At 68.4% G+C, this 112,612-nt stretch carries 108 protein-coding genes and 1 pseudogene (2 of these 109 running past the window's edge); 45 read left to right on the top strand and 64 right to left on the bottom strand.

Annotation, left to right across the window (positions count from 1 at the left end):
- The 3 genes in view from ESP51_RS02000 to ESP51_RS01990 are tightly spaced (at most 7 nt apart) and all read left to right on the top strand, a layout consistent with a single transcriptional unit that may run on beyond the window.
- Positions 1 to 1,389, top strand: the 3' portion of a protein-coding gene (locus tag ESP51_RS02000; protein ID WP_129519203.1) for a glycosyltransferase family 39 protein. Its footprint begins 201 nt before the window's first position; the window shows 1,389 of its 1,590 coding nt (coding positions 202-1,590); its start codon lies off the left edge, out of view; its stop codon occupies positions 1,387 to 1,389.
- On the top strand, positions 1,389 to 1,835 hold the full coding sequence (locus ESP51_RS01995; RefSeq protein ID WP_129519202.1) for a PRC-barrel domain-containing protein: 447 nt from the start codon (positions 1,389 to 1,391) through the stop codon (positions 1,833 to 1,835). Before ESP51_RS02000 ends, ESP51_RS01995 begins: the two co-directional genes overlap by 1 nt.
- Positions 1,836 to 1,842: 7 nt before the next feature.
- Positions 1,843 to 2,037: a hypothetical protein gene (locus tag ESP51_RS01990; RefSeq protein WP_129519201.1), complete on the top strand. Its 195-nt coding sequence runs from the start codon at positions 1,843 to 1,845 to the stop codon at positions 2,035 to 2,037.
- Positions 2,038 to 2,078: 41 nt separating this feature from the next.
- Here ESP51_RS01990 and ESP51_RS01985 read toward each other — a convergent pair whose 3' ends face one another.
- Positions 2,079 to 2,765: a GNAT family N-acetyltransferase gene (locus ESP51_RS01985; RefSeq protein ID WP_129519200.1), complete on the bottom strand. Its 687-nt coding sequence runs from the start codon at positions 2,763 to 2,765 to the stop codon at positions 2,079 to 2,081.
- A 163-nt stretch (positions 2,766 to 2,928) separates the two neighbouring features.
- On the opposite strand from ESP51_RS01985, the gene ESP51_RS01980 reads away from it, so the two are divergent.
- The gene (locus ESP51_RS01980) at positions 2,929 to 3,651 is read left to right on the top strand and encodes a response regulator transcription factor (protein WP_129519199.1); all 723 of its coding nucleotides are present in this window, start codon (positions 2,929 to 2,931) and stop codon (positions 3,649 to 3,651) included.
- An 11-nt stretch (positions 3,652 to 3,662) separates the two neighbouring features.
- On the top strand, positions 3,663 to 5,231 hold the full coding sequence (locus ESP51_RS01975; protein WP_129519198.1) for a sensor histidine kinase: 1,569 nt from the start codon (positions 3,663 to 3,665) through the stop codon (positions 5,229 to 5,231).
- A 9-nt stretch (positions 5,232 to 5,240) separates the two neighbouring features.
- On the opposite strand, the gene ESP51_RS01970 is transcribed toward ESP51_RS01975, so the two are convergent.
- From ESP51_RS01970 to ESP51_RS01940, 7 genes are all read right to left on the bottom strand, one after another.
- Positions 5,241 to 6,194, bottom strand: a complete 954-nt coding sequence (locus tag ESP51_RS01970; RefSeq protein WP_164990356.1) for a sugar phosphate isomerase/epimerase family protein — start codon at positions 6,192 to 6,194, stop codon at positions 5,241 to 5,243.
- Positions 6,195 to 6,229: 35 nt separating this feature from the next.
- The gene (locus tag ESP51_RS01965; protein WP_129519196.1) at positions 6,230 to 7,060 is read right to left on the bottom strand and encodes a carbohydrate ABC transporter permease; all 831 of its coding nucleotides are present in this window, start codon (positions 7,058 to 7,060) and stop codon (positions 6,230 to 6,232) included.
- Positions 7,057 to 8,001: a carbohydrate ABC transporter permease gene (locus tag ESP51_RS01960; protein WP_206737161.1), complete on the bottom strand. Its 945-nt coding sequence runs from the start codon at positions 7,999 to 8,001 to the stop codon at positions 7,057 to 7,059. The genes ESP51_RS01965 and ESP51_RS01960 overlap by 4 nt, the downstream gene beginning before the upstream one ends.
- 3 nt (positions 8,002 to 8,004) lie before the next feature.
- Positions 8,005 to 9,309 (bottom strand): extracellular solute-binding protein, encoded by a 1,305-nt coding sequence (locus ESP51_RS01955; protein WP_129519195.1) that lies wholly within the window; start codon positions 9,307 to 9,309, stop codon positions 8,005 to 8,007.
- A 228-nt stretch (positions 9,310 to 9,537) separates the two neighbouring features.
- On the bottom strand, positions 9,538 to 11,097 hold the full coding sequence (locus ESP51_RS01950; RefSeq protein ID WP_129519194.1) for a GMC oxidoreductase: 1,560 nt from the start codon (positions 11,095 to 11,097) through the stop codon (positions 9,538 to 9,540).
- A gap of 87 nt (positions 11,098 to 11,184) precedes the next feature.
- On the bottom strand, positions 11,185 to 12,309 hold the full coding sequence (locus ESP51_RS01945) for an ROK family transcriptional regulator (RefSeq protein ID WP_129519193.1): 1,125 nt from the start codon (positions 12,307 to 12,309) through the stop codon (positions 11,185 to 11,187).
- 34 nt (positions 12,310 to 12,343) lie between these two features.
- Positions 12,344 to 12,955, bottom strand: coding sequence for a helix-turn-helix domain-containing protein (locus tag ESP51_RS01940; protein ID WP_164990355.1), 612 nt, complete (start codon positions 12,953 to 12,955; stop codon positions 12,344 to 12,346).
- A gap of 108 nt (positions 12,956 to 13,063) precedes the next feature.
- Between ESP51_RS01940 and ESP51_RS01935 the strand changes: the two genes are divergently transcribed.
- Positions 13,064 to 14,116 carry an isopenicillin N synthase family dioxygenase gene (locus ESP51_RS01935; protein ID WP_129519191.1) on the top strand — a complete coding sequence of 351 codons (1,053 nt, stop codon included), beginning with the start codon at positions 13,064 to 13,066 and terminating at the stop codon, positions 14,114 to 14,116.
- 339 nt (positions 14,117 to 14,455) lie between these two features.
- Here the strand turns inward: ESP51_RS01935 and ESP51_RS01930 are convergent, their stop codons facing one another.
- Positions 14,456 to 18,109 (bottom strand): RICIN domain-containing protein, encoded by a 3,654-nt coding sequence (locus ESP51_RS01930; protein ID WP_129519190.1) that lies wholly within the window; start codon positions 18,107 to 18,109, stop codon positions 14,456 to 14,458.
- A gap of 303 nt (positions 18,110 to 18,412) precedes the next feature.
- Between ESP51_RS01930 and ESP51_RS01925 the strand changes: the two genes are divergently transcribed.
- Positions 18,413 to 21,163, top strand: a complete 2,751-nt coding sequence (locus tag ESP51_RS01925) for a hypothetical protein (protein ID WP_129519189.1) — start codon at positions 18,413 to 18,415, stop codon at positions 21,161 to 21,163.
- A gap of 69 nt (positions 21,164 to 21,232) precedes the next feature.
- On the top strand, positions 21,233 to 21,661 hold the full coding sequence (locus ESP51_RS01920; RefSeq protein ID WP_129519188.1) for a cupin domain-containing protein: 429 nt from the start codon (positions 21,233 to 21,235) through the stop codon (positions 21,659 to 21,661).
- Here ESP51_RS01920 and ESP51_RS01915 read toward each other — a convergent pair.
- Both ESP51_RS01915 and ESP51_RS01910 read right to left on the bottom strand, forming a co-directional pair.
- Entirely contained in the window at positions 21,650 to 22,213 is a 564-nt protein-coding gene (locus ESP51_RS01915) for a VanZ family protein (RefSeq protein WP_129519187.1), read from the bottom strand. The genes ESP51_RS01920 and ESP51_RS01915 overlap by 12 nt on opposite strands.
- A 172-nt stretch (positions 22,214 to 22,385) precedes the next feature.
- The gene (locus ESP51_RS01910) at positions 22,386 to 23,996 is read right to left on the bottom strand and encodes a carboxylesterase/lipase family protein (RefSeq protein WP_206737160.1); all 1,611 of its coding nucleotides are present in this window, start codon (positions 23,994 to 23,996) and stop codon (positions 22,386 to 22,388) included.
- Positions 23,997 to 24,116: 120 nt separating this feature from the next.
- Between ESP51_RS01910 and ESP51_RS01905 the strand changes: the two genes are divergently transcribed.
- From ESP51_RS01905 to ESP51_RS01895, 3 genes are all read left to right on the top strand, one after another.
- Positions 24,117 to 24,740: a dihydrofolate reductase family protein gene (locus ESP51_RS01905; protein WP_129519186.1), complete on the top strand. Its 624-nt coding sequence runs from the start codon at positions 24,117 to 24,119 to the stop codon at positions 24,738 to 24,740.
- A gap of 68 nt (positions 24,741 to 24,808) precedes the next feature.
- Positions 24,809 to 25,129 carry an MmcQ/YjbR family DNA-binding protein gene (locus ESP51_RS01900; protein WP_129519185.1) on the top strand — a complete coding sequence of 107 codons (321 nt, stop codon included), beginning with the start codon at positions 24,809 to 24,811 and terminating at the stop codon, positions 25,127 to 25,129.
- Positions 25,130 to 25,148: 19 nt separating this feature from the next.
- Positions 25,149 to 26,171, top strand: a complete 1,023-nt coding sequence (locus ESP51_RS01895) for a 1-aminocyclopropane-1-carboxylate deaminase (RefSeq protein ID WP_129519184.1) — start codon at positions 25,149 to 25,151, stop codon at positions 26,169 to 26,171.
- Between the two features lie 30 nt (positions 26,172 to 26,201).
- Here the strand turns inward: ESP51_RS01895 and ESP51_RS01890 are convergent, their stop codons facing one another.
- From ESP51_RS01890 to ESP51_RS01860, 7 genes are all read right to left on the bottom strand, one after another.
- Complete coding sequence (locus ESP51_RS01890; protein WP_129519183.1) at positions 26,202 to 27,725, bottom strand: ATP-dependent DNA ligase; 1,524 nt, start codon at positions 27,723 to 27,725, stop codon at positions 26,202 to 26,204.
- A gap of 100 nt (positions 27,726 to 27,825) precedes the next feature.
- Positions 27,826 to 33,243 (bottom strand): alpha-L-arabinofuranosidase C-terminal domain-containing protein, encoded by a 5,418-nt coding sequence (locus ESP51_RS01885; protein ID WP_164990354.1) that lies wholly within the window; start codon positions 33,241 to 33,243, stop codon positions 27,826 to 27,828.
- A gap of 247 nt (positions 33,244 to 33,490) precedes the next feature.
- Positions 33,491 to 34,516 carry a LacI family DNA-binding transcriptional regulator gene (locus ESP51_RS01880; protein ID WP_129519181.1) on the bottom strand — a complete coding sequence of 342 codons (1,026 nt, stop codon included), beginning with the start codon at positions 34,514 to 34,516 and terminating at the stop codon, positions 33,491 to 33,493.
- A gap of 107 nt (positions 34,517 to 34,623) precedes the next feature.
- A complete protein-coding gene (locus ESP51_RS01875) occupies positions 34,624 to 35,475 on the bottom strand; it encodes a carbohydrate ABC transporter permease (RefSeq protein ID WP_241842926.1) in 852 nt (283 codons plus the stop codon).
- Positions 35,472 to 36,419, bottom strand: a complete 948-nt coding sequence (locus ESP51_RS01870; protein WP_241842925.1) for a carbohydrate ABC transporter permease — start codon at positions 36,417 to 36,419, stop codon at positions 35,472 to 35,474. Before ESP51_RS01870 ends, ESP51_RS01875 begins: the two co-directional genes overlap by 4 nt.
- A gap of 72 nt (positions 36,420 to 36,491) precedes the next feature.
- On the bottom strand, positions 36,492 to 37,805 hold the full coding sequence (locus ESP51_RS01865; protein WP_129519180.1) for an ABC transporter substrate-binding protein: 1,314 nt from the start codon (positions 37,803 to 37,805) through the stop codon (positions 36,492 to 36,494).
- Between the two features lie 75 nt (positions 37,806 to 37,880).
- Positions 37,881 to 40,034, bottom strand: a complete 2,154-nt coding sequence (locus tag ESP51_RS01860) for a glycoside hydrolase family 36 protein (protein ID WP_241842924.1) — start codon at positions 40,032 to 40,034, stop codon at positions 37,881 to 37,883.
- Between the two features lie 341 nt (positions 40,035 to 40,375).
- Between ESP51_RS01860 and ESP51_RS01855 the strand changes: the two genes are divergently transcribed.
- Together ESP51_RS01855 and ESP51_RS01850 are read left to right on the top strand one after the other, a co-directional pair.
- Positions 40,376 to 43,363 (top strand): carbohydrate-binding protein, encoded by a 2,988-nt coding sequence (locus tag ESP51_RS01855; protein WP_206737159.1) that lies wholly within the window; start codon positions 40,376 to 40,378, stop codon positions 43,361 to 43,363.
- Between the two features lie 118 nt (positions 43,364 to 43,481).
- Positions 43,482 to 43,769, top strand: coding sequence for a DUF1905 domain-containing protein (locus ESP51_RS01850; protein WP_129519178.1), 288 nt, complete (start codon positions 43,482 to 43,484; stop codon positions 43,767 to 43,769).
- Between the two features lie 15 nt (positions 43,770 to 43,784).
- Here ESP51_RS01850 and ESP51_RS01845 read toward each other — a convergent pair whose 3' ends face one another.
- The 4 genes from ESP51_RS01845 to ESP51_RS01830 all read right to left on the bottom strand — a co-directional run bounded on the left by ESP51_RS01845 (position 43,785) and on the right by ESP51_RS01830 (position 46,695).
- Entirely contained in the window at positions 43,785 to 44,153 is a 369-nt protein-coding gene (locus ESP51_RS01845) for a PLD nuclease N-terminal domain-containing protein (RefSeq protein WP_129519177.1), read from the bottom strand.
- A gap of 62 nt (positions 44,154 to 44,215) precedes the next feature.
- A complete protein-coding gene (locus ESP51_RS01840) occupies positions 44,216 to 44,953 on the bottom strand; it encodes an SDR family NAD(P)-dependent oxidoreductase (RefSeq protein WP_129519176.1) in 738 nt (245 codons plus the stop codon).
- Positions 44,954 to 44,965: 12 nt separating this feature from the next.
- Positions 44,966 to 45,850, bottom strand: a complete 885-nt coding sequence (locus ESP51_RS01835) for an LLM class flavin-dependent oxidoreductase (protein WP_129519175.1) — start codon at positions 45,848 to 45,850, stop codon at positions 44,966 to 44,968.
- A gap of 68 nt (positions 45,851 to 45,918) precedes the next feature.
- Entirely contained in the window at positions 45,919 to 46,695 is a 777-nt protein-coding gene (locus ESP51_RS01830) for an alpha/beta fold hydrolase (protein WP_129519174.1), read from the bottom strand.
- A gap of 105 nt (positions 46,696 to 46,800) precedes the next feature.
- Between ESP51_RS01830 and ESP51_RS01825 the strand changes: the two genes are divergently transcribed.
- Positions 46,801 to 47,238 (top strand): hypothetical protein, encoded by a 438-nt coding sequence (locus ESP51_RS01825; RefSeq protein WP_129519173.1) that lies wholly within the window; start codon positions 46,801 to 46,803, stop codon positions 47,236 to 47,238.
- A gap of 104 nt (positions 47,239 to 47,342) precedes the next feature.
- Here the strand turns inward: ESP51_RS01825 and aztD are convergent, their stop codons facing one another.
- The 4 genes from aztD to aztB are packed head-to-tail and all read right to left on the bottom strand — an operon-like array spanning position 47,343 to position 51,719.
- Entirely contained in the window at positions 47,343 to 48,587 is a 1,245-nt protein-coding gene (aztD, locus tag ESP51_RS01820; RefSeq protein ID WP_129519172.1) for a zinc metallochaperone AztD, read from the bottom strand.
- Positions 48,588 to 48,613: 26 nt separating this feature from the next.
- Positions 48,614 to 49,552: a zinc ABC transporter substrate-binding protein AztC gene (gene aztC / locus ESP51_RS01815; RefSeq protein WP_129519171.1), complete on the bottom strand. Its 939-nt coding sequence runs from the start codon at positions 49,550 to 49,552 to the stop codon at positions 48,614 to 48,616.
- Positions 49,549 to 50,790: an ABC transporter gene (locus ESP51_RS20470; protein ID WP_164990353.1), complete on the bottom strand. Its 1,242-nt coding sequence runs from the start codon at positions 50,788 to 50,790 to the stop codon at positions 49,549 to 49,551. The genes aztC and ESP51_RS20470 overlap by 4 nt, the downstream gene beginning before the upstream one ends.
- A gap of 29 nt (positions 50,791 to 50,819) precedes the next feature.
- A complete protein-coding gene (gene aztB, locus ESP51_RS01805; protein ID WP_129519170.1) occupies positions 50,820 to 51,719 on the bottom strand; it encodes a zinc ABC transporter permease AztB in 900 nt (299 codons plus the stop codon).
- A gap of 55 nt (positions 51,720 to 51,774) precedes the next feature.
- On the opposite strand from aztB, the gene aztA reads away from it, so the two are divergent.
- Both aztA and ESP51_RS01795 read left to right on the top strand, forming a co-directional pair.
- The gene (aztA, locus tag ESP51_RS01800) at positions 51,775 to 52,461 is read left to right on the top strand and encodes a zinc ABC transporter ATP-binding protein AztA (protein ID WP_206737158.1); all 687 of its coding nucleotides are present in this window, start codon (positions 51,775 to 51,777) and stop codon (positions 52,459 to 52,461) included.
- Positions 52,462 to 52,571: 110 nt separating this feature from the next.
- Positions 52,572 to 53,930 (top strand): phytase, encoded by a 1,359-nt coding sequence (locus ESP51_RS01795; RefSeq protein WP_206737157.1) that lies wholly within the window; start codon positions 52,572 to 52,574, stop codon positions 53,928 to 53,930.
- 54 nt (positions 53,931 to 53,984) lie between these two features.
- Here the strand turns inward: ESP51_RS01795 and ESP51_RS01790 are convergent, their stop codons facing one another.
- Together ESP51_RS01790 and ESP51_RS20925 are read right to left on the bottom strand one after the other, a co-directional pair.
- A complete protein-coding gene (locus ESP51_RS01790) occupies positions 53,985 to 54,605 on the bottom strand; it encodes a GyrI-like domain-containing protein (RefSeq protein ID WP_241842923.1) in 621 nt (206 codons plus the stop codon).
- Between the two features lie 16 nt (positions 54,606 to 54,621).
- Positions 54,622 to 55,521, bottom strand: a complete 900-nt coding sequence (locus ESP51_RS20925) for a hypothetical protein (RefSeq protein ID WP_241842922.1) — start codon at positions 55,519 to 55,521, stop codon at positions 54,622 to 54,624.
- 142 nt (positions 55,522 to 55,663) lie between these two features.
- Here ESP51_RS20925 and ESP51_RS20465 point away from each other — a divergent pair, with 142 nt between their 5' ends.
- Both ESP51_RS20465 and ESP51_RS01785 read left to right on the top strand, forming a co-directional pair.
- Positions 55,664 to 56,311 carry a hypothetical protein gene (locus tag ESP51_RS20465; RefSeq protein ID WP_164990352.1) on the top strand — a complete coding sequence of 216 codons (648 nt, stop codon included), beginning with the start codon at positions 55,664 to 55,666 and terminating at the stop codon, positions 56,309 to 56,311.
- 71 nt (positions 56,312 to 56,382) lie between these two features.
- A complete protein-coding gene (locus ESP51_RS01785; RefSeq protein ID WP_164990351.1) occupies positions 56,383 to 57,108 on the top strand; it encodes a YcnI family copper-binding membrane protein in 726 nt (241 codons plus the stop codon).
- Positions 57,109 to 57,162: 54 nt separating this feature from the next.
- Here ESP51_RS01785 and ESP51_RS01780 read toward each other — a convergent pair whose 3' ends face one another.
- The 3 genes from ESP51_RS01780 to ESP51_RS01770 all read right to left on the bottom strand — a co-directional run bounded on the left by ESP51_RS01780 (position 57,163) and on the right by ESP51_RS01770 (position 59,135).
- Positions 57,163 to 57,849 carry an NUDIX hydrolase gene (locus tag ESP51_RS01780; protein ID WP_129519165.1) on the bottom strand — a complete coding sequence of 229 codons (687 nt, stop codon included), beginning with the start codon at positions 57,847 to 57,849 and terminating at the stop codon, positions 57,163 to 57,165.
- A gap of 45 nt (positions 57,850 to 57,894) precedes the next feature.
- On the bottom strand, positions 57,895 to 58,368 hold the full coding sequence (locus tag ESP51_RS01775) for a GNAT family N-acetyltransferase (RefSeq protein ID WP_241842921.1): 474 nt from the start codon (positions 58,366 to 58,368) through the stop codon (positions 57,895 to 57,897).
- Between the two features lie 140 nt (positions 58,369 to 58,508).
- Positions 58,509 to 59,135: a VOC family protein gene (locus ESP51_RS01770; protein WP_129519164.1), complete on the bottom strand. Its 627-nt coding sequence runs from the start codon at positions 59,133 to 59,135 to the stop codon at positions 58,509 to 58,511.
- 105 nt (positions 59,136 to 59,240) lie between these two features.
- Between ESP51_RS01770 and ESP51_RS01765 the strand changes: the two genes are divergently transcribed.
- The gene (locus tag ESP51_RS01765) at positions 59,241 to 59,456 is read left to right on the top strand and encodes a hypothetical protein (protein ID WP_129519163.1); all 216 of its coding nucleotides are present in this window, start codon (positions 59,241 to 59,243) and stop codon (positions 59,454 to 59,456) included.
- Between the two features lie 9 nt (positions 59,457 to 59,465).
- Here the strand turns inward: ESP51_RS01765 and ESP51_RS01760 are convergent, their stop codons facing one another.
- Positions 59,466 to 60,071, bottom strand: a complete 606-nt coding sequence (locus tag ESP51_RS01760) for a VOC family protein (RefSeq protein WP_129519162.1) — start codon at positions 60,069 to 60,071, stop codon at positions 59,466 to 59,468.
- Positions 60,072 to 60,103: 32 nt separating this feature from the next.
- Positions 60,104 to 60,982 (bottom strand): DNA-formamidopyrimidine glycosylase family protein, encoded by an 879-nt coding sequence (locus tag ESP51_RS01755; RefSeq protein ID WP_129519161.1) that lies wholly within the window; start codon positions 60,980 to 60,982, stop codon positions 60,104 to 60,106.
- Between the two features lie 101 nt (positions 60,983 to 61,083).
- On the opposite strand from ESP51_RS01755, the gene ESP51_RS01750 reads away from it, so the two are divergent.
- Genes ESP51_RS01750 through ESP51_RS01740 form a run of 3 tightly spaced genes read left to right on the top strand, consistent with a single transcriptional unit; the run spans position 61,084 to position 62,272 of the window.
- The gene (locus ESP51_RS01750; RefSeq protein WP_129519160.1) at positions 61,084 to 61,494 is read left to right on the top strand and encodes a MarR family winged helix-turn-helix transcriptional regulator; all 411 of its coding nucleotides are present in this window, start codon (positions 61,084 to 61,086) and stop codon (positions 61,492 to 61,494) included.
- Positions 61,495 to 61,529: 35 nt separating this feature from the next.
- Complete coding sequence (locus tag ESP51_RS01745) at positions 61,530 to 61,985, top strand: hypothetical protein (protein ID WP_129519159.1); 456 nt, start codon at positions 61,530 to 61,532, stop codon at positions 61,983 to 61,985.
- Positions 61,982 to 62,272 (top strand): hypothetical protein, encoded by a 291-nt coding sequence (locus tag ESP51_RS01740; protein ID WP_129519158.1) that lies wholly within the window; start codon positions 61,982 to 61,984, stop codon positions 62,270 to 62,272. The genes ESP51_RS01745 and ESP51_RS01740 overlap by 4 nt, the downstream gene beginning before the upstream one ends.
- Before the next feature lie 58 nt (positions 62,273 to 62,330).
- On the opposite strand, the gene ESP51_RS20460 is transcribed toward ESP51_RS01740, so the two are convergent.
- Complete coding sequence (locus ESP51_RS20460) at positions 62,331 to 62,999, bottom strand: alpha/beta fold hydrolase (protein ID WP_164990350.1); 669 nt, start codon at positions 62,997 to 62,999, stop codon at positions 62,331 to 62,333.
- A gap of 394 nt (positions 63,000 to 63,393) precedes the next feature.
- Here ESP51_RS20460 and ESP51_RS01730 point away from each other — a divergent pair, with 394 nt between their 5' ends.
- Entirely contained in the window at positions 63,394 to 64,047 is a 654-nt protein-coding gene (locus ESP51_RS01730) for a class I SAM-dependent methyltransferase (RefSeq protein WP_129519156.1), read from the top strand.
- A 10-nt stretch (positions 64,048 to 64,057) separates the two neighbouring features.
- Here ESP51_RS01730 and fosX read toward each other — a convergent pair whose 3' ends face one another.
- From fosX to ESP51_RS01715, 3 genes are all read right to left on the bottom strand, one after another.
- Entirely contained in the window at positions 64,058 to 64,501 is a 444-nt protein-coding gene (gene fosX / locus ESP51_RS01725; RefSeq protein WP_129519155.1) for a FosX/FosE/FosI family fosfomycin resistance hydrolase, read from the bottom strand.
- A 49-nt stretch (positions 64,502 to 64,550) separates the two neighbouring features.
- Complete coding sequence (locus ESP51_RS01720) at positions 64,551 to 65,141, bottom strand: hypothetical protein (RefSeq protein ID WP_129519154.1); 591 nt, start codon at positions 65,139 to 65,141, stop codon at positions 64,551 to 64,553.
- Between the two features lie 146 nt (positions 65,142 to 65,287).
- Positions 65,288 to 67,837: a lamin tail domain-containing protein gene (locus ESP51_RS01715; protein ID WP_129519153.1), complete on the bottom strand. Its 2,550-nt coding sequence runs from the start codon at positions 67,835 to 67,837 to the stop codon at positions 65,288 to 65,290.
- A gap of 204 nt (positions 67,838 to 68,041) precedes the next feature.
- On the opposite strand from ESP51_RS01715, the gene ESP51_RS01710 reads away from it, so the two are divergent.
- The gene (locus ESP51_RS01710) at positions 68,042 to 68,437 is read left to right on the top strand and encodes a nuclear transport factor 2 family protein (protein WP_129519152.1); all 396 of its coding nucleotides are present in this window, start codon (positions 68,042 to 68,044) and stop codon (positions 68,435 to 68,437) included.
- Positions 68,438 to 68,782: 345 nt separating this feature from the next.
- Here the strand turns inward: ESP51_RS01710 and ESP51_RS01705 are convergent.
- The 3 genes and pseudogenes from ESP51_RS01705 to ESP51_RS01695 form a co-directional block, all read right to left on the bottom strand.
- Positions 68,783 to 68,914, bottom strand: a pseudogene (locus ESP51_RS01705) (hypothetical protein); the annotation flags it as partial.
- Between the two features lie 111 nt (positions 68,915 to 69,025).
- On the bottom strand, positions 69,026 to 70,702 hold the full coding sequence (locus tag ESP51_RS01700) for a cell wall-binding repeat-containing protein (RefSeq protein ID WP_129519151.1): 1,677 nt from the start codon (positions 70,700 to 70,702) through the stop codon (positions 69,026 to 69,028).
- 164 nt (positions 70,703 to 70,866) lie between these two features.
- The gene (locus tag ESP51_RS01695) at positions 70,867 to 73,467 is read right to left on the bottom strand and encodes an ATP-dependent Clp protease ATP-binding subunit (protein WP_129519150.1); all 2,601 of its coding nucleotides are present in this window, start codon (positions 73,465 to 73,467) and stop codon (positions 70,867 to 70,869) included.
- Between the two features lie 255 nt (positions 73,468 to 73,722).
- Here ESP51_RS01695 and ESP51_RS01690 point away from each other — a divergent pair, with 255 nt between their 5' ends.
- From ESP51_RS01690 to ESP51_RS01660, 7 genes are all read left to right on the top strand, one after another.
- Positions 73,723 to 75,150 (top strand): AAA family ATPase, encoded by a 1,428-nt coding sequence (locus ESP51_RS01690; RefSeq protein WP_164990349.1) that lies wholly within the window; start codon positions 73,723 to 73,725, stop codon positions 75,148 to 75,150.
- A 41-nt stretch (positions 75,151 to 75,191) separates the two neighbouring features.
- A complete protein-coding gene (locus tag ESP51_RS01685) occupies positions 75,192 to 76,007 on the top strand; it encodes a hypothetical protein (protein WP_129519148.1) in 816 nt (271 codons plus the stop codon).
- 621 nt (positions 76,008 to 76,628) lie between these two features.
- Positions 76,629 to 77,213 (top strand): HNH endonuclease, encoded by a 585-nt coding sequence (locus ESP51_RS20455; RefSeq protein ID WP_164990348.1) that lies wholly within the window; start codon positions 76,629 to 76,631, stop codon positions 77,211 to 77,213.
- 61 nt (positions 77,214 to 77,274) lie between these two features.
- Entirely contained in the window at positions 77,275 to 78,324 is a 1,050-nt protein-coding gene (locus ESP51_RS01675) for an SDR family oxidoreductase (RefSeq protein WP_241842920.1), read from the top strand.
- Between the two features lie 408 nt (positions 78,325 to 78,732).
- Complete coding sequence (locus tag ESP51_RS01670) at positions 78,733 to 79,338, top strand: hypothetical protein (RefSeq protein ID WP_129519146.1); 606 nt, start codon at positions 78,733 to 78,735, stop codon at positions 79,336 to 79,338.
- Positions 79,339 to 79,943: 605 nt separating this feature from the next.
- On the top strand, positions 79,944 to 80,147 hold the full coding sequence (locus tag ESP51_RS01665) for a hypothetical protein (RefSeq protein ID WP_129519145.1): 204 nt from the start codon (positions 79,944 to 79,946) through the stop codon (positions 80,145 to 80,147).
- 98 nt (positions 80,148 to 80,245) lie between these two features.
- Positions 80,246 to 80,455 (top strand): hypothetical protein, encoded by a 210-nt coding sequence (locus tag ESP51_RS01660; RefSeq protein ID WP_129519144.1) that lies wholly within the window; start codon positions 80,246 to 80,248, stop codon positions 80,453 to 80,455.
- Here the strand turns inward: ESP51_RS01660 and ESP51_RS01655 are convergent.
- Both ESP51_RS01655 and ESP51_RS01650 read right to left on the bottom strand, forming a co-directional pair.
- Positions 80,452 to 81,024: a beta/alpha barrel domain-containing protein gene (locus ESP51_RS01655; RefSeq protein WP_129519143.1), complete on the bottom strand. Its 573-nt coding sequence runs from the start codon at positions 81,022 to 81,024 to the stop codon at positions 80,452 to 80,454. The two genes, ESP51_RS01660 and ESP51_RS01655, sit on opposite strands and share 4 nt — an antisense overlap.
- On the bottom strand, positions 81,021 to 81,599 hold the full coding sequence (locus ESP51_RS01650; RefSeq protein ID WP_129519142.1) for a helix-turn-helix domain-containing protein: 579 nt from the start codon (positions 81,597 to 81,599) through the stop codon (positions 81,021 to 81,023). The genes ESP51_RS01655 and ESP51_RS01650 overlap by 4 nt, the downstream gene beginning before the upstream one ends.
- A 157-nt stretch (positions 81,600 to 81,756) precedes the next feature.
- Between ESP51_RS01650 and ESP51_RS01645 the strand changes: the two genes are divergently transcribed.
- Complete coding sequence (locus ESP51_RS01645) at positions 81,757 to 82,326, top strand: PadR family transcriptional regulator (RefSeq protein ID WP_129519141.1); 570 nt, start codon at positions 81,757 to 81,759, stop codon at positions 82,324 to 82,326.
- A gap of 5 nt (positions 82,327 to 82,331) precedes the next feature.
- Entirely contained in the window at positions 82,332 to 84,074 is a 1,743-nt protein-coding gene (locus tag ESP51_RS01640; RefSeq protein ID WP_129519140.1) for an ABC1 kinase family protein, read from the top strand.
- Positions 84,075 to 84,183: 109 nt separating this feature from the next.
- Here ESP51_RS01640 and ESP51_RS01635 read toward each other — a convergent pair whose 3' ends face one another.
- From ESP51_RS01635 to ESP51_RS01620, 4 genes are all read right to left on the bottom strand, one after another.
- On the bottom strand, positions 84,184 to 84,543 hold the full coding sequence (locus ESP51_RS01635) for a PRC-barrel domain-containing protein (protein WP_241842919.1): 360 nt from the start codon (positions 84,541 to 84,543) through the stop codon (positions 84,184 to 84,186).
- Between the two features lie 153 nt (positions 84,544 to 84,696).
- Entirely contained in the window at positions 84,697 to 85,620 is a 924-nt protein-coding gene (locus ESP51_RS01630; RefSeq protein WP_129519138.1) for a phosphotransferase family protein, read from the bottom strand.
- A 47-nt stretch (positions 85,621 to 85,667) separates the two neighbouring features.
- On the bottom strand, positions 85,668 to 86,573 hold the full coding sequence (locus tag ESP51_RS01625; RefSeq protein WP_129519137.1) for an oxidoreductase: 906 nt from the start codon (positions 86,571 to 86,573) through the stop codon (positions 85,668 to 85,670).
- Positions 86,570 to 87,226 (bottom strand): DUF4386 domain-containing protein, encoded by a 657-nt coding sequence (locus ESP51_RS01620; protein WP_129519136.1) that lies wholly within the window; start codon positions 87,224 to 87,226, stop codon positions 86,570 to 86,572. Before ESP51_RS01620 ends, ESP51_RS01625 begins: the two co-directional genes overlap by 4 nt.
- A 98-nt stretch (positions 87,227 to 87,324) precedes the next feature.
- On the opposite strand from ESP51_RS01620, the gene ESP51_RS01615 reads away from it, so the two are divergent.
- Positions 87,325 to 88,098: a TetR/AcrR family transcriptional regulator gene (locus ESP51_RS01615; protein WP_206737156.1), complete on the top strand. Its 774-nt coding sequence runs from the start codon at positions 87,325 to 87,327 to the stop codon at positions 88,096 to 88,098.
- A 162-nt stretch (positions 88,099 to 88,260) separates the two neighbouring features.
- Here ESP51_RS01615 and ESP51_RS01610 read toward each other — a convergent pair whose 3' ends face one another.
- Entirely contained in the window at positions 88,261 to 88,704 is a 444-nt protein-coding gene (locus ESP51_RS01610) for a MarR family winged helix-turn-helix transcriptional regulator (RefSeq protein ID WP_129519135.1), read from the bottom strand.
- Between ESP51_RS01610 and ESP51_RS01605 the strand changes: the two genes are divergently transcribed.
- Positions 88,662 to 89,657: a haloalkane dehalogenase gene (locus ESP51_RS01605; protein ID WP_129519134.1), complete on the top strand. Its 996-nt coding sequence runs from the start codon at positions 88,662 to 88,664 to the stop codon at positions 89,655 to 89,657. The two genes, ESP51_RS01610 and ESP51_RS01605, sit on opposite strands and share 43 nt — an antisense overlap.
- Before the next feature lie 20 nt (positions 89,658 to 89,677).
- On the opposite strand, the gene ESP51_RS01600 is transcribed toward ESP51_RS01605, so the two are convergent.
- Positions 89,678 to 90,091: a nitroreductase family deazaflavin-dependent oxidoreductase gene (locus ESP51_RS01600; RefSeq protein WP_129519133.1), complete on the bottom strand. Its 414-nt coding sequence runs from the start codon at positions 90,089 to 90,091 to the stop codon at positions 89,678 to 89,680.
- Positions 90,092 to 90,194: 103 nt separating this feature from the next.
- On the opposite strand from ESP51_RS01600, the gene sigJ reads away from it, so the two are divergent.
- A complete protein-coding gene (gene sigJ / locus ESP51_RS01595; RefSeq protein WP_206737154.1) occupies positions 90,195 to 91,070 on the top strand; it encodes an RNA polymerase sigma factor SigJ in 876 nt (291 codons plus the stop codon).
- 66 nt (positions 91,071 to 91,136) lie between these two features.
- On the opposite strand, the gene ESP51_RS01590 is transcribed toward sigJ, so the two are convergent.
- From ESP51_RS01590 to ESP51_RS01540, 11 genes are all read right to left on the bottom strand, one after another.
- Positions 91,137 to 91,520 (bottom strand): type II toxin-antitoxin system death-on-curing family toxin, encoded by a 384-nt coding sequence (locus ESP51_RS01590; protein WP_129519131.1) that lies wholly within the window; start codon positions 91,518 to 91,520, stop codon positions 91,137 to 91,139.
- Positions 91,517 to 91,720 (bottom strand): TraY domain-containing protein, encoded by a 204-nt coding sequence (locus ESP51_RS01585; protein WP_129519130.1) that lies wholly within the window; start codon positions 91,718 to 91,720, stop codon positions 91,517 to 91,519. The genes ESP51_RS01590 and ESP51_RS01585 overlap by 4 nt, the downstream gene beginning before the upstream one ends.
- Before the next feature lie 67 nt (positions 91,721 to 91,787).
- Positions 91,788 to 92,147, bottom strand: a complete 360-nt coding sequence (locus ESP51_RS01580; RefSeq protein ID WP_129519129.1) for a hypothetical protein — start codon at positions 92,145 to 92,147, stop codon at positions 91,788 to 91,790.
- A gap of 527 nt (positions 92,148 to 92,674) precedes the next feature.
- A complete protein-coding gene (locus tag ESP51_RS01575) occupies positions 92,675 to 93,631 on the bottom strand; it encodes a carbohydrate kinase family protein (protein ID WP_129519128.1) in 957 nt (318 codons plus the stop codon).
- Positions 93,631 to 95,193, bottom strand: coding sequence for a glycoside hydrolase family 32 protein (locus ESP51_RS01570; RefSeq protein ID WP_129519127.1), 1,563 nt, complete (start codon positions 95,191 to 95,193; stop codon positions 93,631 to 93,633). The genes ESP51_RS01575 and ESP51_RS01570 overlap by 1 nt, the downstream gene beginning before the upstream one ends.
- Positions 95,194 to 95,265: 72 nt before the next feature.
- Complete coding sequence (locus ESP51_RS01565) at positions 95,266 to 96,726, bottom strand: glycoside hydrolase family 32 protein (RefSeq protein ID WP_164990347.1); 1,461 nt, start codon at positions 96,724 to 96,726, stop codon at positions 95,266 to 95,268.
- An 8-nt stretch (positions 96,727 to 96,734) separates the two neighbouring features.
- Entirely contained in the window at positions 96,735 to 97,754 is a 1,020-nt protein-coding gene (locus tag ESP51_RS01560; protein WP_129519125.1) for a LacI family DNA-binding transcriptional regulator, read from the bottom strand.
- On the bottom strand, positions 97,751 to 98,680 hold the full coding sequence (locus ESP51_RS01555) for a carbohydrate ABC transporter permease (protein WP_129519124.1): 930 nt from the start codon (positions 98,678 to 98,680) through the stop codon (positions 97,751 to 97,753). Before ESP51_RS01555 ends, ESP51_RS01560 begins: the two co-directional genes overlap by 4 nt.
- Complete coding sequence (locus tag ESP51_RS01550) at positions 98,677 to 99,558, bottom strand: carbohydrate ABC transporter permease (protein WP_129519266.1); 882 nt, start codon at positions 99,556 to 99,558, stop codon at positions 98,677 to 98,679. The genes ESP51_RS01555 and ESP51_RS01550 overlap by 4 nt, the downstream gene beginning before the upstream one ends.
- A 70-nt stretch (positions 99,559 to 99,628) precedes the next feature.
- On the bottom strand, positions 99,629 to 100,975 hold the full coding sequence (locus ESP51_RS01545; RefSeq protein ID WP_129519123.1) for an ABC transporter substrate-binding protein: 1,347 nt from the start codon (positions 100,973 to 100,975) through the stop codon (positions 99,629 to 99,631).
- Positions 100,976 to 101,038: 63 nt separating this feature from the next.
- Positions 101,039 to 102,514: a family 43 glycosylhydrolase gene (locus ESP51_RS01540; RefSeq protein ID WP_129519265.1), complete on the bottom strand. Its 1,476-nt coding sequence runs from the start codon at positions 102,512 to 102,514 to the stop codon at positions 101,039 to 101,041.
- A gap of 158 nt (positions 102,515 to 102,672) precedes the next feature.
- Between ESP51_RS01540 and ESP51_RS01535 the strand changes: the two genes are divergently transcribed.
- Together ESP51_RS01535 and ESP51_RS01530 are read left to right on the top strand one after the other, a co-directional pair.
- On the top strand, positions 102,673 to 103,623 hold the full coding sequence (locus ESP51_RS01535; protein ID WP_129519122.1) for an NmrA/HSCARG family protein: 951 nt from the start codon (positions 102,673 to 102,675) through the stop codon (positions 103,621 to 103,623).
- A gap of 143 nt (positions 103,624 to 103,766) precedes the next feature.
- Entirely contained in the window at positions 103,767 to 104,162 is a 396-nt protein-coding gene (locus ESP51_RS01530; protein ID WP_129519121.1) for an amino acid-binding protein, read from the top strand.
- A gap of 38 nt (positions 104,163 to 104,200) precedes the next feature.
- On the opposite strand, the gene ESP51_RS01525 is transcribed toward ESP51_RS01530, so the two are convergent.
- Complete coding sequence (locus ESP51_RS01525; protein ID WP_129519120.1) at positions 104,201 to 104,995, bottom strand: bestrophin-like domain; 795 nt, start codon at positions 104,993 to 104,995, stop codon at positions 104,201 to 104,203.
- 204 nt (positions 104,996 to 105,199) lie between these two features.
- Here ESP51_RS01525 and ESP51_RS01520 point away from each other — a divergent pair, with 204 nt between their 5' ends.
- From ESP51_RS01520 to ESP51_RS01505, 4 genes are read left to right on the top strand one after another with little or no spacing between them, the layout of a single operon-like run.
- Complete coding sequence (locus ESP51_RS01520) at positions 105,200 to 105,805, top strand: dihydrofolate reductase family protein (protein WP_129519119.1); 606 nt, start codon at positions 105,200 to 105,202, stop codon at positions 105,803 to 105,805.
- Positions 105,806 to 105,855: 50 nt separating this feature from the next.
- Positions 105,856 to 106,185, top strand: a complete 330-nt coding sequence (locus ESP51_RS01515; protein ID WP_129519118.1) for a YciI family protein — start codon at positions 105,856 to 105,858, stop codon at positions 106,183 to 106,185.
- 2 nt (positions 106,186 to 106,187) lie between these two features.
- On the top strand, positions 106,188 to 107,414 hold the full coding sequence (locus ESP51_RS01510) for an RNA polymerase sigma factor (RefSeq protein ID WP_129519264.1): 1,227 nt from the start codon (positions 106,188 to 106,190) through the stop codon (positions 107,412 to 107,414).
- Between the two features lie 49 nt (positions 107,415 to 107,463).
- Positions 107,464 to 108,048 (top strand): hypothetical protein, encoded by a 585-nt coding sequence (locus tag ESP51_RS01505; RefSeq protein WP_129519117.1) that lies wholly within the window; start codon positions 107,464 to 107,466, stop codon positions 108,046 to 108,048.
- A gap of 44 nt (positions 108,049 to 108,092) precedes the next feature.
- Here ESP51_RS01505 and ESP51_RS01500 read toward each other — a convergent pair whose 3' ends face one another.
- Positions 108,093 to 108,821: a DUF72 domain-containing protein gene (locus tag ESP51_RS01500; RefSeq protein ID WP_129519116.1), complete on the bottom strand. Its 729-nt coding sequence runs from the start codon at positions 108,819 to 108,821 to the stop codon at positions 108,093 to 108,095.
- Between the two features lie 160 nt (positions 108,822 to 108,981).
- Between ESP51_RS01500 and ESP51_RS01495 the strand changes: the two genes are divergently transcribed.
- A complete protein-coding gene (locus ESP51_RS01495) occupies positions 108,982 to 109,890 on the top strand; it encodes an alpha/beta fold hydrolase (RefSeq protein ID WP_129519115.1) in 909 nt (302 codons plus the stop codon).
- Between the two features lie 43 nt (positions 109,891 to 109,933).
- On the top strand, positions 109,934 to 110,485 hold the full coding sequence (locus ESP51_RS01490; RefSeq protein ID WP_129519114.1) for a TetR/AcrR family transcriptional regulator: 552 nt from the start codon (positions 109,934 to 109,936) through the stop codon (positions 110,483 to 110,485).
- Between the two features lie 120 nt (positions 110,486 to 110,605).
- Here the strand turns inward: ESP51_RS01490 and ESP51_RS20450 are convergent, their stop codons facing one another.
- Together ESP51_RS20450 and ESP51_RS01485 are read right to left on the bottom strand one after the other, a co-directional pair.
- Entirely contained in the window at positions 110,606 to 110,767 is a 162-nt protein-coding gene (locus ESP51_RS20450) for a hypothetical protein (protein WP_164990346.1), read from the bottom strand.
- Between the two features lie 20 nt (positions 110,768 to 110,787).
- Positions 110,788 to 111,327, bottom strand: coding sequence for a dihydrofolate reductase family protein (locus ESP51_RS01485; RefSeq protein ID WP_164990345.1), 540 nt, complete (start codon positions 111,325 to 111,327; stop codon positions 110,788 to 110,790).
- 196 nt (positions 111,328 to 111,523) lie between these two features.
- On the opposite strand from ESP51_RS01485, the gene ESP51_RS01480 reads away from it, so the two are divergent.
- Positions 111,524 to 111,979 (top strand): nitroreductase family deazaflavin-dependent oxidoreductase, encoded by a 456-nt coding sequence (locus ESP51_RS01480; protein ID WP_206737153.1) that lies wholly within the window; start codon positions 111,524 to 111,526, stop codon positions 111,977 to 111,979.
- 43 nt (positions 111,980 to 112,022) lie between these two features.
- Here the strand turns inward: ESP51_RS01480 and ESP51_RS01475 are convergent, their stop codons facing one another.
- On the bottom strand, positions 112,023 to 112,612 hold the 3' portion of the coding sequence (locus tag ESP51_RS01475) for an alpha/beta fold hydrolase (RefSeq protein ID WP_206737152.1). 280 nt of this gene lie beyond the right edge of the window; the window shows 590 of its 870 coding nt (coding positions 281-870); the start codon falls outside the window, past its right edge; the stop codon is at positions 112,023 to 112,025.

Below are 112,612 nucleotides of genomic sequence, written 5' to 3'. Positions count from 1 at the left end.
GCGCTGCTCGGCACGGTCGACGCCGTGCACGGGCTCTACTACGCGGTGCTGCACGTGTGGATCGACGTCGTCGGCACCTCGCCGTTGGCCGTGCGGTTGCCCTCGGGGATCGCCGTGGGCGCGGCATCCGCTGGGCTCTACCTGCTCGTGCGCAGGCGCGCGACACGCGAGACGGCGGTCATCGCCGCGATCGTCTTCGCCGTGCTGCCGCGGGTCACCTTCCTCGCGACCGAGGCAAGATCGCTGGCGCTCGCGACCGCCGCAGCCGTCTGGCTCACCCTCCTCATGCTGCGATTGCTCGATGCGCGGATGCACCGGGGCTGGTGGTGGGTGTACGCGCTCGGGCTCGCGCTCGGCACCTACCTCTTCCTGTACCTCGCGTTGCTCATCCCGGTGCATGCCGTCGTCGTCGCCCTCGAGCAGCGTCGGGAGGGGCGACTGCGCGGCATCCGCCTGCGTCCCTTCCTGCTCGCCTGGGCGACCGCCGCGGTCCTCGCGGCCCCGATCGCCGTCATCGCCGTGCTGCAGCGAGACCAGATCGCGTTCAGCAGGCCGTGGCGGGCCGTCACGGTGCAGGGAGTGCTCGTCGAGCAGTGGTTCATGCTCGAGACGGTCGGGTTCGTGGCCCTGGCATTCATCGTCGTGTCGGCAGTCGCCACCGTCACCGCCGGGCGTCTCGAGCCGGATTGGATCGCGAACCGTCAGCTGCTCGTGCTCGGGGCCGCATGGATCATCGTGCCGACGGCCGCACTGACCCTCGTTGCGGCGCTCGCCTCCCTCGGTTACACCCCGCGCTATCTGGCGATCTGCGCGCCCGGCGCGGCGATCCTGATCGCGATCGCCGTCTCCGCGCTCCCGCGCCGATGGATGCAGGTCACCTCGGTCGCCGTCATCGCGGCGCTCGCGATCCCCGCCTACCTGGATCAGCGCAGCCCCTACTGGAAGAACGACGGCACCGATTGGCAGAGGGTCGCCGAGGTCGTCGGCGAACTGGCCGAGCCGGGCGACGGCATCGTCTTCGACGAGAGCGTTCGCCCGTCACGCCGGCCCCGCCTCGCGATGCATACCTACCCGAGTGGGTTCGAGGGTCTCGTCGACCTCGGTCTCGTGCGCCCCTACGACGAGACCGCCCAGCTGTGGGATGTCACGGCGCCCCTCGCCGAGGTCAGCGAGCGGCTCGACGGGGTCGATCGGGTCGTGGTCGTGTCGCGGAGCGCCAACGGCGTCGACGACGACACCGCGACGCTTCGACGAGAGGGCTTCGAAGAGGTCGAGCGGCTGGAACTCGTGTCCGACGTGGTGACGGTGTACGAGCGCACGACGCAACGGGTTGAAGCCGATCGCGCCATCTTCCTAGCGCGGATCGGAGAGTCGGAAGGGAGCCTCTGATGCCAGCTCGATCGAACCCCAGACTCATCATGCTCAGCGACAGCGAACTGAGCGTCGCAACAGAGGAGGCCGACGTTCGCGGTCGTTCGGTCAAGGACAGGGCCGGGCAAGATCTCGGGAGGGTCGATGACCTGCTCATCGATCCCGACGAGCGCCGGGTGCGATTCCTCGTCGTCGGCTCCGGTGGCTTCCTCGGCCTCGGCGAACAGCAGTCGTTCATTCCCGTCGATGCGGTCAGCCGGATCGACGAGGAGGTCGTGACCGTCGACCTCACGCGCGAGAACGTGGCCGGCGCGCCCGCGTACGACCCCGACCTGACTGCCGAACCGAGCTACCTCGAAAGCATCTACGGGTATTACGGGTTCATCCCGTTCTGGGGTCCTGGCTATATCGCCCCGCCGGGCTTGCCTCGAGATCCGAAGCAGCTGCCGCCGGATCAGGCGTGAAGACACGATGACGGTGCCGCTCGTCGCGAAAGCCCAGGTGCGGATGCTCGCCGAGGGCGTCGTCGAGGCGGCCCCGCCCGCGGCATCCGTTCCCGACGACCTGATGCCCCGCCGACGGTTCACCGCCGAGCGGATCCGCAGCGCCCTGCCCGAGCCGGGCGGATTCGGGCTTCGCGACCTGCGGCTGTTCGCCGGCCGGTGAGACCGAGTCGCCGGGCGACTCCGGCTGGACCGTCGAACGTCTCAGAGGGAGTCGCGCCGCTGTGAGCTGCGCCGGAACTGCTCGCGACTGAGCAGGAGCGTTCGCTCGCCTCCCGTGTCGGCGATGTCGAGGAAGCCCAGGCGGCGCGCGAGGAGGTGCGAGCGCTCGTTGCCGGAATCCATGACCGCGGTCACATAGCGCGCCTCGAGCGTGTCGAACGCGAACTGGAGCATCGCACGCGCGGCTTCCGTCGCGTATCCGTGGCCGGCCCATTCCGTGCCGATGAGCCAGCCGATCTCCGCACGACGGCCACGGGGGTCCACCTCGCGCAGGTGCAGCGAGACGTCGCCGATGAGACGACCGTCGAGTTCGACGGCGAGCGCCATGAAGTCGCCCGCCTGCTCGAGCCGGATGTGGCGGGTGCGGTGGCGCAGATGGCGACGCGACGCTCGGCGCGATCGGGGCGGCCACGGCAGGTACCGGAGCACGTTCGGGTCCGACTGGAGGGCATACCAGGCGCTCGCGTCCGCCGAGCGATGGGGACGCAACTTGAGTCGCGGGGTCTCGATTCGCGGCGCCGTCACGACACGCTCGAGGCGGAGGCCGCGCATCCAACGGGGCCTTCGGAGCGGCAGGCGACGCAACAGGTCGATGAGCTGCGACGAGGGCCGGCGCCAGACGAGAGGCTGCGCCGGCACCCGGTGGGTCGGGGCGAGAGCTCGTGTCATGGGACTCGACGCTAATCCCTCGACAATTGACTGGGACATGCGATCATGTGAGGTCTCTATGAATGACGCTCACTTTCCGGTCGCCCGCCTCTGCCGCACCGCATAATTGAGCGTGCACTCACCCGATCAGCTCCCGGTCGAGGGTTCCCCGAGACGGCGAGCCATGCTCGCCCAACTCCCCAAGATGTACCGGCCCGACGGAAGTCCGATCCGGATCCTGCTCGTCGACGACGAGCAGACGCTCGCTCGACTCGTGAGCCTCGCCCTGTCGTACGAAGGCTGGGTGGTCGATGTCGCGCACACCGGTCGTGAGGCACTCCAGTCGTTCAAGATGTCGCGCCCCGACGCGGTCGTGCTCGACATCATGCTGCCCGACATCGACGGGCTCAACGTGCTCCGGCAGATGCGGGAACTCGGGTCTTCGGCGCCCACGCTGTTCCTGACGGCACGCGACTCGGTCGACGACCGGATCATCGGGTTGACCGCCGGCGGCGACGACTACCTGACGAAGCCCTTCAGCCTCGAGGAGCTCGTCGCTCGGCTCCGCGGCCTCCTCCGGCGCATCGTGCTCGCCCCCGACGACGGCAGCCGCCTGCAGGTGGCCGACCTGGTGCTCGACGAACGCAGCTACGAGACGTTCCGCGGCGACGAGCCCCTGTCCTTGACGACGACCGAGTTCGAGCTGCTCCGCTTCCTGCTCCGCAATCCGAACCGGGTGCTCAGCCGGGCGCAGATCCTCGAGAACGTCTGGCAGTACGACTTCGCCGGCAAGGCGAGCATCGTCGATCTCTACATCTCGTATCTGCGGAAGAAGGTCGACCGAGGCCGCTCTCCCCTGATCCACACCGTCCGCGGAGTCGGCTACATCCTCCGGGCCGCCTCGTGAGAGGGCTCCGGATGACGCGTCGCATCTCTCTTCGGCAGCAACTCGTCGTCGGCACCGCGGCGTTGCTCGCCGGTGCACTGCTCACGGTGACGCTCATCAGCTCCCTGACCCTGCACGCGACCTCGTATTCGATGATCGACACGCAGCTCGCGGCATCCGTCGGCATGCTCGAGCAGACCGTCGAGAAGTACCGCGCGAAGCCGCAGTTCCAGAAGCCGTTCGTCGACTACGTCGGCTACGCGCCCGACACGATCATCGCGATGCTCGACGACGGCGAGGTCGTCGATGCCGCACGATTCACCGAGTCGGGCGGCCGCTACCTCGATCAAGCCCAGGTCGATTCCATCGAAGCGACGGTCGCGACCCTTTCGGCCGGCGAACCGAGCGACCTCGAGCTCGCCGACTTCGGCAGCCTTCGCGGCACCGTCGTCGACGGCGATGACGGCACGACGTACTTCGTCGCGGCCAGCACGGCGGCGGCGCAAGAGGCGGCGCTCGCGAACACGGCGGCGAACGTGGCCATCACGATCCTCGCGATCGCCCTCGCGGTGCTGGGCGCGACCGTCTTCGTGCGGGCTGCGCTTCGCCCGTTGTCCCGAGTCGCGGATGCCGCGGCCGCCGTCACCGCGGTCTCGCTGCACTCGGGCGACGTCTCGGTGCCCCACGGCCTCGACGCCCGCGACATCAGCGACCAGACCGAAGTCGGCCGGGTCGGACACGCGCTCGACCTGTTGCTGCGCCACGTCGACGACGCGCTCAAGGTGCGTGCCGCCACCGATCGGCGCATGCGGCGGTTCATCACCGATGCGAGCCACGAGCTGCGCACCCCGTTGGCGTCGATCCTGGGCTACGCGGAGCTCACACGACAGGACAGCGCCGAGCTGCCGGCGACGACCGAGTTCGCCCTCACGCGGATCGAAGCGGAGGCGGGCCGCATGAGCGCCCTCGTCGGCGAGCTGCTCCTCCTGGCGCGCCTCGACGAGGGGCAGGACATCCAGTCCGACGAGGTCGATCTCGCCGACGTCGTCACGGCGGCGGCGAGCGACGCCCAAGCCGCGTATCGATCGCACGAGTGGGCGGTCGAGGTGCCGCACGAGGCGGTGCTCGTGCAGGGTGATGCCGAGCAGTTGCACCGCATGGTCGCGAACCTGCTCGCCAACGCCGGCACCCACACGCCCGCCGGCACGCACGTGACCGTCGGCGTGAACACCCGCGATGCCATGGGATCGGATGGCCCGCGCGTGCAGCTCACCGTCTCCGACGACGGCGACGGCATCGCCGACGAGCTCGTGCCGGTGCTCTTCGAGCGATTCGTGCGCGGCGACCCGTCACGCACGAGGGCTCACGGCAGCACCGGACTCGGGCTCGCGATCGTGCGGTCGATCGTCGAGGCGCACGACGGGTCGGTGTCGGTCGTGACGAGCACCGCCGGAACGCGATTCATCGTGGAGCTTCCGCGCGTGGGCTTCGGTGAGCACGAGAGCGAGGTCGCCCGCGACGGGCTCGCCGCAGCGGAGCGCGCCGACACTGAGCCGGCCGGCACCGAGATTCCGGTCCCGAGTTCTGCCGTCACCACCTGAGACCGCGCGTCAGGCCGGGAAGACCCGCTCGACCCAGCGGCGACTCACGTGCACGCTCTCGTCGGGATCCATCGAGGCCCGGTCGACCTCGATGATGACCCAGCCGCCGAAGCCATCGGGCAGTGCGCCGAGGCATCCGTCGAGATCGAGGTCGCCGAGGCCCGGCTCGAGGAAGAGCCCCCGATCGACCGTCGACGCGTAGTCGGTCGGCTCTGCTCGGCTCGCGGCGGCGACCGCGAGGTCGAGGTCTTTCACGTGCACGTCGACGAGGCGATCGCGGTGCTTGGCGAGCATCGCGACGGGGTCGACGCCCGCCCAGGCGAGGTGGCCGACGTCGAACGACGCGCCGAGAATGGCCTCGTCGATGTGGTCGAGCACGTAGTCGATCTCGTACTCGGTCTCGACCCACGTGCCGACGTGGTTGTGCAGTCCGGGCCGCACACCCTCGTCGGTGAGGATCCGGGCGGCTTCGGCGAGCACGTCGACGACCCGGTCGAGGCGGCCCTGGTCGAAGGCAGCGCCGACCGCCGCCTTGGTGACGGTGCGCGCGGCGCCGTCCCACGCCATCTCGGGCGCGAGGAAGACCGTCTCGAGTCCGAAGTAGTTCGACTCCTCGGCAGCGCGGCGGATCCCGTCGAACCAGCGCACCCACTCCGCGCTCCCCGGTGCGAACGCGTGGCCGTGATCCTCGGGCAGCCCGACGTGGCAGTAGCCGGGAGCCAGGTTCAGGCCCGCCTCGCGCACCATCCGCTCATAGTCCTGCAGCGTCTGCGTGTCGAGCACCTGCATCATCACGGTGTCGAACCCGCCGGCCTTCACCTTGCCCAGCACCGCGGGGTAGTCGGCGCGGAACGCAGGGTCGGCGAAGAGCCAGAGATCCGCGCTCGACGGGTCGTCGGGGTCCTCCTTGATGTTGATCCACTGGATGGGGTTCAGTGCGAGCTGCGCACGCGCGATCGTCAAGCGAGTTCCTCTCTCTGCGGCATCCGATGCCATGGTCATTTGAGTCCTGCCGTCGCGATGCCCTGGATGAAGTACCGCTGGAGGAACAGGAAGAGGATGAGCACCGGCAGCAGCACGACGATCGCGCCCGCGAGCAGCAACCCGTAGGCGGTCGTGTTCGCCTGCTGCGAGGCGATCGCGAGGCCGACGGGAAGCGTGAACACGTCTTCGGTCTGGGCGACGACGAGCGGCCAGAGGAAGAAGTTCCACGATGCCAGGAAGGTGAAGATCGACACGGTGGCGATCGCCGGGCCGAGGAGCGGCAGGAAGATGCGGAAGAAGATCCCGAACTCCCCCGCGCCGTCGATGCGTGCCGCCTCGAGCAGCTCGTCGGGGATCGAGAGCGCGAACTGGCGCATGATGAAGACGCCGAGCGGCATCACCAGCATCGGCGCGATGATGCCGGCGAGGGTGTTCACGAGGCCGAGCTGCACGGTGATGAGGAATTGCGGCACGAACAGCGCGACGTACGGCACGGTCATCGCGACGAGCACGCAGCCCATCAGGAGCCCACGGCCGCGGAACGGCAGCTTCGCGAGCGCATAGCCGGCCATCGAGCAGAACAGCACGTTCGCGAGCACGGTCACCGCCGAGACGATGATGCTGTTCACGAGGAATCCGCCGAACGCCTCCTCGGTGAAGAGCACGACGAAGTTCTGCAGGTTCGCGAAGCTCTCGGGAAGCCAGCCGCCCGGGTTCGCGGTGAACTCGCCCTGGGTCTTGAACGACCCGAAGACCACCCAGGCGAACGGCAGCAGCATGAGGGCACTCACGAGGCAGAGCGCCAGGTAGAGCCCCGACGCGCGCACGACATGGAGTCGGTTCATTGCTTCGGCCTCAGCACTCGGAGTTGGACGACGCACACGATGAGCACGCCGAGGAGCAGTACGATCGAGCCGGTCATCGCGTTGGCGATGTTGCCGAACCCGAACTGCTCGTAGACCCACTGCGCGACCGACTTCGTCGAGCCGAGCGGCCCGCCCTCGGTCAGGAGGAACGGCTCTTCGAAGATGTTGAGGAACATCACGCTCATGAGCACGGTGACGAGCAGGGTCGTCGGGCGCAGGAGCGGCAGAGTCATCTGGAAGACGCGCCGCCAGTAGCCCGCGCCGTCGAGGGATGCCGCTTCGTGCACCTCTTCGGGCACTGCCTGCAAGCCGGCGAGGAAGAGCACCATGCACGTGCCGGTGGTGCGCCAGATGGTGAGCAGGAGCACGACGATCATCGCCGTGGTCGGCGTGCCGAGCCAGTTCGGGCCCGCGATGCCGAGATCGGCGAGGAAGCTGTTGATCGGCCCGTTGAGGGTGAAGGCGTACTGCCACACGATCGCGGCCGCGACGATGTTCGCGATCACGGGAAGGTAGATGACGGCCCGAAACACCGGGCGAGCACGACGGATGCCGCTGTCGAGCGCGAGTGCGAGCAGGAAGCCGATCGCCATGGTGACCGGCACGCCGATCCCCACGTAGACCACGGTGTTGAGCGCCGAGCGAAGGAACGCGGGGGCGGTGAGCACCGCCTGGAAGTTGTCGAGGAAGACGAAGTTCACGCCGAGCGGGTCGCGCAGGTCGGCCACGCCGATGTCGGTCATCGTGAGGGTGACGGCCATGACGGCCGGCACCGCCGTGAACACGGCGAAGATCACGAGGAACGGCATCACGAAGAGCCAGGCGACGCCCGTGGGCCCCGGCGTCCATCGCCGGAGGATGCCCCAGCGGAGGGGGCGGCTCATGGCCGCCACCCCCGCCGGCGTGGTCTCGAGGGTCATCGGCTACTCGATTCCCGTGCCGATCGCCTCGGCCTGCACCTGCGCCTCGGCGAGCGCCGCTTCAGCGGATGCCTCGCCGCGGGCGACCCGCTCCATCTGCTCGCCGATGATCGCACCGACCTCGCTCCAGGTCGGCACCGCGGGAACGGCGACCGCGTGCGGCAGGGCATCACGCACCGCCCCGAGCAGCGGGTCGTCGGCGATGACCGGCTCCTCCCAGGCGGCTTCCGTCGTCGGGAGGTTGCCGAACGTCTCGTACCACGCGACCTGCACGTCGGGCTGGGCGAGGTAGCGGGCGAGCTTCCATGCGGCGTCGGCGTTCTCGGCATCCTTCGGCACGGCGAGGCTGCCGCCGCCGAAGTTCGCCGCGACGGTGCCGCCGGGGCCGGCGGGCGGCACGATCGCGCCGAGGTGCTCGGCCGACCAGCCTTCGCCGTTGGCGCCGTCGAGGAACCCGGGGAACCACGGCCCGTTGCCGCCGGCGACGGTCTGGCCGGACGTGAACCACGGCACCGTGTCGAGGAAGAGCGGGCCGTCGGGGCTCGCGTCACCGTCGGCGAAGAGCGAGCCCCAGAACTCGAGCGCCTCGACGTTCTCGGGGGCGTCGATCGTCCACGATGTGAGGTCGTCGCTGATCAGGCTGCCGTCGTTCTGGTGCACGAGGGCGTCGAGGGCCTGCGCACTGTACGCGTCGTATCCGACGTCGAGTCCGAGGGGCATTGGATGACCCGCCGCCTTCAGCTGCTCGGCGAAGGCGCTCGTCTCCTCCCACGTGGTGGGCGGCGTGGCGCCCGCGGCCTCGACGAGGTCCTTCCGGTAGTACCAGACGTTCGCGTAGGCGTACCACGGCACCGCGTGCGAGACGCCGTCGACGAGCGTGCCGTCGTAGGCGGAATCGAAGAAGGCGTCGCTGTCGACGAGCCCCTCGGGCACCGGGGCGAAGCCGCCCGTGGCGAGCATCGTGCTCTGCGTCTGCGAGTAGAGCATTGTGAGGTCGGGCACCTCACCGGAGGCGATCGCGGTGGTGAGCTTCGTGTCGAGCGAGTCGGATGGCACGTTCGTGAGCTCGAGCTCGACATCGGGGTTCTCGGCCGCGAAGTCGTCGAGGAAGCCTTCGAGGGCATCGGCTTCGCCCGAACCGATCCAGAGGCTGAGCGTTCCGGTGGCGGGCGAGTCGTCGATCTCGATGTCGGCCGCGGCATCGGTGGCGCCGTCGCCGCGTCCGCAGCCGCTGAGGAGGAGCGCGGCGGCAAGTGCCGGCGCGGCGACGGCGAGCGCCCGGCGTCGTGCTCGTGAGGTGGTGAACATGGTGATTCCTTTCGGGGCAAGGAAGAGCGGTGCGGTTCTGAAGTTGGAGCGATCCGGCGATTCTGAGGGGATGTTTCGTTATCGCGGATCTGATGGAAGTACTCGATGCTGTGGTCGAGGATGCTCACCTGGCCGGGCTTGTTCCCTGAGAGTAGAGGGATAGCCCGCCCGAAGTGGGTTCACGCGGGAGAGTTTACGGCTCGGAAACGCGCCTACCCGGTTTTGTTACTACCTAGAAATATTCAGTGCCGCGGCGTGGCCGTGGGCGCGGCCTCCGCCGAGTCGGCCGACGACCGCTCGGCCGGCCCGCACGGCGGTCACCATGCCGGTGAGCGTGGAGTTGCCGACGACGGCCGTCGGCACGGTGGCACCGCCCGCGAGGTAGAGATTCGAGAACCCCCACACGCGCCCGATGGGGTCGCAGACGGAGGTGCCGTCATCGGTCGCTCCCGAGCGTGCCGTGCCGGTGTAGTGCAGTGACGAGCCAGGAGGAAGCAGGGCGGAATCGCGCTCGGGGTCGAAGTCGCCGAGCGCCTCCCCCGCGGCTCGCTGCGACGCGCGCGCCTGTTCGATGAGGGCCAGATCGGCCTCGGAGTGCGTGAACCGCACCGTGATTCGCGGCAGGCCCGCGACATCCGGCTTCGTGTCATCGAAGACCAGCCGGTTCTCGGGGTTGATCTCGGTCGGCACATAGAGCGCGAGGCCCACCGAGTACGCGAGCCGAGCGCCCGTCGCGTCGAAGTAGAGCCGGTCCATGATCTGCCCATGGAACGGTTGCGCGGCGCCGCTGTGCGGCAGCCAGTACGAGCCGGCGACCCACTCGTCGGGTCCGGGGTCGGGGATCTCGTCGAGCGCGACCTCGAGTCGCTCGAGGTCGGCGATCACCTGCCCGGTCAGGAAGGCGTGCTCGTTCAGGTGGCGGCCGAGAGCCTCGGGCCGGATGCCCGAGGCGAAGAGCAGTTGCGGCGTGCGGATGGGGTCGGCCGCGACGATCGTGACTCCCGCCTCGATCTCGTACTCGTCGCCAGTTGCGACCTCGCGCACCCGGGCACCGCGCACCGTTGCGCCGTCGTGCACGAGCGCCACGGCGAGCGTGCCGGTCGAGAGCGTGAAGTCTTCACCGTTCGGCGCGGTCATGCGCGGAAGGATCCGGTTCGGACCGGTGCGCGGCAGTCGGCCGTCCTCCCTCGGGGCCACCGCCATCGGCATCGTTCGCGGATGCCGGCCCGGCGCGCTCACCGGGCCGAAGACCGAGTCGAGCACCTCGAGGATGCGGCCGCCGACGTTCGTGACGCCGAACGGAGCGTCGTGCACGCCGAGCAGCCGCTCGGCCTCGCCGAGGTCGCGCGCCCACATGTCGGGCCCGTCGAACGCGAACACCTCGTCACCCCAGGGGCGCGGGGTCGCCGCCGTCCAGTGCACCCCCATGCCGCCCGCGTTCCACGCGAATGCGCTCGCGGGCATCCCGGCCGCGTCCTCGTCGAACGACGAGAGGTGGTACATGCCGGGCGTCACGCTGCGGAGCTCGGAGCTGACCGCCGGCGTGACAGCGGCGCCGAGGTAGAGGGACTGGATGCCGGGAGACGCCTGCTCGATGTAGGCGCCACGCAGCGCTTCATCGCGGAGGTCGTGGAGATGCTGGCCCGGTGCGCTCCCGATCGGCACGCCGCCGTCGACCATGTGGATGCGGGCACCCGGCGACCCCTCACGCACGATCCGCGCGACGGCGGCGCCCATGAGGCCGCTGCCCACGATCAGGACGTCGACAGGGCGTGGAACGTGCGACATTCGGAACTCCCGAGACTCGGCGAAGTATTGCTACTTTGCAGCATAACTGCGGGATGTTTCACCGGGATGTCGCCCTCAGCGCCTCGCTCAGGCGGAGCTGAAGAGCTCCTGCTCGACGCTCATGATCGCGACCCGCAGTGCGCCCTGCAGCATGGCCTCGCGCCCGAGCGCCGAACCGCGCAACTCCATGGCGGGCGCCCCGGCCGCCTCGAGGGCGGCGCGCAGGCTCGGAATGAGCACGTCGGCGCCGGCCTCGAGACCGCCGCCGAGCACGATGAGCGGCGGGGCGATGGTCCACGCGAACACGGCGAGCAGTTGCGCGAATGGCGCGACGAAGGCGTCGAGCTCGGCGATCGCCTCGGCGTCGCCGCGACGCACGCCCTCGACGATGGCCTCGCCCGCCGCTCGTTCGGCCGGGTCGGGCGAGGTGAGCAGGCCGAACGGATTGTGCTCCATCGCTCGCGTACCCAGGAGGTTCGCCTCGACGATCTCGCCGGCCGCCCCGCGGAAGCCCCGATGGATGCGTCCGTCGATGATGATGCCGGAGCCCGCGCGATTGCCCGCGAGCAGCCACGTGAAGCTCGCGTGGTCGGTCGCCGCGCCGAGCGCGCCCTCGGCGAGCGCCGCGAGGTTCGCGTCGTTGTCGATGATGACGCGCACGCCGGCCGGAAGACTGAGCGCGTCGGCGGCGCGCACACCCGCCCACCGCGGGGCGTTGACGAGGGTGACGACCGTGCCGTCGTCGTCGACGGCGCCTCCCATCGCCACGCCGACCGCCCGGAAGTCCTCGAGCGACCTGCCGGATTCGTCGACCGCGGCGAGCAACGCGGCCCTCGCCTCGGCGAGGGTGAGGTCGGGGTTCGTCGAGTTCGTGAGCTTGCGCCGGGATCGGCCGAGCACGGCGCCACTGAGGTCGGCCACGAGCGCCTCGGTCGAATGGGTGTCGAACTGCACCGCTCCGACGAGGGCGTGCTCGGGCCGGAACGCGTAGAGACGCGGCGGGCGCCCGACGCCCGACGCCGGCCCGGGTTCGATCGGCTCGACCCAGCCCTCGGTGACGAGGTCGGTGAGGATGAGCTCGATCGTGCGACGCGACAGGCCGGTCGTGCGATTCAGCTCGGTCATCGTGACCGGGCCGCTCGCGAGGTACAGCGAGCGGAGGGTCAGCGAGGAGTTCGCCTCGCGCATCGCCGTGGGATCGAACGCTCGCACGCCGCTCCCCCTCTCCCGTATCGCGCGGTCCAGCCTACTGGCGCGCCGCAGCCGGGCGCGTGTGCGCGATCGAGAGCAGGATTCGGGCCTCCCTCTCGCCGGCCGCAGCCCAGCGATGCCGGATGTCGGCCGGATGGCTGATCGCCTCGCCGGCTCCGAGTCGCCAGGAGCCCTCGTTCTCGAGTGTCACCTCGACCTCGCCGTCAATGACGTAGACCGTCATCTCGCCGTCGGACTCGAACCAGCCGCCGAGGTCGGACCCCGGCGCGACGCGGTACTCGACCACCTCGAGCACGTGACCGGCGCCCGCCGAGAGGAGTCGTCCGCTCGCTGCGTCTGGCGCGTCGGAGACGGGGAGCTCTCGCCCCTCCCCCCGGCGCAGCACCGACACGCCGTGCGGCCCGCTCACGGGTGGCATGAGCTCGCTCGGTGGCAATCCGAGCGCATGGGCGAGCCGGTAGAGGCTCGAGAGCGAGGGACTCGTCGCGCCCTTCTCGACCTGGCTGAGAAACGGCTGGCTCATCTCGCTCGAGCGTGCGAGGGCGCGCATCGAGAGCCCCGCCGCCTCACGGGCACGACGGATGGCTCGCCCGACCGCGGCGCTGACGTCGGCTGCGGCATCCGGATCCTGTAACACGGTGTTCACCCGAGGAGCTCGATTCTCGTCCATATTGATAACCAATACCTATCACTCGGGTCCGGCAACGGGCGTGGGGAACAGGACGAAGATATCCGAACACCGAAGGAGACCGGCATGTCAGCTGCATTCCATGTTCCGGCGATCGACATCGCCCCATACATCGCGGGCGGCACCGACGCCGAGCGGGCCCAGGTCGCCCACCAGTTCGACGAGGCGGCCCGCACGGTCGGCTTCATGCAGATCCTCGGTCACGGGATCCCCCTCGAGGCCTGGGCGCGCCTCGGCCGCGCGAGCGACCGCTTCTTCGAGCTGCCGCTCGACGTGAAGAAGCAGTACCAGGCGCCCGCCGGCGTCAACCGCGGCTACAGCCCACCGAAGTCCGAGCGCCTCAGCCTCAGCCTCGGCGTCGAGAAGGCCGAACGCATGAACGACTTCTTCGAGGCCTTCAACCTCGGCGCGACCGCTGCCGACTACGGCCACGTCGAGGTCGATCCCGCGATGTACTCCGAGAACATCTGGCCCGCCGAGAGCGAAACCTTCCAAGAAGATGTCGAGCTCTGGATGTCGCACGCCACCTCGGTCGCGAAGATCATGATGCAGATCTTCGCCGACGCGCTCGGATTGCCGGCCGGGTACTTCGACTCATACACCGACCACTCGCTCGACGTGCTGCGCATGAACAACTACGCGCTGCCCGACGGGGAGCGCGTCGAGCTCGACGGCGACCTCATCGGCATGGGCGAGCACACCGACTTCGGCATCGTGACGCTGCTCTGGGCCGACGACGTGAAAGGGCTCCAGGTGCTCGACGCCGACGGCGGCTGGAACGACGTCTCGCCCTTGCCCGGCGCGCTGCTCGTGAACCTCGGCGACCTCACGGCGCGGTGGACCAACGAGCGCTGGAAGTCGACATTGCACCGCGTGAAGCCGCCCGTGATCGGCGGACGCATCAAGCGACGCCGCTCCGCCGCGTTCTTCTTCGACGGCAACGTCGACGCGGTGATCACGACGCTCCCCGGATGCGTCGCCGAGGGCGAGAAGGAGCTGTACGGTCCGATCACGATCGGCGAGCACATCGAGGCGAAGCTCCGGGGTTCCCGCGGGCTCGTGAACAACACGAGCGACACGGAGCGTGAGGCGGAGCGGGTGCTCGCGAGTCGCTCCTGAACCGACCAAGGGCGACGGCATCTCCGACCCGCGACGGATCCATTCGCCCCCATCTTCGGCCGAGCAGCCATGTTCACGGCGGAGAGACTCCTGAAAACAAGGACGCCGATTCACGGCGAAACGCGTCCTTGTTTTCAGGAGTCACGGGGCGGGTACAGGAGTCACGGGCGTCTCGGCATCGACGCTCGCGTCGATGCCGAGCACTCCCGGAAGGAAATCACCACGAGCAATGACCCGTGATGTGCCGCGGCGCGGACGGCGCGAGAGAGCGCCCGAGCACCGGTGGTCGAGGAGCGCCCGTGGCGCGTATCGAAACCACCGGCGCCCGGGCGCCGCACGTCAGGGCTGGCGCGAGTGCAGCGAGACGATGCGCTGGCGCTCGGTCTCAGCCGACGCACCCTCGACACCGTCGGCCGACACCGTGACTCGCACACTGAGCTCCTTGCCCGCATCGTTCGTCTCGGGCGTGAAACTCTGCTCGGTGGCGCCGGCGATCGGCTCGCCGTTCAGGTACCACTGCCACGCGATCTCGCCGTCGCCCGGATCGATCGTCGCGGTCGCGTGCGCGGGCGACCCGACGCGCGGCCGTTCGACGATCTGGAGGTCGGCGATCACGGCGTGGCGCCGGATCGTGACCGTGTACCGGCTCTCGGTCGAGCCATCCGCCGACGTCACGACGATCGTGGCGACGCCGCCGTTGGCCGTGGTCGGCTGGGTGATCCGCACGCTCGCGGCGGAGTCCACGGCGATCGCATCGACGAGCGGCAGGCGGCCGCCGTCGACGTCGAGCTCGTACGCGGTCGTCGCCGGGTCGAAGCCGTCGATGAGCGCGCCGTCGAGCCGGAGCGCCGCGAGGTCGCTGACGGCCGCGGGCGACTCCGCCGACTCGAACACCTGCACCTCGGAGACGATGAGGTGCGTGTTCGCGTAGGCGTTCATCACGACGCGCACGCCCGTGGCGGTGATCGGCGGGAACTCCGCGACCACGACCGGTGCGCTGCCGTCGGCCGGCGACACGACTGGCTGCGCCGTCTCCCAACCCGGGGCCGGAGCCCACACGCCGTTCGCACCGCGCACCTCGACCTTCATGGTCTGCGCCCAGCTCGTCGTGCCGTCGCGGTAGAAGTGCACCGCGACGCGCTCGACCTGGTGGGCGGCCGCGTACTGGTAGGTCAGCGTGCTCTGGGTCGGCTTGTTGCTCGACACCCAGTTCGACCAGCCCTTGTCGCCGATGTCGCCGTTTCGCGTGCGGTCGACGGGGTAGCCCGACTCGGTCGAGCTCGCCGAGGCCGTCGTGCCGGCATCGGGATTGAAGTTGCGGAGCGTCCCCTCGGTCACGAGCACGGCGAGCTGCGCGGGCAGCTCGGCTCCGTCGGCCGTCGCGACGCCGGCGACGTGCACGACGCCGACCGACGCGAACTGATCGGAGGAAACCCCGGTCCAGTCCCACACCACGGGCACGTCGAAGGCGTTCTCCGAGGCACCCACGCGAGCGGGCACGGTGGCGGGGGCTTCCGACTGCACGCCGCTGAGCGACGCGCCCTCGGCCACGGTGATCGAGACAGGATCGGTGGCCGTGAGCCCGCCGACGTCGACGAGCGCGGTGACCTCGATGGCCTGCCCGAAGATGTCGGTCAGCGTGCCGGGCACCTCGACCCGACCGCTCTCGGCCCACGCCGCGTCATCCGGCAGCTGCCACGTGACGGCGACCGGTGCGCCGGCGCCCCACGAGTAGCGCGGCACGATTGTCTCGGGCAGCACGGGCGGCACCCCCACGAGCGTGCGTGCCGCGACCGTCTGGTCGGCGAGCGGCGCGAGATCGCGCGGCGCCCACGACTGGTTGCCACCGCCGTTCGAGCCGTAGACGCCGACTCCGGCGCCCTCGGCGGTGGACTGGCCGTTCACGTCGAGCGAGAGCGCGAGCTTCTCGTTCACGAGCGTGTAGCGGCGGCCGTCGGTCGTGCTCACGATCCAGCGGGTGGCGGGCTCGAGCGCCGCGGCATCCGGGGCCACCTGGCGGAGGTCGGTGCCAGCGCTCGTGGCGCCGAGCACACGGCCGTCGGATGCCTCGAGCACGACGCGTTTCGTCGCCTCGCGCTCTCCGGCGGCGACCTCGTGCACCGTCCAGACCTGCTTGGCGGCCTTCGCGGCATCCGTCGTCAAACCCGTGATCGACGTGGCCGTCGTGGATCCGGCGGCGGTGAACGCCTTGCCGCTCTGCGTGCCGACGAGCTGGTAGCGGTGCCCGTCGACGAGCGCCGGGGCATCCGCCGCGACGCCTGAGACCCCGTCGATCACGAACGTCGTGACCGACTTGGCCGGTACCGTCACGGTGGCGGTGCGCGCCGTGCGGTCGATCGTGACGGGAGCGCCTTCGACGAGTGCATTGGAGGTCGGGGCATCCGCCGACTCGGCTTGCGTCGTGACGACCGGGGTGACCGTGGCGCCCTCGGCGATGTCACCGAAGCGGGAGAGGTCGATCGTGACCTGGCGCTCGGATGCCGACGTGTTGCGGTGCACGATCGTGGCTCCCGTGCCATCGGCCCGCACGGCCGCGGTGCTCGAGACGTCGTCGATCGCGATCAGGTGGTCGCCCTCCTGAATGAACTTCGTGAAGTTGCGGATCGTGTTGAACTTCGAGTTGATCTCGACGCCGCACGGTGCGACCGCGGCAGAGTTGCCGCCCGCGTCGGCGACGCGGCGAGCGGACTTCCAGACGGTGCCCTCCGCCTCTTCATACGGCTGGCAGTCGAGGTCGATGAAGATCGATCCCCAGTTCAGGTTCTCGCCCTGCGGCTCCATGTTGTAGAGGTCTTCGACCGGCTGCCACAGCACCCAGGCCTTCGGCTCGAGCTCACGCAGGTCGTCCATGATGCGGCCGGCGATGCCGAGGCCGTTCTCGATGTTGACGGGGTTGTAGCCGCTGACCCAGTTGCCCTCGATCTCGCTCATCCACAGGTCGGTGTCGGCTTGCTTCGCGAGGTCGCGCACGACGAGCCGGCCCGAGGTGCCGTAGGTGTGCACGTTCATGCGGTCGACCTTGTCGCGCGTGGCGGCGGGGTAGCCCGCCCAGTTCGTCGCGAAGATGCCCGGGTTCGTCTCGTCCATCGCCGAGAGTCCGGCCTCAGTCGTGGATGCCGCGTCGTCGAGGGCGGCGCGCACGTCGTCGATGAGCGCGACCTGACGGGCCGGCCCCATGTGCATGCCCTCCTGGCGCCCGCCCACGGGCTTGCCGTTGCTCAGCGTCGTGCCCCAGTAGTTGGTGTTCGGCTCGTTGAAGGGATCGAGGGTGTCGACCTCGATCCCGTATTCGTCTTCGATGTGCTCCGTGACGTTCACGAGGTACTTCGCGAACTGCGCCTCGGCGGCGGGCTTCAGCTGTTCGGCAGAGGAGTTGAAGCCACCCGAGACGTAGCCGCTCTCGGTCATGAAGTACGGCGCGGAGTTGGCGAACGTCTCCCAGTGCGTGATCTGACCCTCGGCGGCGAGTCGCTCGACCCACCAGCGCTGCGTCTCGTCGGCCGACCAGTCGTAGGAGGCGGGGTCGTCGGCATCCCAGGCCGCGAGAAGCGCGTTGCGGTCGGCGTACTTCGTGGAGACGCCCCCGTGCGTGCCGGCGTCGCCGTCGGGGTTCGGTGCCCACCAGCCCTCGACCGCGCCGCCCGGACGCAAGTAGTCCTGCACGTCGGAGGCGTTGCCGCCGCCGATGTTGTAGCGCGCGATGTTGAGGTCGAGGCCGTCTTCACCGAAGACCGCCTGGTAGAGCTCCTCGCGCAGCTCTTCGGGGTAGTTGCCCGTGGCGTTCGCGAACCAGACGAGGCTCGTCCCCCAACCCTCGAATGCCTCACCCGCGTACCAGGGATTCGGCGTGATGGTGACGCCGTCCGCGGCGGCGGCTGGCGCGGCCTCGCCGATCGGGGCCGCCAGCAGGGCGCCGGTTGCAAGTGCCGCGCTCGTCAGGAGCGCGGTGAGCCGTCTGCCGTACATCGTCATTGACGTCGTCCTCTTTCGCCATTGGAAGATCGCGCGTGTTCACGTCAACACGCTCGAGTCCCGAGGCTACATGTTGACGTCAACATTGGGAAGAGGATGACGGATGTTTCGGGCTGCACATTCCTCGGCAGTGCAGCTCCGCTCCGCCCGAATGTTCGCTTGGGCTCGAGTGCGAGCGAATGCGTTCCTTTCGTTGTGCGCCGTGTTCGAGGGTCGATACGTTCGCGTCGCGTAGGTCTGGATCGCCCAGGTCAGTGCTGATCGAGGCATCCACGCTCCCTTCAACGTTGAAAGGAATCCCGCATGACCCAGAAATCCAGGTGGAGGCTCGCCACCGCCGCCGCCGCAGGGGCGCTGATCGCCGCGTCGCTCGCAGCGGCGCCGTCGGCGATCGCGCTCGAGACGAGTGACCCGGAGCCCCCCAAGCTCGAGTTCGGTGACGACTCCGTCGACTGGAAGGAGCTCATCGTCGACGGCGACGACGTCGAACGCGCGCCCGACGGGAGCGCCTTCAACGTGTTCGGCGGGTTCGGCTCGGTGTCGTGCAACAACACGTCGCGGCTGCTGCTCGACTACCGCGAGGAGAACCCCGAGGCGTACTGGCGGATCCTGAACATGCTGTTCAACACCGACACCGGTGCGGGGCTGATGCACATCAAGGTCGAGCTCGGCGCCGACGTGAACACGTCGTCGGGCGCGGAGCCCGCGACGAAGCGCAGCGCCGACGAGCCGGCCAACGTGCTGCGCGGCGCCGGCTTCCGGCTGATCGCCGACGCGAAGACGATCAACCCTGACCTCAAGGTCGAGGCGCTGCGGTGGGCCGAGCCCTCGTGGACGGGCAATCAGACCGACGCGCGGTACCAGTGGTACAAGGAGACCATCGACGCCGCGTACGACACCTACGGCGTGAAGTTCGACTACATCAGCCCGTCGCAGAACGAGGTCAACGCCAAGTACATCGCCAGCGAGCTCGCGTGGACGATCGAGGTCGCCAAGCGCCTCGAGGCCGACGCAGCGGCATCCGACGCCCGATACGACTACGGCGACATCGAGATCGTCGCGCTCGACTCCTACCGGAACGGCGAGGGCGTCGCGGGAGCGATCCTCGCGAGCCCCGAGGCCCTCGAGCACGTCGACGCCATCGGCATCCACTACACGATCGGCGGCGGCCCCAACCTGACCCGGCTCAACAAGGAGTTCGGCAAGGAGGTCATCTACTCCGAGGGCGTGGCCCCGATGATCGACCCCGAGTACCGGCTCACCGCACAACCCGAGATGGGCGGCATCGGCGGCACGGTCGGCGCGGTCGACATCGCCGACCGGTTCATCAACGCGTACAAGTGGTCGGGGTCGGGCGCGAACCCCGCGCATATGACCTCGTTCCTCTTCCAGCCGGCGGTCAGCGCCCTGTACGAGGGCTCCTCCTACTCGCCGAAGCACCTCATCCGCGCCTCCGACCCGTGGTCGGGTTACTACGAGGGCGGCGTCGGCATCGTGCTGGTGCGCCACTTCATGCAGTTCATCGACCAGGGCTGGGAGTACATCGAGGGCGCGAGCGGCGGCGACGGCACGTTCGCCGACGGCGGCACCGCCGTCGGGTCGAGCACCCGCACCGTGCTGACGCTGCGCGAGCCACTCGACCCGGCCGCAGCCGACGACCCGGGCCGCGGAGCGCACAAGCCCGACTTCACCCAGGTGCACGCGAACAACACCGCCAAGCCCCGCCACTTCGAGGTCAAGGTCGCCGACCTGGGGGTCACCAAGAACACTCCCCTGCACCTGTGGGAGACGACAGGCCCGGAGTCCGGCGAACCCTACGATGCGGACTGGTTCCAGCAGATCGGCTACATCAAGCCGGTGCGCACCGAGACCGGCGCCGACGGCACGAGCTACGTCGTCTACCGCGTCGAGGTCGCGCCGTACTCGATCCTCACGATCTCGTCGCTCGCCGACGGGCTCACCGACTCGACGACGGCGTACGCGAGCGGCGACTACGCCTCGACCGCCGAGAACAGCCCGCTCGAACTGCCCTACACCGACGACTTCGAGTACGCGGGCTACCCCGCTGAAGACGTCGGCGGCGTGAGCATGTCGTACCTCGAGCGTCGCGGCGGCACGCCCCGCTACACGGCCGACCAGAACGGCGCCTTCGAGGTGGTGGGCTCCGCCGAGGCCGGGCACGACAACGTGCTCCAGCAACGCATCACCGCCGACAACCGGCCCTACACCTGGAACGTCTGGGGCGACGGAAGCCAGAACAAGCTGGCGACCGACGCGCCCGCGACGATCCTCGGCGACCACACGTGGGCGAACTACACCGCGGCCGTCGACGTGAAGTTCGACTCCGAGGTGAAGGATGCCACGCTGGCGAACTTCGCCGGCCTCGGCGTGCGACAGGTGGTGACGCAGGGTTCCGACCTCGCGGCATACGCGGTGCGGGTGTCGCCTGCCGGCGCGTGGGAGCTCCGCAAGCGCGACGCCGTCGTGGCATCCGGCACCATCGCCGACTTCGACGCAGGGGCGTGGCACCGGATCTCGCTCACGGCCGCGGAGAACGCCCTCACGCCGTCGGTCGACGGCACCGAGCTCACGACGTGGACCGACACCTCGGTGAGCCCGGTCATGACGGGCCGCATCTCACTCGTCTCGGGATACTACGAGACGAACTGGGACAACCTCGCGATCACCCCGGTCGACGGGCTCGCGTGGGAGTCCACGAAGCTCGACGACACGGCGTCGCTCGCGTACAACGGGCCGGTCACGTTCCGCCAGGTCGGGTTCGCGCACTACAACCGCACGAACCACGAGCTCGCGGCCGGGGCATCCGTCTCCCTGCCCTTCAGCGGGAGCGGGATCAACCTCTTCGGGGCGACGGCTGCCGCGACGATCGACGTCTCCGTCGACGGGGCGCCGCCGACGCGAGTGACGGTGGGCGCGACCGGCGTGCGACAGACCTCGCACTGGCTGCGCGGCCTCGGGAGCGGCGAGCACACGATCGCGGTCACCGTGGTGAGCGGCACGTTCACGCTCGACGGTGTGGACGTGCTGAAGTGAGGTCGAGCGGATGCCGCGGCGAGCGCCCGCGGCATCCGCTCTCCTTGTTCGGCCCGCTACAGTGACGTCGTGAGCGACTACGAGGTGTTGGAGATGGGCGGCCCCGACGAGTGGCGGGAGCACTATGGCGGCTTCCGCCCCGACACTTCGCGTGACGGTCGACGGGTCGTCGATCATGACCTGACGATGCAGTACATCGGCATGACGGCGAACGCGTATGAGCCGGGCGAGCAAGCAGGCTACTGGCACACGCACGCTCGCATCGAGGAGCTCTACGTGTTCCTCGCCGGGCGTGGGCAGATGGGGCTCGACGACGAGGTCGTCGACGTCGGTCCTGGCACCGTCGTGCGAGTCGGTCAAGGAGTGTGGCGCACATGGCGCTGCGTGCCCGACAGTCCGGAGCAATTGCGGTGGCTGTGCATCCGAGCGGGCGGCTCCGAGCTGCCGCACCTCCCCGACGACAGCCAGCGCGACAACGACCGCCCGTCACCCTGGTGACGGGCTCGGGCCCGGGGCGCTGGCGCGTGAGCGCCACCATCGCGCCGACGCGAGGGCCGCGAGAACCGCTCCCGCCGTGTTCAGCAGGATGTCGTCGACCGAGGACACCCGACCGAGACGCAGCGTGAACTGCAGTACCTCGACGAGCAGCGACGAGCTGGCGACCACGACCGCGACCACACCCGGAACCCGCCTGGCCTCGGCGAGGCGGAACCGGATCGGCAGAACGAATCCGAGTGCGGCGAAGGCCAGGAGATTCCCGATCACCTGCACGACGCTGTCGTCCCCCGTGAGCACAGCCTGAAGGTCGTGCAGTGGGATGAGCTGAAGGCCGCGAGGGCCGGATGTCGGAGTCATGATCATCCATACCCAGGGCGCCGTGCCCACGACGAGGCAGACCTCGGCCACCGTCGCGCGCCAGGCCCACGCCGGCGACCAGCCACGTCTGATTCGACGCCGCACCAGCCAGAGGACCACGAGCGCACCGAGGGGCACGCCGAGCAGGACGGTCGCCGAGATCACGATCCCATAGCGCTCCCACACCGACGACATTCGAACCGCGCTCTCCCTCAGCGTCCGCCGGCGGCGGGACCGGTCCCGAGCGTACAGTCCCAACGCAGACCGGTGGTTGAGTAGCGCCGCGCGCAGCGCGACGCGTATCGAAACCATCCGCCCGGGTTGAAGTGGTTTCGATACACCTGCTTCGCTGGCTACTCAACCACCCTCAGCCCGCGAGCGACGGGATGAACCGATTCCACGCCCGCCGTCGCTCGCGCCGGGGGTCTGATTCGATGCGATCCTCGGCGTCGACGATGAGCGTCGACCTCGTGCGTTCCTCGTAGCGCGGCCACGTCTCGGCCGGGATCCCGTCTTCGGCGAACTGAAGCCAGAACGCGCGCATCCGCTCGCCGGCCGCCGCGTAGGCCTCCTGCCCGCCGAGCGACGTCATGATGCGGGCGAGCGGCTCCTCCGTGCTGTCGAACAGGGTGAACATCTCGATCCCGTGCGTTGCGTTGAGACCGAGGATCTCGAGTAGGCGCGGCGCCACGTCGAACCGGTACGACCAGACGGGCGCGTACCGCGAGTGGAAGTCCGCCACCCGGGTGCTCGGGTACCAGAAGCCGTAGTCACCGCCGAAGTCGGCGCCCGCTCGCAGCCCGGGCAGGCCCGGATAGGCGTCGCGCATCGCCTGTTGCGAGCTGACGGGCGCGCGTTCGAATAACGCGTCGATCCGCTCCGGTGTGCGCGGCAGGATGTCGACGCGGCCGCGGAAGATCGAGCCCTCGCGATCGTTCGTCCCGATGATGAGCGGCACGCGATGCGCACGGCCGTCGCGAAACGCCCGAATCGGCAACTCCGGCAGCAACTCCCCGTCGACGACCGGCGCGAAGCAAAAGGCGCCGGGGTAGGCATCGGGAATGCTCGCTTGCAGGGTGACGGATGCCGCGACCAGGTCGTCGACCGGGGCCTCCGTCAATAACTGCTGCGGCGGGAGCAGTGCGAGCCCGTCGGCTGCCGCGTCGCCGTCGGCTGTCTTCCGCGCGCCGACGACGTCTCGCAGAATGTCGACGTAGTCCTGCGCCCATCGCGAGGTCACCGCTTGCGAATAGACGGCGGTGGGCGGTGGGCTCTGCGCGATCGCGCGAGCGAACAGCCCCCGTGCCGAAGGCGTCGCCATGAGCGTGGTGACGGCATTGCCGCCCGCGGACTCGCCGAACACCGTCACGTTGTCGGGGTCTCCCCCGAAGCCGCTGATGTTGTCCTGCACCCATTGCAGCAGCGCCAGCTGGTCGCGCAATCCGAGATTGCTCACGAACGAGCGCTCCGCGCTCGAGTAGGCGGTGAAGTCGAGGTAGCCGAGCGCCCCGAGCCGATAGTTGAAGCTCACGAACACGATCCGTCCACTCTGCACGAACCCCTCGCCCTGTCCCGAGAAGTCGCGCGACGACCCCGCGCTGTAGCCGCCGCCATGGATGAAGACCAGCACGGGCAGCAGCGTGGAATCACCCGCGTCGCGGATCGGCGCCCGCACGTTGACGGTGAGGCAGTCCTCGTCGCTCGGGACCACGGCCGAAGGTGGACGGATGAGCCGATACGAGAACGGCTGCGGCGCGATCGGGCCGAACTCGGACGCATCGAGGACACCCTCCCAGGGCACGACCGGGGCCGGGGCCGCGAATCGCAATTCCCCCACGGGCGGAGCCGCATACGGAATGCCGCGCCAGGCGAGCAGGCCGTCTTCGAGTACGCCGCGAACCATTCCCCCAGTGACGTAAACGTCGAGCTCTTCGTCGAGCGAGCGGTTCGGTGCGATGACTTCCGCACCCTTGTCCACTCGCCCATTGCAGCACGGGTTGCCGGTTGCACGACAGGGCTTGCATATTCAGGCAAGTCGCGAAACATGTATGGAGGCGGATGTCGATTCCGCCATCCCGCGCACGCGAAGGAGCAGCTCATGGGAATCATCGCCGTCGACCTCTTCATCACCCTCGACGGGGTATATCAGGCGCCAGGCGCCCCCGACGAGGATCGCGAGGGCGGCTTCGAGTTCGGCGGCTGGCAGGGCGCCTACTTCGACGACGAGTCGGGAGAGTCGATCGGCGCCGGCATCGATCGCCTCCAGGCGCTGCTGCTCGGTCGCAAGACCTACGACATCTTCTCCGGCTTCTGGCCGAACGCAGACGACCCGATCGCCGAGAAGTTCAACGCGGTGCCCAAGTTCGTGGCGTCGCGCACGCTGACCGACCCGAGCTGGGCCGGAACGACGGTGGTGACGGATGTCGCGACCGAGGTGGCTGCGCTCCGAGACCGCTTCGACGAGGTCCACACCTTCGGCAGCGGCGACCTCGTGCAGACCCTGCTGAGGGAGCACCTCGTCGACCGGCTGAACCTCTGGGTCTACCCGATCACCTTCGGCACCGGCAAGCGACTCTGGACCGACGGCCTCGTTCCGTCGGCCTTCACGCTCGTCGAGCCGCCCAAGGTCTTCCCGAAGGGTGCGATCTCACTCGTGTACGAGCCCGCGGGCGAGCCCGTCACCGGAATCGACATCTCCAAGCTCGAGGCGGAGCGCGAGTAGGCCGGAACATCAGGGGATGCCGCGTCGCGTTCTTGTGGGCGAGGCATCCGCAGCCGTACCGTCGACCCATGGACGATCGAGCGCGCGGACGCGAGGTACTCGATGAGATCGCGCGCGACATCCTGTCGAAGCCGGATACCGCGATGAGCCGGATGTTCAACTCGGAGGGCCTCTCGGTGCGCGGCAAGATCTTCGCCTTCGCCTCGAAGTCCGGCGACCTCGTCGTGAAGCTGCCCGTCGAGCGCATCGAGGCGCTCGGGCTCGACAACATGATGATGGCGGGCAGCCCGAGGCGCGAGTGGGCGGTCGTCCCGCTCGCCGACGGCGTCGATCGGTGGCGCACGATCACCGACGAGGCGTACGCCTACGTCGACTCGATCACGCCGTAGCGATCCGAAGGAGACCCCAATGCCCCTCGCCGACTTCCCCCGCCACCAGCTGACGTTCGGCCCGAGCCCGGTGCACCCGGTCGACCGACTGAGCGCTCACCTCGGCGGCGCCCGCGTCTGGATGAAGCGGGAGGATGTCTCGAGCGGTCTCGCCTTCGGCGGCAACAAGACCCGCAAGCTCGAGTACCTCGTGCCCGATGCGCTTGCCAAGGGCGCCGATACCCTCGTGTCGATCGGCGGCGTTCAGTCGAACCACACCCGCCAGGTCGCGGCGGTCGCCGCGCATCTCGGCCTGAAGTGCGTGCTCGTGCAGGAGCACTGGGTCGACTGGCCGGATGCCGTCAACGACCGCGTCGGCAACATCCTGCTGTCGCGCCTCATGGGCGCCGACGTGCGGCTCTCCCCCGCCGGGTTCGGCATCGGGTTCAAGGAGTCGTGGCGCCAGGCGATCTCGGATGTCGAGGAATCGGGCGGCACTCCGTACCCGATCCCCGCCGGCGCATCCGATCACCGGCTCGGCGGTCTCGGGTTTGCGAACTGGGCGCACGAGGTGGCGGCGCAGGAGCGCGAACTCGGGGTGTTCTTCGACACGATCGTCGTGTGCTCGGTGACCGGATCGACGCACGCCGGCATGATCGCGGGCTTCGCCGACCTCGAGCAGAACTTCGGCGGCCGGCCGCGGCGCGTGCTCGGCATCGACGCGTCGGCGAAGATCGACGAGACCCGCGACCAGGTGGCCCGCATCGCGCGCAACACCGCGAAGCTCATCGACGTCGGCCGCGACCTGCGCGACGACGAGATCACCGTGCTCGGGGGCTGGGCGGGCGACGAGTACGGCATCCCGGTCGAGTCGACCGACGAGGCGATGCGCCTCACGGGGCGGCTCGAGGGCGTCATCCTCGACCCGGTGTACGAAGGCAAGTCGATGGCCGGGCTCATCGACCTGGTGTCGAGCGGCAAGATCTCGAAGGACTCGAACGTGCTCTACGCCCACCTCGGCGGCCAGCCCGCGATCAACGCGTACAGCGGGCGGTACCACTGAGGCGTCGCGCGGAGCAGTGGGCCGGACGACTCACATGCGCAGCAGCCCGCGCAGCGTCTGGATCGTGTCGGCCTCCTCGGGGCGCTTGTCGTCGCGATACCGCTTGACGCGCGCGAAGCGAAGCGCAATGCCTCCCGGGTAGCGGGTCGAGGCCTGCACGCCGTCGATCGCGATCTCGACGACGGTGGTGGGCTCGACCCACACGGTGTTCTCGGTGCGGCGCTGCTCGATCTGCGGGAAGTACTCGGTCTGCCACTTGAGCAATGCGTCGGTGAGGCCCTTGAACGTCTTGCCCACCATCACGTAGCCGCCGGGCTCTCCGAACTCGCCGGTCGGGTCGAGCGCGCCGAGGTGCAGGTTCGAGAGCCAGCCGGTGCGCCGCCCCGAACCCCACTCGCACGCGAGCACGACGAGATCGTAGGTGTGCACGGGTTTCACCTTGATCCAGCTCGAACCGCGCCGGCCCGCGGCATACGTCGACCCGATCGCCTTGACGACGACGCCCTCCTGCCCAGCAGCGAGGGCCTCGCGCGAGACCCGCTCGGCGACCTCGGGGTCGGTGGTCACCTCGCCGGGAATGCGATATGCGGCTGCGATGCGCTCGAGCTCGGCGAGGCGCGTCGCGAGCGGCTCGTCGAGCAGGTCGCGGCCGTCGACGTGCAGCACGTCGAAGAACCACGGATGCAGCAGGGTCGCCCGCGCGGCATCCGCTCCGAATCGCGACATCGTCTCTTGGAACGGCCGGGGCACGCCATCTTCGTCGAGCGAGAGGGTCTCGCCGTCGAGGATCACGTCGTGCACAGGCAGGCCCCGCACCACCTCGACGACCTCGGGCAATCGGTGGGTCACGTCGGCAAGGTTGCGGGTGAAGATGCGCACGTCGTCGCCCACACGATGCGCCTGGATGCGCGCGCCGTCGAGCTTGTATTCGACGGATGCCTCGCCGGTGGTCTCGAGCGCCGCCGCCGCGCTCGACGCGGTGGCCGCGAGCATCGGCAGCACGGGCCTGCCCACGACGAGCCCGACCGCCTCGAGTTCGGCCTCGGTGGCCGTGAGCGCGAGCCGGGCGGTCTCACCGAGGTCGCCGGAAAGCGTCGCCGCGCGCCGCACGACGGGGCCGGGTCGATCGGCCGCCCGCGCGATCGCATCGGTGAGCACCCCTTCGAGGGCGCCGGTTCGCATCTCACCGAGGAGCACGCGAGCGATGAAGCCCTGCTCGCGCTCGGTGGCCCGCGCCGTGAGTTCGCGGAGCTCGTGACTGCGGCCGCCCGCCGACCCGGCACCGGAGGTCGCGGCGAGCCGATCGAGCATCGCGTCGAGCTCGGCGACGGTGACGGTCGCTGCATCCGCTGGCTGCCCCATCGCGGCGCCGACCGAGCGCCAGCCGACTCCCACGCGCCCCTGGCGCGGCTTGCCGACGAGGAATCCAATGGCGGGCGCGATCTCATCTGGCTCGAGCCGGCGCAGCAGCTCGGCCAGCGCGTCGACCTTCGCGAGTCGCGACCGGGTCGACGCGACGGCGTCGGCAGTCACCACGAGCTCGTCGAGCAGCACGGGGCCAGTCTGCCACCGGCATCCGACATGCGGGACTTCCGGGCCGACGGCATGCGACGGCCCCGAGCGGGATTCCGCTCGGGGCCGTCGCTGCTCGCTGCTACTTCACCGTGCAGGCGTCGCCGTTCACGCTGAACGCGGCCGGTTCGGTGTTCCCACCCCCGTTCACCCTGCCGTTGAACCCGAGCTCGACGGTCTCACCGGGCTGGATCGTGCCGTTCCACGGCAGGTTGTTCGCCGTGACCGCAGCGCCGTTCTGCTGCCACCACGCGTCGTGGCCGTTGCGCAGCGTCTGCTTCTCGGCGAACTCGAACCCGAGCTCCCACGCGGTGTACTGCGCGTCACCCGTGTTCGTGATCGTGAGGTCGGCCGAGAAGGCCTTCTTCGAGTCCCCCTCCAGGGTGTAGCTCACCTCGCAGCTCGGATGCGGCTTCTCGCTGAGCGACAGGAAGGTGATCGAGTACGCCGGGAAGTCGTAGCTGAACTCGTTCCCGCCTCCCGACCACTCGCGATCGACGGGAACGAGGTTCTCGGGATCGGCCTTCGTGTTCATGTCACCGGGCGCACCGACCATCTCGGTCACGCCCACCTCGTCGGCGATCTCGAGGCTGCCCGCGACCGACACCTGGGTGCGCGCCGTCGAACCCGTCGGGTTCACGACCTTGAGCCGGAGCTCGCCGGTCTCGGCATCGCGCGTGACCACCTGGTAGAGGCCCTTCGCTGCCGGCTCGGTGTAGCTGAGCTGCAGCACCCCGTCGAGGTAGAGCTCGATCGTCGAGCCGTTCACCACGATCTTCACGTGGTAGTCACGCCCGGTCTCGACGCCCTTGCCCTCCAGCGCCGCGACCTCGCCGGCCGAGCCGCCGGCAGCGTGCTGCAACACCGAGCGGGTGTTGTTCCAGCCGCCGAGGTTCCACCAGTAGAAGTCGTTCGGACCGCCGGCTGCGAAGCCGATGAGGAAGCCCTCCGCACCCGACGTCTTGCGAGCGTCGAGTTCGAGCGTGTAGTTCGACCAGTCCCGCGCGTACGCGTCGGGGCTGAGCGAACGGGCATCCGTCGTCGTGGCCGACGACTGCACGTACTCGCCGCCCGTGACCGCCCACGATCCGGCGACCGGGGCCCACGGGTCAGCCGTGCCGTCGAACGACTCGGTGTAGAGCTCGTCGCCCGTCGTGTTGTCGGTCACCCGCACGTCGTCGTAGGCCGCGCTCGTGTTCCACGTCGACAGGAAGACCCCGCCGTCGAGGTCGGATGCGGCATCCGCTTCGGTGTGGGTCGACGGAACCACCTCGTCGCCGACGTTCGTCATGAACATCTGCTGGGTGTAGTAGTTCACCGAGCCCCACGACTCGTCGTTGTCGAACCACATCATGTCGGGCGCCCACTGCACGTGGTCCTCGTTCGCGAACATCGGCGCGTAGGAGGCGAGCTCCACGACGTCGGAGTTGCGCTCGAGGCCGGTCATGTAGGCCGCCTCCGAGAGGGCGTTCGCGAAGGTGTTGCCGCGCGACGCGTACTCGCCGAGGAACACGTGCGGACCCTCGCGGTCGTACGAGTCGTACCGCTCGGAGTTCTGCAGGAACCATGACGGGTCGTTGTAGTAGTGCTCATCGACCATGTCGACGCCCTGCTCCCGGTTGAACTGCCACAGCTCGTCGAAGCGCGCCCCCGTGTCATCCGGCCCGGAGTTCGAGATGATCGTGACATCCGGCCAGGCGGCAGCGACCGCGTCGCGGAACTGCGGGAAGTTCGCCTGGAAGGTGTCGGTGTTCTCCTCGTTGCCGAGCCCGATGTAGCGCAGGTCGAAGGGTTCCGGATGTCCCAGTTCGGCGCGCTTCGCGCCCCACTCGGTCGTCACGTCGCCCTTCGCGAACTCGATGAGGTCGACCGTGTCCTGCACCCAGCGATCGATGCGCGCCTGGTCGGTCATCTCGGGGATCGTGCTGCCGCAGCCGTTGGCGCCGACCGACACCACAGGCAGCGGCGTCGCGTCGAGGTCTTCGGCCCACTTCAGGTACTCGAGGTAGCCGAGGCCGTACGACTGGTTGTAGCCCCAGAAGTTCCAGTTGGTCGGGCGTTCCTCGACGGGGCCGATGGTCTCCTTCCACTGGTACGTGCGACGGCGGTCCTGGCCGTCGGACTCGAGGTACGTGTTGAACGTGCCGACGTTCGTGACGCAACCGCCGGGGAAGCGCAGGAACGACGGATCGAGCTCGGCGACCTTCTCGGCGAGGTCCTTGCGCAGCACGCTCGGTCCGTTCACCGGCCCGACCCAGGTGTCGACCGGGAAGAGGGAGACCATGTCGAGCTGCAGCGAACCCGCGGCACCGCCGAGCAGCACGAGGCGCCCGGCATCCGTCGTCGCGTTCGACGTGAGACGCACCTCGACCTTGCGCCAGGTGTCGTCGCCGGCCACCTCGACCGTGCCGAGCGCGAACTGCTCGGTGCCGGCCGTGTTCTCGACCGCGACCGTGAGCTGCTGTGCCGTCGCCGACCGCGCCCACACCGAGAAGTCGTAACTCTCGCCCTCCTCGAGCGCGAAGCCCCGGTTGAACCCGATGTTCCGCACGCCGACGCCCGCGCCGTTCGCCTGGATGGTGAGCGACGCGCGGTTCGAGTCGTTCAGCCAGCGCGCACGGTCGGCGCCCACCGCGATGGAGCCGGTGGCGCCCCGCTCTACCTTCTCCCACGCCGTCAGCCCGTTGAACGCCCGGTTGTCGGCGGTGTTGAACTCGAAGGAGCGGTTGCGCACGAGCTCGGCGTAGATTCCGCCGTCGGCCGCGTAGTTGATGTCCTCGTAGAAGATGCCGTAGAGGTCATCGCTCATCTCGGTGCGGGGCGCGTCGGTGTCGATCTCGATCGTGTGATCGGTGATCTCGACCGGCACGATCGTGAGCCGTGCGGCATCCGACTCGTCGCCGATGACGAGCGCGCCGCCGTCGCCGAGCACGATGAAGCGGCCGTCGACCGTGTGCAGGGCTGCCTTGCTCCCGCCGACGTCCGTCAGACGGAATTCGGTCGCCTCCGCGCCGTCAGCGCCGAGGGCGAGCCGGTCGCCGTCGACGATGAGCGGGCGATCGCTCGCCGAGTCGCGGATCACCACGGGACGAGCAGCGGATGCCTCGCCGCCCGCGTCACCCTCGACCTCGGTCGCCGTCAGCGCGAGCTGCTCGAGCGGCCGCGTGTCGTCGAGTCGGAGCGCGCCGCCGTCACCGGCGGTGAGGTGGCGGGTGTCGCCGGATCCCTCGAACGTGAACATGCCCTCGGGCACGATGTCGGCACCCTCGGGCGCCACGAGCGCGAAGTAGTCGAACGTCACCTCGTGGCTCGGCGCGGAACCGGCGGCCAGCGCATAGAGGCCGATTCGCGCGGCGTCGAAGCCCACGGTCGCGCGTGCGGCCTCGGCCCACTCGTGGCCCGTCCAGTAGCTCGTCACGACCACGTCGCCGGTGCGCTGCACCCGCAGGTACTCGTGCGTCGATCCGGGTCGGGCCGTGAAGGTCGAGCTGTAGACCGCGCCCTGCTCGACGCCGTTCTCGATGATGGTGGGGCCACCCGGCGCGAAGCTCACGTTGGTGAGGCCCGCGCGCACGTAGTTGTCGAAGTCCTTCATGACGAGAATTCCCGCGCCCTGGAAGTCGCGGCTGACCGCGCCGGTCACCGAGGTGAACGCGGTGAAGTCGCCGGCGGGCACGTCGACCAGGAACACGTTCTTGGCCGTGTTGTCGCCCTGGTAGGTGTCGCCGCGCTGCGAGTGCACGGTGAGCGCGCCGGGGTTCTCGGTGAGCGACCACGTGTCGGGCACCTCGCCCTCGATCGCCCATCGACCGTCGAGCGTCTCGCCGTCGAACTCGTCGACCCATGCGTCGGCGGGAAGCTCGGGAGCCGCCGCCGTCTCCACCGTGATCGTCGCGGTTCCCTCTGCGCCGCTCACCGCGCGTGCGGTGATCGTCGCGCTGCCGTCGGCGATCGCGGTCACGACGCCTGCGGCGTCGACGGTGGCCACGGACTCATCGCTCGAGCTCCAGGTGACGCTGCGGTCTTCCGCGGTCACCGGGGTGACGGATGCCTCGAAGGCGGCCGTCCCGCCCGGTGACAGCGTCGCCGAATCCGGGGTCAAGGTCACGCCGTCGACGAGCGCGTCGGGCTGGTAGGTCTCGAGGAGCCGCTGGTACTCGCTCGCCGTCACCGGAAGCACCGTGCCGTGGCGCGGGCTCTCGGGGAGTTCGGCGTCGGGCACCGCGGTCCACGCGCCGCTCGCGAGATCGGAGCTCTCGAAGAGCATGTAGCCCTCGCCGCCGTGGTACGACGGCTGGTCCTGCAGCAGGTACCACGAGTCATCCGTGTTCGACTTGAAGACCGAAGGTCCCTCACCGTTGGTGAAGGTGCCACCCCAGGGGTTCGGCTGGCCGACGCCGATGTGCTCGGCGATGAGCCCCCAGCCGTCGCCGTCGACGACGCCCTGGGTTCGGCGCAGCTCGGTCGACTGCTCTTCGCGCACCGTGAAGTCCGACTCGTCCTTCGTGAAGCGGTAGTAGACGCCGTTCTCGAGGGCGACGGTCGAGTCGATCATGCCGCGGCCTGCGCCCTGCGGTTCGTCGATCCAGACCTGCGGCTCCGAGAAGGTGACGAAGTCGCGGGTGGTCGCGTACATCATGCGCTGGTAGCTCGTGCCGATGTCGCGCTGGTCTGCGGGAACATTCTCGGGGTAGAGCGCCGAGGCCCAGTACACGATGTACTCCTCGTTCGCCTCGTCCCAGTAGGCCTCGGGAGCCCACGTGTTGCCCGCGGTCTCGGGCGACACGACGATCTCGCGCTGCTCCGACCAGTTCACGAGGTCGTCGGACTCCCACACCATGATCGAGCGGCTGCCGGTCTCCTGGGCGGTGCCGAAATCGCCACCGCCGTAGATCTTCAGGTCGGTCGCGAGCAGGAAGAATCGGTCGCCTTCGGGCGAGCGGATGACGAACGGGTCGCGCAGGCCCTGCTCGCCGAGGGTCGAGGCGAGCACGGACTCGCCGTCGTTGAGGCTCATCCATTCCTCGGGGTCGTTGCCGACGCTCGCGGCGAAGGAGATCTCCTCGCCGTCGGGGGTGGACTCACCGACGAAGTGCGGGAAGAAGTAGGCGGCGAGCGGCTCGTCGAGGGGCGCCGGGGTCACCGTCGCGACGTAGTCGTGCGTCGCGGTCGAGTCGCCGAAGGTCGCGGTCACCTGCAGCGTGACGGTGGCGGGATCGGACCCGTTGGCCGGGCGCTCGACGAGTCCGTCGGCGGAGATGACGGCCGGGTCGCTCGAGATCCAAGCGAGCGAGGAGCCGCCGGATCCGGTCGCGGGAAGGGTGATGTTGCCGCGCACGTCGTCGAGGTTGGGGATACTCACGCCCGCCGCGTCGCTCGCTGCGACGTCAGCCGGTGCGGTGACGGCGGTCGCGACGATCGGCATCGCGACGGCGGCGGCCGGCGCGATGATGGCGAGCGTGAGGGCGGCGCACAGTGCGACGCCCGACTGCCTGCTCATCCGTCGTCGCCGGTCTGGCTGTTCGGCCACCGGAGGTGAAGCAGTGGTGCTGGACCTGGTCATCTTCGACCTTTCTCTCGTCTTCGAGGAGGGCGCGCTCATGCGAACGTGGCGGCGGCATCAAGTGCCGTCGCCACGCCACGTTCGCATTGTGAGCGCTAACATGTGAACGCTAACAGCGAGGGCCGGTTTCGCGCTAGAGGAAGTTTCGAGAGCAGCCCGATGCGGCCCGAATCGCGTGTACCGCTCAGGATTCAGCGAGCGGGCGCGGCGCGGCAGAGCTCTCGCGGATGACGAGCTCGGGAAGCGCCGACGACGTGCGCCGCACCACTTCGCCGCTCATCGCGCCGCGCAGCAGCTCGAACGCGCGGGCGCCGAGGCCACCGAAGTCCTGACGCACGGTCGTGAGCGCCGGCGACCACATCGCCGCGAGCGGGTGATCGTCGAAGCCGACGACGCTGACGTCTTCGGGCACGCTCAGGCCCGCATCGCGGAGCCCCTTGATGACGCCCATCGCGATCTCGTCGTTGCCGCAGAACACCGCGGTGACCCCGGGGTTGTGGGCAATCTCCTTGCCGATGACGCGGCCCGATTCGGGCGCCCAGGTCGCTTCGTAGAGCTCGGGCGGCTCGACACCGGCGCGCTTCAGCGCGCGCCGCCACCCGGTGGTGCGACCGTCTTCACGCCGTGAGGGCGGGACCCGCACATGGTGCACGGTGCGATGCCCGAGCGAGAGCAGATGCTCGGTGAGCGCTTCAGCCGCGCGGCTCTCGTCGAGCACCGCTTGCGGCACGTCGCGCGACTTCACGCCCGAGACGGCGACGATCGGGATGTCGCGGGGCAGGCTCGTGAGCACCGCGACGCCCGGCGGGTCGAACTTCAGCACGACGACGCCGGCCGGGCTCTGGTCGAGCACGAGGGCGACCGCGCGTTCGACCTCGTCGGGGTCGGTGGTCTCGACGACGGTGATCGTCACCGTGTAGCCGTCGGCCCTCGCCTCCTCTTCGACCCCGCGGATCGTCTCGGCGTAGCCGTATTGCGAGGTGTTGCCCGCGATGATCGCGATCGTGTGCGATTGCCTCGACGCGAGGGCTCGCGCCGTCGCGCTGGGCCGGTAGTTGAGCTGCGCGATGGCGTCGAGCACGCGGCGTTCCTTCTCGGGGCGCACGCGCGCGGCGCCCGTGAGCACCCGCGACACGGTGGGCACGGAGACACCCGCGAGCTTCGCGACATCCGCGATCACGGCCGGACGCGGGGCCTTCTTCGCCGCCATCGCACTCCTCGCCGCTAGAACCGCACCTCGCGCGACCGTTGCACGCGCCCGCGGAACCCATTCTGGCTGGCCGTCGGCCTGTTGCGCGACCGACGACCCGGGCACGTCTATTTGACCGCTCCGCTGGTGATGCCGGAGATGATCTTGCGCTGCGCGAAGACGAAGACGAGCAGCAGCGGCAGGCTCATGAGAATGATGTACGCGAAGATCAGGTGCCAGTTCTGCAGGTAGAGGCCGGCACTCGCGACTTGGTAGAGGTTCAGCGGCAGGGTGTCGAGCCGGCCACCGACCACGAAGAGCGCGTAGAAGACGTCGTTCCAGATGTAGAGGCAGATGAGGATCGTGGCCGTCGCGAGCACCGGCATCAGGAGCGGCAGGATGATGCGCACGAACACCTTGACCGGGCCGGCGCCGTCGACGCGAGCAGCCTCCTCGAGCTCTTGCGGGATCGTGCGCACGAACCCGGTGACGAAGAAGATCACCGTCGAGAGGTACATGCCCATGTACACGCCGATCATGCCGATCGGGGTTCCCGCGAGGCCGAGCTGGCGGAGCAGCAGCACGATCGTGACGACCGCCGGCGGCAGCACGATGCCGCTGATTGCGAGGGCGTAGATCACGGCGAGGCCCCGGCTGCTGCGGCGGCCGAGGATCCACGCGGCCATCGATCCGAGGATCAGCACCCCGAGCACCGCGGGCACCATGACGAGGAGGCTGCCGAAGAAGCCGAGCACCATGCGCCCGTCGCCGAACACCTGGGCGAAGTTCTCGAAGAGCTGCCACTCCGAGGGCGGCGTGAGGTTCGGGTTCAGCGCCTCGGCCTGGTTCTTGCCGGCTGTGCTGATCACGAGCCAGAACGGCACGCCGAGCAGGAGCACGACCGTGAGCACCGTGGCGATGGGCTGCAGGATGCCGGAGGCGGGGCGAGCCCGGCGCATCCTCGGGGCGGCGACGCTCACAGCACGTCCTCTCTCTTGCGAAGGAATCGGATGACGGGGAACGCGAGGATCGTGACCATCAGGAAGAGCACGAGGCTCATGGTCGTCGCCTGCGCGAAGAGCCCTTGGCCGAAGGTGCGGAAGATGAAGATGTTGAGCAGCTCGGTCGCTCCGCCGGGGCCGCCTTCGGTCGTCGCCTGCACGATGTCGAAGCCGTTCATCGACCCGAGCAGTGCGGTCGCGACGTTGAACGTGATGGCGGGGGCGAGCAGCGGCATCCGGATGTGTCGGAATGTCTGCCACCAGCTGGCACCGTCGAGGCGGCCCGCCTCGAGCACGTCGGCGCTGATCGTCTTGAGTCCCGCGAGGTAGATGAGCATCGAGAGCCCCATCCACTTCCACGAGTGCACGATCGCGACCACGACGATCGTCCACGTGGTGTCGCCGAGCCACGCGATGCTGACCTCGGTTCCGGTGACGAAGCCGAGGATCTCGTTGAGCGCACCCTCCGGCTTGAGGAGCGCCTGGAAGATGTAGCCGACCGCGAGCGCCGACATGATGACGGGCACGAAGAAGGCGACCCGGGCGGCGCGGTTGAGCCTCGTGTCCTTCTCGAGGAGCAGCGCGAGCGCGATTCCGAAGACGTTCTGGAAGACCGCCACGAGCACGGCGTAGACGAGCGTCACACGCAACGCGTTGACGAGGGTGCCGCTCGTGAAGAGCGAGACGAAGTTGTCGAACCCGACGAAGCCGATGCCCGACTTGAAGCTCGACCAGTCGGTGAACGCGTAGACGAAGTTGAAGATCGTCGGCACGAAGAAGAAGATGACGAGCACCGCGAGGGCGGGCAGCAGGAACCAGAGCGGGTGGTCCTGTCGACGGCCGCGCGGTCGCGACGACATCGGCGACGGGCTGGGCGATTGAACGCCGCGGGGAACGACGATCGTACGCGTTGTGGTGGTCACGGGGCTCGTGCCGCCTTTCGAGGAATCGGGGGTCGTGCGCCGGGCGGTCGCCCGCCCGGCGCACGGTTCGGATCAGAAGGCTTCTGCGCCCTGAGCCTTGGCGAGCTCGGCGAAGTGCTCCTGCGTCGCCTCGGCCACCTCCAGGGGAGTCTTCGTGCCTTGGATCATGTCGGCGAGGAAGATGTACAGGTCGGGGTTCGCGATCGCGTGGACCTGCATCGATCCGACCGCTGAGCCGAGCGAGTCGCTCACCGCGAGGAGGGCGCTCGGCACGGTGTCGGGCGTCTCGACGCCGTCTTGCAGCGACACCGTGTTCTGCGCCTCGACGAAGTCGGGGTATCCGTCGCCCAGCCAGTAGGAGAGGAGCTGACGGGCAGCCGCCTCCTTGGTCGCGTCACCGGTCTTGAAGGCGACGAGCGCGTTGCTCTGGTCGGGGATGAAGGTTCCGATGTTGCCCGACGGGGCGATCGGGAAGAAGCCGATCTTCTCGTCGAGCTCTTCCGCCGAGGCCTTGGCCTGCAGCTGGCCGAAGAACGAGTTGACCTGCACGACCATGGCCGCGTCGCCGGCGAGCAGCGCGTCGCCCTGGTCTTCGAAGGTCGCCGTCTTGATGTCCTCGTTGAACAGCCCCTCGTCGATGAGGCCCTTGTAGGTCTCGATCGTGCTGAGGATCGTGGGGTCGGTGAACTTCTCCTCGTTGGCGTTCACGCGGTCCCAGAGTCCGTCGGCTGCCGCGTCGGCGAGCTGCACGTGGATCCACCACTGCGTGCTCCAGCGATCGGCGGCCATCTCGTAGAACGGCGTGACTCCGCCGGCCTTGAGCTCACGACCGAGTTCGATGAACGAGTCCCAGTCGGTCGGCAGGTCGGTGACGCCTGCGTCGGCGAACACCTTCTTGTTGTAGTAGACCCCTTCGACGGCGGGGGTGGTGATGAGCGCGGCGTAGCGGGTGTCGTCGAGGAAGCCGGTGATGTCGCGCAGGTCTTCCGACGTGGCGTCGAGCCACGGCGCGCCGTCGAGCGACTGCAGGTTCGTGGCGGCATTGAGCGCGGTCAGCTGGGATCCGGTGGGCTGCCAGAAGGCGAGGTCGGGCTTGTCACCTGTGGCGACCTTCGTCTGGACGCCCTGCTCGTAGGGGTCGGGGATGGTCTCGACGTCGACCTTGGCGCCGGTGAGCTTCTCGAAGCCCTTGATGACCGACTCGGGCACCTTGTTCGAGTTCTGTGCGGCCCAGATGGTGAGCTCGACGCCGTCGAGCTTGGCGTCTTGGGCGGGCCAGTCGGCGGGCGCGGAGCCTCCGCCACCGGTCGTGGGGTCGCTGCATCCGGTCAAGACGAGCGCTGCGGCTGCGGCGACGGCCGCGAAGCCGATGAGAGTTTTCTTCATTGAACTTCTCTTTCTGTGACGACCATCATCGTCGGTCGACGCTGACAGTCTGCAATGCAGGTGGGGGGGATCCGTTCACGAGGTGCTGGTCGTGATCCGGAAGGTGCGTGCGGATGTTTCAGCATCGACCGCACGAACGGTGAGAATTCCCTCCTCTCCGTTCCACTGGGTCGTCCATTCCGCGAGCTCGCGCGGGAACACCGTGTCGACGACCACGTCGCGGCCGCGGAGCCTGGGGAGTTCGAGTCGGATCGGCTCGCTGCCGCCGCGATTCCAGACCGAGGCGTAGAGCGTCTGGCCGTCGGCGAGACCGAGCGAGACCGCACCGTCGCCGTTGGGCAGGCCGGTCGGCCAGAACGGCGTCGACCGCGAGATTGCGCCGCGCAGCTGCTTGGCCGCGGCGACCGCTTCGCGCACGAGGGCGCGCTGGCCCGCAGTCATCCGGTTCAGGTAGCCCGAGAGGTAGTAGCGGCCGAGCAGGCCGGTCACGAGGCAGAACGCGACCTCCTCCTCGGTCATCTCGGGCTGGGGATACGCCCAGCTCGCGGCCTGCTCGGGCAGCATCGACACCGGCGCCGCAGCAGCGATCGGCGGGTACAGGCGGAAGTCCTGCTGGTCGGAGGTCGACTGCATCTGGAGCCGCGAGAGCATCGCGAAGTCCATGCGCATCGCGCCCGAGGAGCAGTTCTCGATGATGAGCTCGGGATGGCGCCCGAGCACCGAGTCGAGCCACGCGAGGTGCGCGCGGTTGTGCAGCAGCAGTCCGTGCCCGGGGCTGTCGGCCTCGAGGTCGGTTCCGGCGCCGGGATTGATGTTGTAATCGAACTTGAAGAAGCCGATGCCGAAGTCGTCGACGAGCCGGTCGACGACGGCGTCGAGGTGTTCGATGACGGCCGGATGCCGCAGATCGAGGTGATAGCGATCGTGCTCTTCGACGCGCTCGCCGAATCGCTGCAGGAACGCCTCGTCGGGCAAGCGGTCGACGAGCGGGCTGCGCACACCGACGACCTCGGGTTCGAGCCACAGCCCGGGAGTCATGCCCCGGCTGCGGATGTGCTCGATGACCTCGTCGAGCCCGGCGGGGAAGCGCACGGTCGACGGCTGCCACTCGCCGACGCTGCCCCACCACGACCCGCTGTCGTCGTACCACCCGGCGTCGATGCAGAAGATCTCGGCGCCCACCTCGGCCGCGGCGTCGATGAGCGGGAGCAGCCGTTCGGTGGTCGGGTCGCCGTTCAGCGTGTTCATGTAGTCGTTGAACACGACCGACAGCCATTCGTTGTCGAGGTGCGGCAGTCGCGCGCCGCGACGGTAGCCCGTGAGGTTCTCGAGCGCAGCCGTGAAGGTCGACGCGAACGCCACCGTGACCGGCACCGTGGTGAACCGCTCGCCGGGCGCGAGCGCGAGCGTGAACGAGTGGTCGCGGTCGGTGGGGCCCGAGAGGGAGAAGACTCCCCCGCTCTGGTTCTCGCCGATCTCCCAGCGCCATCCGCCGTTGTGCTCGATCTGCCAGAGCCAGGCGGCCCCGATCTCGGTCGACTCGACGCCGGCGACGGGAAGCGCGCCGCCGGTGGACCACGTGCCGTACGAGACCGCGCCGAGGCTCGAGCGCCGGTCGTGCCCGGTGAGGTCTTCGCGGATCGCCGCGATGCCCGCCTCGCGCATGCCGCGGCGGCTCCAGCGGTTCTCGCCGAGCCACTCGCCGGTGCCGCTCACGAGCGACCACGACTCGAAGCCCGAGCGATCGGCGGGCCCTGCGGCGCCGGTCGGTTCGATGACGTCGACGGATGCCTCGACGCGGTCTTCCACCGTGTCGCCGAAGCCCGAGCTCCAGCTCGTGACCGATCGCAGCACCGCCGTCGATCGGCCGACGTTCACGACCTCGACCTCGGCGCGGATGCATCCGGAACCGTTCGGCGACTCGAGCGTGATGGTCGCCTCGATGCCGCGCGCCGTGTCGAGCTGGGTGATTCGGAGGCGGGCACGCGTGGCGTCGCTCTCGGCGACGTGCGCGACGTACCGGAGCGAACGCCCGATCTGCGTGTGGTCGAGGCGATCGGAGGCCGGCTCATGCCCGGCACCCACGGTGAGGATCTCGACGAGGGGCACCACGTCGGTCACGGCGACGTGCGCCCCGCCGGATCGGATGCTGCGGACACCCACGGCAGAGGCGTCGTCCCATGCGAGTTCGATCGCAAGGGATTCGTCTCCCCAGTGCAGTGAGTTCATTCGAGGGTTCCCCATCGTCGCGGAGGTGTCGGGTCTTTCTGGGCCGGGTCGGGTAGCGGCTCGATCAGTATGATAGCGATTTCAGATTTCCACAAGTCCGATCTGAAACCGTTATCAAACGCACTACTTCGGCGCGACTCTGCGGACGCATTGTCTCGGTACCGCATTCCACAGCCCCACTTGTGGCATTGCTTGAAAGCGGTATCATGAACACCGATTCGCCCCGGCCGCGAACGTCGTGGTGACTGCGGATCTGTGCGCGCCTCGACCGTGTGGCGGTCGGGCGCGCCGCTTGGCACTGACGACAGGAGAGCGATTCAATGAAGAATGCCCGCAGAAGCGTGGCTGCCACCGCAGCCACCGCACTGATGATCGGAGGCCTGGTCGTGCCACTGGCGGCCACTACTGCAACCGCGGCGGAGGGCACCGATGTGCTGGCCGTCGACTTCTCAGACCGCACCGGCGAGTTCCGCGGCGGGGCCACGGGAACCCTCTACGGGTTCGGCGACGACGACACCCCCACACGTGCGCTGATCAACGGGGCGCACATCACGAACTCGTCGCAGAAGGCGCCGTACGGAACGCAGCATCCGAGCGGCGACGCTTTGAAGATCGAAGACGGATTCTTCGACAAGCACGGCGACCAGCTGTACGTCTATATCCAGGACTACTACCCCGACTGGGCCTACAACGGCGGAGTTCGGCCAGGCGACGCACGCACTTACAACCAGGCCGACGGCTCGTACACCTCGGTGCCGAACGGCATCTGGGACTACCTCGAGATCGTCGAGTTCGTCACCGAGGCGGTCGCGACGCAGTCGTCGCATCCGCAGGACTACGTGTTCATCCCCTTCAACGAGGCTGATGCCGGCAACTGGTACAACAACTGGGACGCGCTGAAAGACACGTTCCTCGGCGACTGGAAGGCCACCGTCGACAAGATCCGCGAGGTCTATGCACGCAACGGGCTCGACGCGCCGGTGATCGGCGGCCCGGGCGACGCCGGCTGGCGGGCCCAGCGCTCGGCCGACTACCTCGACTACGCGCTCGCGAACGACGTGATGCCCGACATCTTCATCTGGCACGAGCTCGGCATCGAGAACCTCGCGACCTTCCGCTCACACCTCGCGGAGTACCGCGCGATGGAAGCGGCGCGCGGCATCGATCCCCTGCCCGTCAACATCACCGAGTACGGGATGCTGCGCGACATGGGCGTTCCCGGCCAGCTCATCCAGTGGTTCTCGATGTTCGAAGACGCCAAGGTCGACGCGCAGACGGCCTACTGGAACTACGCGGGCAATTTCTCCGACAACAGCGCACGCACCAACGCCGCGAACGGCGGATGGTGGATGTTCAAGTGGTACGGCGACCTCGCCGGCAGTGAGACCGTCGCGGTCACGCCGCCCGCGCTCAACGTGGCCGACACCCTGCAGGGCATCGGCGCGATCGACACCGCGAACAAGCGGGCCACGGTGCTCTACGGCGGCACCGAGAACGATGTCACCCTCGACCTGACCGGTCTCGACCCCGCAGTGTTCGGCGATCGCGTCGACGTCGAGGTGCGCGAGATCACCCTCACGGGCGCCGAGGGTCTCGCGGGAACCCCCCGTGTGATCGCGGCACTCGACGGCGTCGCCGTCGACGCGGGCTCCCTCGACCTCGCGGTTCCCACGTACGACCGGTACGCGGCCTACCAAGTGGTCATCACCCCCGAGCAGAGCCGTGCCATCGCGGTCGACGCGGTGTGGAGCTCGAGCATCGAGGCGGAGAACGCCGCGCTCACGGCGGCGACCGTCTATGCGCAGAGCCCCACCGCGAACGGCGGCTGGAAGTTCCTCGCCTCGGGCGGCCACGATGTCGGTTCGTTCAACCAGGCGGGCTCGAAGGCCGACTGGACCGTCGAGGTGCCGCGTGACGGCCGCTATCGGTTCCAGGTGATCGGCGGCGCTCCGGGAACCCCGGGCCGCCATGCTCTCTTCGTCGACGGTGCGCACAACCAGCTCGTGCAGTACACGGCCGACCTCGCGCTCAACGACACGAGCCGCTGGCAGTACCGCGGCAGCGCCGAGGTCGTCGTCGAGCTCACGGCCGGCACGCACGTGCTCTCGCTGCGCGCGAGCCAAGACAGCGTCAACCGCCTGCCGAACTCCGACATCACGCTCGACAAGTTCGTGCTCACGGATGTCACCGACGGCGAGCCGACGGTCTACCCGGCCAGCACGCTGCGCTACGACGGCGGGGCGGGCGTGCGCTACGACGGATCCCTCACGACCCGTGGCTTCGCATCGCTCTCGGGCGAGCAGCGCGCCGACGTCTACGCGAATGCGTGGGAATCGGGCTACCACGACGTCACGCTCGACTACGCGACCGAAGGCGCTTCGACGATCGACGTGTCGGTCAACGGTCGCTCGGTCGCGGTACTCGAGGCCGAGGCATCCGGTGCCTGGCGCTCGACCGCGCGTCTGCACCTCTCGCAGGGCATCAACGAGATCGAGTTGCGCTCCCCCGAGGGCGTGCTGCTCAAGCAGCTGACGACCGTGCGCGCCGCTGAAGGCGATGCTTCGGCCACGACGATCGAGGCCGAGAGCGCGACGCTCGCCGGCGCGGCATCCGTGTTCCAGCTCAGCCCGAGCAGTGGCACGAACGCGTCGGGTTCGGCCAAGGTCGGCTATCTCGGCAACGGCGCGGGCAACACCCTGCGCGTCGACCGTCAGGCGGCCTTCGCTGCTCCCGGCGAGTACGACATCGTGGTGCACTACGCCAACGCCGAGCTGTCGGGTCGCCACGACTACAACCCGCAGGTCGTCGACCGCCGGCTCGTCGTGACCGAGGAGGGTTCGCCCGAGACGGCTGCCGCGAAGTATTTCCGCTACACGTACGCGTGGGACAGCTTCTGGGAGCGCACCATCCCGATCACCCTCACTACCGCCGATGGAGCGCTGACGTTCGGAAACCCGACCGCCTACGCCCCCGACGTCGACAAGATCACGATCGCGCCGGTGCTGCTGGGTGAGCCGACGACCGTCTCGACCCTTCCGTCGGACGCGAGCCTGACGGAAGCAAGCCGGGCTGGCGTCACAGTGCCCGGCACCGTCGCGCCGGGGTCGACGGTCAAGGTCACCCTGCCCGCCGAGTACGTCGGCGTGGGTGTCGCCGCGTACTTGTTCTCGACGCCCGTCTCACTCGGCGACCACACGGTCGACGCCGAGGGAAAGATCTCGGTCACCCTTCCGCCCGATGCCGTGGGCGAGCACAAGATCGGGGTCTACACCGCTGACGGCACGCTCGTGGGCTGGGACGACCTGCGCATCAAGCCGAAGAAGAAGTAGCGGCACTCCGTACGAATGCCCGGCTCTCGGAAACGGGGGCCGGGCATTCTGCGTTGGAGCGAGCGGATGTCGCGGGCCCGACGGGACAGCGCAGGCACCGCCGCCGTATCATGAGCGGATGGAGCTGGCGTTCAGCGGCGAGCTGTGGTTCTGGAGAGGTCCGGCGCCCTGGCATTTCGTCACCGTGCCCGATGAGGAGTCGGAGCTGCTCGAGTCGATCTCCGCGATGGTCACCTACGGGTGGGGAATGGTCCCCGTCGCGGTGCGCATCGGAGACAGCGCGTGGGAGACGTCACTCTGGCCGAAGAACGGCGGGTACATCGTTCCGGTGAAGACGTGGGTGCGGAAGGCCGAGTCACTCGACGTGGGAGACATCGTCGACGTGCGGCTCACCGTGCGCGCCTGAGTCGGAGCCCGTCGATCAGGGGGTCGAATCGCCGTCGGCTTCCCGCTTGAGTCGCTCGAGCTCGGCGCGCCGCCGGTAGTACTCGATCTCGCGATCGAGGTCGGCGAGCTGTTGCTCGGTCGAGCTGGTGTCGGCGCTCGGCAGCGGGGAGCTCGGCTGGGCGCGAGATTGGCGCAGCGAGCCGAGCCCCTGAAGCGGAGACGCGCCCGAATACTCCCGCCCGATGGTGAACCACAGCAGCGTGCCGATGAGCGGCAGCAGCACGACGAGGATCACCCAGCCGAACTTCGGCAGGTGTTTCACCTGCCAGTCGTCGCGCATGATGATGTCGACGAGTGCGAACACCATGGCGGCAAGCACGATGGCGGGAAAGATGACGGCCATGATCGCCAGCCTAAGGCGCAACACCGACTCTCGGTGAGGAATATTCGCCGGGGTGCATACGGTCAGGAGATCGCCTCGGGGTCGGGGCCCAGCACCGAGCGTCCGCCGTCGACGGGAATGACGGCGCCGTTCACGAACCCGGCGGCGCCTGAGAGCAGGAACGCGACCACGTCGGCGACCTCGCGCACGCTGCCGACGCGCCCGAGCGGATGGAGCGACGCCATCTGGGCATCGACCTCGGGATGCGCCGCCCGAAGCGACTCGTAGCGCTCGGTGGCGATCGAGCCGAGCGCGACGACATTGGCGCGGATGCCGGCCGGGCCGTGGTCGACGGCGACCGCCCTCGTGAGTCCCTCGATCGCGGCCTTGGCCGTCGCGTACGGCAGTGCTCCGCGCACCGGTCGCTGCGCCTGATGCGACGACACGTTCACGATCGCCCCGTTGCGGCGATGCTCGACGAAGTGACGAACGGCGGCGTGACATCCGGTGACCGCCATCGCGAGATTGGCGGTGATGAGCTCGAGGATGTCGCGGGCGTCGGCGTTCAGCAGGCCGGCGTCGCGGAAGATCGCGGCGTTGTTCACCCAGCCGACGAGATCGCCGGCGTCTTCCGCTCTGCGAGCGGCCTCCGCCGCGACCTCGGGATCGGCAGCGCTTCCGGATACGAGCTGCACGCTCTCGGGGAGGTGCGTCGCCATGCCCGTGTCGATGATGACGACGTGCCCGGCCTCGGCGAGGCGATCGACGATCGCGCGGCCCACTCCCCCGAGTCCGCCGGTGACGACATACGAGACCGCCATCTCTGCCCCTGTCTACACCTGCACCGGTGCCAGCTGCCGGGAGACCTCACCGACGTCACGCATGAAGCCCTCGAGGTCGGGTTCGTCTGAGGTCGACTGCAGCACGACGACGTCGGCGCCGGCTGCGAAGTACCGCTCGGCCGCCTCGGCGACCTCGGAGGCGTCGCCGACCGCCGCGAGCCCCGCATCGACGGGCAGATTCCAGCGCGCAAGGTCGCCGTTCACCCGTTCGCGAGCCTCGCGGCCACCGAAGCCCGCGACAACATAGACCACGAGCTCGTTGCGCCCATCGCGGCCGGCGGCGGCGCGCCCGTCGGCGATCATCGAGACGGCCTCCGCCACGCGTTCGACCGAAGCGCCGGCGCTGAGCACCGTGCCGTCGGCCGTTTCGCCGGTGAGCCGGAGCGTCTTCGGCCCCTCACCGGCTGCGTACACCAATGGCAACGCCGCAGGCGGCCAGTCGAGTCGAACCCCGTCGAGCGTGACGTACCGGCCGCTCGTCGTGACCTCTTCACCGGCGAGCAACTGCCGCAGCGCCGGAACGTATTCGCGCATGAGGGTGAGCGGTGAGGCCACCCGGGTGCCGGTCTGCCCCATCCATCGCTGCACGCCGTGCCCGACGCCGGGCAGGAGACGATCGGGGAACAGTCGCGCGATCGACGCGATCTCCATGGCGGTGACGGCGACATTCCGAAGCGGCATCGGGGCGACGCCGATTCCCACCTTCAGCCTCTCGGTCCACGCAAGCGCCGCGGCCGCCGTGCCGAACGCGGACTGCTGGAAGCAGTCTTCCCAGAGCCACAGCTCGGGGACGCCCGCCTCTTCGGCTGCCTCGACCGTGGGCCGCAGCCGCTCTGGTGGGAATCCGGGCTGGAAGATCGCTCCGATGCGTTGCATTCGACCATGGTGGCACGAGCCACTGACGTGGGCGAGGGTGGGTGGTTTCGATACGGCTGCTTCGCGGCCTACTCAACCACCGAGGGCTCGAGCGAGCGGCGCCAGGCGCCGACGGTCTCGACGAATCGATCTGGTGCCTCGAGGTGCAGGAAGTGCCCGTGTCCACTCCACGTCTCGATGCGCGATCCGGGCGGCGCGGGGAGCATGCCCTCCCGCGATGCGCCCAGCTCGGTCGAGTGGATCGCGAGCACCGGCTTGGTCCGCCGCGCAGCCGCGCGCTGCGTGGCGGGCATGAATCCGATGGCCCCGGAGTCGAGGTACTCCGACCGCAGGTACCGCGCGATGACCGCGGGGTCGGTGGCACTGTGATCGGCGAGCAGGAGATCGCCGACTTCGGGCGGCATGCTCTCGGCAGCGGAGGCGAAGAAGTCGTACGTGGCGGCGTGACCCTGCGTCTCGATGCGCGAGGCCCACTCCTGCATCTCGACGTGAGCGGTGTTCGAGGCGCCGTAGGCCGGGTCGATCACGACCTCGCCGAGCACCGACTCCGGCGCCATCACGTGGGCGAGGAGCGTCACCTGGGCCCCCATCGAATGCCCCACGAGCAACGCCGGTCCGGCCTGCGCGCGGAGCGTCTCGGCGAGCATCGCCGCCGCATCCGGGATCGTGGGCGTGCCGCCGTCGGGCGCTCCGGGCGAGCCGGGAAGCCGCACCGCCGCGACCGGACCACGGGCGTTCGCACGAAGCCGGGACACGATCGGATGCCACGCCTCGGCCGAGCCGGCCCAACCGTGCACGAGCACGATCGGTGTCGTCGAGGCATCCGCCATCACTGGGCTCTCCATTCGTCGAACGATGACTCCACCATGCCGCAACGGCGATCGAACGCGGAACCGCGGCAGAGTGGTCACATGGGATTCTTCCCGAAGCTCATGAGAACGGAGTCATCGATGCCCCGCATCCGGATCACGCGGGTCGGCGCGAAGGCCGTGTTCGTCACCGCTGCGGTCGCATCGGTGATTCTCGTCGGGCTCGCCGCGAATGCGGTGTTCCGGCCACCGAGCGGACTCGTGGCGGCCTCGCTCGCCTGGGTGATCGTCGTCGTTGCGGGCACGCGGTGGTTCCGGGGTGAGGATGAGGCCGTCGGGCCGCCGCGGGTCTGGTGGCGGATGACGGCCCTTCCCCTCATGGGCTACGTGCTCGGGGCGATCTTCGTGCTCAATGCCGGCACGCAGGCGTACGCGATCCTCACGGTCGGCGCAGCGGCTCTCGCCGAGACGGGCGATCTCTGGCCGGCCGTCATCGCACTCGCCTGCAACGGCCTGATCGCCGCCGCGTACCTGCACTCGTCGATCCGGCTGTCGCTCGGGCACGGCGACGCCGCGTAGACACCTGATTCCGCACTGCCGTCCCGTACATCGGCGAACGCCCGGCCCTCGTTCGAGGACCGGGCGTTCGCTGCTTCGCGGCGCGTCGTGCTCCGCCGCCGCGACTACTCGACCGGTGCGCCGGTGGCGACGGCGATCTCGTTCGGCGTGTGCTCGAGCTCGGCCGTCGTGATGATCTCGCCCGTCGTCAGGTCGAGCACGTGGATGGCGTTCGCCGCCGGCTCGGTGACGTACGCGACGTCGCCGTTCACGACGATCGCGGGGTGCGGCTGCTGCCACTCGGCGGGGCTCTCCCACGGCGCGATGACCTCCCACGAGTCGGTGATCTCGCCGGTCTCGGGGTCGAGCACGTGCACGGCGCCGTCGGCCGAGAGGATGAACGCCTGGTCGTTCGGGCCGCGGGCGATGCCGCGCCACGTGTACTCGACGCCCTCGGGCAGGCGCACGACCTCGAGCGTGCGCGCCTCGCTGTCGACGAGCCCCACCGCGTGCAGCAGGTAGCCCTCGGCGTCGGGGTCGTCCTTGTAGTCGCTGACCATGATCGGGCTCGTCTCCGACACGTACGCGTTGCCGATGCGGCCGAACTCGTCGGGTGCGTCGAGCTTCACGATCTCGCCGTCGTCGTAGACGAGCACGCCGTCCTCGCACCCGAAGACGACGATCTCGCCCTTCAGCGCGCCTTCGCCGTGCACGCCGGGGCATTCGGCGCTCGACGCGACCTCGTTGCCGTCGTCGTCGATCACGCTGATGCCCGTGCGGCCGTCGGCGTTGCCGACGGTCGTGAGCAGCGTGCCGTCCTCGAGCACGATCGAGACCCCGTGGTGCGCCTCGGTGCCGGGCACGACCTCGGCCTCGGGCAGCGCGTCGTCGGCCTCGAGCAGCTCGGCGGTGTCGAAGATCGTGGTGTCGCTCGTCGTGTCGTCGTAGAGCACGGTGCGTCCGCCGTGGCGCACGACGTGGCCGGCGGCGCCGGCCTCGACGAGGAGGTCGGTGAGCTCGGGCTCGGCGGTGTGCGCCTCGCCCGAGGCATCCGACCACGTGCCCGCGTCGAGCAGCTGGAAGCCCTGCGACGTCGAGAGGAAGAGGTGACGACCGTCGCCGGCCGCGTTGAGGCGCGTGAACTCCTCGGTGTCGAACTCGTCGACGACCTCGAGCGTCGTGCCGTCGAGCACGTACACGCCGCCCTCGTAGGCGAGCGCGACGCGCGAGGTGGGCTCGGTCGATGCGGTGGAGTCGCCGGCGGATGCCGCTTCGTCTCCGGATGCCGCGGTGGCGCAGCCGGTGAGCGCAAGCGCCGCCACGGCGAGCGACGCGACGAGCGCGCCGCGATGTGCGGGCAGGACCTTCATGGGTTCCCTTTCCAGGGTCGTGGGCCTCACGTGGAGAGCCCGGTGGCGATGCGCGCGGTGTTGACGCGCATCATGTCGAGGTACGTCTCGGCGTCGCCGCCCGGGGGCGTGAGCGACTCGGTGACGAGCTCGACGACGTCGACGTCGCGGTCGGCCCCCTCGGCGAGCACCTGCACGAGGCGATCGGACTGGGAGGACTCGGCGAAGATGGTCGGCACGCCCGCCTCATCGATCGCGGCGACGAGCTCACGCAGGTCGCTCGCGCTCGGCGCAGCGAGGGTCGTGCCGCTCGGGATGACCGCGCCGATGATGCGGAACCCGAATCGGTCGGCGAGGTAGCCGAACACGTGGTGGTTGGTGACGAGCGCCCGGCGCGCTTCGGGGATGGCGGTGAACGTCGCCGTCATCTCGCGGTCGAGCTCGTCGAGCTCGGCGAGGTACGCCTCGGTGTTCGCCGCGATGCGGTCGACGTCGACGGAGGCGGAATCGGAATCTGCGAGCTCTGCCGGGAGCTCTTCACCGAGCGCCGTCACGACGTCGACCATGCGGGCCGGGTCGGTCCAGAAGTGCGGGTCGGGCGTGCCCTCGGCGTCGCCCTCGGCGTAGGCGAGCACCTCGAGGTGGTCGCCGGCGAGGAACACGGGCACCCCGTCGGCCTCGGCCGACTCGACGTGGCCCGCGAGTCCTTCTTCGAGGCCGATGCCGTTGGCGACGATGAGCTCCGCATCACGCAGGCGCGCGGCGGTCTGCGCGGAGATCTCGAACGAGTGCGGATCGGCGCCCGGCGGCATCAGCACGAGGACCTCGGCCTCGTCGCCGACGAGCTCGCCGACGACATCGCCGAGGATGTTCGTCGTGACGACGACGAGCGGGCGGTCGGCCGCGATCGACGGTGCGCACCCCGTCAGGAGCCCTGCGGTTGCGACGATGGCAGCGACGGCGGCAAAGCCCGTTGCCCGCCTCATCGGCCCGTCTCCACCGTGAAGCGCGGCTCGGCCGCGGTGTCGAAGGTGCGGGCGATGCGCGCGGCATCCGCGAAGTCGATCTCGTACAGCCGCCGCTCGACGGGCCCGTTGAGGTAGGCGCGGTGCTGGTCGGCGATGAGTTCGATGCCCGTGACGAGTTCGGGGTCGGCGACCGAGGCGACGACGATCGGCTCGCTCGCGGCGAGCAGCTCCCCCGTGGCACCCGACAACACGAGCACGCGTCCGTCGGCGGCGAGGGCGAGCACGTGCTCGTCGTTGTCGTCGACGGCGCTGGCCTGGACGATGGGCGTGCCCGCGTCGACGAGCGCCCAGGTGCGCTTGCGCGTGTCGAGGAGCCAGATTCCGGATGCCCCGGCGACCGCCGCGACCGTCGGCCGGCCCTCCCGGGCCCTGAACTCCGTCGCCGGCGGGGCGCCGGCATCGGCGGGATACGGGATGCGCTCGATCTCGACGACGCCGGCGTCGCCGATCGTCGCGAGGAGTGCGCCGTCGCGGCATCCGACGACCACACCGACGACGGTCGCGATCGTGCCGGCGGCATTCGCACACTCGACCGTCTCGCCGAGCTTCCCGTCGCCGTCGACGACCCGCACGCTCGCAGGAGCGCCGTCGGCCCCGGGCTCGGTCACGAGCGCGCTGCTGCCCACGGGCACGATGAACCCGTCGTGCGGTTCGACCGAGACGTGCACGCGCTCGTCGAGGCTGGCGTCGGCGAGGGTCGCGGCGTCGAGCACGATGGCCTCGCCCGTCTCGGCGAAGAAGAGCCCGGCGCCGGCGCCGTTCGCCGCGACGGTTGCGGGGCCGCTGCCCTTGACGTCGCCGAGCACGGATGCCTCGCCGCGGTAGTAGTGGAAGTGGTCGATGTGGCTCCACGTCCACACGCCGCTGTCGACGACGGTGACGGCGCCCGCGTCGGGGCGCACGAGGTAGCCGTAGCGGCCCTCGGTCGCGACGTCGGCGACGCCGTCGACCGTGCCGAGCTCGTCGACGGACTCGTCGAGCAGGTCGAGGTGCGACACGGTGCCGGTCTCGTCGAGGCTGAGCAGGTGCAGCTGCGGTTCGGGCATCTCCTGGGCGCCGGCGATGGCGCCGTGGCCATCGCCGAGGGCGGAGTCGTCGCCCGCGGCGTCCGACGAGCCGCCGGCAGCGGCGCACGCGGTGAGCGTGAACGCGAGGGCGATGGCCGTGATCGGCGGCAGGGTGGTGCGAGAGAACACGGAATCCTTTCGGGTGTGGTGCTGGGAGGTCAGGCGGAGACGGGCGCGGGGGTCGTCGTCGTGGCGGCGGGCCCGGCCGGCCCGGGCCTGGCCGGCCCACGCCCCCTCGACCGCACGGCATCGACGACGGCGCGGACGCCCGTGGAGACGGCAGCCGAGACGACTGCGGTGAGGGCGACGGTCGCCCCCGCCGCGCTGCCTGCATACCAGGAGATGAGGAGGCCGACCCAGACGCTCACCGCGCCGATGGCGGCGCCGAGGGCCATGGTGGTCGGGATGCGATGGGTCCAGCGTCCGGCGGCGACGGCCGGCCCGAGCAGCATGCCGACGACCAGCAGCGACCCGACCGCCTGGTACGCCGAGATCACGGCGAGCGCCACGAGTCCGACGAGCACCGCGTGTGCGAGGCGCGGCCGGAGGCCGAGCACCTGCGCCTGCCTGGAATCCACGGCGAGCGCCACGAAGGCGCGATGCCACATGAGCGCCGCGACGGCGGTGAGGACCGCCGCGATGGCGAGCGCAGCGAGCTGCTCAGGTCGCACGGCGAGGATGTCGCCGAAGAGGATGGCCGTGGCATCCGTCGCGAAAGTACGCGACCCCGAGATGATGACGACGCCGAGTGCGAGGCTCGCGACGAAGAGCAGGCCGATGCTCGTGTCGGCCGAGAGCCGCCAGCGGCGCTGCACGACGCTCACGCCGACCGACATGAGCGCAGCGCTCACGGCGGCACCGACGAGCGTGGGTGCGCCGATCAGCGACGCGACGGCCACTCCGGGCAGTACGCCGTGCGCCATCGCCTCGCCGAGGAACGCCATGCCCCGCGCCACGACCCAGGTGCCGACGATCGCGCACATGACAGCGACGAGGACGCCGGCGGCGAGCGCGCGCAGCATGAACGCCGTGGCGAACGGGTCGAGGAGCAGGGTCACGAAGAGTCACCGTAGCACTAATTGAGAACGATTATCATTCGCTATAGTAACGTGCGTGCCCGTTGCGCCCACTGCTTCCTCCCGTTCCGATCGCCCCGCTGCTGCTCCCGCATCGCCCGCGGTGCGGGCCGCCGGGGTACATGTCGACCTCGGCGGCCGGCCCGTGCTGCGCGGCGTCGACCTTGTGGCGCTCCCTGGTGAGATGACCGCGATCGTCGGCCCGAACGGCGCCGGCAAGTCGACGCTGCTCGCAGTACTCGCCGGTCTCCTGCAACCGCACGCGGGGCGCGTGGAGCATGCGGATGCCGCATCGATCGCGTTCGTCCCGCAGCGGACGGCGCTCTCCGACCGTCTGCCGATCACGGTCGGCGAGCTCGTGGCGATGGGCCGCTGGCAGCACGCCGGGTTCTGGCGGCCGCTCTCCCGCGCCGACCGCGCGATCGTCGCCGACGCGCTCGACACGGTCGGCATGGCCCCGCTGCACCGCCGCCCCGTCGCCGAGTTGTCGGGAGGCCAGCGCCAGCGAGCCCTCATCGCGCAGGGCCTCGCCCAGCAGGCGCGACTCCTGCTGCTCGACGAGCCGATGGCGTCGCTCGACGCATCCGCCCGCGACGCCGTCGCCGACGCGATCTCGTGCGCGACCGCTGCCGGCACCGCGGTCGTCGCCGTCACCCACGACCTCGACGCACTGCCCCCTGCGGGGTCGATCGTGCGCCTTGCGCCGCCCGAGGGCGATCACTGACCGACGGCGTGGTCGTTGCCTGAGTTCGAAGCTCGCTTCCCGTCGGGAGTTGGCGCGGCGTACACCGTCGCGTCACGATGAGTTCGGCTGGATGCGTGAAGGTCATCGGCATGAACTCACTCCTGACCGGTTCCCTTGCAGCGGCCGCTGCGTGCGCGCTCCTCCTCGGCGGCAGCGCTGCGGCTGTGGCAGCACCATCCGACCGCCCCGAACCTGCGGCGCCCCTGTTCGCGACCGTGACCACCGACAACGAGACGCCCGCCCTCTACGACGACGACGAGGGCGGCAACGCGGTCGGCGACGACCCTGCCATCTGGGTGCACCCGGGCGACACGGATGCCTCGCTCGTGATCGTCACCGCGAAGGAGGGCGGCCTGCGCGTCTACGATCTCGCCGACGACGAGCTCCAGTCGCTGCCCGCCACGGCGGCACCGCGCGCCGACGGCGCCGTCGGCCGGTACAACAACGTGGACATCGCCTATGGCATCGAGTTCGGCGGCGAGCGCGTCGATGTGGCCGTCGTGTCCGACCGGTACAACGACCAGCTCCGCTTCTTCACGATCGACCCGGTCGGCGCCGACGCGGCAACCCCGCTCGTCGAGGTGACCGCGCCCGAGCAGGCGTTCCTGTTCAGCCCCGACCGCGCGACGGTCGACGAGGAGCACACCGCATACGGCCTCGCCGTGTGGCAGCCGAAGGGCGGCGCGGCATCCGTCGTCGTCACGCAGGAGGGCGCGCCGATGCTCGCGACCGCCCGCATCGTCGAGGTCGCCGGTGGCCTCGGCTACACGGATGTCGCGACGACCGAGATCCCGTCCTCATTCCCGCTGCCCGACGGCACCACGTGGACGCCGTGCAACGAGCCGGGCATCGGCCCGCAGCTCGAGGGAGTCACCGTCGACCAGCGCTCGGGCGTGCTCTACGCGGGTCAGGAAGACGTGGGCCTCTGGCGCGTGCAGCTGCCGTTCGGCTCGGATGAGCCGAAGCTCATCGACCGGGTGAAGGACTTCGGTATCCACGACGCCTACGACCCCGAGACCGAGGAGTGCGAGCCCGTCGACCCCGAGGCCACCGGCTTCGGCGGCTCCGTGCTCGAGGCCGATGCCGAGGGTGTCGACCTCTACTACGGTCCCCGCGGCACCGGCTACCTCATCGTGTCGAGCCAGGGCGACGACACGTTCGCCGTCTACCAGCGACAGGGCTCGAATCGCCTCATCGGCAGCTTCCGCGTCGACGGCGTCGACGGTGCCGACGAGATCAACGGCTCCGACGGCCTCGCGGTGACGAACCGCCCGGTCGGCGACTACCAGCAGGGCCTGCTCGTCACGCACGATGAGCCGGAGACGGGAGCGGATGTCGCCGACGGCCGCGACGCGACGAACTTCTCGTACGTCGCCTGGGACGACATCGCCGCCGCACTCGGCCTCACCGTCAGCACCGCGGCCGGCAACGACCCGCGCTTCGGCTGATACGTCGCCCCGCGAGCGGGAACCGGTGCACGGTTCCCGCTCGCGGCCGAGCGGTCACACCGGGCGCACCGGTTGCCGCAGGATCGTGCGGAGCTTCTCGGGCGGGGTGCGGCGAGCATCGCTGAGGTAGATCTCGTGATGATCGCCGTTGAACGTGAGGCCGTGCGCGGGCATCCACTCGTGGTGGAGGCGCTCGAGCGTCGCCGTCTCGGCGTCGTATGGCCCGAGGTGCAGGATCTGCACCGCCGAGCCCTCGTATATCCGCTCGAGCCGCATCCGGTCGAGTGCCGGCCGTGGAGCCTTCGTGTCGGCGGCGATCGCCCTGCCGACGTGTTCCTCGTTGATCCAGTCGGGCTGGGAGATGAGCATCGTCCAGCTCCACGCGCTCTTGTCGCGAGTGATGAAGACCTCGGGATCATCGGCTCGCCACATGCCCTCGAGCGGGGCGACGACGAAATCGCGCCCGAGCTCCCGCTTGCTGCGGAACTTCACGGCGTAGGCCACGCTGAACAGGGCGGTCACCGCGTCGGCGTAGTCCTGCGCCGCGTTGGGGTCACCGTGTCCGTCGATGGCGAGGTATCGCATCGGCGGCACCTCGACCACGGCGAAGTCGCGCGCCGACGGCGAGTAGAGCTCGCGGTATGCGCGCTTCACGTCGTACTTCTCGCCCGTCACGCCGGCGGCATCCCTGTCAGCACGCGCCGATCCCCGGGAACATCGCGCAGATGGGTCCGGGGTCGACGTCTCTCTGCCCCGGCTCCGACGGTGGCGGCGAGATCGGCCCCCGCCACGCCGGAAGCTCCGGGCTCTGCTCGGGTGCCGACTGAGCCGCTTCCGCAGCCTTTCGCGCCGCTTCGGCGGCGTGCTGCTCGGCGAGCAGAGCCGCGGCCTGCGACGCCTCGAGGGCGCCGGCGGCCGCGATCCAGCGATCGACAGCGCCCGACTCAGCCGCGACCACGGCATCACGCGCGGCGGTGAGGCCCGCGACCGCTTCCGCGGCAGCCTTCGGGTTCGCCGCGATCAACTCGTCGGTACGGCGCGTGACCTCGTCGACGACCGACGCCACGGCCGAGCGCGCGAGCTCGCACTCCTGTTCGGTGCGCCGCGCCTTCGACGCGAGCGCCGCGATCTCCGCCTCGGCATCCATCTGGGCGCGGCGGAGCTGGACGAGCGCTGTATCGAGCGCATCGACATTCGCGTCACCGGGCACCTGCATCGGCTGCGCGGGGTCGTAGGCCGGCACCAACGCAGCAACGGCTGCCCGCTGCACGACGGCCGACGCCCGGTCGAGCGATGCGGCGGTGAATCGCGCACCTCCATCGGCGACAGGAGCCAGTTGCGCTGAGGCCTCCGCCACGCATACCGCTGCCGTGAAGTGCGCCCCCACGATGCCCCGCCCGGTGTCGAAGGTGGCCGCCATCGACGCGGTGACGCGATCGATGTCGGCGTGGCGGATGCCGCGGGCTTGGGCGTCGACGACGGCCGTGTGTCCGGCGGTCGCGACACCGAGCAGCAGCGCGGATGCCGCGATCGCGGCGACCGGCACCCACGTGTGCCGTCGGATGCGATCGAACGCCTGGGCCAGAGTCACATCGCGAAGTCTATGGCTCGGCAGACCGCGGTCCACACGAAGGGGTTACCCCACAACGGGGGGCTGACTCCGTTCGCCCGCGACGCCCGCACGCGGAAGATGCGTCACTCAGGTCGTCGGGTTCGTGGCTTAGGCTCGTGTCGTGCAAATCGGTCGAGGCGCCCGGGTTGCACGAGGACTCTCCGTCGCCGTGAGCGCGATTCTCCTCGCGTCGCTCGCGCACACCATCGGCGGCGGCAACCCGCCGGGGGCGGCGACGATCGCGCTGTCGCTGGCATTCTCCGGACCATTCGCGATCGTGATGATCGGGAGCCGGCAGAGCACAGTCCGGGCCGGCCTCGCCGCGGCCGCCGCGCAGTTCACGCTGCACGCGCTCTATTCGCTGACCGCGGGCGAGAACATCGTCGGAGCGGCCGGCGCACCGTTGCGCCCACACGCCGACGCCGATCATCTCCGTTCATCGCTCGTGCTGGGCGTCGACGCGTCGGCTGCCGCACATGACGAGCACTTCGGGTCGGCGATGCTCGTCGCGCATGTGTGCGCCGCGGCGCTCACGGTCGCCGCGATCGCGCTGACCGACCGGGTTCTGAACGGCATCCAGGTTGTCGCCCGCGGCATCCGGCTCGCCTGGATCCTCGTTGCAGCGCCGCTCGTACCCCCCACCGGAATGCACCTCTCCCCGGCGGTCGGCCTTGTCGTGGCACCGCATGGTGTCGCGTTCCTGCAGTCTTCACTCTCGCGTCGCGGACCGCCTCAGTCGCGCTTCGCCGCGTTCGCGGCGACGCCCTGACAACTTCGACCCCGGACGCATCAAATCACCCCGCACCGCTGTGCGCGTCCGCTCACCCCGAAAGCAGAGAAGTGAACTCCAACATTCGACCCGCCCTCGCCGCAGCCGCCGCTCTCGGCGCCGGCACCATCCTCGCCCTTGCCGCACCGCTCGCGGCCAACGCACATGTCGGCGTCGACCCGACTGAGACGGCAGCCGGGGCATACACCGTGCTGGGATTCGGCATCCCGCACGGATGCGGCGAAAGCCCCACCACCAAGCTGACCTTCACGATGCCCGACGGCATCGACCGAGTCACTCCCACCGTCAACTCGAACTGGTCGATCGAGAAGGTCGTGCAGCAACTCGACGAGCCGAAGACCGACTCCCATGGCGCGAACATCACCGAGCGCGTCGCCCAGGTCGTCTACACCGCGGTGACGCCGCTTCCGAGCGATCTGCGAGACGTGATCGAGCTCTCGCTCCAGCTGCCCGAAGACGCCGCCGGCGAGACACTCGCGTTCCCCGTCCTCCAGGAGTGCACCGATGGCTCGACCGACTGGAGTGAAGTCGCGGAGAACGGCGCGGCGGAACCCGAGCACCCCGCGCCGACGGTGACGGTCACCGAGGCGAGCGGTGCTGATCACGGGCACACTCCCGCCGAAGTGACGACGGAGGAGCATGCCGTCGAACCGACGGCCAGTGCACCGGCAGACGACACCCTCGCTCGCGGGCTCGGGATCGGCGGGCTCGTCGTTGGCGCTGTCGGCGTGGTGCTCGCGGTCATGGCGCGTCGAAGCGTGGCCAAGCGGTCGTGACACGCTGACGCACTCGGGGCGCCGAACCCGACAGGTCGGGCTCGACGATCTGCGTCACGGACGCAGGTCGTCGGGCTCGACGATGCGTTCGGGGTCCCATGGCTCCGACCAGCCGAGCTCGTCGAACATGCGATCCAGCACCAGCGCGGTGATGCCCCAGACGACGCGGCCGTCGACCGTGAAGGCCGGCGAGCGAGAGGTGGTCGTGCCGAACGTCTGTTCCGTGTTGCCCCGATTCGCCGGGTGGAGCAAGTCGGCGACGGGCACTCGGAACACGTCGACGGACTCGTCGTGGTCAACGGCCGCCACCTCGGAGGGGCGCGTCCACCACGCCGGCACGGGCGTGACGAGGTGGTTGCTCACGGAAACCGCCAACGCGGGCAACGTGCCGAGCGGCTCGACACCGTCGGGGTCGACGCCGGTCTCCTCGCCGGCCTCGCGAATCGCGGCCGAGATCGGTCCGTCGTCGGATGCCTCGAGCCGGCCACCGGGGAACGCGATCTGTCCGGCGTGGCTGCCGAGGGTCGCCGCGCGGCGGAGGAGCAGCACATCGAGATCCCGCGCCAACGCGCGGCTGGTTCGGGCGGGCACGGAATCGAGCACGCCGAACAGCACGAGCACCGCGGCCGGACGCGCGCTCGAGGCATCCGTCTGCCCTCGTGACAGGCCTGGGTACCACTCGAGGCCGCGTTCGCAGAGGGCGGCGATCTCGGCGCGAGCATCACTGGTCGTGGCGGCCATGGCTCCACCCTACGGACACTCGGCCGCGCGAGCCGAGCTCTCGGCTTACGGCTCGAGCTCGAGCGTCATGAAGATGCTGTTCGGGTCGAGCTCGTAGCCGGCGAACGGTCCGCACTCGCGGAAGCCGTACTTCGCGTAGAGGGTGCGGGCGGGGCGGAAGAACTCCTGCGATCCGGTCTCGAGGCTGAGCCGCCGGTATCCGCGGCGAGCAGCCTCGTCGAGCACGTGCTCGAGCAGGCGCGCGCCGAGCCCACGACCGCGTGCCGCGGCATCCGTGCGCATCGACTTCAGCTCGCCGTGCCCGGCCTCGATCTCCTTCAGGGCGACACAGCCGAGCACGACGTCGCCCTCGGTGATCGTCCAGAACGTCACCTCGGGCACCGCGAGCCCCGAGACGTCGAGCGCGTGCACGCTCTCGGCGGGCGACGTCGCGAACATGTCGGTCAGGTGGTCGGTGAGCAGGCGCACCACACGCTCGTCGGTGAGGTCGCCGGGTCGGATGTCGGTGGTAGTCGTCACCCGACCATTCTCGCTGACCCCGGTGGTTGAGTAGGCAGCGAAGCAGCCGTATCGAAACCACTTCCGGAGTGGTGTGGCCTCGATACGCGTCGCCTTCGGCGTCGCTACTCGACCACCGGGGTGCGTCGCCTTCGGCGGCGCTACTCGACCACCGAGCTCACCGAGGCTGGCGCCCACGCGAAGCCGTCGGGGTCGGTGAACGACTCGGCGCCGCTGTTGATGAGCAGCCGGTGCGAGCCGCTGCCCTCGGGAGCGACGCCGGCGTCTTTGGCAAGTGCGCGGCGCTTGTAGAGCCCCAGGCCGACGGGGCTCGACGGCATGGAGAAGTCGACGTAGCTCCCGAAGCTCTTCCCGACCGTGAGGCCGCCGTCGACGTAGAACCGCTTGCTCGCGCCCACGTCGTCTGCGCCCAGCAGGAGCACGACCTGGTCGACCTGCCGTGTGGCGGGACCGGTGTTTTTCTTCGCCGACGTCGCGACCTTCCAGATCGCCCCGTCGGGCGCCTGCACGACACCGCCATAGCCCCACATGGACTTCTCGACCGGCTTCAGCGTCGTGGCGCCGGCAGCGACCGCCGAGTCGATGAGGGCGCTGACGGTCGAGGGCTGCGCCACGATGAGCGACAGGGTGTACCCGCGGAAGCCGGTGGTCGGGGCATCCGAGGCCCGCACGCGCAGGAGGTCGCCGAGCCCGAAGGCGGCGTTGTAGAAGCGTTCGGCGGCCGTGGTGTCGGCCACCTCGAGGGTGATGGAGTCGATGTTGTTCATACCGACGACGCTATTCGGGCGCTCTCGGCGGCGCTTCTCAGATACTGATCGATTGCGTCGTCCCACGGGCGGATCGATGTCGGTGGGTCTTGAGAGACTCTCAGTATGGAGGTCATCGAATTGCGGCAGACGCGTCAGCTGGCGGTCGGCGACACGCTCGTCAACGCCTTCGGCCACGCGTTCGAGGTCACGAAGGTGTCGCCCGTCGGCCGAGGCATCCGTGTGCAGTACGTCACCGGCGACGGCGTGATTGGCCGATTCACGGCGGCACCCGAGGCGGTCAGCCGCGTGCGCGTCGACTCGATGTCTCAGGTGGCCTGAGGGTTCACCTCACGCGGGCGCCCACACGAAGCCCTCGGGGTCGGTGAACGACTCGGTGCCGCAGTTGATGATCAGCCGGTGCGATCCGTCGCCCTCGGGGTCGACGCCGGCAACCTTTGCGAGCGCGCGCCGCTTGTAGAGGTTCAGGCCGATCGAGCTCGACGGCATGGCGAAGTCGACATAGCCGCCGATGCTCTTCCCGACGGTGAAGCCGCGGTCGGCGTAGAACCGCTTGCTCGCGCCCACATCCTCGGCGCCGAGCAGGAGCACGATCTCGTCGATCTGCCGGGTGACCGGGCCGGTGTCCTTCTTCGCCGACGACGCGACCGTCCAGATCGTGCCGTCGGGGGCCTGCACGACGCCGCCGTAGCCCCAAAGCGACTTCTCGGCCGGCTTCAGCGTGGCGGCACCGGCGTCGACAGCAGCGTCGATCAGACCGTCGACGTTCGAGGGCTGCGCCGTGATGAGCGACAGGGTGAAGCCGCGGAAGCCCGTGGTCGGGGCATCCGTGGTTCGCAGACGAAGGAGATCGCCGAGCCCGAAGGCGGCGTCGTAGAAGCGTTCGGCGGCCGCAGTGTCGGCCACCTCGAGCGTGATGGAGTCGATTGCGTTCATACCGGTCACGTTAACCGGGCTGCTCGACCGCGTCACCCCTTGAGCGGAAGCTGTTCACCGTTCGTCTGGCACGTCGGGCAGTACTGGGCGGTCGTGCTCGCGAACGAGAAGTCGCGGATCGTGTCGCCGCAGACCGGGCAGGTCTCTCCCGCCCTGCCGTGCACGCGCATGGCCGCGACCTTCACCGCCTTGAGCTGATCGATCGGGATGCCTCGGCGGGCCTCGATCGCCGTCGTGATGGTGCCGACCGTCGTGTCGAAGAGGCGGCCGAGCTCAGCCTCGGTGAGGGCTGCGGCGTGCGCGACCGGCGAGATCTTCGCCGTGTGGAGGATCTCGTCGGAGTACGCGTTGCCGATGCCGGCGAGCGACTCCTGTTCCTGCAGCACGGCCTTGATCTGCTTGCGGCGGCCGACGACGGCTTGGTCGAAGTCGGCACGCGAGAACTCAGGGTCGGCGGGGTCGGGCCCGAGCTTGGCGACGGCCGGCACGTCGGCAGGGTCGTCGACGACCCAGAAGCCGAGGGACACCCAGCCACCGGCATCTGTGAACTCGAGCGCCCTGCCGTCGTCGAACTCGACGGTGGCGAGCGCCGGGGCGGGGCCGGCGTCTGCGTCGTCGGCCCCGGTCACGGGTGCGTCGTAGGCGGCCGCGTCGTCGCCATCGCCATCGCGCCAACGCGCCCAGCCATGCCGGCCGAGCGACACCACGAGGTGGGCATCTCCGAACACGAGGTCGACGAGCTTGCCGTGCCGCATCGCCGCGGTCAGGCGTTCGCCGGTGAGCGACGACGGCGGCCTTGCACGCGTCTTCGCGACGCGGAATTCGAGGACGTCGACGTCGGTGATCGCTCGGCCCGCGAGTTGCGCGCCGAGCTCGTCGACGAGTGCATCGACCTCGGGCGACTCAGGCATGACGTCAGCTTCGCAGAACCCACTGACGTCGGAAAGAGGGCTCGGAGCACTTTCCGGTTCGCGCGGTCTCGGTACTTCGGTACTTCCGTAAACTTCGAGGCATGGCCGAAGAGCCGCCGTTCAGTCCTGTCATCGCCTTGCTCACGTTCTCGCGCGTGTGGGAGGCGCAGCTCGCCGACGCCCTGAAGCCGCTCGGGCTCACGACGCGCAAGTACGGCCTGCTCGGGCACATCAAGGGCAGCCCTGGCATCTCGTTCAGTGAGCTCGCGCGACGATCGCGCATCACCGTGCAGAGCGCACACGCGGCGGTGGCCGGCTTCTCGGCCGACGGGCTGGTGGCGGATGCCACGGCCCATGCCGGAGCGTCGTCGTCGTTGAGGGTCACGCCTCGCGGGGAGGAACTGCTCGACCGGGCCGCAGAGATCGTCGCCGAGCTCGACGCCGCTTTCGGCGAGCGGATGCCGCAGCTCTCCGAAGCACTCGCGGAAGAGCTTCGCCGGCGCCTCGGTTGACGCCGCTTACGTAACCTTCAGTTAGACTGAAGCTTATGGAAGCATTCCTCCTCTCTGCGCACGTGCTCGCGGGCATCTTGTTCGTCGGGCCTTCGGCAGCCGCGGTCAGCCTGTTCCCACGATTCGCGCCCGTCACCGATGGCTCACCGGAACGACGCCCCGGCGAACGCAGCCCTCGCGTCGCTGCGCTGCTGCACCGGATCACCCGTGTCTACGGCATGCTCGCCATCATCGTGCCGGTCGTCGGCATCACCCTCGCGATCGTGCAGGGGCGCATGGGCGAGATCTGGATCACGATTGCGATGATCATCACCGCGGTGGCGGGCGCGCTGCTCGCCCTGCAGATTGCACCGCGGCAGAAGCAGGCGCTGAAAGAGCCCGACGACGGCCGACAGCTGCGACGACTGGGCATGCTCGCGGGCATCTTCAACCTGTGCTGGGCCGTCGTGGTCGTGCTCATGATCGTGCGCCCAGGATCGGACTACGCATGAGGCCGGTACTGCGCGCGTTCGAGGTGCTCTCTATCCTCGAGCTGGCAAGCGTCGCGCTGCTGCTCGCCAACCTCGCAACGCTGCACCTTCGGCCGATCACGGCAACGATGGGACCGACGCACGGCGCCCTCTACCTGGCCGTCGTCGTGACGGCACTGTTCGGTCGCGATCTGCTCGGCCGCACACGGTGGATGGCGCTCATTCCCGTGCTCGGCGGCGCGCTCACCCTCTGGAACGTTCGGCTCGAGGCGCGCCGCGTCGCGCCCGCCGAGCCGGTGGCCGACTGAGCGGCCGACCGCCCGAGGAACACCCGAGCTCGTCGGGAGGACCAGGCGTTCGGCCGAGTCACCCCGCGCCGAGGCGGGCGAGGAGGTCGACGATCTCGCCAGCCACTTCTTCAGGCGCTGCGAACTGCAGGTCGTGCGGACCCTCGATCACCACCTGCCTGGAATCGGGCGAGAGTCCGAGCCACTGCGCCTGGTTCTGGGCACCCCGCTCACCGTCCTCGGTTGCCGTGATGATGAGCACCGGAAACTCGCCGATCGGCATCGCGTATGAATACCCCTGCACGGAAGTAGGTACCAGGTCCACGTGTTCCGGGCTGTCCTCCCAGGTGAACCCTTCTTCGGCTTGCATGGCCGCCATCTCCGCGGGGTCGTCGCGGTAGGCCTCGATGGTCACGAGGGCCGCGACCCGGTCGGGATGCGCGGCGGCGTAGGCGATGGCGATGTTGCCCCCGAACGACTGGCCCGCAATCACGTATGGGGGTTCCAGCTCGAGAGCGCCGAGCACTCCGTCGAGCACGCTGACGAGATCGTCGAAGGTGCGGGGGTGATCCGGAGGCTCGCTGCTCCCACCTCCGGTGCCGAGCCGGTTGTACATACAGACCGTGGTGACCTCGGCGATCTGCGCGACGAAGGCCGGCGGCCATTCTTGTGTGCCAGGCGAGTCACTACCGGCCTCAAGGATGACGGTCGGACTGCCTTCGCCGGTGCACCGGTACGCCACCGTCATTCCATCGAACTCCACCTCACCGGCCCGGGCGGTAGCGCTCGGCACCGAGGTCGGCGTCGGCGACCGCCCAGGCTCAGGCGCGCGAGACGCGTCGGCGCCGCATCCGGTCAGAACGACCCCTGCAGCGACCAGGGCTCCCAGAATGGCGACTCGTCGACGATGCTGCACATTGATACGGATGTCGCGCCACATGACCACACCCTCGTTCGAGAGAACGCTGCCCCTGAATCCTGAGCGTAGCTCACCTCCAGCGGTGACCGAAGTCCCTCTTCGGGTGGCGTCAGCAGGCCGGAGCTCTTCGCACGGTGACGCGGCGATTTGCTGAAACGGCAAGCGGATGCGCCATCCGTGGGTCGCGCCCGTACGCTCGGGAACAGCGGAAGGAAGCACGCTCATGAGTCGACACGATCACAAGCCCACGGAGGCTGAAGCGGCGGAGATGTTCGAGCCGTCGAGCTGGGAGGAGCGCTACTCGGGCGAGCAGAAGGTGTGGAGCGGGAATCCGAATCCGCAGCTCGTCGCCGAGGCGTCGGCGCTGACCCCGGGCACGGCGCTCGACGTCGGCTGCGGTGAGGGTGGCGACGTGATCTGGCTGGCCCGACAGGGATGGCGGGTGACCGGCGCCGATTTCTCGGCCAACGGTCTCGCCCGCGCCGCTCAGCACGCGGAGGAGGCCGGGGTCGCCGACCGCACCGACTGGTGGCAGGTCGACGCCCGCACGTTCGCCGCCGAGGGCCGGTCGTTCGATCTCGTCACGACGCACTTCCTGCATCCGCCCGACGGCGGGATGGTCGAGGTGACCCGCCGGCTGTCGCAGGCCGTTGCGCCGGGCGGGCACCTCCTGGTGGTCGGGCATGCGCCGTCGGGAGTGTTCACGCACCTGACCGAGAGCCACCGCAACGCGATGTTCCTCGCCGAAGACCTGCTGCCCGCCTTGCCCGACGACTTCGAGGCGCTCGTGGTCGAGCAGCGCCCTCGAACGATGGTGCGCGATGGCGCAACCGTCGAGGTAGCGGATGCCACCCTGCTCGCGCGCCGCCGGCCGTGAGTGACCTGACTCACGCGCCGACGTCGCCGCCCGGTGCCGTCGCCGAGTAGACCGCGAGACGCTCGCGCAGCGAGCCGGCGTGCAACTCGAACAAGTGACCGTCGTGGTCGTAGAAGTAGATGGAGTCACCCTCGCCGTCGACACGAGAGCGCGGCGGCCGGATGTCGAGCCCGAGCCCCGTGATCGTCTCGCGCAGCGTCGGCAGGTCTTCGCGCCGCACCTGGAACGCGACGTGGTTGTAGGTGCGCGGCAGCGCCGCGTCGCCCTGCATGATCGCGACCCAGGTCGCCGTGTCACCGTCGCCGATGAGGAAGAAGCGCTCCTCCGAGAGCGAGAACATCTCGCTGCCGCTGTCGTAAACCCGAACGGCGCCGAGCACGGCGGAGAGGAGGTGCTCCATACGATCGAGGTCTGTGACGATGAAGGTGACGTGGCTGAGGCCGGTACTGCTCATGCCGATCTACGCTACCGGCGACACGAAGAACGCTGCGGGCGTCGATCGCTCAGCCGAGGATCGGGAGCACCGCGGCGCAGAAGTCGTCGGTGCGTCCGGTGGAGCCCTTCACGACGCCCAGGAACTCGATGAACTCGTCGTCGGACGGGTCGCTGATGGTCCCTGCGTTGTCGATGAGGAGCTCGAAGCGGATCTGACCCGGGTTACGTGCGAGGACCTTGCCGTCAGGACCGGCGACGAAGGCATTGCCGGTCGAGAGCACCAGGATCGTCATCGTGCCGTCGCCGTGATCGGTGATCTTGAGGTCCTTGTCGGCGAGCTGCACGCGCTCGGTCACGAAGTCGCCCTCGGCGTTGCGGTAGGTGTTGGTGATGGTACTCGTGTTGAGGAAGTACGGCGCGGTGCTGGGCTTCCGGACGTTCAACAGGAATCGTCCGTCGACCACCGTGTCGACCTCGATCGTGAGACCCTCCACGTCGCAGAAGTCCTTCTGTGTTTCGGAGAACTCCTCGTGGAAGGTGCCGCCGTCGATGGGCTTGGCGACGGCGGGAGCGGCGGCGAGGGCGGCCGCGACGGTTCCGGCGGCGACGCCGGCGACGAGGAGCCGGCGGAGTCGGGCGGGTCGGGTTGATGAATGCATGGGATTCCCCAATCGGTCGCGCGACAGCGAGCGAGCGGCTGCACTGCCGCGCTTGCATCTTCTCGCGCAGGCGTGCGCGCGGCAACCCCGTTCGGAGGGCGATCTTCGCGGGCGCGTCGGAGGTGGGCGACCACCGGCAGATGTGCTTATGCGCGCCGCCGCCGCGCGACCACCAGCATGACCGCACCGAGCACGATGGCGAGCGCAGCGAACGGCACGATGGCGACATACGCGGCGTCGACGCCGGTCGACGCGAGGCCACCGGCAACTCGAGGGCCGGACCCTGCAGGGTCGCTCCCGAAGCTGCCACCGCCTCCGGGCGTGCCGGGATCCTCGCCGGGCGTCGTCACCGCAGCTCCGGGCAGCGTGCCGGCACGCAACGCGCCCGGCTGCTCACCGTCGGCGAACCACCAGACGGGACGGACCGTGGCAGCGGCATCAGCCGCAAGCACGGTCGCGCGTGCAAAGGAAGCTGCATCGATCGACCCCGACATCACCGCCGGCTCCGTCGCGATCGAGCTCAGCGACGGGGGCGAGGTCGCGAATCCCTCGTTGTTGAGGTTCGGCATGCCGGCCGGCCGCGCGACGTGCACGATCGTCGGCTCGGCGCCGGTGAAGGCGATGCGGGCGGCGAGACCCTCGCAGCCGTTGTCGCAGACCGCCCACAGCTCACCGAGCACGGTGTCGTAGTCGAGCGCCATCACGCCGCCGAGGCCCGGATCGATCGAGGCGACCTGGTCGATCGAGCCGTCGGCGCCGAGCGCGTAGGCGTAGACGAACCCGTTGTCCTCGACCGCGACGAAGAACAGGCCGTCACCGTGACCGGGGTAGTCGGCGGGAACGTACGGCGCGCCGGTGCTCTGGTCGACGAGCAGGCCGGCGAGCGCGGCATCCGACACCCATTCGACCGCCTCGATGCCCGTGTTCGCGGCGACCTGCGGCAGTGAGGCCGTGAGGTCCCACTCCTGGTCGGCGACGACGTCGGGACCCGGCTCGTCGGGATCGACCTCGAGCACGACGTTCTGGTTCACGGCTTTGTCGGAGTTGTCGCGCTCGGAGCCGAGATAGACGCGGCCATCGGCGTCGACCGTGATGCCCTCCGCGTCGGGCCCCGCCGCGTCGACGTCGTCGGCGTCGCGCTGGAACCGGGCGCGCTTGCCCTCCTCCCAGCCGTCGGCGAACACGACACTGCCGTCGGCGTTCGCGACGAGCTTCCAGAAGGTGCCGGTGCCGTTGTCGACCGCCCAGAGGAAGGTGCCCTCGGCGGTGTCCTGGGTGTCGAGTCCCGAGGAGTCCTCCAGGAACATGGTCTCCTCGTCGAGCACGGTCACGTCAGCGGCACCCGGCCAGGCTTCGACCTCCGGGTCGCCCGGGTCGCCCGGGTCGTCGCCGCACGCGTTCGACTGGCTCTTGGTCGCGACCGCGGCGTCGGCGAAGTCACCGGTGCCGTCGGGGCAGCGCGCCCAGGTGACGGCGGCGTGGTCGGGCCAGCCGTACTCGACGACGGTCAGGCCGGCGGCGTTGCGGATCGTCGCGACATCGTTGCCGCCGAGGCCGAAGCTGAAGTGCTGCCCGCCGTCGAACACGAAGAAGGCGCCCGGGTCGAGCGTGATGCCCGCGGCGACCGGGGTGACGTCGGCGGCGTGCCCGATGGGGTCGCTGTCGATGAGGGTCCAGCCCGAGAGGTCGACCGGCTCGGCGCCGGTGTTGACGATCTCGACCCAGTCGGTCACGTCGCCGTTGGACTCGACCTCGTTGACCGCCACGTCGGGCAGTACGCACGTGTTCGGCTCGCCGGGCGTGACCTCGGCGAGCGCGAAGCCGCCGGTCGCGTCGGGGCAGCGGGCATAGCTCGCCGCCGCCTCGTCACCGTTGATGGCCGGATGCCCCGTCCACGAGTGAGTGTCGAGCTGCGTGCCTTCGGCGTTGTAGAGCCGGATGGAGTCCGACCCGCCGATGCCGATGGCCGCCTGGAACTCCTGCGCTGCACCGTCGACGTCGACACCGAGAGTGGATGCCTCGACGACGAGTCGCGCACCGCCCTCGATGCTCGAGCCCGCGGCGAAGAACCAGCGGTGGTCGTCGGAATTGTCGCGAATCTCATAGCCCGACAGGTCGAGGGCACCGGTGCCGGGGTTGATCAGCTCGACCCAGTCGGCAGGCCCCGAGTCGATCTCGTTGAGCAGCACGCCGGCCGGCTCTTCGGGTGCGGCGCAGATGTTCGCCGCGCCCAGTGTGACCTCCGTCGCATGCGCCCACTCGCCGCCATCGGCGCAGCGCGACCAGTCGCTGAGGGGTGCGGTCGCGTCGTACGCGTGGGAGTCGATGAGCGTGCCGGCGGCGTCGAAGAGCGCGACCTCGTCGCCCTTGCCGAGCCCGAACGGGAAGCCGAGCGTCGGGGCATCCTTCTCGAGCACGAGGTAGGCGCCGGGCTCGATCGTCGTGCCGGCGGGGATGGTCCCCGTCTCCGTGCGCTTGTCGTCCTGGACCTGCCATCCCGACACGTCGACGGCCGTTCCGGAGGCGTTGAAGAGCTCGATCGCATCGGCGGGTGAGCCGTCGTACCAGATCTCGTTGACGACGACACCGCCCTCGGCTCCGAGAGCGATGCTCGGGGCCCCGGTGATCGCGATTCCGGAGGCAGCGACGGCCATGAGGATCGCGACCGTGCGGCGGGCGGGACGGGGCAACGGCATGCGGGCGCTCCTGACGACAGAAAGGGTCGCTCGTACTCGACCGTTCCCGGGTAAAGGGAGTTGGTCTGGCCGGTGAACGGGCCGTGTCCGTCGTGAGTCTGGTACCGCGACACGTGCGGCGCATCACCGTATGTCAGCGGTCGGATGCCGGGGGCAGGGCGCAATCCTCTCGCGCTGCCGGGCCGGTGCGGGCATGCTGAAGCCATGAATGATCGTGAGGAATTCCTGACCTGGGTGTACACCTCGCTCGCGGAAGCCGAACGAGCCCAATTCAACGGCGACGACAGACCCAGACGGGCGATCTGGTCGCGCGAAGAGCCCGTGAGCGTGCTCGGCGCTTGGCGCAACGCGACGAACCGCGACGAACTCGTCGAGGCGTTCGAGGTGCTCGCCTCGAGCTTCTCGGACTGCACCGGCTACTCGTTCGACCTGATCGCGTTCGACATGAACGGCGACATGGCGTACACCGTGGGCTACGAGCGCATCTCGGCGTCGATGGACGGCCAGCCGCGCACCTTCACGTTGCGCGCCACCCAGGTGTACCGTCGCGAGGGCGGCGAGTGGCGGGTCGCCCATCGGCACGCCGACGCGATCCCGTAGTGGCGTCATCGCGGCCTTCGGCTGCCCGAGGCATCCGCGTCGCTGCGGGTGTTCAGGGCGCGGCCGGTCAGAGTTGCAGGAAGAACCGGCGCTCGCTCGGCGTGTCGGGCGGCGGCACGCCGCATAGCACGCAGAAGTTCCTGCATCTGTGATGACCGAGCGGATGCCGCACGGCAGCGCTGCGCGCAGAAGGCCCGACCCTCGGGGCGAATGAGGGCCGGGCCTACGCAGTGAGCCGAGTGGTCTCGATACGCGTCGCGCGGCGCTACTCGACCCCGGGTTATGACCGTCTCCGAGCGCATCGCTCACGAGCAGGTCGCTGATCCGGTCGTCGATCTCGCGCTGGATCACGCGACGCAGCGGACGTGCACCGTACTCGGACTCGTAGCCGCGCTCCGCGAGGAGCACCACCGCGGCATCCGTCACCTCGAAGGTGACCTCTCGCGACGCGAGCCGCGAGGCGGTCGCACCGAGCATGAGCCACGAACGCCCAGCCCCTCTTGAAGAGGCCGGGCGTTCATGCAAAGGGAGCGGATGTTTCGGCGCTACCGACTGCGGCAACCTCTCGGTTGCACAAGCGAAGGGAGATCAGCAAGGAATGAGGTTCTCAACGCCCGATCCGAGACTCGCCGGACCGCCGAGGAGGACGACGTCCGAGAGCGAGCGTTGCTGCATCGCCTGCAGGGTGACGATGGGAACGCAATCTCGGGGCACGAGGAGCAGGTTGGCACGTGTCGCCGCGGCGACCGGTGCTCCTGCTAGTGCGTCGGGGAAGTTGAAGCCCGTTGCGAAGAAGACGATCTCGTCGTGATTGGTGACACTGAAATACGCAGTGAGCCCAGCCGAAACGGCGAACCGGTCGGCACCGCCGATCCTCTGAGTTGAGAATCCGTTCGAACGAAGCGAGTCGTCGAAGCCAGAATGAACCGAATTCGGCCCACCAATGATCCACGTGTGGAACGGGTGAAGGTCCGTCAGCAACGATTTCGTTTCTGCGTCCAGTTCAGGACGACCGCCATTCACCAATACGAGCGGAAAGCCACTGTTCGCGGCAGCTGCCCCAGCTGACAGCGCGTCGGCGAAACCTCGACCGTCTGCGAACAACACTTGGAAGTACTCCATCGAGGGCTCCGAGAACGCGTAGGCCGCCACATTCCGTGACACCTCATAGCGATCGCCCCCGGTGATTCGCTCCACCGTTGTCGCGAACCCGCTCAGCTCAGACAGGACTGCTTCGCTGACTGAGGCTGGGCCCCCGACGACGACGATCCTCTGGGGAGCCAGCCGCTCGAGTTCCGCCCCGATCGACGGTGGGATCGCGGAGGGTGTCACGAGGAGTACTGGTCCGCCCAAAACGGCTGCAGCCGGACCTGCGCTCAGCGCATCTGGAAAATTCAGTCCATTGGCTACCATGACCACTGGGACGCCGGGCTCGAATGTGCCCGCTGACATCGCCGCTGCCGCCTCGAACCGATCGGCGCCTGCAACTCGATCGATGACCGCAGGTTGCCAGGGCGAGAGCCACGCATCGATGTTCGGGGTCGTCGATCCACTCACTACGTGTACTTCATCGGCGTCAACACTCAGGCGCACGTCCGGCCACCATTCGGGCCGATAGGCAGCGCCGTCGGCACCTCCGCTGCCATTCGTGAACTTCACCAAATAGGAGCCTGCTGGGAGCCCTCGGAGCTGATACGCACCGGAGGTGCCGCTCCATCCTGTGACCAGTTCGAGAGCCCCATCGGGCTCGATGAGGTACGCCCAGGCGACCAAATCATTCCCGGGGGCCGTCCACGGTGCGTTTATCCGCCCTGCTATCGCTCCCGCGATAGGCAGGTCTATGTCTGCGCGCAGGTCTTCGCCGGCCAGGGTGACGACCGTGGCCTCGAGGTGATACGGAGTGCCACCGAACCACATCGACGCATAGCCGAGTGACGTGTCGTCGGGATTGCGAGTATGGGAGTAGCGCAACTGGTACTCGCCGTCGGGAATCCCGGCGATCGTGTAGTCGCCGGAGCCCGAGGACTCGCCCCATGCGATCAGGTCATCGGAGCCAGCGCGATAGACCTGAATGAAAGCGGGAATGCCAAACGTCGGTAGCCGCACGTCGTCCCTGCCCACATGCCCCGATATGGAATGCAACTCCGCGGCCTCCGCTGAATCCGTGGTAGCCACGGGCGCAATGAACCCCACGGCCAGCAGAGTCGCCACTGATGCGGCAGCAAGTACGGCGTAGATCGCGGCTTTGCTCGGTCGGTTGCTCACGGGACGTGCATCCTTTCGCCAAACGAAGCATAAAGGTTCTGGCCGTCGTCACGATTCACGCCCGCATGGAACGACGAAGGCCCAGTCCTCATGGGAGGGGACTGCGCCTTCAGTCTGTTGATCGTCCGGTATTTCGGTACTTCGGTACCGAGCGGATGCTGCGACTATGCCGCTTGCGGCAGTGTCACCGTCGCCCGCGGCACGGCGGTCACGACGAACTCGCCGTCGGCGGCATCCACGCGCACGCCCTCGCCGTCGCCGAGCGCACCACTCACGAACAGGTCGCTGATGCGGTCGTCGATCTCGCGCTGGATGACGCGGCGCAGCGGTCGGGCACCGTACTCGGGCTCGTAGCCGCGCTCCGCAAGGAGCGCCACCGCGGCATCCGTCACCTCGAACTCGACCTCGCGAGCAGCAAGTCGGGCAGCGGATGCCCCGAGCATGAGCCGCACGATCTGCTCGAGCTGCGGCTGGTCGAGCTTCTGGAACAGCACGATCTCGTCGATGCGGTTCAGGAACTCGGGCCGCATGGCCTCGCGCACCTTGCCCATGACGCGGTTGCGCACGTCATCCTGCGACGAGAAGCCCGAGCCATCCGTCGAGGCCACGAACCCGAGCGCACCCGAGCGCGACGCGAGGAACTCCGAACCGAGGTTCGAGGTCATCACGACCACCGTGTTGCGGAAGTCGACCGTGCGACCCTGACCGTCGGTGAGGCGTCCGTCGTCGAGCACCTGCAGCAGCAGGTTGAACACGTCGGGGTGGGCCTTCTCGATCTCGTCGAACAGCACGATCGAGTAGGGGTTGCGCCGCACGCGCTCGGTGAGCTGCCCGGCCTCGTCGTAGCCGACGTATCCGGGAGGGGCACCGACGAGTCGCGACACGGTGTGCCGCTCGCCGAACTCGCTCATGTCGAAGCGGATCACGGATGCCTCGTCGTCGAAGAGGCTCGCAGCGAGCGCCTTCGCCAGCTCGGTCTTGCCGACACCCGTCGGACCGAGGAACAGGAACGAACCCACCGGACGCTTCGCGTCGCCCATGCCGGTGCGGCTGCGGCGCACCGCCTTCGCGACCGCGGTGACCGCGTCGTCTTGACCGATGACGCGCGCGTGCAGCTCGCCCTCGAGGTCGCCGAGGCGCTCACGCTCGCTCTCGGTGAGGCGGTTCACCGGAATCCCGGTGGCCCGTGAGATCACCGCAGCGATCTCGGCCTCGTCGATGACGGTGGCGTTCGGGTCAGCGGATGCCGCGGCGCGGCCGTTCGCCGTCGCCTCATCGAGCTTCGCCTGCACCTTCGAGATCTCGTCGCGAATCCGTGACGCCTCCTCGTAATGCTCGGCCCCGACGGCGGCGTTCTTGTCGGCCTCGAGGTCGGCGAGCCGCGCGATGAGCGCGGAGACATCCGTCTTCACGCCGAGCCGCAGGCGCAGCCGCGCCCCGGCCTGGTCGATGAGGTCGATCGCCTTGTCGGGGAGGACCCGGTCGGTGAGGTAGCGCGCGCTGAGCTCGACGGACGCCCGCAGCGCGGCATCCGTGTACTCGACGCCGTGGTGCTCTTCGTAGGCGGGCTTGAGCCCGTGCAGGATCAGCACGGCGTCCTCGATCGAGGGCTCCCCCACGCGAACCGGCTGGAACCGGCGCTCGAGCGCGGGGTCCTTCTCGATGGTGCGGTACTCCTTGAGCGTGGTCGCACCCACGAGGTGCAGCTCGCCGCGCGCGAGGCGCGGCTTCAGGATGTTGCCCGCGTCGGTGCCACCGTCGCCCGAGCCGCCCGCGCCGACCACGGTGTGGATCTCATCGATGAACACGATGAACTCGCCCTTGTTCGCGGCGATCTCGTCCATCGTCTTGGTGAGGCGCTCCTCGAAGTCGCCGCGGTAGCGGGTGCCGGCGAGCATGCCGGGCAGGTCGAGCGAGATCACGCGCTTGCCGAGCAGGGCCTCGGGCACCGACTCCTCGACGATCGCGCGGGCGAGGCCCTCGACGATCGCGGTCTTGCCGACGCCGGCCTCGCCGATCAGCACGGGGTTGTTCTTCGTGCGGCGGCTGAGGATCTCGATGGTCTGCTCGATCTCGTCGACGCGTCCGATCACGGGGTCGAGCTCGCCGTTCTCGGCGAGCGCTGTGAGGTCGGTGCCGAACTTCTCGAGCATCGGCGTCTTCGACTCCCCCGCCGGTTGAGTAGCGCGCGACGAAGTCGCACGCGTATCGAAACCATCACCCTCGCTCGCGCCCAGCCCCTCCGTCAGCGCCTCAGCAGTAACCCCGGCCCGCGCCAACACCTGCCCCGCAGGCGCATCCTGTCCAAGCACGAGCGCGAAGAAGAGGTGCTCGGGGTCGATGTAGGTCGAGCCGGCCGAGCGCGCGACCTGGTACGCATGGAACAGCGCGCGGCTGGCGCTCGGCGTGATTGTGGCCGCGTTGGCAGCTTCGTGCTGGTTGAGCCTGTCGAAACCGGATGCCGCGGGCAGGCGCGCCTCGGTCGCTGTGATGAGCCGCTCGGGGGCGACGCCGATGCGCTCGATGGCCTGCTTCACGCTGTCGTCTTCGACGATCACGCGCAGGATGTGCAGGGCGTCAAGCTCGGTCTGGCCGCGCTCGAGCGCGAAGCGTCCTGCCTGCTGCAGGATGCCTTGCGTGCGGGCTGTCAGGAACCGGCTGAGGTCGATCGACCGAGCCTGACGCGCCTGCTCACCTGCGAGATACCGGGACAGGAACTCATCGAACGAGTTCGCGCCGGCTTCGGGGTTGAAGTCTTCGGGCACCAATCCTCCTGGGAACTTGAGTGTGGTTCGCTCAAGTTCAACGCGGCGGGAGCTGGCGTATTCCCACACCCCCGTACTGGGGACACAGACTCGACGGTGCCCACCCAGTCCAACCGGCAGACTTAGCCGATGCGGGCCGAGACGCTCAGCGCGCAGCAACACAGCACACGAACCACGACGCACTGCCAGAGTGGGCCCACTCAATATCTTCTGCTGAGCGGAGGCTTCGCGGCGCCAAGGAAGGAAGACCGAGAGATGACGGAAACTGCGAGCTTGCGGCTCAGGTCAGCGTCTGTGCTGGGCGTTCTAGGCGAGTACGACCACGAAATTGAGTTTCAGGACGGCAGTAATTTCGTCATCGTTTATGGGCCGAACGGGATCGGTAAGACCAAGCTGCTCGAGATTATTGACGCGCTTCTTCGCATGAATTTCGCGATGCTGAGCGGAAAGCCGTTCTCCACCGCGCGGCTTGAGTTTGAGGATGGTTCAGCGCTTAGCGCAGCCGTATCACGCATCCACGGCCCGGCGCCGGCTGAGGAACGGGACAGCGATTTTGAGGGATCTCTCAAGAGTATGCGGGAACACGGGCAGGTCACCATTCGGTTGGAGCGCCCAGACGGCAGCCATATCGATTGGACATGGCGTGGTGAAGATCAGAACAACTTCGAGCTCTACCTTCAACGTGAAACCACGTGGATACCAATCAACGGTGGCGCATGGCAGGACCAGACGGACGGCGAAATCGCTGATCTCGACGAACTTTCAATGCGCTTTGGTTGGCGCGATGTGAGGACTAACCGGAAGCAGAACCGCCCGCCAGCCGATTTCGTGGCGTTCGCAGATCGGCTCACCACGCACCTCATTGAGACGCAGCGGCTCAAGATCGAGGAGTACATGGACCGCTCGCCTCGGTCTCGCAATAGCCCGCGCAACCGACGCGGGCAGACCACAATCGTTGATTACGCGAGCAAGATGCGCGAACTGCTCTCCAAAGCGCTCGCGGAAAATTCGCGGGTTACGCAACAGCTCGACCGCACTTTCCCAAGTCGCGTTCTCTCCAGGGATGACGCGTCCGAGGTACTGGATGAAGTTGGCATTCGCGAAAAGTACGAGTCGCAGAATCGCTTCCGCAGCCGACTGGCAGACATAGCCCTGATCGGTCTGGAACCAGAACTCGCGCTTCCTGAACGAACGCTAACCATCTGGGAGGTCAGCATGCTTGACCTCTACCTCGCCGATGCGGACAACAAACTCCAATCATTCGAAAACCTCCTCGAGAAAATCGAGGCCCTCGAAGAAATCATCAACGCACGTCTGCTCCGCAAACACTTTGCGGTCAACGCGCACGACGGGCTCGTGGTCACACACACTTCCGACGGGCGGCCAATTTCCTTGGACTCGCTTTCATCGGGCGAACAGCACGAGATCATCCTTATGTTCGATCTGCTGTTCAATGTTGAGGCCGGGAGCCTCGTAATGATCGATGAGCCAGAAATCTCGCTCCACGTGAGCTGGCAAGTCGACTTCATTGCAGATGTTGAACGCATTGCTAGCCTTGCGGATTTCCAGTTCATCGTGGCAACTCATTCTCCACAAATCATCAACACCTGGTGGAGCCGTGCAAAGCAACTTGGCCCGCACAATGAAGAGTTCTTCGGTCCCGTTGCACGGGATGCACTGTGAAGCAATTCTTAACTGGCAGCACCCTATTCATGACTGCGGTTATGCAACGTCAGGTAAGTGGGAAGCTGTTGCTGGTCGTCGAGGGCGACGATGAAGACCGGGTCTTGTTTGGGCACATTAACGAGCCCGATGTGACGCTGCTCGTGGCTGGAGGAAAAGGCGAGGTGCTCGCTGCGGCTCATCTAATCCATTCGCAACAGATTCCAGCGGCGATCGCCCTCATTGACCGGGATCTGGACGACTTGACCGGACAGTCCTCGGCCTACCCTCCAACCGCGGTTGCGACCCGAGGCTACGATCTCGTCGCTGACATCGTTGGTGTCAACACCGCATTACTCGACCGCGTCCTTCGAGTGCATTCGCGGGCGGCGACTGAGCACATCGAGAGCCAGACTGGAGTCTCGGCTACGGAAGTCGCCTTCAGGCTTGCAAGTGCAATTAGTCCGCTTCGCCTCATTGCCCAGGAACACGGCGTCGCCTCGCGTTTCAGGGATTTTCCGTTTGGATTGGCACTAGCGGCCGATTACACGCCGAAACCTTGGGAAGACCTCGTCGATATAGTGAACTCCCGTTCCCAGGCGAAGCTAAATCACTCCGTGCTGCGGGCCAACATTGAAGCGGCGACGGCGCGCACGTCAGGACGGTCCGAGCTCTGCGGAGGTCACGACGTATTGGGCGCCGCAGCGGCTGCATTGAGGCAGGCGGGAGCACGACAGCTCAGCGCCCACCACCTCGCAGCAAGCCTTCTGGCAGCAACAGACTGTTCGACGGTGCAGCTCCTCGATCCATACTCTGAGCTCCAGGCGTGGGCAGGTCGTTATACGCGATCAGCATTTCTGTGTGAGGTGGCCGCGTAGCTCGTTGCAGGCTCGAGAGCGAGGTTCCCCCCGGTGATCGTTATGCCAGTGGCGAGAGGCCATCACGCGCATAGGTTCCAGCGAGCACCGGCCCGCGGTCACGATCTGGTCGACCACTGACGAGTGCCGGTCCGTATCCGTGCAGGTCGTCGGCGCTCAGAGCACCACATCCGACGAAGTGTCGTGAGCCCCAACTACCGTCAGCACGGGAGGTTGCGCATGGGGAGAATCAAGTTCGTCGGTCCAAGACCGAGTTGTTCAATCGTGGGCTGCGAAGTGGAGGCTTCGGCGCGCGGGTGGTGCCGAAGCCACTACTACCGGTGGAAAACTTACGGCGACCCATCGAGCCCTGTGCGGCGGCATGCCAACGAAGGTAAAGAATGTTCCGTACCGGCTTGTCTACGAGACGCCCGAGCCAGAGGCTACTGCAGCATGCACTGGCAGCGATGGCGAGCGCACGGCGATCCATTAGCAGGAAAGGTACGCAGAACATACGGGGTCGGTGCGCAATGCGAGGTGGATGGATGCGGCCAACCAATCTCGGCACGAGGACTCTGCAATCGACATTTTCTTAGGTATTCAAAGCACGGCGACCCCCTCGGCGGAGCCAGGTCTCCACGGGTGCGCAAGGCGCTCGACCATGAGGATGGCACCCGCACTTGCCCCAACTGTGGAGAGCGTCAGTCGATCGAGGCGTTCAACCTCGACAAACTCGCGACAGGTGGCAGGCGGGCGATTTGCAAGGCGTGTCGGCGCGCAGCGGAGAAGCGTCGCTGGGAGGCGGAACCCGGTCGTCTCCGCAGCCTCGCGCGCAAGAACTACGCGAAATCAATCGACGTCCGTCGCGCGAAAGACAAGGAGCGCTACGAACGGGACAAAGACAAGCGAATCGCTCTCGCCACCGAATCGGTGCACCGTCGGCGCGTCAGGATGACAATGGAACCGAGCGATCGTGGCATCACAGTCGCAGCGCTACGCGAGAAGTTCGGAGACATCTGCCCGTACTGCGGTCAGCCCATGTCATTTGAATATGTAAGAGGTCGACAGTACGAACCTCGGAAAGCGACCATCGAGCACATCATTCCTTTGTCCGGAGGTGGAGGCCACACCTGGGCAAACTCGATGCTCTGCTGCTGGCAGTGCAATTTGCGCAAGAACCGAAGAACGAGGGAAGAGTGGGTGATTTCAATGCGCGATAAGCGATGATCGGGTAGTCCTCGGGGTCCTTCGCCGGTTCGTGTGTGCGACCGCGGCCTAGAGTCGCCACATGACCCACCACCCACGCACCGCGATCACCGGCGGCACCGGCTTCGTCGGACGCCACCTGGCCCAACAGCTCGGGCCCGGGGCATCCGTCATCATCTCCCGGCGCACCGGCGTCGACACCAGTGACGTCGACGCGCTCGCGCGGGCGTTCGAGGGATGCGAGGTCGTCGCGCACTGCGCGGGCATCAACCGCGAGATCGGCGGCCAGACCTACCAGCGGGTGCACATCGAGGGCACGGCCAACGTGATCGAGGCGGCCAAGCGGGCCGGAGTGCGCAAGGTCATCATGCTGAGCTACCTGCGGGCACGCCCCGATTGCGGGTCGGCGTACCACGAGTCGAAATGGGCGGCCGAGGAGCTGATCCGCGACTCGGGCCTCGACTACACGATCCTCAAGGCCGGCATGATCTACGGCCGCGGCGACCATCTCATCGACCACCTCAGCCACACCGTGCAGACCTTGCCGGTGTTCGCGACCGTCGGCTTCCGCGAGAAACCCATCCGGCCCATCCCGATCGACGACCTCACCGACATCCTCGTCGCCGCGATCGACGGGCGGATGCCGCGTGAGACCGTCGCGGTCGTCGGGCGCCGAGCAGCTGCTGCTCTGGAGGGCCGTGCGGCGCGTGGCATCCGTCGTCGGACGCCGCGTAGTCGTGGTGCCGTGGCCGGTGTGGGCGCAGTACGCGCTCGCGCAGGTGACCGAGTGGACCATGAAGGTGCCGCTCGTCGCGAAGGCCCAGGTTGCGCATGCTCGCCGAGGGCGTTACGGATGCCGCGCCGCCCGCGGCATCCGTGCCCGACGACCTTCGCCCGCGGCGCATGTTCACGGCCGAGCAGATTCGGGAGAGTTTGCCCGAGCCCGGCGGGTTCGGGTGGAAGGATCTGCGGGTCAGCGGCTGACGACGTTCGTGCCCCCAGTTCGGGGACGAGTGCCGCCTGGCGAAGCGAAGTGGACAAGGGAGCCGCCATCAAAGGCGTCGGGCCGTTGGGAACGACAGCTCGAACGGCCAGCCCTGCCCCTGCGTCCGACGAGGACGCTGCCGGATAGTAGCCCGAGGACCAATCGTGAAGCAGCCCAGCGCCACCCTCGCCATTCTCGCCACCACCTCTGCCTATCTCATGGCCGGATGCACGAACAGCAACGGGTGCATCGACAACAACGAACTGTGCCCGAGCCCATTGGATGCCCTCGATGCCGCGCGACCAACGCAACCGGTCGTTGACGGATCATGCCAGCTCGTAAAGGACCAGAAGCTCCGGCGTCGGCTCCCCTGGCGGATTTTCCGCGTCGCGATGCGGACGCGCCTATTGAATCCCCGAAGGCTCAATCCAAATGCAGAGCCTGTTCCGATGACGAGGCGCGGGATATTGTCGTGATCGCCAGATGACGGCATTGAGCCCTCTCAATCCACTACGATCCGAAGCACCTGGCTTGCCGATTCGAAGGGGAGTCACCATGGAGTCCGTCGCGTTCGGAGCGGTGGTGGCAGTCGTCCTCATCGCTCTCGTCGGTATCACGAGCCTCTTCAACAAGAAGAAGGGCACCGGTTACTACACCCAGTACGGCCCGAACTCCACGCATGCGCAGCGCAAGCAGGTGAACAGAGGTGTAGACCAGTTCTTTTTCGGTGCCGGTCAGATGCGGAAGTACAACGACGGTGGCCTCGGGCGCTATGAGGCCAGAGATCAAGCCGTCGAGGCGTGGGAGGAATCTCGATCCCTGGGTGAGGCACGTGCGATCACTGGACTCGGCATCGTCGCCATGGACTCCGGAGACAATGCATCCGCCAGGAACCAGTGGCGCGAAGCCGCCATGAGAGGAGATCATGCAGCAGAACTATTCATCCGGGTGACCGATGACTCAAGCACCAGCCGCTTCTCTTACAAGGCGGCTGAGCGCGCATACCTGCGTTCCGTGGATGTCCAAAGGTACGGCGAGAACGACGTACTGCAGTTTGCTGTGATTGCCCGGTCAGTGTCGATGAACGCGTACGCCGAAGAGCTCGTAGAGACGGCCGAGAAGATTCGTTCCAGCCGGGTGCGGGGCTCCGGCGGATGGTGAAGCAAACTACCGCCCCCAAGATTGCTTTGACCGAAGGTGCTGCACCACAACTACGTGCCTGAACACGCTGATGCGCCCGGATCGGTCCGGACCGGTCCCGCCTATGGGCACGAATCGGGACGGATTTATTATCCTTCCATCAGAGATTTTCGCAGCTGGTCCCAAACGTCCCGGATGCCCCACCTCAATGTCACTCTCAACACGCGCGCGCATGGCCCGAGGCAACAACCCGGTACTGGGAAGCAGACGGGACGTCGAACACTCCTCACAAATACCCTGATCAAGTTGAGAAAACGGCGCCTCCTGTCCCGTCCAGAGCACCGTGAAGTAGGCAGTTGTCGGTGGAGGTCTCGAAACTGTCGAAGGCGCGCGAATACTGATTCGTCCGGCTGTGGCCACCGCGATCGCCTGACACGGACTCTGGCAGGACTCTGGACGTGAGAAGCACGTGCAGTTGCCTGCGCGCTGACGGCACTCAGCGAGAACGCGCCGACAAAGTTCCGCCGCGTCGATGCGCGTTCCTACCCGAGCGCGAGCCAGTCGTCGGCCCTGTCGTCCTGGACGGACGTGCGTACCTGGCTATGTTGTAGATGGAAAGGGGCACCATGGGCTTCAAGGTTGAGTGGGAAGACGGCGATGAGGACGATGAGGTCTTCGACACTTATGAGGAAGCCGAGGCGCACGCGCTCGAGGGCGTCAGCAATTACCATGCAGGCGGCGAAGTGCTTCATCTCTCGAACCCGGGCGATTACCCCGAGGACGACGATGACGATGACCCAGAGTACGAGATCGTCGAGGTGGACGACTGAACGCGCACGCGAAGCTCGTGCATCCGTTCTCGGACGACGGGTCGTCGTCGTGCCGTGCCCTTCGACAGGCTCAGGGAACGACCACGTAGCTCGCGCAGGTGACCGAGTGGACCATGAAGGTGCCGCTCGTCGCGAAGGCCCAGGTGCGCATGCTCGCCGAGGGCGTGACGGAAGCCGCGCCGCCCGCGGCATCCGTGCCCGACGACCTGCGACCGCGGCGCATGTTCACGGCCGAGCAGATCCGCGAGAGCCTGCCCGAGCCCGGCGGGTTCGGGTGGCGCGACCTGCGGATCAGTCGGAGCGTTTAGAGGCGAACGGGCGGGGGCGCCGCCGGCGGATCCAGCGGCCCATCGGCGAGGATGCGCTCGATCATCGACCATGCACGCTCGGTGAGAGCGTCACCGGGGAAGTACTCGCTGAACAGGGCGTCAGCCGCTTCGACCGAGTCGACCTCGCAGATCGCGAGCAGCTGGCGGACGTCGTCGGTGTCGCGGCCTGGTCGGCTGGCCTTGAGTTTCATGGCGAGCAGCGCTTCGGCTGACGCAACCTCGATCGTCACGAGCTCGTCGCGGTGGATCGTCTCCCACAGGATCTCGCGACCCCACCACGGCGCCAAGCCCGCCGCCTTGAAATTGAGCCAGTCGCGCTGCCATCCGCGCCGATCGGCGATCCGCTCGGCGGCGGTCACGACGGCTGTCTCCGATCCTGGCCGTACCTGAACGGCGTCCAGATCCACCGTTGTTCCCCGATCGAAATGGCGCAGCACGAGCGCCCCTCCGCCGACGATCCTGAGTCCGACGGGTTCTCCGGCAGCATGCAACTCCTCGACAAGCTCGCGCAAGCCGTCGATCAGGTCGTCGCGGTCGAAGAGGATCACACGCTCTCCAAAGAGTCTCGCCAGATCAAGACGCCGTGCTCGAGGAACTCGGTCGGCACATCACCGCGAGGCGGCGCGGGATCGGCAGGGTCGATCTGAAGCACGCGGGCGCGTTCAAGGCTGCGCTCGGGCGCGTGCACCCAGGGCGGCAGCGGGACGCGCTGCGCATTCAACCGGTACGCGACGAGAGCCGCGATCGCCGAGTCCCACGTCTTCGACCCCGTCGTCTCCGGCTCCGTGATCGCCAGCACGCCGCGGAGTAGCCCCCGTTCCGCGACGAGATTGTCATTCATCTGGATGAAGTACCGGAACGCCAGCCGCGCATCGTCACGCTTCACGGCGCTACGGATGGCTGCCGCGACCGTGGCGACATCGTCGCGCGTCGTGGCGGCCGCGTACAGCCGATGGCCGCCGGCGGCGAGCAGCCGGCTCGCCGTGTCGAAGCGCGGAGTCTCGTGGCGCCCCTCGACGAGCGCCACACGACTCTGCGGAACCCCCGACCGATCGGCAAGGTCACGCTGCGTCAGCTTGCGAGCACGCCGAGCGGAGCGCACGAGCGTCGAGATCTCAGCCATGCGCCTCCTCCTTCGCCATGTGTGATGCGGTATTCGTGATTATAGTCGATTTAGTGGGCTGGGACGCAACCGATTCACCTCTAGCCCATAGCCGCCGAACGATATATCGTTGATATATCGTCGAGATCGGGCGAGCGCCCGGTTCAGGGAGGACATCATGAACGGTTCGTACAGGGGCGACGGCTTCACCGGTCCCTCGGGCGGGTGGGGGCAAGGCCACTCCGGACAGGGACTGTGGGAGGCCATGGATCAACTTCGCGGCATGTTCGAGCAGAAGGTCGCACCGCGGATGGGCCGCGGCGACGTCCGCGCGGCGGTGCTCGCGCTCCTCGCCGAGAAGCCGATGCACGGCTACCAGATCATCAGCGAGATCGCCGAGCGCAGCGGCGGCGCATGGAAGCCGAGCGCGGGCTCGGTGTATCCGACGCTGCAGCTGCTCGCCGACGAGGGGCTCATCAGCGCAGAGGAGTCGAACGGCCGCAAGACCTACTCGCTCACGGAAGCGGGGCGGGCCGAGGCCGAGGCATCCGCTGATCGCCCGGCGCCCTGGCAGACCTCGAGCGCGCGCGACTCCGGCACGGGCGGGGCGCTGCCGAAGGCGGGCATCGAGCTCGCACAGGCGGCGGCGCAGGTGCAGCGCACGGGCACTCCCGAGCAGATCAAGCAGGCCGTCGAGGTACTCGAAGAGGCGCGTCGTCGTCTCTACTCGATCCTCGCTCAGGACTGACCGGAGTGCCCTCGGCACGTCGGGGTCCGGAAGACGCGACCCCCGATGTCGGCAACACGCGCGCCCGCTACCGGCGCATCCTGCGGTTCGCCGCCCGGCACATCGTGCAGACCTGGTGGTTCGAGCTCGTGCTGCCGCGCTTCGGCCTGGCGAAGTACGCGGCGCGCGGGCGAGCAGCGCGGCTGACCCGCATCGCCCAGCGTTTCCACGTGCTCGCGGTCGATCTCGGCGGCCTCATGATCAAGGTGGGCCAATACCTGTCGTCGCGACTCGACGTGCTGCCGCCCGAGATCACGCACGAGCTCGCCGGGCTCCAAGACGAAGTGCCGCCAGTGCCGTTCGAGGCGATCGAACGCCTGGCGGCTGCCGAGCTGGGGGTTCCGCTCGAGCGCGCGTATGCGTGGTTCGACCCGGAACCGCTGGCCGCGGCATCCCTCGGTCAAGCGCACCGCGCGCGGCTCCTCCCGATCGACGCCGCCGACATGGGGCTCGAGGAGGCCGTCGTCAAGGTGCAGCGCCCGGGCATCGAGACGATCGTCGACGTCGACCTGGCGGCGCTGCGCCGCGTCGCCGGATGGCTCAGCCGCGTGAGGTTCGTCGCGAGCCACGTCGACCTCCCCTCGCTCGTCGAGGAGTTCGCGGTCACGAGCCTCAAAGAGATCGACTACCTGCAGGAAGCGGCCAACGCCGAGCGGTTCGCCGAGAGCTTCGCCGGCGACCCGCGGGTCGCCGCGCCCGAAGTCGTGTGGGAGCGCACGACGCGCCGAGTGCTGACGCTCGCCGACGTGACCGCGATCAAGATCAACGACCGGGCGGCCTTGGTTGCGGCGGGCATCGACCCGAAGGCGGTCGCGAAGCAGTTCGCGGCCGTGATGTTCGACCAGCTCTTCCGCGACGGCTTCTTCCACGCCGACCCGCACCCCGGCAACATTTTCATCACGCCAGTCGAGCGGGTGACGGATGCCGCGTCGCCTGCCTCCTCCCCCGACTGGCGGCTCACCTTCATCGACTTCGGCATGATGGGCGAGGTGCCCGACACGCTGCGCCGCGGCCTGCAGCAGCTCCTGCTCGCGGTCGCTGCGCGCGACGGCAAGCGACTGGTCGAGAGCATCCGTGGCGTCGGCATCCTGCTGCCGTCGGCCGACACGCAGGAACTCGAGCGAGCGATGGCCGAGTTGTTCGCGCGCTTCGGGGGCATGGGCCTTGCCGAGGTGCGGCAGATCGACGAGCGCGAGTTGCGCAGCTTCGCGATCGAGTTCGGCGAGGTGATGCGGGCGCTGCCGATCCAGCTGCCCGAGAACTTCCTGCTCGTCATCCGTTCGATGTCGCTGACGTCGGGCCTCTGCAGTTCGCTCGACCCCGACTTCAATATGTGGGACGCTGTCGAGCCCTACGCGGCGCAACTCCTGCGCGACGAACGCGGCAACATCGCGCAGGCGCTCGGGAAGGAGGCGCTGTCGATCGCAAGCACGGTCATGCGGCTGCCGCAGCGTCTCGATGCGCTCGCCGACCGAATCGAGGAGGGGCGCCTCGTCGCGAATTCGCCGCGGATCGAGCAGCGGTTGGCGAGGCTCGAGCGCACGGCCGGACGAATCGTTTCGGCGGTCGTGTTCGTCGGCCTGTTCATCGGCGGCATCCTGCTTCGCGTCGACGAGCCGGTGTGGGGCGTGGCACTGATGGCGGCATCCGTGATCCCGCTGGTGCACGCCGTGTTCGGCGGGATGTTCCGCCGGCGCGGGCCGGGGTGATCGCTCGTTGGCGCAGGCCAGGGCTTCAGCCCCGGTCGTCGCGAACCCGCCGTTCCGGAGCGGACTCCTGAACGGCGGGCGAGTGGGTTGATCTCAGTTGGGTTGAATCTCAGCCGTAGAACCCGCTGTAGTAGCCGCCGACTCGTTCTCGGTAGGCGGCGTCATCCCAGCTGGTTCCCTCGTTGAGTTCGGGCGAGTTCTTGATCTGGTCCTTGGTCAGGTCCACATACACCCGCTCCTCGACGTCATCGACTCGGTCGATGGTCCCCGCCGGAAGCAGGACCTTACGGCCGAAGATCCACGGGCCGGTGTCGACGACGATCTGGCTCGCGCCGACGTCGTAGCTCGCGTCATCCACCTTGCCGATGTGACCATCGGTGGCGTGAACTTCGTACCCGACGATTTCTGCGCTCTGCGCGGTGCGCCCGGCTGACGTGCGGTACGTCCACGCGTCCCACGTGGGGCTCATCATTCCTCCCTTCGCAGGTGCCCGTGAAGGGCCCTGATCGTGATGGGTGATACCCCGACGGTAGGTCGGACGCAGAGCCGATTACAGGGGGTTGACAGCGCGCTGGGGGCGTCAATGACCGAAGTTGTGCGCGTCGATTCCCGCTGCTCACGGTCACACGAGCAGCGCCTCGAGCTCCGGAAGTCGGCCGAACAGGTCGGGGAGGCCGCGCACCCCATTGCGCACGGACTCGTGCGACAGCGCGAGGTCAGGGCCGGTGCTCGCCTCGACACCGGCGAGGCACCGGAGGATGTTCCACCTCGTGTGCCCCAGCCAGCCGCCGATCATGAACACGAACCAGCTTGGACCTGACGGCGGCAGCGCTCCGCGCCCTGCGACATAGCCGTCGAGAACCGAGCGGAAAATGGCGGGCTTGATGTCGTCGAAGCCAGGTCCCTTCGCGAGGCTCAGCGCGGTCGAGCCAAGCTCACCGGACAGGTCGAGCATCCCCGAGAGCTCCCAGTCGAGCACCACCGGCCGACCCTCTCGAGCGAGCAGGTTCCACGGTTGGATGTCCCTGTGGGTCAGCACGACGGGGCCTGGCCGTTCGCAGGTGTCGACGAAGCGGGCAATCGCGAGGAACGTCTCGACGTGAGAGGCGAGCTCGTCGGCCCACGGCTGTTGGGTCGCCGCCGCCCGCGCGGCGAGCTCGGACCAGTCCCGCGACGTCGGCTCCTCGATCGACACATGGGTCCACGCGACGTCGAGCGCGTGGATGCGCGCGAGGATCTCACCGATCTCGAACGCGTACGCCGCCGACACCGGCGCTTCGGGCACCTTTTCGCCTTCGACCCATCGGTGAACGAGCGTGTCGTGGCTGGCCGAGATCGGCTCTGGCATCGGAATGCCGGCAGCGAAGGCTGCCCGCTCGAACCTGAACACGTCGTCGACGCGATAAGTCCAGCGGCGGTCGACGAGGTTCAACTCTTTCACCGCGAACGACCCCTGGTCGGTGTCGAGCCGGTACATCCGGTTGGCGAACCCGCCGTGAACGCGAATCATCGGCCCGATCGGCGCGCCGAGATGCGAAAGGCTCACCCGCGCATTCTAGGAGCCGGCAGTCACCAAACACGCCTTCTGCGCGGCTACAGCGGATAACCGACGCCGGTGAGCTCTTCGGATGCCGCCCAGAGTCGTGCAGCGATCGCGGCATCCGCGGCCTCGTCGGAGCGGCCGACGAGCACCGGCGGCCCGGTCATCTCCCAGCGGCCGCCCGGGCCCGCGTAGCCGGCGCCGGGCATCGGCTCGGTCGCCGCGTAGAGGGTGGGGGCGGCTCCGCTCGTGGCGTCTTGCGCGAACAGGCGCACGGCGACCTTCGCCACCGCCTTCAGTATCAGGTTCTTCTTCGAGCTCGACCCGAGGTTGGTGGCGGCCATGCCGGGGTGCGCGGCCGTCGCCAAGACGTGCGAGCCCGAGGCATCCAGCCGCCGTTGCAGTTCGAGCGTGAAGAGCAGGTTCGCGAGCTTCGACTGCCCGTAGGCCGCCGACCCCCAGCCGTATCGGCGGGTCGTGAAGTTCAGGTCGTCGAAGTCGATCCTGCCTCTTCGGTGCTCACCGCTGGCGACGGTCACGACGCGGCCCCTGATGCGCGGAAGGAGGAGATTCGTCAGCGCGAAGTGGCCGAGGTGGTTGATGCCGAAGTGCAGCTCGAAGCCGTCGGTCGTGCGGCCGAACGGCGGCATCAGCACGCCCGCATTGTTGACGAGGATGTCGATGTCGTCGGTCCATTCCGCGGCGAACCGGCGCACCGACGCGAGATCGGCCAAGTCGAGCCGGCGAACCTCGGTGGATCCCTCGACGGTTGCCGCGGCATCCCGGCCCCGATCCTCGTCACGAACAGCGAGCACGACGTGTGCTCCGTGTCGGGCGAAGGCGCGGACGGCCTCGAGGCCGATGCCGCTGTTCGCACCGGTGACGATGATGGTCGAGCCGTCGAGTCGCGGCATCCGCTCGGCCGTCCAACCCGGCTGAACTGCCGTCGTGGCGGTCATGATTGCGACGCGAACGTGCGGAGCGCGACCGGTGCGATCGGTGTGATCGGTGCCGTGATCGCCGCGGGGTTGAAGCCTTTCACGATGAGCCAGACGCCGAAGAACAGCTCGAAGAGCCCGCCGGGAACGGTCGACACGAGGCCAGCGCCGGCGACCCCCAGGAGTTCGAGGATGCAGCCCAGCGCGAACGACGCGTAGCCGACGAAGCCCCACACGGCGAGGAAGCGCGGCACGAGGCGCGACCGGAAGAGCGCGACGCAGAAGAAGAGACTGCCGATGCCGAGGCCCGTCATGGCGATGTTGTAGGCGAGGAAGTTGCCCGCAATGGCGCCCGCCGAGAGCGTGAGCAGGCTGATGACGCCGATGGCCAGCACCACGCCCTCGAAGATGCGGGAGGCGAGGTAGCCGACCGCGATGATCGGGGTGCGCGGCCGGAGGATCGGCAGCATGAGCAGACCGATGGCGATGACGGCGGCGGAGTTGAGCAGCATCATCGCCGCACCGGCGACCAGGAGGAGGCCGGCGCCGCCGGAGTCGGGAGCGGCGGCACTCGTCGCGAGCGCACTGCCGATGCCGTAGAGGAGGAAGGCGCTCAACATGAGCACCCCCACCCAGCGTGCGGTGAGCCGTGCCGGATTCGGCGTGGTGTTCATGGTGTGACCTGTCTCGAGGAGTGATCAACCATACGGTGTATGGTTGATTGGGTGAACGCTACCATACGGTGTATGGTCACGTCTAGGAGACGATCAGGATGGCCGAGAGGCCGAAGACCGGAGGCGAGATGGCGCGCGAGCCAAGCGAGACGGCGGCAGCTGCAGCCGCAGTGACTGCGACCAGGGAGCCCGTGACGCGTGAGCGAGCCGTGCGGTTGGCGGTCGAACTCGCCGATGCGGGCGGAATCGAGTCCGTCAGCATGCGCAAGCTCGCCACGGAGCTGAGCATCACGCCGATGTCGTTGTACTACCACGTGAAGAGCAAAGACGACATCCTCGACGGGATGCTCGACGTCGTGTACTCCGAAATGGATGCGCCGCAGCTCGGCGCCGAGTGGAGGACGGCCATGCTCGAACGTGCGCGGTCGACGCGCGCGGTGCTGGCGCGGCATCCGTGGGCCATCAGCCTCGACGCACGCACGTCACCCGGCCCGGCGACGCTCGGCCATCTCGACGCGACCATCGGCGTGCTTCGCGCCGCCGGATTCTCGATGCCCCTCGTCGGGCACGCGATGTCGTTGCTCGACAGTTACGTCCAGGGGTTCGCCATGCAGGAGACGACCCTGCCGCTCGACGCGTCGGGCGACATCGGCGCCGCCACCGAAGACATCATGGCGCAGCAGGAGATGATGTCGAACGCGTTCCCGAACCTGGCCGAGATGGCAGGGACGCTGATCCTCCAGCCCGGATACGCGTACGGCAACGAGTTCGAGTTCGGGCTCGGGCTGATCCTCGACGGCATCGAGAATGCGCATCGCGAAGAGGTCGAGTCAGCCGACGCGGCTGTCACGGCCGACGCGAGCGCCGGTTAACCGCGCACGGCGATCACCGGCGGCACCGGCTTCGTCGGACACCACCTGGCCGAACGGCTCGGGCGCCGACGCATCCGTCACAGGTCACCGCAGGGCCATGCAGGTGCCGCTCGTCGCGGCGTCGCTAGAGCCCAGCGGAGATAGGCCCACCGGCGAGCGCCGTCAACGTCGATCGTGAGCCTGCGCCAACACCTCCAGACCCTCGAGGAGTCGTTCGCGTTGGGCGTCGCTCAAGGGCGCCAGCAGGGCAGCTTCGGCCGTGTCGATCGCGGATTCCAGGCGGCTGAGAGTGCGCTTGCCAGCTGGGGTGATCGCAATCACCATGCGGCGCCGGTCTTCGCTGCTCGGCAGGCGGGTGAGCTCTCCGGCCGCCTCGAGATCGCGAACGGTCTGGGTCACGTCACTCGGATCAAGGCCGGTATGCCGGCCGATCGCCGCCTGATGGAGTTCGCCGAAGTGGTCGAGCGCAGCGAGTACACGGAAGTCATAGCCGCGCCGGCCACGTTCGGCGAACGCCGCCGCGAGCAACTGATGCGAGCGCTGCGCCACCGTCGAGAGCTTCCATGTGGCTCGTTGCGCGAAACGAGGTGCGAGTTCGTCGACCATCGGGTCACCATAACAGTTCGTTGACACGGCCAACGATTCTCCATATCGTTGGCGTCACCAACGTTTTGAAGTCAACTGAGCAGAAAGCGACGACCATGCCCGTGATCCCGGTACTCGACTCCACCATGCATTTCGAAGAGCGCGGCGAGGGCACGACGTTCGTGTTCCTTCACGGGAACCCCGGATCCTCGCACCAGTGGCGCAACGTCATCGCCCGCTTCGGCAAGGGGCACGTGCTCGCACCCGACCTCATCGGCATGGGCCGATCCGGCAAGCCCGACCTCGCCTACCGCTTCGCCGACCACGCGCGCTACCTCGACGCATGGTTCGACGCCGTCGGCGTGGAACGGGCCGTGCTCGTGGGTCACGACTGGGGTGGTGCACTCGGGTTCGACTGGGCCACGCGGCATCCGGATCGGGTACTCGGCGTCGCATTCTTCGAGACCATCGTGAAGCCGATGGAATGGAGCGACCTGTCACCTCAGGCTCGAGCCCGATCAGAACTGGTGCGCACGCCGGGGCTGGGCGAGGAGCGCGTGCTCACCACGGACGCCTTCATCCGCCAGGCGTTCACCGGCGGCGTGCTGACGCCGGTCGAGGGTGCCGAGCTCGACGCCTACCTCGCGCCGTTCCCCACGCCCGAAAGCCGCGCACCCGTGCTCGCCTGGGCGCGACAGATGCCGCTCGGCGGCGAACCGGCAGACGTCGTCGAACGCATCGAGGCTTACGATCGATGGCTTGCGACGAGCACGTCGGTGCCGAAGCTGCTGCTGAAGTTCTCAGGCTCGCCGACGCTGCTCATCGACGACGCGATGACGGACTGGTGTGCCGCGTCGATCGCCTCGCTCGAGATCGCCGGCGGTGGGCTCGCCGGTCATCACGCACAGGAGGATCAGCCGGATGCGATCGCCGCCGAGATCGGACGCTGGGCGGATCGGCACCGGCTGCGCTGACGGCATCAGCCGCCGAGGGCTCACCCCCGTTCGAACACGATGGCCGCGGGGAACCGCTTGAGCACCGGCCTGAGCGGTGCCCTCGCGAGCCGCTCCGCCTCTGCACCGTCGACGATCCGCGGATGCCCGAGCTCGACGTCACGCCCCTTCCACCGGAGCGAAGCGCCACCCGCCGCCACGACGTTGCGTGCCCAGTTGGTCGTACTGCCCCACGGCAGGCCGATCATCACGATGGACGCGTCCGTCGTCGGCACCACGGCGATCGGTGTCTCGTAGGCGGTGCCGCTCCGGCGTCCGCGATGGCGGATGAGCGCCCAGAGCGGCACCCAGCGGCGACCCGCCAGGGCGCGCGCGACCGGCGCGGTCGCGTTCACGAGCCGGCGGGGCGGTCCGCCGCCGACGCGTGGCTCGGGGCTTTTGGATTGATGGGACATCTCATTCATGCAGAGAGGACGGATGAGCCGGGGCAGATGTGACATCCCGGCAGCGACATCCGTGCTTGCGTCACATTCGCCGTGGGTGGATCGTCTTCTTGTCATGACCGATTTCGCCGACCTCTGGACCGCGCACCGTCACGTTGTCCGCGACGTCGCCTACCGGGCGCTCGGATCCGTCGCCGAGGCCGAGGATGTCACCCAGGAGACCTACCTCCGGCTGCTTGCCCGCGGCGACGAGCCCGACGTGGAGCCGCTCGACGAGCCGCGCGCGTGGCTGATCACGGTGGCGTCGCGGCTCGCGATCGACCGGCTGCGCGCGCACGAGCACTCCCGTCGCGCCTACGTCGGGCCTTGGCTGCCGGAACCGATCGTCACCGACGAGCGGACGCTTCCCGAGGACCGCGTCACCCTCGACGACTCGGTGCGGATGGCGCTGCTCGTCGTGCTCGAACAGCTCACGCCCGCGGAACGCACGGCGTTCCTCCTCCATGACGTCTTCGACCTCGGCTTCGACCGCATCGCCGACGTCCTCGGCGTGAGCCCGGCGAGCGCGCGGCAGTCCGCGTCACGCGCGCGGAAGCGGATCGCCGCGCAGGGCGAAGCCCGGTTCTCCGTCGACCCCGCCGCCGCCCGCCGACTGTCGGAGCGATTCGCCGCCGCGGCATCCGACGGCGACCTCGCCGGGCTGGTCGCCGTGCTCGCCCCCGACGCCACTGGCCACTTCGACTCCGGCGGAGTCTTCCCGGACGCACCGGCCGAGGTGGTCGTCGGAGCCGAAACGGTCGCCCGGCAGTTCCTCGCCGGGGTGGGCGGGCGGGGCCTCGACTTCGAGGTCGCGGAGGTGAACGCCGAACCCGGGATCATCGTTCGCCGCCGCGGGCGGGTCATCTCCGTGCTCGCACTCGAGTTCGCCGACGACCGAATCTCCGTCATCCACGGCATCGGGAATCCGAAGAAGCTCGCGCACGTGCGGTGACGCATCTGGGGACAGCGCGGCCGACGGGCACGGGGCATCGCCTTCAGGCGGCCGCCCGCGCGAGTGTTATGCGATCGGATGCATCCGTTCTCGAACCCACTTGGCAACGTCTCCCAGTGCGACGCCTCCCGATGCGACTGAGCGGAGGAACCGATCCGCTCCATCGACATCGTCGACCACCAGATCGACCCCGTTGAGCTCGAGGAACGCTGCGGTGACGAGCCACGCGAGGCGTTTGTTGCCGTCGGCGAGCGCGTGATTGCGCATAACCGCCAAGAGCAGCACCGCGGCCTTCTCATCGAGCGTCGGATGCACGTCTTCGCCGAACACGGGCATCGGTGCGGCGAGTGCGGAGAGGAGCAGGTTGCGGCCACGTGCGCCGTCTTTGTAGTGGAAGCCCTCCTCATCGAGGAGGGCTTCCACGTCTTCAGGGTCGAGGAACTCCGTCACTGCGCGAGGCGGTCGAGGAGGTCGGCATCGCGGGCACGAACGCGGTCGAACGCGGCGCGAGTGCGAGCCGACTTGTCGACACGAGCGGCGAGTTCATCGAGGGCGATCTGAACGACCTCGGTCTTCGAGCGCCCGGACTTCGCCGCAAGAGCCTCGAGGAGGCGGTCGTGATCCTCATCGAGACGCAGGGTCATCGCCATGGCAGCTCCTTCTGTCGACGCCCATTCTAGCGGCCAGGTATCAAAGTGATACCAAGCACCGGATTCGTCAGACGCCACCTGGCCCAGGCGCCAAAACGTCGCAGAGCGCTTCCTGAGCCTCGGGCGAGAAGAAGACCGTGTCGATCAGCTGTCCGTGGTACTCCCCGTCGGGGTAGAAGATTCCGGAGATGTTCGCGAACCGCGACAAGCCGGCGCTCAGCTTCAGCTGATTCCCGTGCGTCGTGATCTGAGCGGTCGACTCGTCGCCGGGCACGTCCAGTGCGGTTCGCCAGTTCCATCCGGCGTGGATGCGCACACTCGGTTCAGCTCCTGCGGGCGAGAGCGACCATGTTCCGGTGACGTGCGACGTGACGTGACGCCCGACGAGCAGTCCGTCGACGTACTCCGTGTAGATGTCTCGCGGCATGAGGGAATTCTCGTAGACGGTGCCGCACGGCGCCTCGAGCACCGGCACCGCCTCGAGGACGAATGTGAAGCGCGTCCGGCACAGGACTGAGGTCCCATGTTCACGACATTCCGCAGTCGGCGGCGGTGCGGGCGTGAACCCTGACGGGTCTACGAGGGGACCGGCCGTCGCCGCGGTCGCAGGGAACCCGACGGCGGCGGATATCGCGAGAGCGAGCACGGCTCCTGCGCGCCGGAGGGCGGGCGCTCTGCTTCGACGAGAGCCCTCGGTGACGGCTCTGGCTCGACGCTCGGCCACCTGCCGGTCAGCTATCGCGTTCTTCGCGGAGCTGACGAGGCTCCGCCTGGCATAGTTTCCGAGCCGACGCATAGCACAACATGTAGCACTGTTGGCGTTGCGACACGCCGTTACCCATCAACCTCTGAAAAGATCGCGCACCCCGTCGGCTTCCGCGAGAGGCCCATTCGAAGGCCGGTGCGGTGCGTGGCATCCATCGGCTGCCGCCGGCTCGCCATGGTGACGCCGACTCAGCCCACGAGAATCTCCGCGCCCACCTCCAGCTCGTCGCGCGTCGGCGGGTCGGCACCGGGTCGGGAGACGGTCACCGCGGCGGCGGTTGCACTTCGGCCCAGCAGCGCTGTCAGGCGCCGCTCATCAAGCGATGCCAGCGCCTCGCGCGCGTGTGTGCCGAGCGCTCCTTCGCTGAGGAGCCCGTCGATGAGCGCGGCCATGAAGGTATCGCCGGCGCCGACGGTGTCGACCACGTCGACGGTGAGCGAGGGCACCGTAACTTCGAACCCATTCGCGAAAGCGAGGCAGCCCTCGGAACCGAGGGTCACCACAACGAGCCCGGGCCCTGAACGCGACCACCGTCGCGCCACTTCGTCGACGGCGACCCCCGGGTGCAGCCACGCGGCATCCTCGTCACTCGCCTTGATCACGTCGGCCCGTTCGATGAGCGACAGCACCCGCCGCCGCACCGACTCGGGGTCATCGATGAGGCTCGGCCGGATGTTCGGGTCGTAGCTGATCAGCGCCCGACCCCGATGCCGTTCGAGGAGTTCTGCGACGGCGGAGGCACCGGGCTCGAGGGTCGCGGCGATGGATCCGAGATGCAGCGCATCCGCCACCCCGACCCCGGCGACCTCGATCTGCCAGTCGATCGCGAACTCGTAGCTCGCCGCGCCCTGCCCGTCGAGGCGCGCGATGGCCGTCGAGGTGCGGGCGGCGGGCCTGCCCTCGAGTACGACATCGGATGCCTCCAGCCACCGACGGACTGTCTGGCCGCGTCGGTCATCGCCGAGGGAGGTGAGCAGGCGCGGGTGGCGGGCCAGACGCCCGAGTGCGAGGGCGACATTGGCCGGACTGCCGCCCGGCGACTCATCGATCGACCCGTCGGCGCGATGCACGAGGTCGACGAGCGCTTCGCCGACGACGAGGACGTCGGGGAACGGCCGAGATCTCAGAACCGGAGGTGCAGCCATCAGTTCACCCCACCGAACTCCCGGATCGTGATCCCAGTGAAGGTTGCGGGGCCGCCGTCGGAGTAGAACGAGATGCCGGTGTCGCCCTCGGCGAAGTGCACCTGCTGCGAGAGCACCGTGTGCCCACCGTTGACGAACACCTCGACGCTCTGCGTGTCGACGAAGATCCGCAGGTGCACCGACCGGGCTGCCGCATCGATCGGCGCCGCAGCGCGCGTGTAGGGCGCGAGCGAGAAGCCGCCGAGATCCGATGGCGCGCGATCGACGTACAGGTCGGCGCCGTACTTGCCGATGTTCGTGTGACGGGCGCCGTTCGCAGAACGACCGACGGAGACGCCGACGTTCGTCGCGGCATCCCACGCGATATCGAGCTCGAGCTCGTAGGCCCGCCCATTCCATGGCAGCACGAAGCCTCCATTCACGGTCTGGTTGGGAAGCGCGGTCGTCGCGGTGACGTAGTTCGAGAGGGCCGCGACGGGGCTGCTCAGCAGGCTGTACCACCCGCCCGACTGGCGCTCGAGACGCAGCTCGCGCACGATCGAGTTCTGGCCGTTGTAGCCATCGGATGCATCGGTCGGCACATCGCGGGCCGCGTACTTCCAGTTGTTCATCCACCCGATGGCGAGGCGACGCGTCGCCGGTGCCTCGATCGACGGCCACGTGACCGCGCCGTACCAGTCCCAGCCCCAGTCGAGCCACTGCGGAATGAGGTCATGCGCGATGAACTCCTCGCCGTTCCAGGTGCCCATCCAGTAGGCGTACGTCATCGGCAGCCCGACGCCGTAGGCGTCCATACTCGCGCCGAGCACCCAGTGCCGCGTGCCATCACCGGCCGTCATCTCGAACAGGTCGGGGCACTCGATGCCGCCGAGCGCATGGTTCGGGTAGTCGAAGTTGCTCGTCCACTCCCAATCGCGCAGGTTGTGCGAGGTGTAGAACGCCGCATACCGCGCCCGGCCGATGACGCACACCCATTCGCCGCGAGCGGCATCCCAGTGGATCTTCGGGTCGCGGAACCACTCCGCATTCTCGATCTCGGCGGGCGTGGTCGCCGTGCGGCCGTCGGTGTTGACGATCACGGGGTCGGGCAGCGCGGCGAACGTGAACCCGCCGTCAGTCGACCAGTAGAGGTACTGCTCCTGGTACTTGCGGATGCCGCCGGTCGGCTGCGTCGCGAGGGCGATGACGGCGCCCGCGCCGAACCCTGCGGTGTTCGCGGTGTCGACCACCGCCGACCCCGACCACACGGGGAAGTTCGGCTGCAGCGGCAGCACCGCGCCATGGTGGGTGAACGCGACGCCGTCGCTCGTGGTGGCGTGGTCCCAGCCACCATGGCCGTTGTTCTGATCGGAGTGCAGGTAGTACAGCTGGTAGGCGCCGTTCGTGACGACGGGTCGTTGCGGGTCGCAGAGCCAGCCCGACGGCGGGGTCATGTGATAGATCGCTCGCAGCGAGGCTTGGGCTCGTGCGGCGAGCGGCGGGGCGACACTGCTCATGAACAGGGCGAGGGCTCCAGCCCCTGCCCCCTGCAGCGCACGGCGTCGTGAGATCGGATGCATCATGGTCGGTCCTTTCCTTGTCTGCGGGCGCGACGGTGCGCCCGCCGAGTCGAACGGCGGTGTTCGAATCTGGGGTCAGTCGCGTGCGCCGGCGAGTGCCGGAGTTGCAGCTCCTTCCGCAGCGCTGACGTCGGCGGAGGTCACGGAGATCGGGCCATGCCGCGTGGTGTCGAGAATGGCCTCGATGGGGCCGGTTCCGAGCACGACAAGGTTCGAAGCCGTCGCTTCGCCGTCGTTGGCGAATACCTCGAGCAGCGGGCCGTCGAGGCTCAGGAGCAGTCGCACCGAGCGGTCACGGCGGAGTTCGACGGTGCTCGTCGACGAGAAGTCGGGGTGCACGGCTTCCATGGCCGAGCCGCCCCGGGTGATGCGGAGCACGTTCGAGAGCGGGTCGTGCTCGAGCTCGACGAGCGCATCCGCGTCGCCCCGCAGTTGCAGCCGAAGCATCCCGGTGGACTCGGGCTCCCATTCCAGCTCGATCAGCGAGTGGCCGCTCAACGTGAAGCCGTATGGCCAGCTTGCACCGAAGACGGTCGAGGATGCCGCGCCCGCGAGGTGCTCACGCACGAAGCTCGGCGTCTGCTGAACCAGGCGAGGCGCTCCCCCGACGGTGCGCAGCGACAATCGCCGCGGCAGCGACATCGCACCCCGCCACGGAGCCGACGGGAAGGCACCGGCGTACCGCCAGTTGCTCAGCCAGCCGAGCATGACGGCGTCGCCGTCGGGCGCACTGTCGAAGGTCACGCCGGCGTAGAAATCGCGTCCGTGATCGAGTCGCACGAGCTCTGCGGCATCCGCTGTGAAACTGACACCGTCGAACTGCCCGACGACGTAACCCATCGACGAGCCGTCGGGATTCGCGTCATCACCGACCGGGTTCGTGCTGAGCAGCAGTACCCACCGAACGTCGGTCGGATCGCCGTCGACCGCGAGCGGCACGAGGTCGGGGCACTCCCACACGACGCCCGTGTCGCCGAGCGGCCCGAACGAGCTCAGGTACTCCCAGGTGCGAAGGTCGCGAGACGAGTAGAACAGCACCTGGCGGTCGTCGGCCTCGACGGCGAGCATGATCCAACGGGAGCCGCCCCTTCCGTCGGTGTACCTGATGATCTTCGGGTCGCGGAACGCGCTCGTGCCGCGGTCGAGCACGGGGTTTCGGCCGTCGGGCTCCCACGTGTAGCCGCCGTCGCGGCTCGTCGCCATCGACTGCGCCTGGTGGTCGTCGTCGTAGGCGCTCGTGTAGTACGCGGTCAGCAGGGTCTCGTCGGCGGCCGGCGAGGCGACGATGGAGCCCGAGAAGATCTGCTCGCCGTCGCGATACTGCAGCGCCACGGGATGCTCGGTCCAGTGCTGCAGATCGGCGCTGGTCGCGTGACCCCAGCTCATGTTGCCCCACTCCGAACTCTCGGGGTTGTACTGGAAGTAGAGGTGCCAGAGGCCGCGGTCGTAGACGAGCCCGTTGGGGTCGTTCATCCAGTTGCGCTGAGGCGTGAAGTGGAATGCTGGTCTGGGCACTCGGCCGGTGATGTCTCGCACGTCGTGTCCTAGATCGAGTGCCGTCTGATGGGTGGGCATGCGACGAGCTGCGGACCGGCACTCGGGCCGGGTTCGAGGCCGAGCAGCAGCCGCACGCCCGCGACACCGAGCTCGTAGTGGGGCAGCGCGACCGTCGAGAGCGGCGGGCGCAAGTGGGCGGCGATGACGTCCTGGTTGTCGAATCCCATCACGGCGATGTCGTCGGGAATGCGCAGCCCGTGCTCGCGCAGCCCGTCGTAGAGGCCCATCGCCACGCGGTCGTTGTGGCAGAACACCGCCGTCGCCTTCGAGTCGAGGATGCCGGATGTCGCCGCATAGCCGCCCTCCTGCTCGGGTGTCGCCGGGAAGACGAGCGACTCGTCGTAGGCGACATCCGCCGCCTCGAGCGCAGCGCGATACCCGGCCAGTCGTCCGCTCTGGGCCGGCGACGGGGTCGTCGTGTTGATGAACGCGATCCGGCGATGGCCCGCAGCGAGCAACTCCTCGGTCGCGGTGCGACCGCCCTGCACCTCGTCGGGCACGACCGCGGGCAGACCGCTGCCCTCGGCGAAGCAGTCGACGAGCACCGTGTCGGTCTGGTGCAGGGCCTCGGGCACCTGGATCTCGCGGTGGAACCAGGTCGAGTAGAGGATGCCGTGCACCTGGTGTTCGAGCATCATCGCGATCGCCTCGTTCTCGGCCGCCAGGTTGCCGTCGGTGTTGGCGACGAGCAGCACGTAGCCGTGCTTCCACGCCTCGTCTTGCGCACCATGGATGATCTGGCCGGCGAACGGGGTCGTGGCGATGGCATCCGCGACGAGGCCGATGAACCGCGACGTGCCCTGCGAGAGCGTCTTCGCGAGCGCGTTCGGCCGGTAGCCGAGTTCGATCACGGCCTCCTGCACCCTGCGCCTGGCGTCGTCGCCGATGCGGGCGCCCGGCTTGTCGTTCACGACGTGCGAAACGGTGGCCACCGACACACCGGCGACCTTGGCGACGTCGCGCATCGTGACGGCCGGGCCGTGCCTGCCGTGCTCCGAGGTGCTCATCCCTTGGTTGCTCCGCTCTCGAGTCCGCTGATCATCGCCTTGTTCAAGACGAGGAAGACCAGGAGCAGCGGGGTCACCGTCACGCAGACCGCTGCGAACGTCGCTGTCCAGTCGGTGTTGCCCATCGCTCCGATGTAGTTTTGCAGGCCGAGCGGGATCGTCTTGAGCCCATCCGAGAGCACGAAGGTGTTCGCGAAGATGAAATCGTTCCAGATGAAGATGCTGTTGACGAGCACGACCGTGATGATCGTATTGGCCGACAGCGGGAACGTGATCTGGCCGAAGATCCGGTACGGGCCGGCGCCGTCGATCGACGCGGCCTCGTACATCTCACGCGGGATGTACTCGTAGAACGACGAGAACAGGTAGATCGCCATTGGCAGGGCGAACGCGGCGAGCGGGATGATCATCGACAAGTGCGTGTCGAGGAGCCCGATCTGCGAGTAGTCGATGAAGAGCGGCACGAGCGCGATCTGCACCGGCACGATGATGCCGAGCAGGAACAGCGCCTTGATCAGGCCGCTGAACCGGAACCCGAGCACCTGCAACGCGTAGGCGGCCATCATGCCGGCGAGCACGATGAACACGCTCGAGCCGAGCGTGACGACGAGGCTGTTGACGATGTTCAGCCCGAGGTTGCCGGTGTCGAACGCACGCGCGTAGTTGTCGAGTGTCCACTCGGATGGCAGGGCGAACGGGTTCCCGCCGGCGAAATCGGCTGCCGTGCGAAAGCTCGTGAGGAAGAGCCACGCGAGCGGATACACCTGCACGATCACGATGAGCACGATCGTCACGGTCAGCAGCGTGCGCTGCATGCGGAGTCGGGGCGAGAGCGATACGGTCCGACGCCGGGCTGGTCGAGCAGGGCGCGGCGGCTGCGGCTCCGACTGCCGCGGGGCGGCCGGCGTGAGCACAGGGGCGGTCATGAGTCATCCCTTCGACGAAGGAGCAGGAAGATGAGGCCGACCGCGACGAGGCACTCCACCACGATGAAGACGGAGATCGCGCTGGCGTAGCCGTAGTCGGTATGCACGAACGCCGTCTTGTACATGTAGGTCGTGAGCAGCTCAGAGGCCTGCCCTGGCCCGCCATTGGTGAGCAGGTACGGAATGTCGAAGCCGCGGAGGGCGAACGTCGTCGCCATGATCGTCGTCGTGATCCACACCGGCCGGATGTAGGGGAAGCGGATGCGCCAGAACACCTGCCACCACGAAGCACCGTCCAGTCGCGCCGCTTCCTCGAGCTCGCGCGGCACGGCGATGAGGGCCGCGTAGATGATGAGCATGTAGAGCCCGGTGAAGCGCCATCCCTCGGGGATCGACACAGCGGCGAGCACGGTCTGCACATCGGAGAGCCACGCGTTCTGCAGGCCCTCCAACCCGACCCACGCGAGCACCTGGTTCAGCAGGCCGACGGGTTCGAGCGAGTAGATCCGCTGGAACAGGATGGCGATCGCCACGGTCGAGATGACGGCCGGGAGCAGGTAGATGGTCTTCACGAGCTCGCGCGCCCTGGGGAGCGCCGTGAGAAGGCTCGCGACGACCAGCGCACCGCCGAGCTGGAGCACGAGGCAGATCGCGAGATAGCCGAGCGCGTTGCCGAACGCCGTCCAGAAGACGTCGTCGCGCGTGAGCATCTTGACGTAGTTGTCGATTCCGACGAAGGCCATGTCGGTGATGCCGTCCCAGCGGAACAGGCTCAGGAAGAGCGACTGCACGATGGGCAGCAGCACCGCCACGCCGTAGAGCAGCAGCGGAGGAAGGAGGAACACCGCGACCGACAGTCGTGAACGACGCGGGAGCATCGACGTCGACATCGGCCGCGGCCGCCGGAGCGGGCGCGGCTTCGCCGCACCCACTCCGAGTGGTACCGACTCAGCCATGGCTGTTCTCCGCAAGGGCGGCATCCATCGTCTCGATGAACTCGTCGGGCGTGATGTCGCCCTGCACCAGAAGGGTCAGCTCCTGCTGCAAGCGCGTGTTCGTCGCCGGGTCGAGCTGCGTGTCCCACGGCATCGCGATCTTGGCGCCGACCTCGTTCGCCTGCTCGACGGCGCGAGAGTACAGCTCGGTCGCGTTGTCGGGGATGGTCGTCTCGACGTTCGTCGTCGGCGAGAGGGCTCCGGTGGCCGCGTAGACCTCGGGGTAGCGCTCGAGCGCGAAGGCGAGGAAGTCGCGCACGAGCGGGTCGTAGGTGCGCGCGTTCACGGCCATGCCGATGCCGGACGGCGTGACGAACTCGTTGTCCTCGGTCACCGCACCGTCGATGGTCGGCAGCGTGAAGTAGTCGACCGAGTCGCGCACGCCGGGGTCGAGCGTCTCCGTGGCGAGGTTGGCGAGCTCCCACGTGCCGATGTTGTAGACGGCGGCGTTGCCCGAGGTGAAGAGTGCCTGGGCATCTGCGTAGCCCGTCGACGAGAAGCCCTCTTGGAAGCATCCGGCCTGTCCGAGGTCGTACAGCCATTCGGCTGCCGCCTTCCCCGCAGGGTCGGCGAATGCGGCGTCGCCGTTCTTCAGGTCTTGGACGTACTCCGGCCCGGCCATCCGGAACGGGTAGTACGCCATGTACCGTTCGAGCGGCCACTGGTCCTGCCCGTCGAGGGCGATGGGGGTGACGCCCTTGGCGCGGAGTGCTTCGCACATCGCCGGGAAGTCGTCGAGCGTCGCCGGGACCTCCACGCCCGCGTCGGCGAAGAGCGCCGTGTTGTACCAGAAGAACTCGAGCTGGAACTCGAACGGCACCATGTACAGCGAACCGTCGTCGAAGCGCTGGTAGTTCAGCGCGGCCTCGCGATACTCGTCTGCGAGCCCGAGGTCGTCGAGCAGCACCTCGACGTCGACCATGCGATTCTGCCCGGCGAGCTTCTGCGCGAAGGGCGTGGCATCCGTGTCGAAGAGCTCGGGCAGCTTGTTCGCGGCCGCGAGCGTCTCGTACTTCTGGATGTACGAGGGCCGGTCGGGCGTGGTGATGAGGTTGAGCGAGAAGCCGGAGTGCTCTTCTGCGTACTCCTCGGCGATCTGCTCCATGGCCGTGATCACTCCGCCGTCGGCCGGCCGTGAGAGCAGCCAGGAGATCTCGCGGGGAACGATCTCGCCGTCGGGGTCGACATCGGTCGGGTCGGCGCTGCTCGATGCGCCGGCGCAGCCCGTGAGCACGAGGGCTGCGGCGGCTGCGGTGGCGGCAGCGGCGAGGAACGCTCGTCTGCGCTTCGTGGTGGACATCGGAATCTCCTTTGATTGATCTTCGGGCTGTGTTGCGGGTGGGGCTGTGTTGCAGGTGGAGCGCTAGGTCGCGGTGGCGAAAAGGTCGTCGGCTGCATCGAGCGGAGTGACCTCGGCGTCGTCGCGAGCGAACACGGAGAACTCCGTGACGGTGACGGCGCCCTCACCGACGAAGACGCCGAGCCGGCCGCTCGCGAAGTCGTACAGACGCGTGCTCAGGACCGTCGCGTTGTCGACGGTGGCAACGCACAGATCGCCGTCGACGATGACCTCGAGCTCGTGCTCGCCCGCGTCGAGCCGACAGGGTCGCTCGAGTTCGACGGCGAAGGGCACGTCGCCCGAGATCTGCCACTGCTCGGTGCCCGTCGACTGGCGCGGCCACCGATCGAAGACGAGACGCCCGCGCTTCGGTTCGAGCCGCAGCACGTAACCTTCATCGCCATCGGCGCTCGCCCGCAGGAGCACGCCGCATTCGCTCGTGCCCTCGTCGATCTCGAGGCGGGCGCGGAGCCGGAACGATGACGGGGCGTCGCCGAGCGTCAGCACATCGCGGTATCCGTCGGGCGCGTGCAGCGTGGTGCCGCTCGCGATCGCCTCGCCGGGCCGTGAGAACGCCTCGCGGAGCTCGTCGGCCGGGTGGAAGGCCAAGGTGCCGTCGTGGCGCTGCTCCGCCTCGAGCACGGACATCGTGCCGGCCCACTGCCAGGCGCCGGCGTCGTCTGCGCCCTCGCGCGACGCGATCCAGCCGAAGAACAGCCGCCGCCCATCGCGGGCGGCCGACTTGGCCGCGTAGAAGGCGCGTCCGTCGATCGTGTCGTGCTCCGGCACGATCCATGGCCCGTGCAGGCTGCGCGACATCCGGTATCGCGTCGTGAAGGCATCGCTGAACTCGGAGAAGACGAGGTACCACCACTCGCCCCACTTGAACACCTCGGGGCATTCGTGCGCGAGGTAGCGTCGCGGGTCCCAGAACGGCGGTGCCGGCTCCCAGCTGGAGAGGTCGCGCGAGGTGCACTGCGCGATGACTCCCCTGCGTCGAGCGGGGCCGTCGACGTGACGCGCCGTGATGAGCATCCGCCAGAGCTGCGCGTCCTCGTCCCAGAAGACGAACGGGTCGCGCCAGTCGGCGGTCTCGTAGCCGGCGGTCGCTCCGAAGGTGTCGGACGGATGCCGCTGCCACGAGTGCATGCCGTCATCGCTCGTCGCGTGCATGACCACCTGCAACGGCAGTCCATCGTCACCGGCCTTCGCCGGGTTCTGTCCGGTGTAGAAGGCGTGGTGCGTGCCGTCACCAGCGAGCACGATGCTGCCGGTGTAGACGTTGAAGTCAGCGGCCGACGGGCCTCCAGATGAGATGGCCTCGCCTGCCTCGCGGAAGTCGACCAGGTTCTCGGTCACGACGCGTCGCCACGGCATGCCCTCCTTCGGCACTTGGCGTGTCTCGTGCAGGTAGAAGAGGTGGAACACCCCGTCCTCCTGCCACGGGATCACGTCTCCGACCCACGCGCCGTTCGGCTGGTAAAACCCTCGCTGGTCCATCATCACCTTCATTGGTTAATCGGTTACGCAGACTGTATACGCACTTTCGCACGTTGGTCAAGCGGTTAATCAAACCCGGCCTCGATTTTGCTTGACGCGTCAACCATCCGTGGCATAATGGTTGACGTATCAACCGAATCACTCTGAAGGGCATCACATTGACTGAGCAGCAGATCATTGCCGTCGCCGGAGCAACCGGCGCTCAGGGCGGCGGCGCAGCGCGAGCCATCCTCGCCGACCCGGAACACCGCTTCACGGTGCGGGCGCTGACCCGCGACCCCGAGTCGGCTGCCGCGAAGGCACTCGTCGAACTGGGCGCGGAGGTCGTTCGAGCCGATTTCTACGATGAGCCGAGCGTGCTGGCCGCCCTCGAGGGTGTGTACGGGGCCTTCTTCGTCACGAATTTCTGGGCACACGGTTCCGCCGAGAAGGAACTCGAGGAGATCGGCGTGCTCGCTCGTTCGGCGAAGGCAGCCGGCGTGCAGCACGTGGTGTGGTCCACCCTCGAGGACACCCGCGTGCTGCTGCCGATCGACGATGCCCGCATGCCGGTGCTGCAGGGCAGCTACAACGTGCCCCACTTCGACGCCAAGGCCGAAGGCAATGAGATCTTCGCCGCCGCGGAAGTACCCACCACCTATCTGAACACGACGTTCTTCTACCAGGGATTCCTTCAAGACCTGGCGCCCCGGCGCGGTGAAGACGGCGTGCTCACGTTGGCGCTGCCGTTCGAAGACGGGAAGCTGCTGGCCGGCGTGGATGTCAACGACATCGGTCGCACTGCGCTTGCGATCCTCTCCGCCGGAGATGCACACATCGGCGAAACGATCGGGCTGGCCGGTGACCACCTCACCGGTGCGCAGTACGCGGAGCACCTGGCTGAGGTCATCGGCGAGCCGGTGCGGTTCCAGTCCGTGCCCTACGACGTGTTCCGGGAGCTCCCGATGCCGGTAGCGGAGGAGATCGCCAACATGTTCCAGTACTACGGCGACTTCGATGCCGAGTTCACCGGTGCGCGTGACCTCGATCGGCTCCGTCAACTCAACCCCCAGCTCAAGGACTTCAAGACCTGGACCCGGGAGAACGCCGACGCGCTCCGCGCTGCCTGACGTCGGCCACCGGCCGGCAGGTGCTGGGGCCGCCGCATTCCGAGCGGATGCGGCGGCCTCAGCGTTCAACGATCGCCTGCCGACCCGTTGACGCGCCGCGGCCGCGGGCGTAGACCTGAGGCATCCGAGAAGGAGGTGCCGCAATGGCGAAGGATCTCTTGGTCACCCTCAAGGACCAGCCGGGCGAGGGAGCTCGACTCGGCGAGGCGCTCGGCAACGCGGGTGTCAACATCGAAGGCCTCTGCGCGATCATGGAAGGCGGATCGGGCGCCGTCCACGTGCTCGTCGAAGACGTCGCGGGCGCCAGAGCGGCGCTCGAGGGCGCCGGCATCACCGTCGAGGCGGAGACCGACGTCATCGTCAGTCCAGCCCTGCCCGAGCCCGACGTGGACACGCCGGGCAAGTTCGGTGAAATGGCGCGCGCACTCGCCGACGCCGGGATCAACATCACGCTCGTCTACGTGGCCTCCAGGAACCGCGTCGTGCTTGCGACGAGCGACAACCAGCGGGCCACGCAGCTGTTGCAGTCGATGATGTAACGGCGGTTCGCGGTCGGTTCCGGTCGAAGCATCCGGCTCTACTCGCGCGCGTCGATGATCTGTTCGAGCACCCGCTCGTATGCCCCCGGGCCGATCGAGATCTCCCCGGCGTAGGGGTGGTCCATGTCGGCCGTGACGAAGATGACGAGGCCGATGAACAGCGCGAGCATGCCCGCCATGAGTATGTGCAGGCGCGGGTTCGTCACGTGAATGAAGGCGATCAGCACCGCATTGACGGCGGCCCCGACCCAGATGACGAGCCAGAAGAGCGGCGGCAGGGCGAGGGCGGTGGCGTCGATCCGCGCTCGCCGCGATTCGATGAAGTCGTCGAACGTGGCGAGCGCCTGCTCGAATTGCGCCTGATCACTCCGTGTGTCGGCCTCGATGGTGTGCAGGAGACGCTCGAACTCGTCGACTTGGGCGTCGCTGACTCCGGGGAGGATCCCCGACGCCTGGTCGGGGAAGTCGACCTCGATGACCGTGTGCATGTACTCGTCGAGCACCTGACGCATCTGGTCGCCGAGTTCGTCGGGCAAGCCGGTGGTCGCGCGATACAGCGCGCCGACACGACCCGCCTCCTCGATCGTGACCTGGCGCGTGTAGGCGAAGTTCTCGTAGACCGACACCGCGACGAGGGCGAGCAGGATGCCGAAGAACACACCGAAGGTGCCGATGACGTGAGCGAGGGCGCGGTCCCATTCCTTCGTATCGGTGACCAGCCGCAGCACGACCCGACGGAGCGCGACCACGATCAGGCAGGAGACCACGACGAACCCGCCCACGAACAACGGCAGCGTGATCAGGATGCTCGTGTCGTAGAACCAGTCCAGCATCGTCGCTCCCCCACCCCGGCGAGGGACGGGCGACTTCGTGCCCGTCGGTGCAGTTCAGCCTACGGATGCCGCCCGCTCGCGCACCATCCCTCAACCGGGTCGACACGTCAAGAGTTTTTCGCACGCGGTGTCGGATCGAGCCGACCTCGTTCGTAGCAAGGGTGAGAGGTTGCCCGCGAGGGGCACCGAGAAGGGATCACGATAATGAAGCTGGTCACCAACACCCAGATCACCGTCGACGGCGTGATGCAGGCGAATGGTGGGAACAATCCGGTGTTCGACCCCGGATTCGACCGAGGCGGGTGGGCGCTGCCGCTGGGAGACGAGGAGTCGACCGGCTACATCGGCGAGTTCTACCAGCGCGCCGACGCGTTCCTGTTCGGGCGGCGCACGTATGAGCTCTTCGCCGGGTACTGGGGCGGGGTGCGCAAAGACGACGTCGACGATCCGTTCGTGAGCTCGTTGAACTCGCGCCCGAAGTTCGTCGCATCGAACACGATCACCGATCCGCAGTGGGCGGAGACGACCGTGCTCTCCGGAGACCTCGAGACGGCGATCCGCGAGCTGAAGGCCAAGCCGGGCGGCGAGCTGCAGGTGCACGGCAGCGGCCAGCTGATCCGCTGGCTGCTCGAACACGAGCTCGTCGACGAGATGACGCTCATCGTCTTCCCGGTGATCGTCGGCGCGGGCACGCGGCTGTTCCCCGACGCGGGCAGAGACGTCGCCCTCGAACTGGTGGAATCGCGCACGTTCCCGACCGGCATCACGGTGAAGACCTACCGGCCTGATGGGCGCCCGCAGCATGCGTAGCAGGCAGCACTCGTGGAGTATGTCCGTGAACCACATCCTGGAGGTGTGAGATGCAGTACCTCGTTTCCGTGATCCACGACAAGTCCAACTCCGGCACCGCGGAAGAGGCGCGAGCGATCGACGAGTTCAACAACCGCCTCCGGGCCGGTGGCCACTGGGTCTTCGCGGCCGGCCTCGCCGACCCCAGCACCTCGACCGTCATCGACGGACGAGGTGAGGAGCCGGTGTTCACCGACGGGCCCTTCATCGAGGCGAAGGAGCACATGGCCGGGTTCTGGATCATCGACGCCCCCGACCTCGATGTCGCGCTCGAGCTCATGGCCGATGGGTCGAAGGCCTGCAATCGTCGCCTCGAGGTGCGCCCGATCCTGGACGTGTGAGCTTGGTCGACGCTCGCGCAGCGATCACCCGTGCCCATCACGAAGAGTGGGCGCGGGTGGTCGCCTCGCTCGCCAAACGCTTCGGTGACCTCGATATCGCCGAAGAGGCGGCGGCCGAGGCATTCGCGACCGCGGTCGAGCGGTGGCCGGCCGACGGCGTGCCGCCCAACCCCGGCGCGTGGCTCACCACGACCGCCAATCGCAAGGCGATCGACCGGATCCGGCGCGAGAACAAACGCCACGACAAGCACAGGGAGGCGCTGATGCTGACGGATGACGCCCCGCCCGAGCCGCTCGGCGCCATCGACGACGATCGGCTTCGGCTCATCTTCACCTGCTGTCACCCGGCCCTGGCGATGGAGGCACGGATGGCGCTGACGCTGCGCCTCGTCGGAGGCCTGACGGTACCCGAGATCGCGCGCGGCTTTCTCGTGCAGGAGAGCGCGATTGGGCAGCGGATCACTCGCGCGAAGGGCAAGATCGCGGCCGCCGGCATCCCCTACCGAGTGCCGTCGGCACAGGATCTGCCGGCGCGCATCACGGGCGTGCTCGCCGTGCTGTTCCTCGTCTTCAACGAGGGCTACCTCGCGACCGGCCCCGACACCGACCCCGTGCGCGCCGATCTCACCGCCGAGGCGATCCGGCTGACGCGACTGATCCGCGAGCTGCTCCCCGACGACGGCGAGGTGGCCGGTCTGCTGGCACTGATGCTGCTCACCGAGGCTCGTCGCCCCGCCCGCGTCTCCGCGGAGGGCGAGCTCGTGCCCCTCGGCGAGCAGGACCGAGGCGCCTGGGATGCCGCGCTGATCGAGGAGGGGCATCGGCTCGTGCGCGAGCGCCTGGATTCCGGGGTCGCTCCCGGTCGCTACCAGCTGCTTGCCGCGATCAACGCCGTGCACACCGACGCGCGAGACGCCCGCGACACCGACTGGTCGCAGGTCGTCGCCCTCTACGACCAGCTGGTGCGCCTCGACCCCTCGCCGATCGTCGCCCTCAACCGGGCCATCGCGGTCGCTGAACTCGATGGTGCGGATGTCGCGCTGGCGATCATCGATCGCCTCGGCGACGCGCTGAACGGATATCACGCCTTCCACGTCACCCGCGCTGAGCTGCTGCGCAGGCTTGGGCGCCGCGAGGAGGCGCGCGCCGCCTACGACAGGGCCATCGCGCTTGCGGGCAACACCGCCGAGACCGCCTATCTGTCACGGCGCCGCGACGACCCCGGCTGAGCGCCGACTGCGTCGAGGCATCCGTCGCATCGGCTCGTAGGCTGGAAGCGTGCCCCGACTTCATGCAGAGCCCGATCGATCCAAGTGGGTGCCCGTTACGGATTCCCTCGGATTCCGCGGTCGCCGCCACCGCAAGGCGGCAATCGGGATGCTGCTGGCGCAGGCGAAGGGCCCCGACGCGGCGCCGTCGAGCGGGGGCGGCTTCGCCGCCTGGGCGTTGAGTCAGGCCGTTCCGCTCCTGATGCGCAAAGCGGCCGGCCGGGTACTCGTCTGGGTCTGGAAAGCGGCTGATCTGCTCACGGTGATGGCCCAGGTGCAGGCCGCGACACCGGAATTGCGGATCGCCCGCGCATCGATGCCGATCGAGTATAACGACACCGAGGAGTTCCGCGGCACCTACCTCGGCGTCGGCGAGAAGCTCGCGATGCCGCTTCCGCCGGGCGGTCGCCCGCCGTTCGCCACCTACACCTGGGACCTCGGCTCGCACTTCGTGAGCGTGACGGCCGTGTGCAGCAATCGCGAGCGGTTCGGCACCGTAATCGGAGCCGTCGACGAGCTCGCGCGCAGCATCCGCGTCATCGACGACCTCACCGTCGGCGAGTCGGCGACGGTGCTGCGGATCGACCCGGCCTGATTCACCCGATCGCCGAGGCCGAACCGCAGCGTCGGGGTCGGATGTCACTCGTCCACGAACTGCCGCAACCGCCACGCGTTGCGCACGGCGTTGCCGCCGCCGTCGTTGTTGAAGTAGGCGTAGACGTCGCGACCGCTTCCTGCCCACTCGCGAATGCGGTCCGCCCACCAGCCCAGATCGGCGTCGGAATAGGAGCCGCCGTAGAGGTGGTCGTGGTCGGGTCCGTGCAGTCGCACGTAGACGAGCCCGGCGGTCGTGCGGAGCACGCACGGCAGGTTCGCGCCACTCATCACGCAGTACGCGGCGCCGTGCCGGGCGAGCAGTTCGAAGACCGGCTCGACATGCCAGCTCTCGTGGCGGAACTCGACCGCCACCCGCATCCACTCCGGGATGTCGGCGAGAAAGTAGTCGAGCCGCGCGTCATCCCGTGCCAGCGATGGCGGAAGCTGGACGAGCAGCACCGCCCGCCGCTCGCCGAGCTCGTGCCACGAAGCGGCGACGCGACGGATCCACGCCTCGGGAGCGTAGAGCCGCTTGGCGTGGGTGAGCCCGCGAGGCGCCTTCACCGACATCGCGAACCCCTCGGGCAGGCGCCGTCGCCAGCTCGCAAACGTGCGATCCGGCGGCCATCGGTAGTACGACGCGTTGAGCTCGACAGTACGGAACGACTCGACGTAGCGCGCCAGCCGCTGCGACGGCGGCAGGCCGGGCTCGTACAGCACGCCGTCCCAGTGGCCGAAGCTCCACCCGGATGTCCCGATCCACACGGTCATCGTTCGACGATCCCAGGTCGCCGCGCGTGCCGGCAAGGGGCCGGCGCGCCCGCGACATCCGGCACCGTGTCGTGCAGCCACTTGGTAGCGGCCATAGACACCTTCCCCGCGCGCGTCTACTATAAACATAGTATTCGAACGCAGACACCAAGGAGCCGTCATGCGTGCATTTGAACCTCACCGCGTTTCCTCTGCTGAGACCGCGAATTGGGTGCCGCCACTGCCTGATGCATCCGGCTTCGATCACCTCTTGGTCGAGACGCCGGGCCTGCGCCAACACGTCGCCATCGTGGGCGACGGAGAACCCATCGTGCTGCTGCACGGTTTCCCGCAGCACTGGTGGCAGTGGCACCAGGTCGCACCCCTGATCGCCGAGCATGGCTACCGCGTGATCTGCCCTGACCTTCGCGGTGCAGGATGGACCGAAGCCGACGACCCCGGCATCGAGCGTGAAACGAGACTCCACGACCTTCTTGCCATCTTCGAGGCTCTCGGCATCGACCGCGCACACGTCGTCAGCCACGACATGGGCGCGATCACCGCGATGCAGCTCGCCTACACCCACCCCAATCGTGTGCGGCGAGCGGTACAGCTCTCGGTGCCGCCCGGGTTCATCTCGTTCAGCCCCAAACTCATTGCGGCGTTCCGGCACATGCCGCACCTGATCTGGCATCACCCGGGAGACTCGCTCCGGGGCGTGTGGGCCGATCAGTACACCGCGAAGCCCACGCCGGAAGCGACCATCGACGCCCACCTCGCGCCCATGCAACGTTCCGGCATCGACCAGGCGGTGCGCGCGCTGTACCGCGGCATGGTGATCCCCGAGTCGATGCGGCTGAGTCGGGGCGTGTACAAACGGAGGCACCTGACCGTTCCGACACTCCTCGCCTTCGGCCGGGCCGACACCCGGTTCAACGAGCCACTCGTACGCCACCTCTGCCCGAACCCGGAGCGGTTCGCCGACCACGTCGAATTCGCCTTCGTCGACGACGCAGGGAAACTGCTCCCAGACGACGCACCCGACACCGTCGCGAACCTCACCCTCGACTGGATCCGGCGAACCGACTGAGCGGAGTACTATGGTCATAGTAAAACGCGCATGAAAGGTGTCCATGGCTGCGACGAGGGAGCGGGCACTCGAGGCGGCGGTCGAGCTGCTCGGCACCGACGGCGTGCGGGCACTCAGCCACGCGCGCGTCGACGAACGGGCCGGGCTGCCCGCCGGGTCGACCTCGAACTGGTTCCGCACCCGACGAGCACTGCTGGCCGGCATCATCGACTGGATGGCCGAGCAGGAGCGCGCCGATTTCGCTCCATCGCTGCTCGAGCGACCCACTCCCGAGACGATCTCCGAAGGACTCTGCGCGGTGCTGCTCGTGCAGACCGGCCTGTTCGCGGCGCGCACCCGGGCGCGCTACGCGCTCTTCCTCGAACTCGCCGCCGACCCTGAACTCCTCGCGCCGCTCCACCGCCAGCGCCGCGAGTTCGAACAGTGGACCGACCGGCTCGTCACCGAGGCAGGCATCCCCGACCCAGGGCCCGCGGCGCGCACCCTCATGGCACTCAGCGACGGACTGATGCTGCACCGGCTCACCATCGACCCCGAGCTCGATGTGCGTCCGGCCATCGAGCGAGCTGTGCGCGCGCTCGCGGCGACTCCCTGAGCCCGCGTCGGCGTGTGCACAGCCCGGCACCTACGCGAGCAGTCGACGCAACAGGGCAGCTCAGTGCCTGCTCGTGGCCGATCGCGTCGCCGAGATCGGCGAGGAAGATCTCGCCTCGATTCACCACTCGGCGCGCTCGCTCAGTGCATCGTCGCCCGCGTCGTCGAGATCATCACCAAGCGTGCCGCCATCGACGTACACCTGACGTTCGGCAGTCGAGAGCTGCGCGTTCTCGCGGTGCACCCGCGCCCAGAACTCCCGGTCCTCGTTCTCGTCGCGCACGTCTACTGTCAGCGGCCGCGTCAGGATGACGACGGCGCGTACCTCGCGGCGATGATGCCCGACTCGTAGGCCTGCACGTCGAGCAGTCGCAGGCCGACCGGGTGCGGCGTGCGCAACCGGTCCTGGGCGTTGCCCACCAGGAACGGATGGATGCCGGCATGGATCTCGTCGACCAGCCCGGCGTCGACGAGCTCGGCGGCCAACCCGCCGTAGCCGTGCGAGATGATCGATTCGTACTGGTCGCGCAGGCGCCTCACCGCCTCGGCCACGTCGCCCTCGATGAGGGTCGCGTTCCAGTCGAGCGGACCAGAGAGCGTCGTCGACGCGACGTACTTCGGGAGCGCGTTGTAGTGCGCGGCGAAGCCGCGGTCATCGGTCTGCGCGGGCCAGTACTCGCGGAAGAACTCGTAGCTCTCCCGGCCGAGCAACACCGCGTCGGCCCCGAAGACCAGCTCGTCGGAGTGGCGCACCAGCTCCGGATCCTCGACGTTGAACCAGTGCTCCATCTGGTCGAACACCCCGTCGAGCGTCATTTCGAATGAGATCGTCACCTTGCCCATGCGCCCCAGCATGCTCCGTTGAACGCCGGATGTCACGGTCCGCACGCCGGTCGACCTGCCATGCGGCCGTACCCCGCGACACCCTGATCGTGGTAACTCGCCGGCGTCGTAGCGAGGCATCCGCGGCGCAACCCTTGCACCTCGACCCGCTCAGGCGCGAGGCTGTCGGCGAGCCATGCGCCGGACGAAGGACACGATGAGCGAGCAGCACGCACCGAAGAAGTATCAACCGAACCGCGCCATGAAAGCGGCGCACGCCGTGATGCGTGCGCTCGCCCGGGCCGGTCTGGTGCCGCGCACCGTCGTGCTCACCGTGCGCGGCCGCAAGAGCGGCGAACCACGCTCGATACCGGTCACTCCGATCGAGCACAGCGGGGCGGTCTGGCTCGTCTCGCCGTACGGCACCGTCGCCTGGGTGCACAATCTGCGTGCCGCCGGCGACCTCACGCTCTCGCGAGGACGGACGACGCGGCGGTTCACCGCACGAGAGGCAACACCCGCCGAGGCCGGCCCGGTGCTGAAGCGGTACGTCGCCGTCGCCCCGATCGTGCTGCCCTACTTCACCGCGGGTGCTGACGACCCGACCGAGACCTTCTCCGCCGAGGCTGATCGTCATCCCGTCTTCGCGCTGACGGCGATCGACGCGCGATAGGCGGGCGCAGATCACGCGGGTGCTGCGACGTACCGCGGGCCCGTCATGCCGATGCCCGCGTGGCCGCCACCGCCTCCACGACCGCGCCCCACGCCGCCGGGGGCAGCTCGTGCCCACCGCCGGGTAACGGCACGAACCGAGCCCCGGGGATGTCGCGCGCGAGAGCCTCCCCGTTCCCGATCGGGAAGACGGGGTCGGCCGTGCCGTGCACCACTGTCGTCGGCACCCGGATCTCACCGAGCCGCTCACGCCAGCGCGGGGCGTCCTCCATGACATCCGGACCGCCCTCGTCGCGGTGCATGCCGGGAGACCGGCGAACCGTGTCGGTCCAGATCGCGCGATCGTGCACCTCATCGAACTCGTCGCCCGCGTAGTCGCGGTCGACGTCGACGTGGTACTCGATCACGGCGTTCGGGTCGCTCCAGTCGGGCTGGGGCATCGGGTTCGCCCACACCTCCTGCATGCGGGCGACCGCACCGGGCAGGTCGGGATCTGCCTCGAACATCGTCGGGCTGGTCGACACCAGGGTGAGTGCGCGAACCCGCTCGGGGTGGTCGAGCGCGGCGAGCTGGGCGACCCATCCGCCCGCCGAGAAGCCCACCCAGTTCGCATCGCTCGCACCGGCGGCGTCGA

This window comes from Agromyces albus (genome assembly GCF_004134825.1).
Classification (GTDB): domain Bacteria; phylum Actinomycetota; class Actinomycetes; order Actinomycetales; family Microbacteriaceae; genus Agromyces; species Agromyces albus.
The sequence above is the reverse complement of the archived record's forward strand: the minus strand, read 5'-3'. Positions and strand labels throughout refer to the sequence as shown.

Excerpts from the sequence above, each read along its gene's own strand:
- ESP51_RS01995 (WP_129519202.1), top strand. The coding sequence starts at position 1,389 with ATGCCAGCTCGATCGAACCCCAGACTCATCATGCTCAGCGACAGCGAA.
- ESP51_RS01990 (WP_129519201.1), top strand. The coding sequence starts at position 1,843 with ATGACGGTGCCGCTCGTCGCGAAAGCCCAGGTGCGGATGCTCGCCGAG.
- ESP51_RS01985 (WP_129519200.1), bottom strand. The coding sequence starts at position 2,765 with ATGACACGAGCTCTCGCCCCGACCCACCGGGTGCCGGCGCAGCCTCTC.
- ESP51_RS01980 (WP_129519199.1), top strand. The coding sequence starts at position 2,929 with ATGCTCGCCCAACTCCCCAAGATGTACCGGCCCGACGGAAGTCCGATC.
- ESP51_RS01975 (WP_129519198.1), top strand. The coding sequence starts at position 3,663 with ATGACGCGTCGCATCTCTCTTCGGCAGCAACTCGTCGTCGGCACCGCG.
- ESP51_RS01965 (WP_129519196.1), bottom strand. The coding sequence starts at position 7,060 with ATGAACCGACTCCATGTCGTGCGCGCGTCGGGGCTCTACCTGGCGCTC.
- ESP51_RS01960 (WP_206737161.1), bottom strand. The coding sequence starts at position 8,001 with ATGACCCTCGAGACCACGCCGGCGGGGGTGGCGGCCATGAGCCGCCCC.
- ESP51_RS01955 (WP_129519195.1), bottom strand. The coding sequence starts at position 9,309 with ATGTTCACCACCTCACGAGCACGACGCCGGGCGCTCGCCGTCGCCGCG.
- ESP51_RS01950 (WP_129519194.1), bottom strand. The coding sequence starts at position 11,097 with ATGTCGCACGTTCCACGCCCTGTCGACGTCCTGATCGTGGGCAGCGGC.
- ESP51_RS01935 (WP_129519191.1), top strand. The coding sequence starts at position 13,064 with ATGTCAGCTGCATTCCATGTTCCGGCGATCGACATCGCCCCATACATC.
- ESP51_RS01930 (WP_129519190.1), bottom strand. The coding sequence starts at position 18,109 with ATGACGATGTACGGCAGACGGCTCACCGCGCTCCTGACGAGCGCGGCA.
- ESP51_RS01925 (WP_129519189.1), top strand. The coding sequence starts at position 18,413 with ATGACCCAGAAATCCAGGTGGAGGCTCGCCACCGCCGCCGCCGCAGGG.
- ESP51_RS01915 (WP_129519187.1), bottom strand. The coding sequence starts at position 22,213 with ATGTCGTCGGTGTGGGAGCGCTATGGGATCGTGATCTCGGCGACCGTC.
- ESP51_RS01905 (WP_129519186.1), top strand. The coding sequence starts at position 24,117 with ATGGGAATCATCGCCGTCGACCTCTTCATCACCCTCGACGGGGTATAT.
- ESP51_RS01900 (WP_129519185.1), top strand. The coding sequence starts at position 24,809 with ATGGACGATCGAGCGCGCGGACGCGAGGTACTCGATGAGATCGCGCGC.
- ESP51_RS01895 (WP_129519184.1), top strand. The coding sequence starts at position 25,149 with ATGCCCCTCGCCGACTTCCCCCGCCACCAGCTGACGTTCGGCCCGAGC.
- ESP51_RS01885 (WP_164990354.1), bottom strand. The coding sequence starts at position 33,243 with ATGAGCAGGCAGTCGGGCGTCGCACTGTGCGCCGCCCTCACGCTCGCC.
- ESP51_RS01880 (WP_129519181.1), bottom strand. The coding sequence starts at position 34,516 with ATGGCGGCGAAGAAGGCCCCGCGTCCGGCCGTGATCGCGGATGTCGCG.
- ESP51_RS01865 (WP_129519180.1), bottom strand. The coding sequence starts at position 37,805 with ATGAAGAAAACTCTCATCGGCTTCGCGGCCGTCGCCGCAGCCGCAGCG.
- ESP51_RS01860 (WP_241842924.1), bottom strand. The coding sequence starts at position 40,034 with ATGAACTCACTGCACTGGGGAGACGAATCCCTTGCGATCGAACTCGCA.
- ESP51_RS01850 (WP_129519178.1), top strand. The coding sequence starts at position 43,482 with ATGGAGCTGGCGTTCAGCGGCGAGCTGTGGTTCTGGAGAGGTCCGGCG.
- ESP51_RS01845 (WP_129519177.1), bottom strand. The coding sequence starts at position 44,153 with ATGGCCGTCATCTTTCCCGCCATCGTGCTTGCCGCCATGGTGTTCGCA.
- ESP51_RS01840 (WP_129519176.1), bottom strand. The coding sequence starts at position 44,953 with ATGGCGGTCTCGTATGTCGTCACCGGCGGACTCGGGGGAGTGGGCCGC.
- ESP51_RS01835 (WP_129519175.1), bottom strand. The coding sequence starts at position 45,850 with ATGCAACGCATCGGAGCGATCTTCCAGCCCGGATTCCCACCAGAGCGG.
- ESP51_RS01830 (WP_129519174.1), bottom strand. The coding sequence starts at position 46,695 with ATGGAGAGCCCAGTGATGGCGGATGCCTCGACGACACCGATCGTGCTC.
- ESP51_RS01825 (WP_129519173.1), top strand. The coding sequence starts at position 46,801 with ATGCCCCGCATCCGGATCACGCGGGTCGGCGCGAAGGCCGTGTTCGTC.
- aztD (WP_129519172.1), bottom strand. The coding sequence starts at position 48,587 with ATGAAGGTCCTGCCCGCACATCGCGGCGCGCTCGTCGCGTCGCTCGCC.
- aztC (WP_129519171.1), bottom strand. The coding sequence starts at position 49,552 with ATGAGGCGGGCAACGGGCTTTGCCGCCGTCGCTGCCATCGTCGCAACC.
- ESP51_RS01795 (WP_206737157.1), top strand. The coding sequence starts at position 52,572 with ATGAACTCACTCCTGACCGGTTCCCTTGCAGCGGCCGCTGCGTGCGCG.
- ESP51_RS01780 (WP_129519165.1), bottom strand. The coding sequence starts at position 57,849 with ATGGCCGCCACGACCAGTGATGCTCGCGCCGAGATCGCCGCCCTCTGC.
- ESP51_RS01770 (WP_129519164.1), bottom strand. The coding sequence starts at position 59,135 with ATGAACAACATCGACTCCATCACCCTCGAGGTGGCCGACACCACGGCC.
- ESP51_RS01765 (WP_129519163.1), top strand. The coding sequence starts at position 59,241 with ATGGAGGTCATCGAATTGCGGCAGACGCGTCAGCTGGCGGTCGGCGAC.
- ESP51_RS01760 (WP_129519162.1), bottom strand. The coding sequence starts at position 60,071 with ATGAACGCAATCGACTCCATCACGCTCGAGGTGGCCGACACTGCGGCC.
- ESP51_RS01755 (WP_129519161.1), bottom strand. The coding sequence starts at position 60,982 with ATGCCTGAGTCGCCCGAGGTCGATGCACTCGTCGACGAGCTCGGCGCG.
- ESP51_RS01750 (WP_129519160.1), top strand. The coding sequence starts at position 61,084 with ATGGCCGAAGAGCCGCCGTTCAGTCCTGTCATCGCCTTGCTCACGTTC.
- ESP51_RS01745 (WP_129519159.1), top strand. The coding sequence starts at position 61,530 with ATGGAAGCATTCCTCCTCTCTGCGCACGTGCTCGCGGGCATCTTGTTC.
- ESP51_RS01740 (WP_129519158.1), top strand. The coding sequence starts at position 61,982 with ATGAGGCCGGTACTGCGCGCGTTCGAGGTGCTCTCTATCCTCGAGCTG.
- ESP51_RS20460 (WP_164990350.1), bottom strand. The coding sequence starts at position 62,999 with ATGACGGTGGCGTACCGGTGCACCGGCGAAGGCAGTCCGACCGTCATC.
- ESP51_RS01730 (WP_129519156.1), top strand. The coding sequence starts at position 63,394 with ATGAGTCGACACGATCACAAGCCCACGGAGGCTGAAGCGGCGGAGATG.
- fosX (WP_129519155.1), bottom strand. The coding sequence starts at position 64,501 with ATGAGCAGTACCGGCCTCAGCCACGTCACCTTCATCGTCACAGACCTC.
- ESP51_RS01720 (WP_129519154.1), bottom strand. The coding sequence starts at position 65,141 with ATGCATTCATCAACCCGACCCGCCCGACTCCGCCGGCTCCTCGTCGCC.
- ESP51_RS01715 (WP_129519153.1), bottom strand. The coding sequence starts at position 67,837 with ATGCCGTTGCCCCGTCCCGCCCGCCGCACGGTCGCGATCCTCATGGCC.
- ESP51_RS01710 (WP_129519152.1), top strand. The coding sequence starts at position 68,042 with ATGAATGATCGTGAGGAATTCCTGACCTGGGTGTACACCTCGCTCGCG.
- ESP51_RS01690 (WP_164990349.1), top strand. The coding sequence starts at position 73,723 with ATGACGGAAACTGCGAGCTTGCGGCTCAGGTCAGCGTCTGTGCTGGGC.
- ESP51_RS01685 (WP_129519148.1), top strand. The coding sequence starts at position 75,192 with ATGCAACGTCAGGTAAGTGGGAAGCTGTTGCTGGTCGTCGAGGGCGAC.
- ESP51_RS01675 (WP_241842920.1), top strand. The coding sequence starts at position 77,275 with ATGACCCACCACCCACGCACCGCGATCACCGGCGGCACCGGCTTCGTC.
- ESP51_RS01670 (WP_129519146.1), top strand. The coding sequence starts at position 78,733 with ATGGAGTCCGTCGCGTTCGGAGCGGTGGTGGCAGTCGTCCTCATCGCT.
- ESP51_RS01665 (WP_129519145.1), top strand. The coding sequence starts at position 79,944 with ATGGGCTTCAAGGTTGAGTGGGAAGACGGCGATGAGGACGATGAGGTC.
- ESP51_RS01650 (WP_129519142.1), bottom strand. The coding sequence starts at position 81,599 with ATGGCTGAGATCTCGACGCTCGTGCGCTCCGCTCGGCGTGCTCGCAAG.
- ESP51_RS01645 (WP_129519141.1), top strand. The coding sequence starts at position 81,757 with ATGAACGGTTCGTACAGGGGCGACGGCTTCACCGGTCCCTCGGGCGGG.
- ESP51_RS01635 (WP_241842919.1), bottom strand. The coding sequence starts at position 84,543 with ATGAGCCCCACGTGGGACGCGTGGACGTACCGCACGTCAGCCGGGCGC.
- ESP51_RS01625 (WP_129519137.1), bottom strand. The coding sequence starts at position 86,573 with ATGACCGCCACGACGGCAGTTCAGCCGGGTTGGACGGCCGAGCGGATG.
- ESP51_RS01620 (WP_129519136.1), bottom strand. The coding sequence starts at position 87,226 with ATGAACACCACGCCGAATCCGGCACGGCTCACCGCACGCTGGGTGGGG.
- ESP51_RS01615 (WP_206737156.1), top strand. The coding sequence starts at position 87,325 with ATGGCCGAGAGGCCGAAGACCGGAGGCGAGATGGCGCGCGAGCCAAGC.
- ESP51_RS01605 (WP_129519134.1), top strand. The coding sequence starts at position 88,662 with ATGTGGCTCGTTGCGCGAAACGAGGTGCGAGTTCGTCGACCATCGGGT.
- ESP51_RS01610 (WP_129519135.1), bottom strand. The coding sequence starts at position 88,704 with ATGGTCGACGAACTCGCACCTCGTTTCGCGCAACGAGCCACATGGAAG.
- ESP51_RS01600 (WP_129519133.1), bottom strand. The coding sequence starts at position 90,091 with ATGTCCCATCAATCCAAAAGCCCCGAGCCACGCGTCGGCGGCGGACCG.
- sigJ (WP_206737154.1), top strand. The coding sequence starts at position 90,195 with ATGACCGATTTCGCCGACCTCTGGACCGCGCACCGTCACGTTGTCCGC.
- ESP51_RS01585 (WP_129519130.1), bottom strand. The coding sequence starts at position 91,720 with ATGGCGATGACCCTGCGTCTCGATGAGGATCACGACCGCCTCCTCGAG.
- ESP51_RS01580 (WP_129519129.1), bottom strand. The coding sequence starts at position 92,147 with ATGCCGCGAGACATCTACACGGAGTACGTCGACGGACTGCTCGTCGGG.
- ESP51_RS01575 (WP_129519128.1), bottom strand. The coding sequence starts at position 93,631 with ATGGCTGCACCTCCGGTTCTGAGATCTCGGCCGTTCCCCGACGTCCTC.
- ESP51_RS01570 (WP_129519127.1), bottom strand. The coding sequence starts at position 95,193 with ATGATGCATCCGATCTCACGACGCCGTGCGCTGCAGGGGGCAGGGGCT.
- ESP51_RS01560 (WP_129519125.1), bottom strand. The coding sequence starts at position 97,754 with ATGAGCACCTCGGAGCACGGCAGGCACGGCCCGGCCGTCACGATGCGC.
- ESP51_RS01555 (WP_129519124.1), bottom strand. The coding sequence starts at position 98,680 with ATGACCGCCCCTGTGCTCACGCCGGCCGCCCCGCGGCAGTCGGAGCCG.
- ESP51_RS01550 (WP_129519266.1), bottom strand. The coding sequence starts at position 99,558 with ATGCTCCCGCGTCGTTCACGACTGTCGGTCGCGGTGTTCCTCCTTCCT.
- ESP51_RS01545 (WP_129519123.1), bottom strand. The coding sequence starts at position 100,975 with ATGTCCACCACGAAGCGCAGACGAGCGTTCCTCGCCGCTGCCGCCACC.
- ESP51_RS01540 (WP_129519265.1), bottom strand. The coding sequence starts at position 102,514 with ATGGACCAGCGAGGGTTTTACCAGCCGAACGGCGCGTGGGTCGGAGAC.
- ESP51_RS01530 (WP_129519121.1), top strand. The coding sequence starts at position 103,767 with ATGGCGAAGGATCTCTTGGTCACCCTCAAGGACCAGCCGGGCGAGGGA.
- ESP51_RS01525 (WP_129519120.1), bottom strand. The coding sequence starts at position 104,995 with ATGCTGGACTGGTTCTACGACACGAGCATCCTGATCACGCTGCCGTTG.
- ESP51_RS01520 (WP_129519119.1), top strand. The coding sequence starts at position 105,200 with ATGAAGCTGGTCACCAACACCCAGATCACCGTCGACGGCGTGATGCAG.
- ESP51_RS01515 (WP_129519118.1), top strand. The coding sequence starts at position 105,856 with ATGCAGTACCTCGTTTCCGTGATCCACGACAAGTCCAACTCCGGCACC.
- ESP51_RS01500 (WP_129519116.1), bottom strand. The coding sequence starts at position 108,821 with ATGACCGTGTGGATCGGGACATCCGGGTGGAGCTTCGGCCACTGGGAC.
- ESP51_RS01495 (WP_129519115.1), top strand. The coding sequence starts at position 108,982 with ATGCGTGCATTTGAACCTCACCGCGTTTCCTCTGCTGAGACCGCGAAT.
- ESP51_RS01490 (WP_129519114.1), top strand. The coding sequence starts at position 109,934 with ATGGCTGCGACGAGGGAGCGGGCACTCGAGGCGGCGGTCGAGCTGCTC.
- ESP51_RS01485 (WP_164990345.1), bottom strand. The coding sequence starts at position 111,327 with ATGGGCAAGGTGACGATCTCATTCGAAATGACGCTCGACGGGGTGTTC.
- ESP51_RS01480 (WP_206737153.1), top strand. The coding sequence starts at position 111,524 with ATGAGCGAGCAGCACGCACCGAAGAAGTATCAACCGAACCGCGCCATG.